The sequence below is a fragment of the Clostridium tagluense genome (genome assembly GCF_003865095.1).
Lineage (GTDB): Bacteria > Bacillota > Clostridia > Clostridiales > Clostridiaceae > Clostridium_AD > Clostridium_AD tagluense.
Genome location: NZ_BHYK01000012.1, coordinates 1 through 115,343, shown reverse-complemented (window position 1 = coordinate 115,343; position 115,343 = coordinate 1). Strand labels below are relative to the sequence as shown.

The following is a 115,343-nucleotide window of genomic DNA, read 5'->3' as shown; positions in this document are numbered from 1 at the left end:
CTTTTATAATAGCCATAAACTGAAGTTGATACTTTATATCTAGATGATTTGTAGGTTCATCTAGAATAAGACATTCCGTTTTTTGTGCTAAAGCTCTTGCAAGAATTATTCTTTGCTTTTCTCCACCTGATAGGCTTGAAAAGCTTCGTTTAGCATAATCTGTCATACCTACTTTTTCTAAAGATTCTTTCATGATTTTATAATCCTGTGCATTATCTTTTTCTATAAACTTTTTATGTGGTGCTCTTCCCATTAGAACCATGTCGGAAACAGTAAAATCAAAATTGTAGTTATTATGCTGAGACACCACAGCCATTTTTTTCGCACTTTCTTTCATAGAAAAACCCTTAATATTTTTATCATCTAAAAATACGGCTCCTGTAGACGGCTGCAAGATTCGGTACACACATTTTAAAAGCGTACTTTTACCACTGCCATTCGGTCCTATAATTCCTACAAATTCTTTTTCCTTTGCATGAATACTTAAGCCTTTCAAAATATGGCTCCCACCTAAATAAGCTTCTACGTCTATTGTCTTTAGCTCCATTAAGCATCCCCTCCAAATCCATAGGATTTACTTACCATAAGATATATAAAGCTTGGAGCACCTATCATAGAAATTAATATTCCTATTGGAAGTTCACTTCCTGGTATTATAATTCTAGATAAAACATCTGCCCAAACTAAAAATATAGCTCCTACTAATGCGGATAGTAGAATAATCCTTTTATGATCTGTTCCGAATATCATTCGTACAAGATGAGGGATGATAAGTCCCACAAATCCAATCACCCCTGATGCATATACTATGAATCCAATTACAACGGATGTGATTATGAGATAAACTTGTCTATATTTTTGAAGGTCTGTACCTAAAGTTATAGAAACTTCATCACCAAGTAGCATCAAATTAAGAGTTCTATATTGAGTAATAAAAAATAATGTAGCTACTATTACAACGGGAAGAATTATTCTTATATTTTGCCAGTTTGCACCTGCAAGGCTTCCCATAAGCCAATATATTATACTCTGCATACCATCTTTATCATTGGCAAGGTACACAATAAAGCTTGAAAATGCTGAGCAAACACTACTTAATGCCATACCCGCCAGCAAAAGCTTTGTGGAATTAGCTCTTCCATTTACATTTGCAAGGGTTAATACAAGTATTGATATTGCAAATGCTCCTAAAAAAGCACAGATACCTACATAATTGCTTCCAAAGAAAACACCAACACCAAGCAAAATCGCTAAGGTAGCCCCTAGGGATGCTCCTGAAGAAATTCCTAATATATATGGATCTGCTAAGGGGTTTTTTACAATTGCCTGCATAATGACTCCGGATACTGAAAGACCTATGCCTACAGCAACTGCCAAAATAATTCTTGGAAGCCTTATGAACCAAACAATATCGTAAGCAGGCCCACTTCCTAAAATCTTCCCATCACCAATATTAAGTAGCTTGTACCCTATGATTTCATATACATCTTTTATAGAAATATGGACAAAACCCATTGTTACAGTTATTAAAATAGAAAAAATCAAGATAATTACAAGCACAACGGAAACACCTATATAAATAGGTGTTCCATTGAGTAAAGCACTTTGTGTATTACTTTTATAAATTCTTTTCATTTTTACTTGTTTCCATATAATTCAGGATGTAATCCTTTAGAAATTGTTTTTATACCATCTAAGGTTCTAATACCACTAGCATAAACTTCACCTAGCATTATAGGATGAACCCGTTTTGACTTTATTGCTGAAATGCTTGAAAGTCCAGCATTGTTCATAATGCTTTTTAATGCAGCTTCTTTATCAATTTCTTTGCCGTAATAAACAGTGAAAATCACCTCAGGATTAAGCTTTATCAAATCTTCATTTCCTATTTTACCATCTTTATTTGCTACTAAATTTGCTCCAACGCCTTTTGCAATATCACCACCAATACTATCTTCTCCATAAATTCTATATACGCCGTCTTTTTCCACTTCCAAAATCACTGCTTTAACAGCTTGTTTTCCTTTAACCAAAGCCTTTGTTTTTTCAATTTCCTTTTTCATATTGTTAACTATCTCACTTGCTTTATCTTCTACATTGAAAATTTTACCCATGTTTAAAATATCATCATATTCATTTTGCAAACTATCTGGTTTAACAACACTACTATTTTGCGCCATATATGTATTTACACCTCTTTCATGCCAAAACCCTACATCCCCAAGATTTTTTTCACCAAATAGAGAATACCAGCCCAATATGAAATCAGGTTGCAACCCAATAACCTCTTCTTTTATTAGTTTTTTTTCATAATACTTTACTTTGCTAAAAGCACTTTTATATTCATCTTTAACGTCATGATCTAAGCCGGATGCTGCAATTATTTTATCCTGCAATCCTAATGCCAGTAATATTTCTATTGAATTCTGATATACTGCAACAACCTTTTCAGGTGATTTTTTAAAAGTAATTTTAACAGGCTTTTTAGCATAATTATATGTTGTAATTGTAACAGGATAATGTGAGGACTGTTTGCTACTATTTTCTACTTTAGTTTCTGTTTTTGTTGCAGTTGCTACATCTTTATTTCCACATCCAGTTGTTCCAAATACCATAAACCCTGCTAAAATCATACTTATTATCTTTTTCATTTGAATTTTCTCTCCTTTGTGTATCTCTTATATACTATGATACATTTATTAATATTACATCACCGCAGATGATGATTTAATGAGTACCTTCTACTACTTCTATATGATATTTCTCAAATATCTCCTTTATTTCCTTAGTTCTTTGCGTTTCGCATTTAACAATACAAACACCAAGGTGAAGTTTTTTAACCCCTTCCTTCTCTAATTTCCCAGCAATATTCATCAAATTTTCAGCAGAATTATTTGAGCAAGCATCACAGGTGAAAAAGGACATAAGCTCTAATTTTTCATTTCCATACATACTGAAATGCTTCTCTTTATTGTTTAAAGCTTTAAAACATCCCATGGTTGTACATATTCCATTTATTTTTTCACATACTCCAATAGCTATCTTCATTTTTACCTCCTATAAAGCAAATTATTTTTCGCAAAAAAATAGCCTTTTAACAATAGTTAAAAAGCTGTAAATTCAAAAAAATATTTTTCAAACATTTACCACCCCTATCGCTCGTAGAGTTCTCAGTACATTAGAATAGGCAGGTCTTCTGGCTTAAGTATCAACATTCCTGCAGCCTTCCCAGTTTCCCAGTGGCATAATGCAAGAACTCCTCTATTACAGCGGCGGGACCGCGTGGGACTCAAACCCACTTCCCTTTTAATTAACAGATATTAAATACCTATTAAACCTATTTTTACATATTCAATTTTACAAAATTATTCTACCATACTGTAAGTACATTAATCAAGTAATTTTTAGCATTCTATCATAAAATAACCAGTGAACATGACTGCTAAAATCTATAAAATAACAGTGGTATCTCCATCTCATTTTTACTTGCTCCACCATGGACTCCTATAAATGAAAGTTCAAAAATATCCTTTTCATACCACCAAATATGATTGTTATCTTTAGGTAATAAAATAAGGTTTCCACATCTTTCTATCATTCGCTGGCTTGGATGTCCGAAAAAACCTCTTTCCTTCAATTCATCAAAAGTATATACGCAAACTATATCCTTTAGCTGCTTTTCTATCATTTTTTTAACTGTAAATAAATGTTCCTCCTTAACATGGAGAAATAAATCTCTACAAAAACCTGTTGGTGAAATTAAATCATTGTTTTTATTTTTCTTTAAGTATTTATCTATATCGGGCATTATGTCATTCAAATAATACTTTGTGCTTAAATCAGTGTCTACTTGTCCATGATCCGCTGAAATCATAACTGCTGTATTTTTAAAACTCTCTTTGCCCTTTTCATAAAATTTATCCATGTGTTTTAATAATTTCTCAATGGCTTCTTTAAATTCTTCTGAACAATTTCCTTTTTCATGAGCAATAGAATCTATTTCGGGCAAATAAACGTAATAGTACTCTTTGTCATTATTTTTTGTTAAATCCTTTGATAACGACTCAAATAAATCTTCATATTCATGATACCCTTTCACTGTCGCATCTTTACACATTACATTCGAGTAAGTACTATCATTTATAAAGCATGGTTGATAAACAGTGCTTTTAATTCCATTTTCTAATAAATCTTTAAAAAAACTTTTTTCAGGTAAAAATCTTTTAGGCTCTATATTTCTATTTTTTAGAGTTTCTATACCCTTTTTTCTTGCTTCTTTAAATAAGAAGGCTGTTATAATATCATCGGCTTCTGGCTCATAATAGAACCACTCATAGAGACCGTGTTCATATACGGGTTCTCCACTTAAAGCCGTGGTTACATGAGCTGTTGTAGTAGACGGAAACTGCGAAGTTAACTTTGAAACGATCCCGCCTTTTTCTATTTCGCGTAGGAAGCTAGAAGACTTCTTGTATTTCTCATAAAAACACCAGCCAAAAGCATCCACAAGAAAGAAAACTATCTTACTGGTCGAATCCTTTGAATTTCCTAGAGTATCCTTAGGTAATTTTTTATCTGAAGGAATATCAAATAAGTGTTTTATACTTCCAAAAATATTAGAAAAACAGTAACTATCATATAAAGGTATAGTACACTCCTTATATTTGCTTTTTCCAACCTCTTCAATTGATTTTTTATTTATCATATTCTCACCTCATTAAATGACATACTTTAAAATGTCATATCTATTTTAAATATATTTATTATACATTACAATTTATTTGTTATTAAATTCCCAGATTCATATTTTTTAAGGCCTTTGTAGAACATAGTATAAGCTATTACTATCCATACTAATGCTACTCCTAAAACCTCTAAAAGCATAACAAGAGAAAACTCATTTATCACCTTTGCAGGTATATAAACCACAAAGGCTACTGGTATAACAGTATAAAGTATATACTTTACAGCATTACTAAATATGCCTTCTGGATAAATACTAAAACTTATGAAAAATTCTGTTGCAAGCTGTGCTAACCCTTCTGTGTTACCTGAATAAAAACTTAAGGCATGAAAGGTCACTAGTACTGAAGCTAATATTAAAGCACCTGTAATACAAAACAATAAAAACAATAAGAAACTTCTAACATGAAAACCTTTGATTATAAAAAATAAAATTACTCCATATAAGGTATCACCCCATGCGGATACTATAGTCTTAGAGCATAGTATATTAATAAGAGGATCTTTAGGTTGTAGCAGATAGCTATCTAACTCACCATTTATTATCATTCTTGTAATCTGATTTACATTACCAAAGACCACAAAACAAAGACCAAAACTAGTAGACATTAAGGCCCAAAGCATCATTTCATCCTTAAAACCATATCCACCAATGGTGCTTATATTTTCAAATAATATCCACCAAAAAAATATAAATGCTGAATTATTTAGTATCATACCAAAACATTGTACAAGAAAACTCATTCTGTATTCCATAACTGAAGATATATTAAATTTAAAATAATAACCCATTAGCTTTAAGCTCTTTTTAGCCTCCATTAACATTTAAATTCTTTGCCCCCTTCTTATATAAAGTCATAGCTAAAGTAAAAAATATTCCTAAATATAATAGTTGAATTGAAAATTGTTTATAAAAATTTGAAAGTGAAAAATCTACTGCAAGTTTTGCTGGCACATAAGTTACATAAGCAAAAGGTAGATACTTTGATACCTTTTGGAGCCAATCCGGAAAAAGTTCTATAGGCATAAGCATACCCCCTAAGGTAAATATTAGCTTTGAATAAATCCAAAAGAAAGCTGTATTGTCCTCAAACCAAAATGAGGTTAATGCTAACGTTATATAGATAAAAAAATTAATACAGCAGCCTACAATTAATGATAAAAATATAAAAGGGAGGTGCAGTACGTTAAAATTTTCCAAGGTCCCCCCATATATGAAACCTATAGAAAGTCCAATTATGCCATTAGTTAAAAGTTTTATGCCAATTTCACCTACAAAGTAGGAAAAGCAATAAATAACATAGTTATAAGGCTTGTTCAATAAGTAAGCTATGTTACCGCTCTTCACATCTTCATTTACTTGTACATGTATATCTGTTCTTGAAAGAGTAACAAGCTCCGTAACTATCAAGTACCAAATCATTGCATTTAAACTTAGCCCAACAATTGTACTACCCTTTTGCGCATATATATTTTTCCAAAGCATTAAATATATAAACATTATGAATACAAAAAATATATTTTTACTAAGAAAATTCCAAAAATACACCAAGCTATTAGACATTGTTATTTTAGATATTTGTCCATATTTAAGAAGTACCTTCATGCGTGTCTCCCTCCTTATTCAGCTTATAAATATGTGATATTATTTCCTCAAGTGGTGGCTCTGCTATGGTTATGTCATTCACCTTTCCGCATTTTATTAACTTAGTTAGCACCTGCTCTATATCTTGTTTTGATGTATCCACTTGAACCTTTATTGCATTTCCCTTATTTTTAATAATATTTAGTTCACAATTGTCTAGATTAACTATTTCATTATACTTAATCTGTATTATCTTCTTGTTTAAATAGTCATGCTTAAGGCTCTTAATTGTTTCGTTTAATACCACCTCACCATGATTTATAATGATTGCCCTTTTGCATAATTGTTCTATATCACCGGAATCATGAGAGGTTAGGAATATAGTGGTTTTTTCTTCCTTGTTAAGCTGCAATATAAGTTCTCGAATCTTCTGTTTTACAACCACATCCAGGCCTATGGTAGGCTCATCTAAAAATATAATCTCAGGTTCATGTAAAATAGATGCTGCAATCTCACAACGTATTCTTTGACCTAAAGAAAGTTTTCTCACAGGAACATCCATTAAGTCACCTATTTCAAAAATCTCCTTTAAGAGGTCTATTCTCTTTTGAAGCCTTACTTTATCCATTTCATAAATATTTCCCAGTAAATGAAAGCTATCAAGTGGTGGTAAGTGAAACCAAAGCTGTGACTTTTGTCCGAAAACTGTACCTATTTTATAAGACAATTCTTTTCTTTCAGTAGCTGGATTCATACCTAAGACTTCAATATTTCCTGAGGATGGATATAGTATGCCTGTCATCATTTTTATAGTAGTTGATTTTCCTGCTCCATTGGGCCCTATGAAAGCTAATATTTCTCCCTTTTCTACTTCAAAAGAAATATTATTGACGGCATCAATCTCTCGATAGCTTGGTGAAAAAATTGACTTAACGCTCCCTCGTAATCCTTGTTCCTTTGTTTTAACTTTAAAAGTTTTGCAAAGATTATCCACTTTTATTATGCTCATTTTTTAACATCTCCTTTTTTCAAAAAAAATAAAGCCCAAAAACAAATCTCTAGATTGAGACTCGTCCTTCAGGCTTTTTCCCTAAAAGTGTAGATATCATCCTGTATCGCTCGGACCAGACATTTTTTCAAACCGGAACCCTAGATACACTCTCACATTGAAGTAAATTATAGCATACTTTCTATATTTTACAAGTATATTTTTAAAATATTTTTTATAACCTTATTATTATCTTTGTTCCTTCAAAAACCTTGCTAAATACCTCTATCTCGCCGCTATGAATTTCAATAATTTCTTTGCTTATAGCCATTCCAAGACCAGATCCCTTGTGTCTTTCACCTGTGTTTGTAGCTCTATAATATCTATGAAACAGAGATTTTAAATCTTCCTGCGTAATTCCATTTCCATTATCCTTAATTTCTATTATCACACCTGATTTTTCACTTATATTTATATCCACTATAGTGTCTTTAGGATTATGAACTAATGCATTAAATAGAAAGTTATTTAATGCTCTTTTTATATATTTTTTATCGCAATTTACATATATTTTCTCTAAATCATAATCAATATTAATATTTCTATCACAATAAAGTGGATTATTCAAAATATCAATTACTGTTTCTCGTACAACCTCAATTATGTTTTCTCTTTCTATCTTAAGTGGAATTACTTTATTTTTGAATTTATATATTAGCGCAAGATCGTTAATTAATTCTTGAATATACTCTGCTTTGTTTATAATGATTTCTCCATATCTTTTAACATCACCATCATCTAACTGATAATCCTCACTTAATAAAAGCTGAGCATATCCATTAACCGATGATAGTGGAGTCTTTAAATCATGTGCAATATTTGCAATCCACTCTTCCTTTGTGTTCTCAAGATTTGTTCGCTCCTTCTCATTTTCTTCTAAATTTTTAGCCAATTTATTAATGTTTTTATTTACCTCATTGTAAACCCCTATTCTTTTAACGTTTTTAACATTAAATTTACCCTGTGATAGATTTTTAATATTATCTATAATATCTGCTATAGGAGTTGCTAGCTTTCTGCTAAATAAATAACCAACTAATATAGTTAAAATAAACGTTAAAATTATAAGTGCAATATAAAATATAATACTCTCCTGCGTAAATGAAAGTGGAAGTCTATACATCTTCCCCACTGGAAATCCTACAATTAAACTGTACCTTTGTCCATTCTTATTAAATACTTGCGAATAAATAGTAGACGGTTTTGGCATTTTCCATCCATTAAGAGTATAGTCTACAAGCTCCCCTGCCAAATACTCCCTTGGAATCTCCTTTGGCTTATTGATCTTATAAACCTCTTTATTAGAGCTATCTAAAACTTGAAGCCAAATATTATTATGGGTTAATGCTTTTATATCATCTTCCTTTAAATTAAAGCCTTGCTTCCCATTTATTAACTTCGCCCTGTATCCTTCCGAAAATTTTTCTCCATTAAATGTGAAGTTATAAAATCTATTTGAAAAAGAAAACCCCTTGTGAACCCCTAATAAATTTACTCCAAAAAATACAAATTGAATTAAAAATAAAACAATTACATTCCAAAATAAAAATTGCATTGTTAATTTTCTTTTCATACTATTCAACCACCAATTTATACCCTAATCCTCTTAAGGTCACTATATATTCTGGGTTACTTGGGTCATTCTCAATCTTTTCCCTCAAATGCCTTATATGTACCATTATAGTATTATCATATCCATCATAATCAAAGCCCCATATATTGGAGCATAAACTGTTTTTACTGAAAATTTTATTTGCATTTTTAACTAAAAACAATAATAATTGATATTCCTTGGCTGTTAAGGTTACTCTCTCTTTGCCCTTTAGTATTTCACCCTTTTCTTCATTTATAATAATGTTTCCAAATTGCAAATTCTTTTCTTTTACCTCTAGAGGTATATAGTTATTTCTTCTTAATTGTGCCTTTATCCTTAAAACTACTTCCTTTATATTAAAAGGCTTGGTAACATAATCATCTCCACCAGCTTCCAATCCATGAAGCTTGTCCTCATCTTCTCCTTTGGCTGTTAAAAATATTATAGGACAAAAGGAAAATTCCCTTATTTTATCACACACCATATATCCTTTAATATCTGGCATGTTAACATCAAGAAGTATTAAATCTGGATTCACTTCTTTTGCAGTTAATATACCATCTATTCCTGTAGCTGCTCTATAGATATTATTAAAGCCTTCCCTTTTTAATACTTCCTCAAACAAATTTAATAATTGCTCCTCATCATCTACAAGCAATATTTTTTTGTCTAACAATTCATCTTCTCTCATCAAAGTAAACACCCCGTTATTAACTTAATTTTTCTATATTATACCATATCCCTATATTACATCCTTGCTTTTAAAACTATGCATATCCAAGAAAAAAATAATTATAAATATCAAGCTGCTAATAAGAAGTAAGGGTAATACTTGTGTTAACTTCTTAAGACCTCCTTGTACTAAGGCTAATGGATAAGTCCAGGGTGCATATTTCCAATAGCTTGATTGAACTATTATCATTGAGGAAAGAACAAATGCCATGGCAACGCCTATTGGCAATGCCAATGAATTAAATCTATTTGATAAAAAGAATAATAGTGCTACAAAAGGTTGAATAGTTATAAATATATATATTACATTTACAAGCATTTCTACTGGAATCATTCCCTTAGCGCAAAGGAAATATGCTGCTATGGTATACTGCGCTAAATATGATACTAAAGCTACTATAAGTACTAAAAGCACCACTAAGTATTTTATTAAATAAACTGTTCCCCTCTTTACAGGCATAACTAAAATCTGTTTCCAACCATTATTTAAATTTTCTATCCTGCCCATCATTAATATCACATACATCATTAAAACAGGTAATAATACTCCTATAAACATGTGCAGTGAACTTGCTGCTAACCCCTCCCAAGGAGTAATTTGTGGCATCTTAAGCTTAAAAAAACTATAGAATTTCACACCTAATAAAATTACTAATGCCGGTGCTAAAATTGCCATTTCAAAAATTGGTATCCTTTTTAACTTTAATAATTCAGCCTTTAAAAGTTTCATAATATGCCTCCTATTAATAACTCTGTTTTTTATTGAAATATATCACTGCAGAAAATAATCCTATAAAGATTAAAACTACTGACATTATGATTTGCAAACTTAAATTTGCTTTAGTTAATCCATCAGAAAAAGATGCAAAGGAGTATGGATTATATTTGCTTATACTTATTCCTCTATAAAATAAATCTGAAGAAACAATGGTTATAATTGCAGCTACTCCTATTGATTTTAAAACATTTTTATTTTTTATTGTAATATATAAATGTATTGTCATAACTCCTGCAACTGATATAAATTGAATAAAAAACATTTTCACAAAATACCTGCTATTAATAGCTTCGGGAAAACCTACGATTTTTCCTACTACAATTAATGATAAGCTATTTATAATTAACATAATGCTCATAAATATTAAGCTTGCTACGAACTTTGATATAACAATTTTCCCCCTTGCAACTGGGTAAGTTAATGACAATGTCCACCCATTATTCTTATACTCACTATCAAACAAAGAAGAAATTATTATAGCTCCAAATAAAGGCAAGTACTCTTTAAAAAATACCATTTTTTGCTCTAATAATAACATTGACCAAGATGTAATACCTTTTTTTAATGCAAGTGGATAAAGATAACTTTCATATCTTATACCAAAGTCAATGGCCAGTAGCACTGAAGTGAAAATTGGTATAGCTATAACCATAAAAATTAACATGCTTCTCCTCTGTTTATAGATATCATTAATTATTAATCTTACTAACATACCTCTTCCTCCATCATTAATGACAAAAACATGTCCTCTAAAGATTTACCCTCATCAGACAAGTAATTAACATCAAATCCTGCTAAAACAAGTTCTCTACATAACTTTGATGGTGATAAACTTTCACCACTAACCAACAATTTACCCTTTTCTTCTTTAACTCTATACCTTCTTTTAATAAGCAGTTCTAAAGCTTCTACTTTATTTGAAACCCCTACTAGTATTTTTGAGTTATTATTTTTCCTTAAGCTTTCTATAGTACCTTGATATATAAGCTCACCCTTTTTAATTATCCCAACTTCATCTGCCATTAGTTCTATTTCACTTAAAATATGACTTGAGATTATTACAGTAATACCTTTTTCCCCTGATAATGATTTAATTAACTCTCGAATTTCTTGAATACCAGAAGGATCTAATCCATTAGTTGGCTCATCTAAAATTATGAGCTTTGGATTTCCCATTAAAGCCTGTGCTATTCCTAATCTCTGCTTCATACCTAATGAAAATTCCTTTACTTTCTTATTTCTAACTTCAGATAAACCCACAAGAGCTAGCACCCTATCAATCTCTGTTTTATTAAGCTTTAAAACCACTCTAGTTATTTCTAAGTTTTCATAAGAGGTTAAATGTTCATAATAAGAAGGCGTTTCAACTAAAGCACCAATATCTCTTAAAATTTCCTCCCGCTTACCTTTAATATTTTTCCCGAAAACAATTACTTCACCGGAAGTTGCTTTAATAAGTCCTAATAACATTCTTATAGTAGTAGATTTCCCTGCTCCATTTGGTCCTAAGAATCCATAAATCGTTCCTTCTTTAACTTTTAACTCTATACCATTTACCGCTTTAAAATTCTTAAAGCTTTTTATTAAGTCCTTAGTCTCTACAATATAATTACTCATACTTCCATACCCCCGCTCTAATCTTTCTATCCCTTAAGTTATTATTTAGCTTGTACTTTCTTATCATTAAATCTCATTAAAGCTACATATGAAATGTACATTACTACTCCGCCCATATACACATCATATAAATGCATTCCTGTAAATCTATCTATTGTAGATGTTGCTGACCCCATTAACATTACCACTATTAAAGATTTAAATAATTTTTTCATTTTAATTTCTCCTCTCAATTACCTTATGTACTTATAGTAACTCTTAGAGTTTAAGTTATTATTTAGCTAACCTTAATTCCAGCTTAATTTTAATATTCAAGTATTTTTTTAAGTTAAGTTGAAATACTATAACCGTATTATTAAAGATTAAAGGAGGACTTATCATGGAAAAGAATGCAAGACAACACGTTGAAGATGTATATCACAAACTTCAAACTTCAAGAACTAGTCTTACTGAAGCCATAAGCACAGTAGAAAAGGAAGAAAACAGACAACAAATTCAGAATACCCTTAATGCTGTGCAATCCGCATTACAGACAGCTACTGATACACTTTCAAATTACACAGAGTAAAAAATAGATAAAAAGGTCAGCAATAGCTGGCCTTTATTTTATGTCCATAAATCTTTCATAGACCTCTTCTTTTTTCCTTAAATCTTCTTCTGAATATCTTCAATTCCTAGGAGTAACATTTTTATATCCATTCAAAATCATTTGTGCTCTTTTCTTTTTAAATCCTATAACTAAGAATGGATCAATAACAGCATTATGTTCTAATGTAAATATATAATATTAACCCATTTTTTATTGCGAAGATAGCCTATGACATCTCCAAGGGTTTCAAATTTAAATCATGCTTTATTTGAAACGCTGAATAATTCTAAAAATGTATAGGTAATAAATTGTATAATTATTAGAACTATTGCAAATTACTAATTAGGTAAATTCCTTTATTCGCAAAATTAAGAAAAATCGTTTTATGTCGAAATCGTGTTATAATTATAATTATAAAATATAAAAGGGGGTATGACTTATGGATAATAAGTTATCAAAAAATGCATATGGTGGCGTAGCTGGTAAAGACTACGTTCCCTACGTTTCAAGTGGTTCTAAATCTGGTGGAAACGTTGCCGTACTAATAATCGGTATTATTTTAGCTGTAATATTTTCAGCATCAACTGCCTATTCAGGTATGAAATCAGGGCTTACAGTTGCCGCTGGTATACCAGGTTCTATAATAGGTTCCGCATTTATAGCTGCATTTGCAAAGCAAAAAGGTATCCTTGGAAAAAACTTAGTTCAAGGTATGGCAAGCGGTGGAGAATCCGTTGCTAGTGGTATAATATTCGTTTTACCAGCAATTCTTTTAATAGGTGCTAAAGTTACTTTCTTAGAAGGTTTTGTTGTTGGCGTAGGTGGAGTTTTATTCGGTATCGGAGTAGCTTCTCTTGTTTACAATTACTTAATGATTGAAGAACACGGTAAATTAATGTATCCTGAGTCAATGGCTATATCTGAAACACTTGTCGCTTCAGAAGGTGCTGGAGAATCAATGAAGTTCATGGGAATAGGTTTCGGAATAGGTGGTATTATAACTGTTGTAACTAGTTCATTTTTAAATGTAACTAATAACGTTATAAGCTATGTAAACGAAACTTTTTACAAGTGGAAATTTGAAGTTGAAGTTAACCCTCTATTATTAGGTATAGGATTCATAGTTGGTTTAGAGGTTTCTGTAGCTATGTTTGCTGGTTCTTTATTATCTAACTTCGGTATTATGCCTTTAATAGGTTACTTCTCAAACCTTGGAAGAGATGGTGCAACTGTATGGAATAATCCGAATGTTGCTATAAACGCTATGCAAGTTAAACATATCGCTGGTAGTTATGTAAAATATATCGGTGCTGGTATGATGCTTTCTGGTGGTTTAATAGGTGCTATAAAACTTATACCTACTATAATATCTTCCATAAAAGAAACTATGAATGCTAAGGATTCAAATAGTGGTAGTGGCTCATCTGCTGGAACCCTAATGTTATTTGGTGGAGTAGTAGTATGTTTCATAGGTGGTTTCGTGATATCTGGTGGTAATATAGCAATGGCTATATTTGCTTCTATTTTATCATTATTCTTATCATTACTATTTGTTATAGTTTCTGGTCGTTTAACTGGTACTATAGGAACTTCAAACCTTCCTGTATCCGGTATGACTATAGCTTCTATAGTTATTGTAACATTATTATTTGTTGCAATGGGATGGAAAAATCCTGGAAACAACAAATCATTACTTTTATTTGGTACATTTATAGTTACCGCTATATCTGTGGCTGGAGGTTACGCTCAATCACAAAAGGTTACTTTCATTGTAGGTGGTAACAAAAATGAAATGGATAAGTACTTTGCTATATCTGGTATAGTTGGTGTTATAGTAGTTATTGGTACTATATTATTACTTTCAAGCCAACTTGCAATAACTGGTGATAATGTTCCATTTGCACTACCTCAAGCTAACTTAATGTCAACATTAACTGCTGGTATAATGTCAGGTAAATTACCTTGGGTTATGATCATCGTTGGTGCTGCTATGGGAGTTGTTTTATTCTTATTAAAACTTCCTGTAATGACAGTGGCTATAGGATTCTATTTACCAATAGCTACAACTTCTATAATATTAATAGGTGCATTAGTTCGTTTATTTGTAGAAAAAACTTCTAAATCTGAAAAAGAAAAAGAAGTTAAAATTTCTAATGGTATAAGTTTATCTTCTGGACTTGTTGCCGGTGGGTCTATAATAGGACTTATAGGTATAATACTTCGATTAAAGTTTTTTAAGGATAATGCACCAAGTGGATTTACTGCTTCTAATGGAATGGCAATTATAATATTAGTAGGTCTAATATTAGCTACTATAATACCTATAGTAAAAAGTAAGGTAAAAAATGCCAATCAATAACGAAGAGGTTTTAAATATAATATATAAGATCTCTGACAATTTCCAATATGAAGTGGATAAAGGCAATATTGTGACTATACTTGAAAAACAAGATCATAAATTCCAAAAATTCTTTAGAAAACTTAAATTCAGAATTCCAGAGTATAAAAAAATTTCTTTAGATGAATATGGAAGTTGTGTGTTTTTACAGATAGATGGCAATAAAACTGTAAAAGATATTGGAGAAAGTCTAGAATCAAAGTATGGTGATAAAGTTCAACCACTTTATGAAAGATTATTGTTGTTTTTAAACCATATCGACGTTAATTGTCACTATATAAAAAAAATAAATTTCTAATACAAAGGGTCTGCTGCACTAAGAAATTAGTGTAGCAGTTTTTTTTGCAAAAAAACACGATTCCCGGGCCAAAAGGCTCCAGGAAAAGCTATGAAATATATTTATGAAAATGAATAATTCTACAGGCAAAACCGAAACTGCATATAAAAGAGATATTAATTTAATTTCAACCTCTCCGTAGTTTTCCCTCTTATGTTATAGTACAATTACAGTGTCTTGAATAAATCATCAAAACAGTTAAGCTTGAAAAATTAGTGATGTTTAAATTTTACAACTTTAGGAAATATAATTGTTATCCACCACGCAATCTTAAAAGGGGGTTATTTTGTTTTGGGATACGACATTATAGACATTATAGATAAAGCTATAGCCATTGCATATAAACGAGAAGTTCTTTACACAGAAATTAGTAAGCAACCCAACCTCCCTCCTGCTGTAAAGGTATTATCTAAGGTTTTAGCTTACAATGTAGATAAAATTGTTCTTTACTACCAAAAACTAAAAAAAGAAATCACTGATGATGAAGCTGAAAAAATTGACTTTTCAATATATGATAAAATTTCATTTTTAATAAGTCAATTTAATTTAAGAGTATATTCTACTAATGCTACAACGCCTAAAGAATTTCTGAGTTTTTCTATTAATTCTGAAAAAGAAATATTAGCCTTATTTCTTGACATACAAGGAAGATTGATTACAAATAGCAATGGCACAACCTCCAAAGCATATGTATCATTGTCTAGTATTATTAAAGCTAAAACTAATCTTATTCACGACTTAGAAAGTCATAGTTAATCTTTGACTATAATAATAAAAGACTAATTGCAGATTTTGCAATTAGTCTTTTATTACTTTTTAATAGGAAAGTAATTCTCTGGCGTTACATCGTTAATAATTTTAAATTCATATCCATTATCCTTATAGAATTTTATTACTCTAGGTAGTACCTTACAAGTATTTTTATGCATATAGTCACAATGCATAAGCAATATTATAGGATGCTCTGTAATTGTAGTTTTTGTAGCTTCTCTATACAGCTGCTCTGTAGGAGTTCTAAAATTTACTCCATCAGACATAATAGCATTCCAATCGTATATTTTAAAATTACAACTATGAAGTTGCTCTAAAAAAGGCCCATTTAAATGTTTTCTACTGCCAAAAGGGAATCTTATTATTGTTGGTTTAATTCCCGTTAGGGAATTAATTTCATCCTGAGTTTGTAGCATCTCATCTATAAATGCTTTTCTACTAGAATATATTTTCTTATATGTATGGGTATAAGTATGTAGCCCCATACTATGGCCTTCATCATATATTCTTTTTACCACCGCTTCTTGACCTTTAATTTGATTCCCTATAAGAAAAAAAGTAGCCTTTACATTATTTTCGTCAAGTATATCTAACACTTTATCTGTCAGAACACTAGGTCCATCATCAAAGGTTAAATATATTACTTTTTCCTTGTCTTTACTTAAATTAGAATATGCTAATGTTTTTTGACTACCTAATAAACAACAATTAACAATTATATAAAATAACCCAATTAATAAAACTATAAACCTAGTTGAACCTTTCTTTTTCATGTTTTCTCCTTCTTAAATTTAATTATAAATATATTGCTACGTTTAAGTACATAGCCTTATAACTTATTATTATCAAAAGTATCCTATATAACAAGTGGAAATTAATGCAATGCACCTAAAAAATCATGGCTTAGTGTTAAAAGAATCAAAGAAAATTTTAGAGAACCTTTTATGTAAGAAAGAAAATTATCTAAATGCCTATTGATTTTTTGATAATTTATTAAATTTGTATTTAAAAAATATAAACATAAGCAATGCATCTATTGCCCATTGTAGCGTTGTAATCCACCATACTGCTGTAACTGGATACTTTAAAAGATGTATAAAATAGTATGTTAATGGTAATCTTATAACCCAACTTGTAAAACAAGAAATTAAAAAGGGACTCTTAACGTCTCCTAATCCTTTTAATGCACCTGCAAAGACTAGGGATGTCCCTATAAACGGTTGCTCCGCTGCTCCTATAGCAAGACACCGCCCAGCTAAATAAGCAACTTTTTTTTCTTTTTCACTAACAAAAAAATTCACCAAAATATTTGGCATAAATAAGAATATCATTGCGAATATACTCATCATAAATAAAGCATAAAAAGCACAATTAAAAGTAGCCGATTTTGCTTTTTTATAATCCCTTTTCCCTATATTATGTCCTACTAAAGTAATAACCGCCATACCAAATCCAATACCAGGCATAACTGAAATTCCCTCTATCATATTAGCTATTTCATCAGCTGCAAAGGAAACACTGCCAGATTTAATTATAATAGCAACACATATCAATTTGCTAATGCTAAAGGTCGCTTCTTCCAATGAACAAGGAATAGCTAATCTTAATATTTTTTTAATATCACTATTTTTAATCTTAAGATTAAAAATAGTTTTAAAATTTATTTTTGCCTTAATAACAGTATTGTAAAAAGAAAAAACAAAACCACATAAATAAGCAATTGTAGAAGCTATCGCAGCTCCTTCTATCCCCCTCGCCTTAAACATAACACCAAAAATGAACAAATAATTGAAAAATATTTTAAATGAAAATACAATTAAAGAACATATGAATGGTATAAAAGTGTTTCCGTATCCTATTAGAACAGAATTTAAAAGCCGCATATTCATACAAAAGAATAAGGCTATAGAATTAATTCTTATAAATGAATATCCTATTTGTAAAATTTCATTCCTAGCTCCAAGTATATAAAGGAGTTCTTTTCCAAAATAAAAAAATAAAATTGTAATAATTAAACAAATACTAGCACCTAAAATAAATCCTAATACGGCAAATTTTCCAGCAATTTCATACTGCTTTGCACCTACTAGTCTAGACACTAGTGAAACAATACTTATACAAACTCCCCCAAAAATAAATATACCTATAAATGCATTTGTTAAACTATTACTTATCCCCACTGCACTTACTGCTATATTCCCACCATATTTCCCAATCATCATTAAATCGAAAATAGACATTAAAGTATATATTGTTATCTCCGCAACTACAGGCAGGGAGGTATTGAGAACTTCATTAGTTGTATATTCCTTCGCCATACATAAGCTACCTCACAAAATTAATTACCATTATTAAGTATATTAATAAAATTCATTTTGATGAACAATTCTCCAACATTTGAAATTAATTCATCATTTATTTTTGCAATAAATCTTATTAATGTGGAATACTAACTTAGTGCTTATTTTTTGTTTCAAATAATTCGGAGGTGTATAAATTCATGAAAAAACACATTTTCAAAGCTGGTATTTTCACTGTTATTTTGTCTTTTGTTTTACTATTGAATTTGTTTTTTTATAAATTCAATGATTTTTACACAAATAAAAATATAACTATTCCTACAATGGCTTTATTACCTCCTGATAAAACTGAAATTACACAGGTGATAAAAAATATTTATAATGATCGTTGTTCCATGTTTATTACTAAAGATCTTACTAATCTTCCTAGTTATTATGATTCTTCTCAAAAGCTTGGAAAGTGGAGCTTAGGGCATGAAGTTAAAAGATTAAATTATTTTAATGATTGGTCAAGTCAAAGAGGCATGAATTTTACAAAAGTTGAATCTACTCCAAGTGTTAGAAGAATAACTACAACCAAAAGAGGCCTCAGCTTATTGGTGGACGAATATTATAAATTTGAATACACTTATAAAAATGATATAACTCCTACTTCAAATGTTTTTGGAGTAGGGCTAACACACTCCATGGATCTAATAAAAAAGGATGAAAAATGGATAATTTATTCCGATTGGTATTTAGATTGTTTTGAAGATGCTTTAAAATCTTATATCGGAGAATTAAAAAACTTTAAACTTGATGCTGACAAAAAAACTATTTATAATCTAGGTATTTGTCCTAAAATACCATCTGAGGTAAAAGTTGTTCCAAAAGGTGCATACGACAAAATAAATGCGGTTAAATATGCGGATAAATACTGTGGAATACCCTGGGCAAGCGGAAATCCAACAAAATATAATAAAAAATACACAAACTATACCGGCAATGGAGGCAATTGCACTAATTATGTATCTCAATCAATTGGAGATAGTGAAGGTGGCAAACTAGGATTTGATAGTATTTGGAAATGTACTTACAAAAAATATGGTGGAGCTGACGGAAGCTCAGCATGGGTTAATGCTGATGCCTTTAAAAATTATTTACTTTATAGTGGCAGAGGGAAGCTACTGGGTAAAGGGACATTTAACCAGTTAATTTCTCCCCTTACTGGCTATCCCTGTGGTGCAATGCAAAAACTAGATATAGGAGATCTTATTTGTTATGCCAAAGGTAGTGATATAGATCATTTTGCTATAGTTACAGGTTTTGACTCTCATGGATACCCTCTTGTTAACACACACACCATTGATAGATATCATGTGCCTTGGGATTTAGGCTGGGGAGATAAAAATATTAATTTTTACTTAATACATTTAAAATAAGGGTGCCAAATTTGGCACCCTTATTTTTAGCCGTGTTATATACGAGTATATTCGCATCTGTTATATAATATTTAATTCTTATACATCAATTCCATTGATTTAATAATTATTATCATATATTAATGCATATTATTTACAATTAATTCCCATTAATATCTATTTTTAATTATCAATTGATAATATTATTCATATAATTATTTTTAAAAATTGCTTAACATTTCTATGTTTGTAGCATATAATAATTAATGTACTAATTATTAATTGATAACGAGGTGTAATAAATGGAAAATAATTTATTAAATGGTCTGAATAACGAACAAGTAGAATCCCTTAGAGAGGAATATGGTTTTAATGAGCTTATAAAAACTAAAAAGTCTAATCCTATACTAAAGTTTTTAAGTGTATTCAAAGAGCCTATGTTTTTATTACTCGCGGGAGCTGCTACCCTATATTTTGTATTAGGTGAACCTGGCGAAGGTAGTATAATGCTTATATTTGTTGTTTTTGTTGCCACCATAACTTTCGTTCAGGAGTGGAAAACCGAAAAAACTATAGATTCGCTAAAAGATTTGACTGCGCCTCATGTTACGGCAATGAGAAATGGTAAAAAACAGATAATCAAAAGCTCTGAACTCGTGCCTTCTGATATAATTTTTTTATCCGAGGGAAACCGTATTCCTGCAGATTGTGAAGTTATAGAGGAATCAAATTTCTCCGTGGATGAATCTTCCCTTACTGGAGAGAGTGAACCTGTATACAAGGTAGTAGTCGGAACTATAGATTCCTCAAAAGACTACTTTAAACAGGATTATTTATATGCTGGTACACTGTCTAATTTTGGAAAATGTACTGCTAAAGTAAAAACAATAGGCTTTGAAACTGAGTATGGTAAAATAGGGAAAGCAATAAGTGAAACAAAGCAGGAACTTTCTCCACTTCAGAAGAAAGTAAATTATTTAGTAAAAACCTTATCTATTGCCGGTTTTATTCTATGCATTTTAGTAATAGGTTTTTCCTATATACACACTGGTGAGTTTGTTAAGAGCATCCTTGCAGGCATAACCTTGGCTATGGCTATTATACCAGAGGAATTTCCAGTTGTGCTTACAATATTCTTATCCCTAGGCGCTTTTAGGCTAGCTAAAAAGAACACCTTAATTCGTAGCATCCCTGCGGTTGAAACTTTAGGTTCTACCACGGTGCTTTGCGTAGATAAAACAGGAACAATCACACAAAATATAATGTGCGCAAAAACTATATATAGCAATGGATTTATAGACCCTAATAAAATGCAGGATAAAGATTTAGCTAAACTTTTAGTTTTAGCTTGTGAAAAAGATCCCTATGACCCTATGGAGAAAGCTATAGTAGATGCTGGCAAAAATAAAATAGACATAACTAAGCTTTACAAGCTCGAACTATCTAAAAAATTTGCTTTTGATTCTAAAACTAAAAGAATGGCAAATATCTACAAAGAAAATGCTAGCTACTATGTAGCAGCTAAAGGTTCCCCAGAAACTATACTACCCTTATGTAATTTAACCCAAGATGAAGAAATACAAATTTTAGATATTATAGATGGTATGGCTAACAAAGGATTAAGAGTTCTTGCTTTAGCTGATCTAGTAACTTCTACCCTTAATGATAGTTTAGAACAGTATAGCTTATGTTTTAAGGGATTAATTGGACTTCAAGATCCACCTAAAGAAGGAGTAGAGGATGCTATAAATGTATGTAAAAAAGCTGGCGTAAGAGTAATGATGATAACAGGAGATTATTGTAAAACAGCTATGGCTATAGGGAATGAAATAGGTCTTAAATCTAATAATTGTGCAATTACTGGAGATGAAATTGATGCTATGACAGGAGATGAACTTAGCGACGCAGTGAAGCATTGTGATATTTTCTCAAGAGTAATTCCAGAACATAAAATGAAGATAGTTAAGGCACTTAAAAAAAATGGTGAAATCGTTGCAATGACAGGCGATGGAGTAAATGATGCCCCCGCACTAAAAAATGCTAATATAGGAATTGCAATGGGTAAAAGAGGAACAGAGGTTGCGAAAGAAGCTGCAGATATGATTCTAATGGACGATAATTTTACAACTATAGTTCACTCCATAGAAGATGGAAGAAGGGTTTTTGATAACATTCGTAAAGCTATGGTATATATAATGATAATTCATATCCCTATTATGACCTTAGCATTATTTTCACCTATTTTTAATTTACCGCAAATATTACTACCCGTTCATATTGTGCTTTTAGAGCTAATTTTAGATCCAACTTGCTCTATAGTTTTCGAAGGCGAACCAGCAGAAGATTATATAATGGAACAGCCACCAAGGTCGCCAGAAGAGCCACTCCTTACAAAATACTTAACAAAAAAAGTTCTACTCCAGGGTACAACAATGTTTTTAGCATCATTTTTGCCTTTTCACTATATGGTAGATTCAGGTTTAGGCACTGACTTTGCAAGAACTTTTTCACTAATGGTCTTGATAGTTGGAAATGTAATTCTAGTCTTAGTTAATAGATCTAACACTAAATATCTAATTAGCATTTTTAAAGAAAAAGGTAGTAAAGCTAGATTTTATATTAATAGTTTAGCCTTAGTAATGTTATTTTCCATAGTGTATATTCCAGCTGCTCACCCTATTTTTAAAACTGTGGCTCTGAATTTTAAAACCGCTGTACTAGCCTGCATAATCGGTGCCACCTCTACTGGTTGGTGGGAAATTGTTAAGTTTTTTAATAATTCAAAGCACAACAAAGTAAAAGAAAGTCCTGTAATTAAAAATTTAAATGATTTGTCTTAAATACTAAAAACCCAAAACACTTAAGTGCTTTGGGTTTTCTTTTAAGCTTCTATTTTTTCTCAAAATGCCCTGACTTAAGTAGTTTTTCAAATTCCCCAGGTAAAACTGGCGGACTATAATAATATCCTTGAATTTGATCGCATTTGTTTTTTCTTAAAAAATCAATTTGTTCCTCCGTTTCGGCACCCTCCGCTATAACTGTAATCTCTAAATTCTTTGATAAATTTATAATTGTTTTCGCTATGGTACCATTATCATTTTCCGGATAATCTTTAACAAACTCTCTATCTATCTTTATCTTATGGAATTTAAATTTCCTTAAATAACTTAGTGAAGAATATCCTGTACCAAAATCATCCATTGCCAGCCTTACTCCAATATTGTTTATATTTTCTAATTGTGCCATCAAGTTAGGATCATCATCAAGGAGTAACCCCTCTGTAACTTCTATTTCCAACGATTCACCACTTAAATCATACTTCTTTAATTTTTCCTTTATGATTTTAAAAACATCCACTTTTTTGAATTGCACAGGAGAAATATTTACTGACATTAGAATAGGTTTCAATTTTTGATCTCTCCACCTTTTGTTCTGCCTTAAAGCCTCATCTAATACCCATTCACCAAATGGCAAAATAAGTCCTGTTTTTTCTGCAAGAGGAATAAATCTAACTGGTGATATATTTCCAAGTTCTGGACTCTTCCATCTTATTAAAGCCTCTGTTCCCACTATTTGTCCAGATTCTAAATCAACTTGAGGTTGATAAGTTAAATATAGTTCACCTCTTTCTAATGCTCCTCTTAGTAGTTGCTTAATCTTAATACTTTCCAGATATTCCTCCTTAAGCTCACGCTTATAAAACTTCACGTTACTTTCAGCTTCCTTCGCCGCATACATCTTTGCTATATTAGCATTTTCAATTAGAAGTTCTACGGTATCTGAATCCTCTTCATAGCTTGTAACTCCCATGGCTAACTGAACGATTATTTCTTCATCCTCTATCAAAAAAGGATTTTTAAATTCATTTAAAACATTCGTAGCAAACTCCAATATAATATTGTCATTTTTAATACATTCTAAAAGAATCATAAATTCATTTTTACCTGAGGAACCTATAATAAAATTATCCTCCATATGATTTTTTATTCTTTTTAGTGTAGTTACTATCAATGAATCAGCTTTTTTTAAGCCTAATCCATTCTTTACAATATCATAGTTTGTAACTGTTAATGATACCAAATAATATTTACAATCTTCCATATTAGAATTTTGACTAATTTTTTTATGCATTAACTCTTTCATTAAAGATAAATTAGGCAATGAAGTAAGTCCATCATAATTTTTTAGAATATTAATTTTTTCTTCTTTTTCTTTTAGTAAAGTTAAGTCTTCAAAAATCCCTACATATTGTGTATCTTTATCATTATCCCCTTTTATTGCAAGTATGTTTAACAATTTAGGATAAAATTCCCCATTTTTCTTTCTGTCCCAAATTTCACCTTGCCAATTTCCATAGGTTATTATGGATTGCCACATATTTTTATAAAATTCTTTATCATGTTTTCCTGATTTAAAGTAGGAAGTTTTTATACCCAAAACTTTATCTTCACTGTACCCTGTAATATGTAAAAAAGCTTTATTTACATATGTAATACGAGTTTCTGCATCTGTAATTAATATAGCTTCTTTTGAATTATCAAAAATATTGCCTGCTGCCTTTAATCTTTCTAAAGCTTCTTGCCGTTTAAAGATTATGTGCGTAATTACAGCAGAAGATACTAAAATGATTATGAAAAATATATATCCTATGTCCAGAAATCCATTATCAACTAATTTTTTTATAAAACTAAATTCATCTTTAGGATAGCTAATGATAGTTTTCCAATAGGTGTATCCTTTGCTCTGCGTAAAGTTAACGTCCCTTTTTTCTCTAATATAAGAAAGTGGATAAATTGTATCATAATAATATATATTTTTCTTGTTTTCTAAATATCCGCTTTCATTATGGCTTATAATATCCCACATGTCTTTGTTTTCACTTTTAAATGAAATATGTTTTTCATCCCTGTTTCTTAGAAAGTATCCTTCAGCATTTAATAATTCAACATTAAATTCTCTATTTTGTTTTACATTTTCATTAATCTCATCTAATACATTTTTACCTAAATAGTTGAAAATCAATACACCAAACTTTTCACCATTGCCTTTAAATATTGGCACTCCAAAATGTATAGTAGGCTTATTTGACTCTTCATTTCTAAGGTTTAAATGAAATTGTGAAATATATATTTCTTTAGGTTTTAAGTTCATTGTAGCCTTAAAATAATCTCTTTGTTTTTTGTTTTGAAGCTGTTTTGGTGAAGCTATGTATATATTTCCACCATTGTAATTTACCCTAGCTATCTCCATTCCTTCTACATTTATAAGTCTTAACTGATCATAGACTGTTTTAGTTTTACTAAATCTCATAAACATTTTATTTAACTCAGAAATAGTCTGCGTTGTAGAGTTATTAACATAATCATTAAGTATAGCTGAATCCTTTATAACCTTCAAATCTGCAGTTACGGAGTTAAAAGTAGTCTGGATATTTAATTTATTGATTTTACCTACAGTCTTTTCTCTCTCCATAAATATTTGCTTGTCCTTTTGTATTTGCAGATTATTAACAGCAGCTAATGCTGATAGTAAAATTATAAGTAGGGGTAAAAATATAGCTGCAAAATATTTTAATATTTTTATTTTTTTGTACCAAAGTTTACTTTTGTTTTTAATCACTTAATCCACTCCTTATTAATTATTATACTCTATTCCAAAGCCCTGGAACCGTATAATTATAATTTTAGAGCAAAAAAAATAAACCCTACAGGTATAATCCTATAGAGTTATAATAATCTTTTTACTATCTTCTGAATCCTCTGTCATTTTGTTGTTTTCTTGCTCTTCTGCAATCAACACATCTTTGAGGTTCATTATCGAATCCTTTTTCTTTGTAGAATTCTTGCTCGCCTTCAGTGAATACGAAGTCTTTAGAACAGTCTTTACAAACTAAAGTTTTATCTGCCATTTTAAACATTCCTCCTTTTTCCAAATATTAAGATCTAACAACCGATTAACAATTATATTCTAAAAAGAGGATATGTTGTTATCTAGTTTAATCTCAGCACTAAATGCTACTAAACAGTTAGTATGAGCTTATATTACCATATATAAATGTAAAATGCAATACATTTATTATTGTCTTTTAACAATATTTCTCAAATATTTTTTAATTTTTATTAAAATACACCATAAACTCAAATGTTAATTTACCTACTATTTTACATTTATGCCTTTACAATCTAGTATTTATCCTTTATAGTTTATATCATAACTGTATCTCGTTTGATAGTACAGTTAATACACCAATATTATACATTTTAAAATCAAGAGCTATGCAAATAATAAAAAAGGAGGAATGAGATGTTTGAATTAGATTTAAGAAGCAGGTTACCCCTTTACGAACAACTTGTAGAAAAGTTTAAAGAACTTATAATTAGTGAAATATTGAAACCTAATGAACAACTACCTTCTGTGCGAATTCTTTCAATAGATCTTACTATGAACCCCAATACTATTCAAAAATCATATAAGGAACTAGAAATACAAGGATATATCTACTCCATAAAGGGAAAGGGCAGTTTTGTTACTCCCTCAGCGCAAGTAGTGGATTCTGAGAAACTAAAAAAAATAAAAAGTGAATTAATGAAAATACTATCTGAAGCAATGTATCTAGGCATGACAAAAGAAGATATTATAAAAATAATTTCACAGTTTGAAAATAATAAAGAGGGGGAATAAATATGATTTCAATAAAAAATGTTTCTAAATCCTTTGGTGATTTAGACGCATTACAAAAGGTAAATTTAAATGTTAATAAAGGCTCTATTTACGGCCTTGTAGGTTCAAATGGTGCCGGTAAAACCACGCTTTTAAAGCTTTTAGCAGGTATTTATAAGCAAGACAGGGGAGAAGTTCAAATAGCTGCTGAAAATGTATTTGAAAATGTAAAAATCAAATCAGAAACCGTATTTATACCGGATTCTCTTTATTTCTTCCCCCAATATACAATAACTAATATGGCTAACTATTATAAAACTATTTATCCATCTTGGAGCAATGAAAGATATGAAAAACTAATAAAAATATTTAATATAGATGTAAATAAAAGTATAAATACTTTATCTAAAGGTATGCAAAGACAGGTTGCCTTCTGGCTTTCACTATCAACTATGCCTAAGGTTATGCTTTTAGATGAACCCCTTGACGGCTTAGATCCAGTTATGAGACAAAAAGTTAAAAACTTAATAATTCAGGATGTGGCAGATAAAGAAATGACTATTCTCATCTCTTCCCACAATTTAAGAGAACTAGAAGATATATGTGACCACATAGGAATTCTTCATAAAGGAAACCTTATATTAGAAAAAGATTTAGATGAATTAAAGGCTGATGTACATAAAATACAAATTGCCTTTAAGGATAAAGTACCAGAGGAACTTTTAAACAATGCTCATATACTTCACAAAGAGGAAAGAGGAAGCGTACTTCTTCTAATCGTTCGTGGAAATAAATCTTATATTATTGAGCACTTTAATAAGTTTAATCCTGTGATTATTGATGTTATTCCTCTTACCTTGGAAGAAATATTTATATATGAAATGGGGGAAGTTGGCTATGAAATTGAAAATATCATACTTTAATAAAGGTGTATTAATAAATGATATAAAACGCTTTGCCTGGATAGGCATATGTTACTTAATATTTTTATTATTTGAAGTACCTTTTAAAATAATAACTATCGATGCTAATAATACTGGTAATCCAGGGTATTTAACATCAATGCAAAATATATTTACTAATGAGGTGTTAATGGTCTCCATAGCAGTGATTCCAGTTTTAACTGCTATATTATTATTTAGATATATACAAAGCAAAAAATCTGTAGATATGATCCACTGTCTTCCTATAAAGAGGGTGAAATTATATGATAATCATATATTTATAGGAATACTAATTCTTACAGTACCAGTAATAATCACTGCACTTTCTGCACTATTACTTAAAGGAGCCTTAGGTTTAAACACTACCGGTATTCACTTTACAGTTAAAAATGTTATATCCTGGGCTGGAATAACAATTTTATTTGACACATTTATTTTCCTTTTAAGTGTTTTTGTTGGCATGTTCACAGGACTATCCGCTGCACAAGGTATACTTACCTATATATTTTTATTTTTACCTATGGGATTAACTACCTTAATTAATTATAATCTTAACTTCTTTGTTTATGGTGTTGCCAGTGACTATTATACTCGCACTGGGATAGATTTTTTTTCTCCAATGACAAAGTATCTAGCTCATGAACCAATGATTTTTATGGATATATTGATATATATCATTTTCTGTATTATTTTTTACCTTGCAGCTAGATTTGCATACCACAAAAGAAGTTTAGAAGCCGCATCTAATGCTGTTGCTTTTAAGCATCTAGAGCCTGTATTTAAATATGGTATAACCTTCTGCTGTATGCTAGTAGGTGGAATATACTTTAGAAGTATCCATTATTGGGTAGCATTGGGATATGTTATAACTTCTCTATTTGGATATATTATTGCAGAAATTATAATAACTAAATCACTAAAAATCTTTAGAAATATAAAAGGTTATCTCCTGTATGCAATGATTATTGTTTTAATAATAGTTGGTGCTAATTTCGATATTATTGGATATGAAAAACGAATGCCTGCTGTAGAAAATATAGAGAGTATCTATATGGATAGTGGCTTCTATTTTTTAACTCAAAAAGAGGACATCCAAATACCCCTTTACTCCGAAAAAGAGAATTTTATTAACATTGAGAAATTGCATAAGAAGCTTATAGATGATAAAAAAACTTTAAAGTACTATTCAAATGTAAATGAACAAGTTGCTATTATATATAATTTGAAAACTGGAAAACAAATAAAAAGACAGTATAATATTCCAAAACAAGTGTATGGCGAATATTTAAAACCTATATACGAGTCAAAAAAATATAAGGAAATCCATAACATTATCTTAAGTACTGATTCTAGCTCTATTGATAAAATTTCAATTAACCCAAACCAGACAAATAAAAATGTAACCATAACAAATCCAATACAAATTAAAGAGGCTATAAATATTTTAAAAAATGAAGCCTCCAATGAAACTTATGAAGATATAGTCGATTCAAGAGCTGACTGGGCGAATATTAATATATTACTATCAAATGATAAAAGAATAGATTTATCTTGGAAAAAATCCTATAAACAATTTGAAAACTGGTTAAAACAAAATGGCTACTATGCTAAGGCTCGAATTATGCCTGAAGATATAGACTATGCTATTATAGAAAAAAGGAATGTTAATAATGCAAATGCTGGTATTGATATTTCCATGAAGAATAGTAATGTAAAAAGACTTAAAATAACTGATAAGAATAAGCTTGAAATCTGTTTAACGAACTACTCAAATAGTCGTGAAGGACAATATGTTCTAGGTTTATATATGAAAAATGGTGATAGTACTACTTATTTAAATATTGAAGATAAATATGTACCTGATTTTGCTTTGGAGTATTTCAAGTAAAAACAAAATTAAAAAACAAAGGGACGGTTAACAACTAATTGCACTTTAAGGCAATTAGTTGTTAACCGTCCCTGTCTTATTATTATATTATAAGTTCTGAATTCCTTCTACTGACTTTGCAAAGTGGTGAAGATTCTTCAGCGCAGTCTACTCCTAAAAACCTATGCGAATAATATATTTACAAATTGGATAAAATATCTCAACGTGGTTAATTATTATAATATAAAGGAAACTAAATTTATGAATACAAATGACTTTTCAAATATAAAACTAGTAACCTCATTAGACGAAAATATTAATATAATAAAAAATATTTTTACTAATGATATAACAGTCGTATATAGATTGCTATCAGTTGGTAGACCTAATATAACTAAGTGCATGCTGATTTACATTGACGGAATGGCAAATACCCAATTGATTAATGAAAATATTATAAAACCAATTTTATTAAGTCATATAGCCGATATCAATCATAGTGAAATTATGGATGTTTTAATGCAAGAAGTACTTTTAACCGGAAACAATAAAAAATCCGACGTTGTTGATGATATTATAAGTGGGATTATATACGGAAAAACTATGCTTTTCATAGATGGTTTTGCTAATGCAATTATTATAGATACTATCGGTTGGGAAACACGGGACATTTCAGAACCTCAAGCAGAAACTATAGTTAGGGGACCTCGCGAAGGCTTTACCGAATCAATGAGCCTAAACCTTACACTTATTAGGCGCCGTGTTATCAATCCTAACTTAAAATTCACATTTATGAAAATGGGGAAACAAACTAAAACTCAAATTTGTGTGTGTTATATTGAGGGCATAGCAAAGGAACCTATACTTAAGGAATTAATGAAAAGACTAAATGATATTGATATTGATGGTATTTTAGATTCTGGTTACGTTGAAGAACTTATTAAAGATGCTCCTTATTCTCCTTTTAGAACCATAATCAATACAGAAAGACCCGATGTGGTAGTAGCAAAACTCCTCGAAGGAAGGTTTGCAGTAATCTGTGATGGAAGTCCTATTGTTTTAACTCTTCCGACCATATTTGTTGAGGTTTTTCAAAGTAATGAAGACTATTATGACAATTTTTTATATTCCTCTTTTGTCAGGTTGCTCAGATGGTTATGTTTTTTTATTAGTACTAGTACTTCAGCCATATATGTGGCACTTGTTACCTTCCATCAAGAACTTATTCCAACTCCATTTCTTCTAAGTATATATTCTGCGAGAAAAGGAACACCTTTTCCTTCAATTGTAGAAGCCATGGCTATGATGATTATATTTGAGATACTTAAGGAAGCTGGTCTTAGAATGCCTAAGCAAGTTGGTGGCGCAATTAGTATAGTAGGTGCCTTAGTGCTTGGTGATGCTGCCGTTAGCGCAAGACTAGTCAGTGCCCCCATAGTAATAATTACTGCAATGACAGGAATTGCAAGTATTATGCTTCCTCAAGTTTTAGGACTAGTAGAGATACGAATAATTTTTTTGTTGTTATCTTCATTCCTAGGTTTGTATGGTTACATTTTTGGCGTAATGGGTTTAGTGCTTCATATGATGTCTATACGATCTTTTGGTATACCCTATATGCTTAACGTCCCTTCTTTTTCCACCCAGGATATAAAAGATACAGCAATTAGAGCTCCCTGGTGGGCTATGTATTTAAGACCAAAAATGTTCTCAAAAAATAAAAAGCGCATAAAAAAAGGGCGAAAGAAGGTTTAAAATGAAAAAAAAAATTAGTAATGGTAGTTTTTTTAATAGCTATGTGCCCTATCATATTATGCGGGTGCTGGAATTATGTAGAAATAAATAAATTAGCAATAGTAGCTGGTATGGCAATAGATAAAGATGTAATAACAAATAAATATATTGTTACAACAGAAATTATAACCACACAAATGCAAGGTGTATCCTCAATCATCAGTTCTGAGCTTTACAAATCCGAAGGTGACAGTATATTTAACGCGGTGAGAGATACCATAGAAAAAACCGGTTTAAAACTCTTTTGGAGTGACGCAAAGGTAGTAATAATAAGTGATTCTTTAGCAAGGGAAGGTATAATTCCTGTAATTGATTGGGTTGATAGATCCTCCGACGTTAGATCAGATATGTGGATGCTAATAGCAAAGGGGAATAGTGCTTCCGAAATTCTAGAAGGTAAGGTTAGGCTTAATGAAGTAACTTCCTTTCATCTTGACGAGACCATGAAGTCAGGAAAAACACTTTCTAAATTTACTGATTCAAGGTTATGGTCATTTATAGATGGACTATCTCAAATAGGAAAGTCTGAAACAGTAGCTATAGTTAAAAATGAACTAAATAACGGAACTATATCCCCTCATCTAGAAGGCTCTGCCATTTTTAAATCAGATAAACTTATAGGATATCTAAATGGGAACGAAACCCTATACATGCTTATGATTAAAAACAAATTAAAAGAAGGAGTAATTGTTATAAAAAACGTTTCCGGTTCTGACACTTTTGTAACCTTAGGAATACATGAAAATAAGACTAAATTAACTCCCCTTTATAACAATGGAATAGTATCACTTATAATAGATATATACCCGGTCGTAACTATAGCTGAAATTGGAGGAACTACGGATTTTATGCAAAAGGAACCCTTAAAAATACTTCAGGAGGAAGCAGAAAATAAAATCAAGTCCCAGATACAGTCTTTAATTAGTAAATTACAAAAAGATTATGAAAGTGATATTTTAGGTTTTGGAGAAATTTTCGATAAAGAAAAACCAAAAGTAAGTGAAATTTTCAAAAAAAACGAAAAAGATATCTTTACTAACGTAAAAACCCAAGTTAACGTACACCTGCAAATAAAGGGCAGTGGTTCGACAAACTCCCCTATTATATTAGAAAAATAATCAAAACAATAAGCTCGTTATTTACCTTTTGTTATAGCAGTAAATAGTGTGGGAGGCAAAAATGAAAAATGAAGTTATTTCTGAAAGGCAAGCTACAATACTTATAATACTTTTCATAATTGGAAGTAGTTTTTTAGCAGGATCTGGCGGGCAGGCAAAGCAAGATGCCTGGATTGCAGTAATTATTGCTATAACCTGGTCTATTATATTGTTACTTATCTTTTCTAGAATTTTATCCTTATTCCCTGGAAAAGATTTATTTGATATACTACAAATCCTTATGGGGAAGTTTCTAGGGAATTTAATAAGTATACTAATGATATGGTTTGCATTTCATGATGGAACCTTAATTCTTAGAACCTTATCAGACTTTACTAGTGCTTTAGTATTCGATGAAACACCGGTAGTATTACCTATGATTTTTTTTACTATACTACTTATATGGTGTACAAAAGAAGGTATTGAGGTCTTAGGAAGATGGTCTGAATTCTTCATTTGGGTTGTAATTCTAATATTTTTAACTATCTCTATATTAGCAATTCCACAAATGAATATAAGCAGATTAAAACCAATACTAAACAATGGTGTCACAGCACTTTTAAAAGGTGCTTTCTCAAGTTTTTCTTATCCCTTGGGTGAAACCGTAATCTTTACAATGGTATTTTCAAATATATCCAAAGTTAAAAATTACAAAAAAACATTTATACTAGGCTTATTCATAGGTGGAGGGCTTATACTTTTATCAACATTAAGAAATACTTTAATATTAGGTAGTAATACCATATCCAGAGTATATTTCCCCTCTCCCATTGCAATAAGCCTTATTCACCTGGGTGAATTGCTTGAAAGACTTGAAATGTTAGCAGTTATTATTTTTTTAGTATGTATCTTCGTTAAAGTGTGTATCTGCATTTTTGCAGTTTGCAATGGAATTTCGAAGGTCTTTGGCTTTGATGATTACAAATTTATTACAACACCTGTAGCTCTTTTAATGTTAAGCTTCTCTTTTTTCGTTTACAAAAGTATCATGGAAATGTCATTCTGGACTTCTAATATATGGCCATATTATTCCTTTGTTTTTGAAGTTATAATACCATTAATTATTTTTGTTGTGGCGGAGATTAGAAGTAGAATTTTAGTAGCTACAAGCGTAACTACTGGAAATAAAGGGTAGTTGTAAAATAAATGAACCTATTAACCTAGGAAAATAATAAAAGGAGAATCTAGAGATGTTTTTACTTGTAATTATTTCATATATCATAGTTATGTTTTTTGAAACTATCCCACTTTTAAAAGAAAAAAATAGTGGTAAAATATTTTTTTATTTTTCTCTTATTATATTTTCAATGATAATTAACGTTCTTCTAACTTTAGGGGTACAGTTACCAAGTCCATCAAATGGAATAAAATACATTGTAGAAGCAGTATTCGGTAAAAATAATTAGTTTTTTTATTATGATTGATTATAGCATATTATGGCATATAGAAACATTTAATAAACTTTTATATTTCTATTGCTTTTGTTTTATATATGTTATTATATTGTTATATCGTAATATTGTAATATAACAATACATAGACTTGTATTTTTAAGGAGGCATATATTGTGTTAACTTCAACTATTAAAAATGTTACTGCAGAAGAAGCTTATAAACTTATAAGCGAAAATAATGAATTTGTTATTTTAGATGTAAGAACTAAAGAAGAGTATGATGATGGTCACATTCCAGGAGCAAAGCTTTTTCCAGTTCAGATTCTTCCTAGGTCGCTTTCTGAACTTGATGAATATAAAAACAAACCCATCCTTGTCTATTGCGCATCTGGTGGAAGAAGCCCCAGAGCCGTTGATACTTTGGCAAACAATTCTTTTAAAAACATTTACCATCTCACTCGTGGCTTATCCTCTTGGAGATACAATATAACTAGATAATATTAATATGAAAATTCAGGAAAGAGGAAGCGCTATGGATACAGATTATAAAAAATACAATGAAATTGCTGAGATTCTAAAAGTATTGGCACACCCTATTAGGTTATGCATAGTAAAAGGTATATTAGATCAAGGTGAGTGTAATGTTTCCCATATGCAGTCTTGCCTTGAGATTCCTCAATCTACTATATCTCAGCATCTACAGAAATTAAGATATGCTGGTGTAATAGAAGGTACTCGCCATGGCCTTGAAGTTAACTATAAAATTAAAGATGAAAGAATAATAAAGTTAATAAATTCAATTTTGATATTGAATTGATAAATAGATTTAAAACGTAAAAGGAGGAATATTTGTTATGAAAAAAGTATTAATTGTAGGTGGAGTAGCTGGTGGAGCTTCAACTGCAGCCAGACTTAGACGACTAGATGAAAATGCAGAAATAATTATGTTTGAAAGAGATGAATACATTTCCTTTGCAAATTGTGGACTGCCTTATTATATTGGTGAAGTAATAAAAGATAGAGATAAACTTTTATTACAAACACCTGAGAGTATGAAAGCAAGATTTAATATAGATGTAAGAAACAACAGTGATGTAGTAGGAATTGACACTGCCAAAAAGACTGTAACAGTTAATAGTAAGACTCGTGGTACCTATGAAGAAAGCTATGATTATTTAGTTTTATCACCTGGAGCAAAAGCAATCAAACCTAATATAGAAGGCATTAATAGTAAGAGAATATTCACTTTAAGAAATATACCAGATACTGATAACATAAAAGCATATGTGGATAAAAAGGGTATTAATACTGCTGTAGTTATTGGCGGAGGCTATGTTGGTGTAGAAATGGCTGAAAACTTAAAACAAAGAGGCCTGAGTGTTACTATAGTAGAAGCTGCTCCTCACATAATGGCTCCTTTTGATACAGATATGGTTTTAACTGTTGAAAAGGAAATTTCTGATAATGGTGTGGAAATACTATTAAACGATGGAGTAAAGGCTTTTAAAGATAATGAAGATAGCATTGAAATAACTTTAAATAGTGGAACAAAACTAAGCGCCGATATGGTTATTTTAGCTATAGGTGTAATTCCAGACACTGGATTTGCAAAGGAAGCTGGTATTAAAACAGGGGCTAGGGGTCATATTTTAGTAAATAATAAAATGGAAACTAATGCACAATGTATATTTGCAGTAGGCGATGCTATTGAAGTTGTAGATTTTATAAACAAAACAAATACTGCAATACCACTAGCTGGTCCTGCAAATAAACAAGGTAGAATAGCCGCCGATAATATAGCAGGCCTTGCCACTACTTATAAGGGAACCCAAGGAACTTCAATTATTAAGGTATTTGGCTTAACAGCTGCAAGCACAGGTAATAATGAAAGAACACTAACTAGGCTTAATATTCCGTATAAAGTTATATTCGTTCATCCTGCAAGTCATGCATCTTACTACCCTGGCGCTCTTTCAATGACTTTAAAGCTTATTTTTACTGCGGAAGGAAAAATACTAGGAGCTCAAGCTGTGGGTTATGATGGAGTGGACAAGAGAATAGATGTGCTTGCTACAGTTATACGCCTAGGAGGAACAGTAACTGATTTAACAGAGCTTGAACTTTCCTATGCACCACCTTTCTCATCTGCTAAGGATCCAATAAATATGGCAGGTTTTGTAGCTGAAAATGTACTAGCTGGAAGAATGGATGTATTGACCACAGATGAGTTTATGGCCTACGATAAAGAAAATGCCATAGTACTGGATGTTCGTACTGAAATGGAATTTAGTAATGGACATATGAAAGGTGCCATAAACATTCCTGTAGATAGTTTAAGAGAAAGAATTGGTGAACTTGATAAAAATAAGGAAATCCTTGAATATTGTCAGGTAGGACTTCGCGGATATGTAGCTGCAAGAATTTTAGCTCAAAATGAATTTAAGGTTAAAAACTTAACTGGGGGATATAAATCAGTTTCAATTTCAAATTTCACCCCAAATAAAGGTGATACACCAAAAAGGCAGATTTTAGATCCTGATACTCAAGTTATAAAAGACGGAGTAGATAAAGGCATTTATAATTATGATAAAATCTTAGATGCTTGCGGTTTATGTTGCCCAGGACCACTAATGCAAGTAAAAGCTAGTATTGACGAATTAAATGATGGCCAAATATTAAAAGTTACAGCTTCTGACCCTGGCTTTTATGAGGATATTAAATCTTGGTGTAACAAAACAAACAATGAATTGTTAGATTTAAGAAAAGAAAAAGGTATGGTTTATGCCTTTATAAAAAAAAAAGTAACAATCTCACAAAAGTAAATAAATACCTTGCATCAGATACAGTAGAAAAAAACAATAAAACCATGGTAGTTTTTAGTGGTGACTTAGATAAAGCAATTGCTGCCTTCATTATTGCAAATGGGGCAGTTGCCATGGGTAGCAAAGTTACCATATTATTTACCTTCTGGGGTCTTAATATCTTAAGGAAACCTGAAAAAGTATCTGTAAAAAAAGGCTTAGTAGATTCCATGTTTGGATTTATGATGCCAAGAGGAAGTAAAAAGCTTAAACTTTCCCAAATGAACATGATGGGTCTTGGAGCAAAAATGATTCGCTCCGTAATGAAAAACAAGAATATAACCTCTCTTGAAGACCTAATAAAATCAGCAATGGATAGTGGCGTAGAAGTAGTTGCTTGCTCAATGTCCATGGACGTTATGGGAATTGTGAAAGAGGAACTCATTGATGGAGTAAAAATTGGCGGAGTCGGTTATTACTTAGGTGAGGCTGAAGACTCCAATGTAAATTTGTTTATTTAACATTTTAAGAAGTATGGACTAGTATTTCCATGCTTCTTTTTTCTTCCAGTAATTTTATTATTCTTGATTGAATCGAAATATTATTTACTTTTATAAATTGTATAGTGAATATTTTTATTTGACATTAGTATTAATCAGTTGTAATATTTTATTAGCGTATGCCACCAATAAAGAACATTGTGGATTTAAAAAATATATGAAAAATGAGGAGAATATTAATGTCAAGACCGGTTAAAAATAGAAGAGTAGAAAATTTACCAGAGTATACATACTTCGTCCCCGCAGGTAGAAGAAAATGTGAGATTGAAGAAATACTTATAAAGGTTGAAGAGTTTGAAGCCATGAGACTTAAAGATGTTGAAGAATTAAATCAGGAACAATGTGCTGAAAGGATGCAAGTTTCAAGACAAACTTTTCAAAATATAATTGATAGTGCACGAAAAAAGATTGCTGTAGCTTTAATAGAGGGAAAAGCAATAAATATAAGTGGTGGAAACTATACAAGAAATGTATGTCAATTTAGGTGTATATCCTGTGAGAAGACCTATGAAATAAAATATGAAGAAGATCGAAAAATTTGTCCTGCCTGTGCTTCGCAAGATGTGACTTGTAATAAAAGAAGTAATTTTTGTCATAGGCAATGCAATAAATCAGATAATAGATGAGAAATAAATTTATAAGTTTTCGCTCTAAATAAATATTTTTTTATTGGCATTTGACAATAATAAATGCTAGCATTATAATATAGATGGCATATGACAAATAAAAACACAAGGAGATAGTATATGGCTAATTGCAAAAGTTGTCCATCAAATGATAAGTGTGATAGCAAAGACACATGTAGCATAGAAAATAACCCATTAAATAAGGTTAAGAATATTATAGGCGTCATGAGTGGAAAAGGTGGTGTAGGTAAATCAACAATATCTGCTCTTATTGCACATGAACTTAATAAAAAAGGCTATAAGGTGGGACTTATGGATTCTGATATTACAGGCCCAAGTATACCAAGGCTGCTGGGTATTAAGGATGTAAAACCACTAATGAATGAATTGGGTATTGTACCCGTTAGAACCACAGAGGGTATTGATGTTATTTCAATGAATTTTCTTGTGGAAAATGAAGAGGATCCAGTTATTTGGAGAGGACCCGCAGTTTCTGGGGTTGTTAAGCAGTTTTGGACTGACGTTATATGGGGAGAACTTGATTATTTAATTATAGACATGCCTCCTGGTACAGGAGATGTTGCACTAACTGTAATGCAATCAATACCAATTACAGGCATAGTAATGGTTTCAACGCCACAGGATTTAGTGTCGATGATCGTTGGAAAAGCAGTAAACATGGCTCACAAACTTAATATAGACATAATAGGTTTAATAGAGAATATGAGCTATATTATTTGTCCAGAATGCAATGATAAAATACGAATCTTTGAATCAGCAAATATAGATGAATTTTTAAATAAAAATCAACTAGATTTGCTTGGTGAAATTCCAATGTGTAGAGAAATTGTTAATATTTCTAACAAAGGTGAATACAAGCTAAATACTGAATTAACAGAAATAGTTGAAAATATTATAAGTAAAATTATAAGTAACATAGAAAATAAAAAATAAATATATTCAATATAAAAATGGAGGAAAAAAATATGAAAATAGCATTACCTAATAAGGGAAATATGGTAAACCAGCATTTTGGAAAAAGTGAAAGTTTTGTAATTGCAACTATAGAAGATAACAAAATTGTAAGCGTTGAAGAAATATCTTCAGTGGAGCTTGCACATCAGCATCAAGGCTTAGCAGACTTACTTACAGCCCATGGAGCTACAGTAGTCATTACTGGTGGAATTGGTGCAGGCGCAATTACCGGCTTAAAGCAGAATGGCCTTAAAGTAATAAAAGGAGCATCTGGCGAATATAAAAAAGTCATTGAGGAATATATTAATGGAACATTAGAAGATAAAGATGTAACCTGCAATCATCATGGTGAACACCATCACCAATAAATAGAAAGGAGCACAGCCGTGCTCCTTTCTTCTTTTATCCCTACAATTAAAATAATGAGCAACAAATATAATATAGAATTTATAAACTTATATTGTTCACAGAAAATACCTTTGATAATTTATATTTAAATTGGTAAAATAGAATTTGAAAGGAAGTGCTACATATATGTTGAAAGAATTTAAACAATTTGCTCTTAAAGGAAATGTTTTAGATTTAGCATTAGGTGTTGTTATAGGTGCGGCATTTTCTAAAATTGTTACCTCTTTAGTAAATGACCTTATAATGCCTATACTCGGTTTACTATTAGGTGGAATTAATTTCACTAATTTAAAATACGTTATACATCCAGCTGTAGCTGGAACGTTAGAGTTATCAATTAGATACGGATTATTTATTCAATCTATTATTGATTTTTTAATAATCGCATTTTCACTTTTTATTTTTATAAAGGCTATAACCTCCATTAAAAAGAAAAAAGCTGAAGAAGTTATTGTTATTAAACCCTCAAATGAAGAATTATTATTAACTGAAATTAGAGACTTACTAAAAGGAAAATAATAATATAAAAAAGCTCCAAGTAAAATTTACACTTGGAGTTTTTCATATAATTAATTATATAAAGAAGGTGTTTTTTTGAAGAAATTTTCATTTAATAAGCAATCATTTTTAATTTTACTTTTACCCTTAGGTATTATACTTTCGCAAATATCTACAATATTTCCAAACTATATTGAAACCTTCTATTCTTCGTTTTTGTATAAAATAATTGCTAATATTTTAAGTTTGATCACAGGATTTTTACCCTTTTCTCTTGCCGAAATTATAATTGTATCTTTTTCAGCTTTCATATTATGGTACGTTTTAAAAACAATTTTCAATTTATTTAAAGGCAAAAATAGACGATTAGAAATTTCAAAAAACTTTATTTTAAATATATTGGCAATAACGGGATTAGTATATTTTTCATTCCAACTTTTATGGGGATTTAATTATCAAAGACTTACACTAGATAAAGTATTCCAATTAAATGTTCGCACGTCATCTTCAAAAGAACTTGCTGATCTATGCAAAGTCCTTATAAATAATTCAAATACTATTAGAGCAAGAATAAAGGAAAATCAGTACGGTGTAATGGAACTTCCCTATAACAAAAAACACATCCTAAAAACTGCTCAATTAGGATATGATAACGCCTCAATAAAATATCCTAAATTAAAAGGTAACTACGGAACACCTAAGGGCATATTATTGTCAATTCCAATGTGTTATACAGGAATTACAGGCTTTTATTTCCCTTTTACAAACGAAGCAAATATTAATATGGCAGAACCTGATTCCTTCCTTCCCTTTACAACAGCTCATGAAATGGCTCACCAAAGAGGATTTGCCAAGGAAGATGAAGCAAATTATATTGCATATATAGCTTGTATAAAGCATCCTGATATAAACTTTCAATATTCTGGAGTGCTTTCAGCCTTATCTTATTCATTTAATGCATTAAGAAAAAGTGACACTGAAAAATATAATGCATTGATTTCTACCTGTAGCATGGCTGTACTTAATGACTTGAAGTACAACCAAGATTTTTGGAATCAGTACTCTGGTCCTATAGAAAAAATAAATGATAAAATTAACGACACTTATCTTAAATCTCAAAACCAAGGATTGGGAACAAAAAGTTACGGAGCAATGGTGGATTTACTTCTTGCAGAATACAGAAAATAATACAGGCAGCTTTGTTTACACAAATATGCCTGTATTTTTACTTGATTTAAATCATTTTATTCTATTTTACAATTTATTACCTAACTCTTCTAGCAGATAAATAATCACTTCTTGTTAATGCCGATATTTTAACTACATCGCCTGTACTTGGAGCATGTATATACGAGTTATCTCCCAGATAAATACCAACGTGATGAGGACTTCCTGATCCAAAGAAGACCAAATCTCCTGCTTGTAAATTTCCCCGTGATACAAATTCTCCCGCAGTTATCTGATCATAGGTAGACCTCCCTGTGCTAACTCCAAAATGTGCATATACATATTGAACAAAACCTGAACAATCAAATGTATTTGGCCCTGTTGCTCCCCATTCATAGCGTGTACCAAGGAAATTTTGCGCATAAGCTATTACTTCACTTGAATTACCTGATGATGGTTTTTGTGGTTGACTTACCTCTTCTTTGGGTTCATCTTTCGGTTCATTTTTAGGTTCGTCTTTTGTTTCATTTTTTACTATCTCGCTTACTATACCTCTTGATGGGGTAATTTCAGAAGCTTTTTTAGTAGCTATTGCTACCTCATATTTAGACGCTTGATTTGCATCTTTTATTTGGTTCATAGTACTTCCAAGCCGTGCCTGAGTTTCTGTTATTTCATTCTTATGTAATTTTTGTTGTTTTTCAGCTTCTACTATTAATTTACCTTGTTCCTGTTTCTTTGTACTAAGCTTGTCCAATTTACTTTCATTATCAGCTTTTAATGTTAATATTTTTCTTTTATTGTCATTAAGAGATTCTTTTCTTTGCTCGATATCTTGCTTTTTCACATTCAATTCACTAATAATTTGGTTATCATATGCTACAATCTTTTTAACATTTTCTACTCTTGAAATAAGGTCTTCCAATCCTTTAGAATCCAATAAAATCTCTAAGTAGGTATCTGCTCCATTCATAAACATGACTCTCATTCTTTCATTAAATAAGTCTTCCTCGCCCTTTATGTTACTTTCCGCAACTACAATATCTTTTGTAGTTTGCTCTATTTTATTTTCAGTAACATTTATCTCATTTTTTGCTTTATCTATTCCTGTATAAATGCTTTCAATATCAAAATCTATCTTCTCAATAGATATCTGTAATTTTTCAAAATCCTGTTGCAACTTAGTATATGAACCCTGTTGCTCTAGAAGCTGCTTCTTTTGATTATTTAACTGCTCAGTTAGTGGTGCTGCCAAAGTTGGCATACTCACAGACATGGTCAGTCCAGTAGCTATAATTAAAGATAATATTTTTCTTCTCATCATTATTCCCCCCACATTAAAAGTTATAAAATGATTATGACTTCTACATTTTAACAACATTATATCACTATATTAGTACAAACCCTAATACTTATTGTTTGCAATTTGTATTATTATTTCAAAAATTGAATATTTTATGTAAATAATTCAATTTAAGGAGTAATTAAATATATGAGTAAAGCCGTTACTAACCTAATTTTCCAGATTAGAAAAGAACGGCTCCATAAATGTAACAAAATAAATTAGTCTTATTTTTAACACACTATTATAATCTAAAACTACTCATTAAACTTTGGAGTTCTACTGCCATTTGTGTTAGATTTTCAGCAGCATTAGCCACTTCTTTCATTAGCGCTGTTTGCTCCTGCGATGCTGCCACTACATTTTCAGCATTTCCTGAAGACTCAGTAGAAATCTTAGCCACATTTTCAATGGCCTCTAACATATTATGTGTTCCTGCACCTATTTCCTCTGTCACTGCAGACACATCCTGCATTTGTGAAGCTATATGATTTATATCTTCTAATATCTCTCCAAAAGATTTACCTGCCAGGTCTACCATGTTTATACCATCTTTAACTGCACTACTACCATTATCCATAGCCTTTACAGCATTTACTATTTCATTTTGAATTTCATTTATTAAGCTTGATATATTCCCAGCGGCTGATCCAGATTGTTCTGCCAACTTTCTAACCTCATCGGCTACCACTGCAAACCCTTTTCCCTGCTCACCAGCTCTAGCTGCTTCAATAGCTGCATTTAGCGCTAATAAATTTGTCTGAGCAGCAATAGAAGTTATTAATGAGACTATGCTTCCAATTTCTTTTGATTTTTCTCCAAGAATTGACACAGCTTGCGTAGAAACCTCTACTTTGCCCTGAATATTATTCATTTGTGCTATAGCAGAATATACTACATCATTACCTTTTTCCGCTCTCTTAATTGCTTCTAGTGAAGTATTTGCTACTGCTTGTACATTATTTGATATTTGTTCCATACCTGTAAATATTTCTTCTGCAATTTTTGTTGTATCATTAGCTATATTAACTTGTTCTCCACTACCAAATGCCACCTGTTGAATGGCTAGAGAAACTTGTTCTGCAGATTGTTGTGTTTGGTCAGAACTTGCTGTAAGTTCCTCTGACGTTGCAACTACTTGTTCTAAACTTTCTGTAACTTTTTGAACTAATTCTCTTAAGTTATTATTCATTTTGTTTAAATTGGTTCCCATTGATCCTAGTTCATTCTCACTTTTAACATTTATTGTTTGGGTCAAATCCCCCTCTGCAATTGAATGTGAAAGGTCATTCACCTCTTTAACATTTTTAGTAAGATATTTACTGAATATACCAACTGCCAATGTCACTAATAAACAAGTAATTAGGCTTAGTATAACTATACTAAACAATAGCTTATTAATTGGAGCATAAAGCTCCTTTTCTGGAATTGTTAACACTACATTCCATCCAAGTTCTGGTATTTGTTTATAATATGTAATGTTTTTTCCATTTTCATCTTCAAAAGAAGATATTCCCTCTTTGTTTTGTAAAATATCTTTTCCTAGTTTTGCCATACTAGTATTTTTATCTTCTGTAGCCTTAATCTTCATAACTAATTTTTCAGAAACACCTGCCAAATATGTTCCATCTTTTCCCATTAATATTGCTTTTCCTGTTTGACCTACTTTGATACTTTTAATATTTTCTTGTATAGTCTTTAAACTCATGTCAGCAGTTACTACACCTAAAAATTCTTTATTATCACCATATATTGGTGCAGCAGTTGTTAGCATAGCCATTTTCAACTCATCATCATAGTAAGGTTCCTGCCAAGCAACATTTTTTTCAATATTTTTGGCTAAAGTATACCAAGGTTGTGCTGGATAATTATATTTTTCAGTAGCATACTTATCGGTAATCTTTGAAACTCCGGCATCTTTGTATACATAGGGTCCAAAGAATTTTATATCTTTCTTATATTTATATGGTTCAAAATACACTCCCACTCCTAGTGTAGCTTCATTAGTAGAAAGTACTTCCTTTTGGGTTTTTGTGATTTCCGCCTTGGTTAATATCAATCTACTAGTTCCAATAAATTTTCCTAAATCAACTGCTATTTGAGCATGTTTTTGCATATCCCTATCGATTAGATTAATAGTTTCTTGTAACTGATGTTTCATCCTATTTTCAATTTCTGTAGTTATAAGTTTTTTAGAAGTATAGTTGGTAAAAATACCCATTATTGCTAAGGATATTAAAACTATTGGTAAAATGGAAATAAGTATTAAGATCTTAATACTTTTAACCTTTGTAAAATTCATATTTCTTTTCATTGTAAATTTAGACATGTCTTCACTCCTTACATTATTACATATAATAATAACATTTATAATTATATATTCGAATATAACTATATTATCTTTATATTATTTTCTGAAAAACTTTAGTGTATTTCAATTTATTTGTCGAATTAGATTTTGGTTTAGTTAATTTCACTACTATTAATCACTAATACTTACTAAAAACATAAAACAAATGAAAATAAATAAAAACAGCCACTAAAATTCAATTACTTTTCTTGAATGTGCCTGTTTATTTTTTCCGCTTTCCTTTTACCTTAATTTTTGATTGTGGTGGCATTATTGCATTTATATTGCTATCTTGTGTGATGGCCGTAGTGCTTTTTTTTGGGACTACAGTAGGTTCTTTAACAGGGACTATAACAGATTTTTTAATAGCCTCTTGCTCTACACTTGAAGATCCTACTATGGGGCTCACTATTTGTGGTGTATCATTAGTTTTCATATCTATACTTTCTTTTTTATTACCATATAGAATATAAATACTTGCTAAAATTGCAATTGCAAAAACAGAAAATCCGCTAATAGTTTTCTTAAGTTTACTCTTGTCCAAAGTTTTGCTTTTATCTTTTTTAATAAACACTTTGGTGCTACTATTATAATTATTAAAAATCACCGTTTTTTCATATTTATCAGCTTTTAATACTTCTAAAATCTCTTTTTTTAAAATTTCAGCTGAAATATATCTATCCACAATGTCGATTTTAACACATTTCTGTATTATTACCTTTATTTTACCATCAATATCCGCCTCATAATTTTCATCCAAAAGAGGTTCTATGCCTGTAGTTGGAATCTTTCCTTTGACCATAAAATAAATTAACATCCCAATTCCATATATATCTGTTTGAGCACAACATTTTCCTAGACCATATTGCTCTGGAGCCGCAAACCCATTAGAACCTGCACTCACTGTATCTTGTTCTGTGTCACTCTTATAAACTTTTGAAATACCAAAATCTATTAACACAATTTTACCACTAGGTGTTATCATTATATTAGATGGTTTTATATCCCTATATATAATAGCTGGTTTTTGATTGTGCAAATAGCATAAAATGTCGCACAAATCCGATGTAATCCTGCATGTTTTTTCTGTATTCATTTTACCATTTTCTTTAACATACTCTTTTAGAGTTTGACCTTCTACATAGTCTTGAACCATGTAAAGGTTATTATTCTCATAAAATATATCCACTATTCTACGAATCCCCACATGGTTTAGATTTTTTAAAATATTAGCTTCTGTTAAAATGCCTGTATTTTTTATATCTTGTACTACTTCTTTTATAGCCCACAGGTTTCCAAGCCTTTTATTTTCACATAAATAAATGGTGCCCATACCACCCTTACCTAAAGTTTTAATTACCTCATATTTCCGGTCTAATATATATCCACTGTTTAACATAATTCACCTCTTATATAAATGTTTCCTAACTTGTCTATTTAATATATACGTATAACCACCAAATTTTAGAGGGGTATTTTCTTTATAGTCATATATCTTGTCCAACATCAATATATATATAAATATATATGTTTTATTATGTGCAAGTTTGTACAAATAAAAAACGCATTTGCTATTATTGGTTTATCACAAATAATAATATCTCACTAAATGAGAACGCAAATGCAAATTAATTATATCAAACTTTCATTTGATTTACTAGATGCCTATGATAAATCACTCTCTTTAATGTAGCAATTTATTTTAATTTTCAAGTACCATTTTTAAAATCATGAATATAATACTACTGTAAAGTAAATCGAGGAGATGACTAATGATGGCTTACAGTGCTAGAGAATTATTGGCTAGAATTATAAAGTGTGAAGCTGGTGGGGAAGGAGAAAACGGGATGAAAGCCGTGGCCTCTGTAGTTATGAACAGAGTTAATGTATCAGATGGTGAATATCTTAGGCTAGGTCAAGGTGATTTAAGAAAGATTATATTCCAGCCAGGACAATTTGATTGTGTAGCTTCTGTACTTGGTGGCATGTCTAACCCACAGACCATATGGTCAAGTCCACCAGAACAAATTCATTATGATATTGCTGATTGGGCTCTATCTGGTAATAGATTATATACCACTGGTTCTTCCTTGTGGTACTTTAATCCCTTTGCACCAGGTTGCCCATATGAATTCCCTTTTAATGGTAGTGGCACCTATCAAGTTAGTGTAGCTCAACATTGCTTTTATAATCCCACAGCAAAGTATTTTACAACTTAATTAGAAATCATTACTAATAATACCTTTATATTATAATTAAATATAATTTTTTAAGGAGGATATTTTATGTTTATAGTACCACCTAATAATTTTAATGGAACTCCAACCTGGAATAATGGCCCTATGTTTTTTGAACCTCCAATGATGCCTTTACCAGATTTTGATACGCCTGATGATACAAGGCAGAACCCTATACCCCAAACCCCTCATACTAACCAGGACTTTCAACTTCCACCCGTTCCCCCCATAGTAAATAATCCACTCTATAATCAAGGTTGGTTGCAAGGTCAAATTGGTAAGTATATCAGGGTTTCTTTTTTACTTGGAACAAATACATTTCAAGATAGAGGCGGAACTTTACAAGAAGTTGGAATTAGTTTTATTGTCCTTAAGGAAACTGGTACAAATAATTTAATAATGTGTGATATCTACTCTATTAAATTTGTTACAGTTTTTGCTGATCAAACTAATAAATGTATGCCATAAAATAAAAAATAGTGAAAGTCCTCGTATTAATTGTAAGTTGAAATCAAAAAAACATATAAATTTAATTGCAATACACAAAAACTCTTATCTTAAAAACATAAGAGACGCCACTAGTAATGTTACTTTACTAATGGCGTCTCTTATACTTTATTTTGCCTTTTCTACTTCACCATACTTTACTCCAAAGGTGTCCACAGTAACTTTTTTCATTTTTTGATCTTTTATAGGTTTATCTTTTTTAGTTTGGTCTTTTTTCTCAGTTTCTACAGCAACTATTTTATCTGCCGTTTCCATACCTTCTGTAACCTTACCAAAAGTAGCATATTTAGTATCTAAAAAACTACTGTCCTTAACCACTATAAAAAATTGTGACCCAGCTGAGTTATTGTCTTCTCCTCTAGCCATAGAAATTACTCCTCTTTCATGCTTTAAAGCATTCTCAAAGCCATTACTACTAAACTCCCCAGCTATTGAATACCCTGGTCCACCACTACCTGTTCCATTTGGGTCGCCACCTTGTATCATAAAACCTGGTATTACTCTATGAAAAATCAATCCATTATAATACCCCTTCTGAACTAGTGAAACAAAGTTTCTAACAGTATTAGGTGCAATATCTGGGTATAATTCTACCTTTATAATTGAGCCATTTTCCATTTCTATAGTAACCAAGGGGTTTTTGTCCTTTGCTGTTTTTTCTGTTTTAATTGCTGTTTTAACTTCCTTTGCAGGTTCTACCTTTTCCACTACCGGGGGAGTACTATCAACCTTAGCTTGCTCTTTATTAGTACAACCTCCTAAAAAAACCACAAAAACCAATGTAAATAATGCCATTACTCGTTTTAAAAATTTCATTCTTTTCATCTTATAAACCACCTTCTTATTTTTTAGATATATAATTAAAAATCCTGCTTGGCCACAATCCTACAAACTGGATTTTATTAATTCTATATTTCCCTTTAGTATATACTCCGTTCCTTTGGATATATAAATTGTCTCTTCTTCTTTTAATTTCATTTGCACATTATTAGCTTTTATTACTCCTTCGCCACTTGTTACAATGTAACTATGAAAACTTTCATTTACCACATCCATATAATTATTATGGACAATTATCTTTTCCACTTTAAAATAAGGTGTCTCTAATTTGTCAAATTTACTAATCTTCCCAGCTTTATTTTCATCTCCATAATCTATAACATCTAATGACTTTTCTATATGCAGTTCCCTTCCGCGTCCCCAGTCATGAAGTCTATAAGTAATATTACTGTTTTGCTGCACTTCAATAAGCTTAACCCCAGCTTCTATGGCATGTACTGTTCCTGCTGGGATATAGATGAAATCCCCTCTTTTGATATTAATTCGTTCTAAATAGTCCTCTAATTTGCCTTCTCTTATAATTTCTCTTAGCTTTTCTTTGTCTAAGCCCCTTTTTATTCCTGATACTAAAGTCGCACCTTCCTTTGCTTCTAATATATACCAACATTCTGTTTTCCCATTTGCATTTTCAACCCTTTTAGCATAGCCATCATTTGGATGTACTTGCACTGATAGTGTAGCTTCTGCTTTTATAATTTTATTTAATATAGGAAAATTACTACCACACCCTAAAACCGAAGATAATTTTCGGCCTTCGTAAATTCCTTCTTCTATTATAGAGTTCCCCTCTTCATGGCATGAAAGTACCCATTTCTCCCATCCCCATATTTTTTTGCTTAAGTATGGCTTTAATTTCAAGGTTAATCCTTTAGCCATTACATTCCTCCAAAGCCTTAATAATCTAAATTATAAACTAAGCTCTTTAAAATACAGGGTTTCTTTCATATTTTCAAAACTGTAATAATACAGTTTACTTATCTTTTCCCATGTTCGCTACAATAGTTTTTGCCTCTTCTCTAGTACTACTTGGACCGCAAATATTAAATTTACCATTATATTTACTGTCTACTTTACCATGTCTTATAATTATCTCATTAAAGTCCTTTGATGTATCAAATGTTCCAATGACTTCATATTTTCCTGTTTTACTGTTTTTAGTCTCTATAAAAGCACTATACCCCCTACTTTTAAAAATATTGTTCTTCGCACATATTCTCTTTAAAATAACTTGTTGTTTAATACCATCCACTTCTATGCTTCCAGTAAATACATAATTTAAAGATAACTTCTTTTTTAATTCTCCAACAAGTTTAATTTCTGTTGGCTTTTGAAATTCACTATTCTCAGCATATATATATGCACTATAGTTTCTTTCTATGCTCACCGGTCTAAAATATATAACGGATATTAAAATCACACCAATAATTCCAATTACTAGTGAAGCCTTTAAAGTTACTTTATCCATATTCTTCACCTCAAATCTAAATTATTTTATTTAACAATATTGATCTCCCTACTTTCAACTACACATAATATTATAAACTAAATTATCCTATAGTGCATTATAAAAAGTAAAGTAAGGAACCATTAAAGAAAGCTTTTAATAAAACACCTTTAACCACCCATCTTATTTATCTCAATTTTATGTGTTTCCATTTTCCAGTTCTATATCTTGAATATATTAATATCCATCTTATAAATTGGTCAACAAATACTGCTATCCAAGCTCCTGAAAGACCAAGCCCTAATTTACTCACAAAAATATATGCAAGGATTGTTCTAATGCCAATTACACCAATAAACGTAGAAACTAATGGCCATATTGTATCCCCTGCCCCCCTCAATGCTCCTGCTAAAATTAATTGAGAGGATTGAAATGGTTGTACAAATGCAATTATTTTTAAAGCAGTAGATGACATTTTTATAATTTCTGGATCTTTAGTGTATAATCCTACTAATTGTGGACCAAAAACAAATAGTATTATTGCCATTATAGAAGATATTATTGATCCTATTCTCCTAGCTTCCTTTCCATACTCATCAGCTTTGCCCGGTTTACCTTCTCCTAAGCTTCGTCCAATTAGAGAAGCTGCCGAGATTCCAAATGCTTGCCCTGGTGTAAATGATAGCCCCAGTATACTTAAACAAATTTGATGAGCTGCGAAAGTAAGGGTACCGAGTCCTGCAACCACTTTAATAAATATCATAATACCAACTCGCATTGCCATTTGTTCTAGAGACGCTGGTATCCCAATCTTAATTAGGTTATACATTATATTCTTATCAAATTTAAAATGACTTTTAATATTGAATTTAATAATACACTTTCCAGACAATAATTTTGTACATAATAAAACAGTTGCAATCATATTGGAAACTGCTGTAGATATGCCTGCTCCCGTTACACCTAAAGCTGGAAAACCTATTAATCCATAAATTAAAACTGCATTTCCAAAAACATTAATAAAGTTAGCTTTTAAATTTATTTTCATTGGAGTCTTAGTATCACCAGCACCTCTTAATACCGCTGATAAGGAAAAATTAAAGGATTGAAATATAAATCCAACCATAATGGCCCTAAAATAATTTACTCCTACTAATAGGGTATCAGATTGAGCCCCTATAAAAGCCATTATTTCCTTAGTAAATACTAATCCAATTATACTTAAGGGTAAGGCAAAAAATACTTGACTTAACAAAATAATATGTTTAATAGTATTTTCAACTTTATCTAGTCTTTTTGAACCTACGTACCTGGCTACAATTGCCGTTCCACCTATATTTAAGGCTTGAATTAAAGATAAGCCAATAAATAATGGCTGATTAGTAATTCCCACTGCTGCTACAGATGCAGCCGCTACAGCTGTGTCTTTAATTCTTCCTAGCATAATCATATCAATCATACCAAATAAGGTCCCCAGTAATAATTCTGTTAAAACAGGCCAAGCGATATTAAAAACCTCTTTTGATCTAGGGTTTTTCATTTTAAAAATCATAATTTTGATTTTTACCACTAAAGCATTTAGCATTTTTTGTCACTTCCTATTTTGGAATATTTAGACACTCTAAATATTTTATCACATTAGCACCCTAATTTCTATTATTATGGAAAACATTTGTAATTCTACAGTTAATCAAATAAAAAAATACTAAAAGGTAAAGTTTTTAGTAATAACTTAGACGCATTATACTCTAAATATTGGAGAAACTAATCTAAATAGTATTGATAATATCTTATTAAAATTTAGAAAGGTGGTAATACCTATGGCAAGAAAAGATTCAAAAAACTATAATTATACTACTCAAGAGCAAATTATGATTAAGAAAAATGATGATGCTAGATTACCAAAATCACTTGGTAGTGACGAAAAAATCCAAGCTGCTTCAAAGGGCAGTAAAATAGAATAATTTCACTTTACAATTATAAACAAAAATGTTATTATTAAAATTTATAGCAATTATTGTAAAAACTATGATGAGAATAGTAAGTTGATGAAATCTTTTAAGTGAGTTAGGGATAGTGTAAACCTAATAAGAATCATTATACTGAAAGACATCTCGATGTTGTGCATTTGAAATCTCACTTCTGAGTTATTAGAGTGTATCGGTTTCCTCCATTAAAGGGATAAAGTGAATCAATTATTTATGATTAACAAAGATGGTACCGTGGGAATTTCTGGTCCCTGAGCAATGTTTATGCTCAGGGATTTTTTAATTGATATAAGCTATATCAATTAAATCATCATCTACCATGCTACAATATTAAAAACATTTTAAAAGGAGGACATATTTATGGAACGTTTATTAACAGAAAATCTTTATCGACATATGGGGGAAAAGGTGAAAATCCAAGGTTGGATACACAAAATAAGAAAAATGGGTAAAATAACTTTTTTAATAATAAGAGACAGGTCTGGTGTAGTTCAATGTGTGCTAGACAAAAAGACTATAGATATCAAAGGTTTAAAACTTGAGTCTGTAGTTGAAGTAATTGGATACTAGAGCGATTAACCGCTCAACTTTTAGGTATTTGAAATGTACGCAAAGTTACTCTATTTTCAAGGGATAGAGATAGAATAGCTCCTTAAATAATAAATTGCATATATTTTTATTAATTTCATCTAGTACAAATATCCGCCAACAATTAATGATTGAGCTAAAACATAAGTTAGCATAATATATATATTTCCATTTTTAAATTTACCCTTAAAAGTGTAAAATCCTAACATAGCATCTGAACATAAAAACAATAATGACCCAATAAACGGAAGGAAAAACCATATACTCATACCTATAACCCAAATACGTGCTAAACTAGCAAAGCTCATCAATAAAATAACTGCCATATATATGTAAGTAGGTATTTTCATATTGCCTAAATACATTGTCAATTTTTTCATTACAACGAAAGCGACCATAATATATATTATGATAATAAGGTAAAACCAGACTGGTATATCTTTTACAAAGGAAATGCCCTGTAAAAAAAGTAAAACATAACAAAGGTGACCTATAAGAAAAGCGACCAGGCCTAATACAAAATTGTTTTTCATTTCCGGCCACATTAAAAACATATCACCCATAAAACCAAATACTAATGCCATCACAATGAATTTATTAACTTGCGCTACACTTGCTATATAATAAATTGAAAGTAATGGCATTAAAAATGGTTTTGTATAGCAGCGCCCCTTATTATATTCATTCTTAGTAAAAACCATATGCATTACAAATATTATACAAAATAATCCCCCAATTATTAATTTACTTGTCAATTAAATAACTCCTTTCAACTTATAATATACATCTTATGTAACTGAATTATATTTACAATCTATCTCTTAATTATTATAAATTGTAATTTAATTTAATTCAACCTTATATATATCTTTATCTTTACTAAAATTGCCTTAACCCTAAGCTAAAATAAAGTACCTATGATTTCTCATAGGTACTTTACTAATTCGAACTTATTTTTTTTTCCAAGTTGTTCCTTCTTTAGTATCAAGAAGTTCAATATTCATAGTTATAAATTCATTTCTTATCTCATCTGCTCTTGCCCAATTTTTACTGGCCCTTGCCTGCGCTCTTTCAATTATAAGCTTATTTATAAGCTCCTCATCTACATTTGAGTCTACATCTTGAGTTGTCATAAGATCTAATGACAATACCTTATCAAAATCTTCTACAAGTATAGCTTTTTCTTTATTATTAAGCTCATCGTCTTTTAAAACATCGAAAAGTACCGTGAAAGCATTTGCTATGTTTAAATCATCACTGATACAAACTGCGAATTTTTCTTTGTAACCGGAAGTTTTCTCAGCATTTACTATATCATTTTCATCAATAGAAATTAAAACACTGGAAATTCTCTCTTTAAGTTTTTTAAGTCCCTTCTTAGCATCAGTTAAGCTCTCAAAAGTAAACACTAACTGTTTTCTATATTTAGATTGAAGACAGAAATATCTATAATCAAGAGGGGTATAGCCTTCTTCCTCAAGTTTTGCTACCGTTAAGAAATCACCAGTAGATTTTGACATCTTACCACTATCTACTACTAGAAACTCTGCATGCATCCAGTATTTTACCCATTTATGTCCTAGCGCCCCTTCGGATTGAGCTACTTCATTAGTGTGATGTATAGCAATATGATCTATTCCTCCACAATGAATATCTAAGTATTCACCAATATATTTAATAGACATTGCCGAACATTCTAAATGCCAGCCTGGAAATCCTCTACCCCAGGGTGACTCCCACTGCATAATTTGGTTAGAAAACTTAGAATTTGTAAACCATAATACAAAATCAAGTGGATTTTTCTTATTAGGATCTATTTCTATTCTACTTCCTGCTTTCAGTTCATCAATACTAATATTTGCAAGCTTAGTGTAATCCTCAAATTTATCAATTTCAAAATATACATTTCCATTAGAAACATAAGTATAGCCCTTTTCTTCAAGTTTCTTTATTAAATCTATCATATCCTGAATATGATCTGTGGCTCTACATACAATAGTTGGTCTTTTTATATTAAGTTTTTTGCAATCTTCAAAAAAAGAATCTTCATAAAACTTAGCGATTTCCCACACAGTTTTATGCTCACGACTTGCTCCCAGGGCCATCTTATCTTCGCCTTCATCTCCATCTGATTGAAGGTGCCCTACATCAGTTACATTCATTACATGCTTGACTTTATAATTTACATACTCTAAGGATTTTTTAAGCACATCTTCAAAAATATATGTCCTTAAATTACCTATATGTGCATAGTTGTAAACTGTAGGTCCGCATGTGTACATTCCAACTTTACCTTCTTTATAAGGTATAAACTCATCTTTATTTCTAGTCAAAGTATTATAAACGTAAAAACTCAATATATTCACTCCTTCTTAAATAGTACAATAGTATAAACGACTTCCCCAAACTCACACAATAATTAAAAATATAAAAAAACCACAGGTATGCTGTAGCTTCAAAGTATTAACAACAGCAAAATTAATCCTTCTGCTTTTTAAAAAATATATATATAAATTCTAACATAATATTAAGATAATGCAATAAATTATCACAATATTATTTTATTTCTTAGGAAATTATATAATTTAAAACTAGGAACAAACTTGTTAAATTACTTTTACTTTTATATTTTCCTATAAACTAAAAACAGAGCATATAAACAAAAGTTTATATGCTCTGTTTTTAGTTTCTGTCAGCAGATTGTTTTTTTGTTGTAGCATTTTGATTTTTTCCAGTTTCTCTTGTTATTGGAGTATCATAGTTACTCTTAACTAATCTAGAAAATTTATTGTCAGGTTGACTATCTTTAGGCATAAAAACATCTCCCTTATCTATATTTATGTTTATATGTTTTGCTATTTTAAAAATTATATTCTATTTCACTTATTAATTTAAAATCTATAGATTTAAAAAAACACTATTAACATTAATCCTCTATTAATGTTAATAGTGTTTTTATTTGTCTAATTCTAAAAATGCTCTCCATTTTCATAGTATCGCTTTTCTTCTAAAATCCTGAAAATAACGTCCACATCTTTATACCCAGCCGAATGAATATACTTTGTAATTATTTTAGCCATAGTATCCTGAATTTCTTGACCTCTATCAAACCATGCGACTTCTACTGTGGGATATGTTTTTATTATTTCACCTTCCATAACAAATGTTGAACTAACACATTCAAAAGTAAAATAATTTTTAGGGCATTCAAGAAGTTCTTGCATTTCTTGTAACATATCTATACTAATTTTACAAATATCATTTACTTCCACACCTTGCAATTTTAACTGTGGCATATCTATCAACTCCTTTTTAAATTATCTCATTTTCTATTTTAAACCTTGTACTTACTAATTCAAAGAATTAATTTTTCTGATTTGAAATTTTAAAACCCATTTTCAGAGAAGTTTTTAAATTTATATAATTATATAAGCCACTCATATCCTTACTTATGTATAAGATATAATTTTTACCAAGTTCAAAGGGTATATTATGAGTAATTTTCACAGTTTTCTTATCTTCAGATAGCTGAAGTGTTATAGGAAAATTGGAGTTTTCTCCTTCTCTACATATAAATACTTTATCCTTTAGACTCAATTCATCAATTTCCTTGTTAAAGTTAATATTCCATTCTTTTGTGGACATAACCACAGCATTACTATCTACTTTATTCCATTGCACAAATTGTTTTTCATCGAATACTGGTAATCTAGCATTATAAACTTGGTTTGCTACAGGATAGTCTGATTTTTCAAATATATGATTCTCTGAAATCTTTTTATCATTTAAATTAAAATAATTATAAAGTACTCTACCTTTAATATCTGGTACCGGATCATCCCAAGTACAATCTAAATGATACCATATATTATTAAGCTTTACTAAGTTCCAGGCATGATCTTCACCATTGCCTTTTCCTAAAACTATTTTAGTCTCAATGCCTACCTCATTTAACATTTTATAAGCTAATTGTGCATACCCACTACACACCGTTGTTCCATTTTTTAATGCTTCATAAGCACTAAATCTACTAAGTGTAGTATCATAAGCTACATGTGCTACAATATAATCATGAATTACTTTTTCCTTTTGATCATCATTCATACTAACTTTTATTATATTTTTGAGGATTTCAGTTACTTGCAAACTTACATAATCCTCTTGTATTTTTGTGGTATAAAAACTAAAAGTAAAATTTATTGTAACATCATTTTCATATCCTTTATAGCTACATTGATATGACTTTATGCAACTTTCTAAATAATCATCAGCTTTTAAAATTTCATCAATATCAGTTTCAATTATAGTTTTTAGATTGATGGTATCAGCCTTGTAAATTATGTTAAAGCTTGTCTCTCTTTGCGCTAACTGACTTTTTAAAATACTATTTAAATCCTGTAATGAATATGCTGTTTTTTCCACATTTAAATCATTATATGCTATAACTGAGTTGCCATTTAGTTCTATTGCTGATGCATCTACTGACATTAAATGTAAATTAATTGTTTCTAATATTAAAATTAATAATAAGATACATACTTTTTTCAACATATTTTTATGATATTTCACATTAGCACCTCTTTTTTATAAAATACGCTCTATTTCTCTGTCCTTATAATAAGTTTAGCCTATATTCTATAACCTGTCTACAAGCATTTAAATTTCAATATTAAATAATATAATGCTTAAACATGTCCACCAAATCTTTTGAATATAGAGGGTGCTCCGACTGTAATCCACAATCCAATTACAAAATATCTGAAGAAATCAGCAAATATGCTGATAGGCAAAATTACCCTTAATATACTTTTTAATGTTATGAGAATAGTTAATCCAGACACCAATTTCATTCCTTGCTTTAACCTAGTATTTCTAACATCATACTTCACATACCTTGATTCTATAATGTATCCAATATAGAAACCCAACACTGTTCCTGATATTGTATAATAAGTTTTTTCTCTAAAATATATCATTCCAATAAGCATAGGTACAACAATTATCATTAACGCCCATTTTCTCCCAGTAGTTTCGGCATATTCAAAAATATAATTGGATATAAAAACCCATATAATCGCAACTACTATTCCGCCAATTACATCTATGGGCCAATGTACGCCAAGATATAATCTTGAAATTCCAACTAATATAATAGCTAATATTCCCATTATATACATCCACTTTTTCTTCACCTGAATAATCCACGAGACCCAAAACATGGCAGTAGCTTGAGTATGTCCACTTGGAAAAGATTGTCCTGTAGCAGTCTCTACTCTCAAAGAGCTTATGCCAGACACACCTATGGGTCTTGCTAAATTTACTATATCTTTAAGCGTGGTGTTTACAATTGTGCTTGTAAGTAATGCAAAGCCTAATTTATATCCAAACTTTTTGTTTACACACCAAAATATTGTAGCGGCTGCAATAATGTAAAAATACTCTTCTCCAGTCATTGTAACTATTTGAAAAAAAACATCCAAAAATGGTGATTTTATAGATTGTATAAATTTAATAATTTCAATCTGCATATTTCCTCCTAATCCATCTCATAAACTTAATATATAAAATGTGATCACACATACATATGTGACCACCCTATGAAATTCCTTTATATTATTTGCCTTGAACTTTCTTTACATCTTCAGACCAAATTTTAACATAGTCATCTGTTGCCCACTGTGCCATAACAGACACTTCCGAATTCTTAAGTTGCAACTCTTTTAAGGGAACCGCACCTAATATATTATCTTTTATAGCATAAACCGCTAATTTTGAGTTAGTTAACACTACTACAATATCTTTATTAGGAGAGGTATATGCATCTAATGCACTAGGAACCTTTTGCTTTATAACCTCCCAAGATGGAAATAGTGAATCATAGTTTACCAAGTTTTCAGGTGCTTCTATAGGAACATTAAAGTCCGCATATTCATTTTTTACCGTTGGTTCTGAAAAATTTAATCTTCCACGCAACAACCATTTCCCATTCTTTCTAAAAATCCCAAAATTTGTAGGTAGTGGAGTGTCAGTTACTATCTCTTTATCTTTTTTTAGAATAGTTCTTAAATATGATTTTGCGCCAGAATTTAGACCTTCTATTCCCTTTTCACCTAATACCTTTGATGCAACAATTGGAACTTCTGACCCAGTATATATTGTATCCAAGGGAACCACCTCTAATAAATGAGATGCATTTGATTGTTTATCACTTTCAATATCTCTCTCATAACACACATAATCATTTCCCACAAAATTAATACTTTTAAAATCATAGAAATCTGTATTTTTAACTTTTATGCTAGTTTTTTTTATTTCTTTGCCTACGGGCGCTGCAAGCAGAGAATCCACGCCATAATTATTAGTAATCTCTCTGCTAACTTGGAGTTTCCAAAACCCAGTCCTCCTTGGTACAAATAAAAACGGCAGTTCGGATATGGGCTCTACTGAACCATCATAACTAATCCATAATGTTCTATATACCGGTTCCAATATAGTTTTATTTTCATTAACATAAGGCAATTTATAATCAACATTTTTATAGTATTTTAAGCCTAACAAAAGTCCAGATTGATTTCCTTTTGTATAGGGTTCTAATTTTCTATAAGATAATTTTTTTCCATTTCCAATGTCATCTACACTTATTTTGTTTTCATTAGATTGCTTTGACAGAAAGAAAAATACTCCATCCTTTATTATAATTATCCTGCTATCATCAATTTTTATAATATCTCTAAAATAGTTTTTATTAGAAGTAATAGTAATAATCTTCATTTCACTTTGATTTATATTCATACTCTTCATGGAAGATTTATAGTTATTGTACAAATATGTATTTGTGTCTACACTTTTAATCTTAAATTCAGGCTTTTCACAATTATCATCTGGAAGAACAATTTTTTGTTCATTAAAATATGCCTTCTTTCCAATCCACGCCTTCGCTCCCTCTTCTCCCATTTTAGACATAGCTGAAAAGGCATAGCTTTCTACCTTCCAAATCCCATGGACTGGAATTGCTACTTTAGGTGGTATTACTCTGCTGGTTGTTGATAAATCAACATCATTACAGCCCGTGAAACTTATTAATACTAACACTAAAATAAATAAAGATAATATTTTTTTCATAACTTTGCTCCCTTGCACAGTATTAATTATTCACAAATTATACTGGAATAATTATACATACTTCTGTACCCTCATCAATCACACTATTAATTTGGAGTTCCCCCCCATGAAGCTTTATAATTTCATCGCATATCGAAAGTCCTATACCATTTTTAGAATTAGCATTTTCACCTTTAAAAAACTTTTCTTTTACTCTTGGTAATTCATCTTTTGGTATACCGCATCCTGTATCTATTATTTTTATAATAATATTTTCAACTTCTAAATTTGCCCTAACAATTACATTTCCTCCATTAGGCGTGAATTTAAAAGAATTATCTAAAATATTTATCAGTACTTGCTTTAACCTATTTCTATCCACAAATATTTTCGGTAAATTTTCTTGTATTTCTAGCTTTAGCTGAATGTCTTCCTTCAAAGCTCTAGGCATAGTCTGCATTTTTATATTCATTAAAATATCCTTTAAATCAATAAAATCCTTCTTTATAGAGACTTTCCCTGAAGATAATTTAGAAAAATCTAACAAATCTTCAACTAAAAAAGTTAACCTATCAGATTCTTGTTCTATAATACAAAGCCCCTCTTTAAGTTCTTCTTCATCTTCTAATTTACTAGAATTTAATACAATAGACCATCCTTTAATAGATGTCAGTGGCGTTCTTAGTTCATGAGATACAGAGGCAATAAATTCATTCTTCAGCCTTTCATTTTTTAATATTTCTTCGGTCATATAGTTTAAGGTTTTTGCTAGTTGTCCTAATTCATCATCTGAATTTATATTGATTTTCTCATTGAAATTTCCACTGGCCATTTTTTGCGCACCTACCATGATTTTTTTTATAGGTTTAGTTATTATATTAGAAATAAAGAGGCTTACTATTCCTGATAATATAATAACCATTCCACCAGTAATAAGGAAAAATCTAGACAGAGTATAAATATCCTCATCAATTTTCTTAAGTGAAGTTATAAACCTCAATACTCCATTTATTTTTCCATTATAAAATAAGGGATATGCTACTGTCATAACCCCCTCATTTTCGTATTTTTGTCTATCAATTATGCTACCAAGTCCTCCATCTAAGGCTGTTTTAAAATCCTTTCCTTCCAATTTTTCTACTGGTATTGAACCTAGAGAATCCATAATAACAAATCCCTTTAAATCTATAATTTGAACTTCAGCATTAATATTTTCATAAAACACGTCTACATTATTAGTTACATTTTCATTTACGCCTGCTGAGGCTAAGTATGTATTATAAAAGCTAGTAGATAACTTTAACTGATTTGATAGATTTGATTCTAAATTTTTGTAATAGTATTTTTTAGTACCTGCTATTAAAAATCCCTCTACAATTATAACTGTAATTAGTATTACTAATAGGTAACTACCAGCAAGCTTTGTTCTTATGGATTTCAATTTAAGAAGCCCCCCATCTATACCCTGTTCCCCAAACTGTCTCTATATACTGAGGATCTGATGGGTCTTTCTCAACTTTGCTTCTAAGTCTTCTAATATTTACATCAACTATTTTAGTATCTCCAATAAACTCATATCCCCAAATTGAATTTAAAAGCTCATCACGACTCAATGCCTTACTAGGATTTTGAATAAACATTTTCATAAGCAAAAATTCTTTTGGTGTTAAATCTAACTCTATATCATTTTTAAAAATTTTCTTTGAGTATAAATCAATTTTAAATTCTCTAGAATTAATAAAATTTGCTCCTTCATTATTTTTGTACTTCATTCTCCTTAAAAGGGAATTTATCCGTGCAATAAGTTCTAATGGATTAAAGGGCTTTACCATATAATCATCTGCACCAAATTCTAGTCCCATGATTTTATCCATATCTTGTCCTCTAGCTGTCAAAATAATTATCCCAATATTTTCATTTTGTTTTTTTAATTTTTCGCAAAGTTCAAATCCATTCATACCTGGAAGCATAACATCTAATATAAGCACATCTGGGGTTTCCTGAAGTATTTTTTGTATGCCTTCTTCCGCTGAGGCAGCCTCAAAAACCTGGAATTTTTCTCTCTTTAAACTAATTTTTATAAATTTTCTAATAGACTCTTCGTCTTCCACTATTAATATTCTACTCAATCCTGCACCCCCATTTACCTAATACTAAAATTATATCAAATATTACTACAATTTATAAGAGTTTTCTAAATTATAATAAAGACTTTATAAAATCCAGAAAATAAAAAACCAATCTAAGATATAGACTGGTTTTTTAAACATCATTTATAAATTTAGTCTTACTCGCATGTGCATTATTCTACTTTTTCATAATCTACATCAATAATAACACTATCCTCGTAATTGATATCCATAGATTCTGCTCTATATATTTCACTACTAGACATATCAGCTTGTATATTCGCACTTTTCTTTGTACTTAGTTTATATATGAAATTTTTAATGGTCTTTATTAGCTTTACGCCATACCATGCTAAAACTCCAAAAACTGCAATAAAAAACAAGGCTCTAATAACAAAGATAGCTACAAAAGGTATTGCTACTAATAAAACAATAAAAATACCAATAGATAAAGCTGATTTCATTAACTTTGAAATTGTGTTCTTGCCCTTTGTATATTCCATGATAATATTTTCCTTCTTTCATTTTATGCGATTTATTTGTTTATTAATAATCTAATTATACCATATAATTGGGCTCATATATTAATTGTATCTTAAGAAAGTATTAATAATCTATTAAATCATCTATTTTATTATTTTGTTTAATTCATTGCTTATATTGCTAATCTCTTGAATCTCCTGTGCAATATCAGAAATTTTATTGTTCTGCTCATGTATCACAGACAAAATTTCTTCTGTAGTAGCTGCATACTCCTGCGATACTGCTGCAATGTTTTGCACCTCTGTATCAACTACAGCAAATGTATCTTTAACATCGCTTATAACGTGGCTTTGTTTTGAAATATGTAAATTTAACTCTTCAAATGTTGTGATTAAATTCTCAAATGTACCATAAAGTTTTCGAGCAATTTGGTCTCCTATATTTACTGCCTCATTGCCTTTTTGCGCTTCTCCTAAAGCTACACTAGTGGTCTTACTTGTACTTTTTATAATCTTATAAATATTTTCAACAGTGCTATTACTTTCCTCTGCGAGCTTACCAACTTCACTGGCTACAACCGAAAACCCTCTGCCAGCCTCTCCTGCCCTTGAAGCCTCTATTGAAGCATTTAAAGCTAATAAATTTGTCTGCTCTGCTATATTTTTTATCCCAGCTAAAAATTTGTCTATATCACACATCTGATTTTGAAGAGTAACTACTGTATCAAGAGAAGATTTAACCGCCTTCTTAATTATACTCATTTGCTTGTCCAATTCTTTGATTTGCTGCGTCCCCTCTGTTACATCATTATTTACAACTTCTGAGACAGTTACTATTTTTCGTGAAATTTCTTTACTTTGTTCCACCGTATTGGAAGTGCTAATTATAGTTTGACTTATATTGTTTACATTATCTGCTTGCATGGTTATTCCACTTGTCATCTCATTAACTGCTGAAACCACACTTTCGCTTATTTCCTTTACCATATTTATATTTACGTTACATTTTCCTATACTACCATTCAAAACCTCCGTACTTTTATCTATTCCTTCCATTGTATTTTCTAATTTTCCTAATAAATCCAAAGTTTTTTCCTCTTTTTCTAAACTTTCGCGAATCAACTCCGAACTCCATTTTGTAAGTAAACATAATAAAAATATGCTAAGAGTTATAATGGCTAAACTACTTATAAAGCCTCTAAATTCCATGCTAGTTCCCAATATGGATTTTGGTGATAAAATATACATTAAGATTAATGAAAAATCTAAAATAAATCCATAAATACATAACAAAATAATATCACTGTATAATGCTACTAATAACAGACAAGCATTATATATTAAAACCCCGGATTCTAATCCCCCTTGTAAATAAGCTAAATACAAACACCCAAAAAGTGGTGACAAATTTACTAGTAGCCCCTTAATCCTGAAATTCATCTTGGAAATATAAAAAATACTTGCAATTATTGATGATATTCCAGTTACAATCAAAACTTCTAGACCCGCATTTATTCCTTGTGCTACTGCAGTTTGAAGTGTTAATACAATAGTGGATACCCATATAGCTATAATGTTAAACTTTAAGGTTTTTTTATTTCTATCCCTAGTTCCTTTTCCTCCATACATAATTATCTCCTCCTTTATCAAACTATTTTATGTATAGTATATTATAGTATATATATATAAATTATACTATAAATTTCAATTTATTCTATTTAATTATTGCATTCCACCATCTATTGTTATGATTTGTCCCGTAATATATTTTGAATTTTCACTTGCTAAAAAGGTTACAAGCATACCTACATCCTCCACTTCTCCAAACTTCATCATAGGTATTTCAGACACTAAAGATTCGCGCTCATCTTCCGTTAACCAAGAATTCATTTCTGTATCTATAACCCCTGGCGCTATAGCATTAACTCTAATATTCGAAGGTGCAAGCTCTTTTGCTAAGGCCTTTGTAAAAGAATTAATTGCGCCTTTAGAGGCAGAATAAATTACTTCACAAGAAGCACCTACATTGCCCCACATGGAGGATATATTTATTATGCTTCCACTTTTTTGTTTAATCATTTCTTTTATTGCATTATGAGAACAATTAATTGCACCCTTAAGATTTACATTTAAAATACTATCCCATTCACTGGGCGTAGCATCCATAAATAATCCTACCTTAGATATCCCTGCATTATTTATCAATATATCTATTTTACCTAATTTTTCAACAGTAATTTTTATCAAATTCTTTGAAAATTCATAATCACTTACATCACCTTTAATTTTCAAAGCATAAGCTCCTATCTCTCTAATTTCCTGCATAGTTTTTTCGGCTGCCATATCGTTACTTTTATAATTTATTACCACACAAGCCCCAGCCTTAGCTAGTTCTATAGCAATACCTTTTCCAATTCCTCTAGATCCTCCTGTAACTATAGCTACTTTACCTTTTAAATTCATAAAAATCTCCCCTAACCTATATTGTTTTTTTCTAATAGTTTTTTATATCTTATTTTTCACCAATATAATATAAACAATCCGGCTTCCAATCTGCTAAAGAAATGTATCCAACTGACTTTAATTTTTCTATTAGAGCCTTATCCTGTGGGCAAAGAGGAGTAGATAGCTCCTTTATCCCAGTGTTCTTATACTTCAATAAATAATAATCCATAAATGTATTTATAGCCTCAAATGTATCTTCCATTGCAATAAAATTAGCTTCACCTTTATATTTAAACAATCCAGTATGACCATTTATTTTAACAAGTGAATTATTAGCTTTAAGGCTTTCATATAACTTAAAAGTAACTTCTTCAAAAACGAAGGCTAGTGGTAATAGTCCATTTCTTCTTTTTATATAATGATGATTTTTAAATTCCTCAAAGGTAATATCCCAAGCTTCTACATGAAAATCTTCTATATTTATATTTAAATCTAAGGATGAAATATTCTTAATTGCTAAAACTTGAGTTTCCTTTAACTTAAAATTTAATTTCTCCATCATAGTTTTGCTTTCTATACTTGTAATATGGGTTGCAAAGGCAATTTTATTTATAACACCATTTTCTAATAATTCAGTTGCTCTTTTTAATATCTCCTCTGTAGCTCGCTTTGCCAATTTTTGACCTCGGTACTTAGCATGTACCCTGAGACCCTCGAGCCAACCACTTCCATCATAAAGTATAGATAGTTTAGCTACTACCACAACTTTATTATTATCTGTATCCACTCCACCTAAAAATATTCCTTTATCCTCTAACCATTTGTGAAATACACTAGGCAGATAATCGCAACCTTCCCAAATATCCTTTGAAATTTCTTCAATATCTTCATAATCTTCCTGTGTTAATTTTCTAAAAACTATCATAGAGTGCCTCCTTTATTATCTAGTATCTCCTTATCAACATAATTTCTAGTGTAATTTCATTAATTTTACCTCATTATCTCTAATTTAATAATAAGGCACATTCAAATAAATAACAATATGCTTCTACCTATTTGCATTTAACACAATTTATGTTACATTTTTACTAGTTATAAAAATAATTTAAATGCAATTGGAGGAACTAATGTCTAAAACAAAAAGAGAATTTGGCGAAGGACCTATTTACAGCATATCTAATTACATATTTTGGTTTTTATCAGGCAATTTTTACTTTTGCCTCCTCAACATCCCACTACTTTTCACATTACTTGCGCTTATTTCTAATGGTGGAGTACTAATGCCACCCTGGTTTGCTTCTATTGTTATTTTGTGTTGTATTCCCATAGGACCCGCCGCAACTGCGCTACTTAGCGTAATGGGAAAACTTATAAGGGAAAAAGATATAAATATTACAAAAGACTTTTTTAAAGCTTATAAAACTAATTTTTTTCAATCATTATTTTTTTGGATTCTAGAAATGCTTATAATAGGTATATTATTTATTGATACTAGATTCTTTATTTCAAAGGGTTACCCACAAATTATAACTTCGTTTATTTTTATCATCATTATTTTTATTTTTTTAATAAGTCTATATGTATACCCAATAATATCAAGGTTTTATTTAAGTTGGAATGATATTCTTAAAACTGCAACCTACTATTCCATTAAGAAAATTCATATTACATTATTGAATTTTGCTAGCTTTTTAGCTGTAGGCTTTCTATTTTTTAAAGTTTCTAACTTTGTATTATTATTTATGGCTAGCACAATCTGTTATTTACTAATGTTCTATCAACAAAAAATACTAATAGAAATCCAAGACAATCTTAAAAAAGTCACTAAGAATATTCAAGAATAAGGTATGTTATAAAGATAAAAGCATAAAATAAAGGGGCAGTTAAGTACTATTTAACAAAATTAAAATGGTGCCTACCTGTCCCCTTAAGTTTTTTTCATATATACATCTATGTGTGTTAAAATATATAGTGTATGATAATTAAATTATGAGCTTTGAAAAGTTCTAGAAATATGTCGCAAACCGTTAACCAGAAACTCCATTAACAACAGAAAGAAGGTCAAAATGGATAAAAAGGTCAAAAGTTATTTTAAAGAACAATCAATTTTCTTTATAAGTGCAATAAAATGGATATGCATTTCAACTTTTATTGGCATTATAGTGGGCACTGTAGTAGCCCTCTTTATAAAGCTAGTTTCACATGGAGTTAGCTATGTATCTAATATAAATTACTATTATCTTCTCCTTCCTATAGCTTTGTTTTTAAGTTCTTTTATAATAATAAAGCTTGCCCCGGATGCAAAAGGTCATGGAACCGAGAAAGCAATTGAAGCCGTTCATAAGAATTCAGGAAGAAGTGACTTTAAAGTTGTACCAGTTAAACTTGTTTCCACACTAATCACCATAATTTTCGGTGGTTCCGTTGGAATGGAAGGTCCCGGAACTCAGATAGGAAGTGGAATTGCATCACTTGTGGGTAATTTTTTTAAAATGGATGATACAGACACAAAACGACTTGTAGTCTGCGGAATAAGCGCAGGCTTTGTTGCAGTTTTTGGTGCTCCCATAGGTGCGGCAGTATTTGCAGCTGAAGTTTTATATATTGGAAAAATTTCATATGTATCCCTTTTGCCAGCTGTTATAGCATCTTATACTAGCTATTTTACAGGGTTATATATAGGAACTAGTGCTTTAAATTTTTCAATAGCATTTATACCTAAATATCGTATATCAATGTTTTTAAAGATTGTTGCATTTGGTATATTTATTGGAATTGCTGCAAGATTTTTTATTGCCTTTATTAATTTTGTAGAAAAGATATTTGGAAAAATAAGATTTTATAATCCCCTTAAGGGCATAATAGGAGGATTAATCATTATTGTATTTGTTGTACTCGTTGGATCTGATTATATTGGAATAGGCGAGGAGGTTATCCAAAGGGCTATGGCAGGAGATAAACTGAATGGTTTTTCATCTTTATTTAAGATGTTTACCACAGCTATAACACTTTCAAGTGGAGGAAGTGGTGGAATTCTAACACCTATGCTTTACATCGGTAGTTCACTTGGAAATACCTGGGCTGCTATTTTTAACCAAAACCTAGCATTTTTTTCTGCTATAGGTATGGCAGCGTTTTTTGGTTGTTGTGCTAATACACCTATTGCCGCAATTATAATAGCCTTAGAACTTTTTGGACACTCTACTGGTATATATACATCTATAGCATGTGTAGTTGCATATTTGATTATGGGTCATACAAGCATCTATCCAACGCAAATTCTTGTCACAAGTAAATCTCCATCAATTAAATATGATACTAATAAAGAAATCATTAATTCTAAAAGTAAGGATGTTGTATTAAAGTATAGTTTTCAGAAAAAATTGTTTGGTGATAAAAATAAGGATTAAGTAATACACTCTATGATATATTAATCACAAAATTTACGATATATTCAAAGGAAGTATAAGAAAAACGATATTTCCTTGCAATCTATAGGATTATATTTTATATTTATAATAGAACATTGAACTATTATAAGTAATTTAAATAAACATAAACATTAAGTTGTATAAAATAAGGAGGAAATTAAATTGAGTAAAATTGAACAATTAACCGTAGATACTATAAGGGTTTTATCAGCTGAAGCAATACAAAAATCAAATTCTGGACACCCAGGGCTACCTCTCGGAGTGGCACCAATGGCATATACACTATGGGCAAACCATATGAAACATAATCCTCTCAATTCAAAATGGCAGGATAGAGATAGATTTGTACTTTCTGCAGGACATGGATCGATGCTTGAATATTCACTACTCCATCTTTTTGGATATGGTCTAACTATCGAAGATTTAAAGAATTTCAGGCAATTGGGAAGCTTAACACCTGGTCATCCTGAGTATGGTCATACAAATGGTGTTGAAGTTACCACAGGCCCACTTGGACAAGGAATTGCTAATGCAGTAGGTATGGCAATAGCTGAAAGTCATCTCGCAGCAAAATTCAACACAAAAGAGCATGCTATTGTAGATCATTATACATATGCTATATGTGGTGACGGCTGTAATATGGAAGGAATCTCTGGAGAAGCAGCCTCTCTTGCAGGTACCTTAGGACTTTCTAAACTTATTGTAATGTATGACTCAAATAGTATAACTATCGAAGGAAGTACAAATCTTGCTTTTAGAGAAGATGTAGGTATGCGATTTGATGCCTATGGATGGCAGGTTTTATATGTAGAAAATGGCAATGATATGGAATCAATAGGTAAAGCCATTGAAACTGCAAAGCTTGAGCTAAATAAACCTTCCTTTATTGTAGTTAAAACTATTATCGGATTTGGTTGTGCTAAAAAACAAGGAACTGCATCAGCACATGGCGAACCACTTGGTGAAGATAATATAATTGAAATGAAAAAATGCATGGGCTGGAGCGAAGAACCATTTACAGTTCCAAGTGAAGTAACTAAGCATATGGAAAATGTAAAAGCAGAGCTTAAAGCAAAGGAAGCAGCATGGAACACGCTTTATGCACAGTATAGTGAAAAAAACCCTGCACTTGCTAAAGAATATGAAGCATGGCAAAGCGGAGAACTTCCTGTAGATTTACTTAAGGTGGAGGAAATGTGGAAATTTGAGGGCAAAGCCGCAACAAGAAATTCTTCTGGAGCAATAATAAATACATTAGCTAAATATGTACCAAACCTTATAGGTGGTTCAGCGGACCTTGCTCCTTCTAATAAGACATATATGAAGGACATGGGCGATTTTTCAATGGAAGATAGAAATGGTTCTAATCTTCATTTTGGAGTAAGAGAGCACGCAATGGCAGCTATTGCAAATGGAATCTATGTACATGGAGGTCTTAAAACCTTTGTTTCAACTTTCTTTGTATTTAGTGATTATATGAAGGGTGCAATGAGATTATCTTCACTTATGAATCTTCCAATAGTTTATGTTCTAACTCATGATAGTATAGCCGTTGGTGAAGACGGACCAACTCATGAACCTATTGAACATCTTGCAGCACTTAGGGCTCTACCAAACTTTAATGTGTTTAGACCCGCTGATTCTAGAGAAACAGCTGTTGGTTGGTATGCTGCAATGACTTCAAAAACAACTCCTACTGCATTAATACTTACAAGACAGAATCTTCCACTATACGCCGAAACCTCAATTGAAGCTTTAAAGGGTGCCTATGTATTAAAAACCTATGAAGAAAAAGGTAAAAACCCTGATATTATTTTAATGGCTTCTGGTTCTGAAGTGGAATTTATTTATGAAGGAGCTAAATTATTAAATGACCAAGGTATAAAGGCTAGAGTAATAAGTATGCCTTGTTTAGATCTATATGAAGCACAATCAAAAGAATATAAAGAAGCTATATTGCCTTCAAACGTAAGAGCTAGATTGGCAGTCGAGGCAGGTTCTTCCTTTGGTTGGGATAGATATGTGGGCCTAGATGGCGATGTAATTGCTATTGATAGATTCGGAGCTTCTGCCCCAGCGGAAGCACTATTCAAAGAATTTGGATTTACAACAGAAAATGTTGTTAGTAGATCACTTAAATTACTGAAAAAATAATTTAATTAAGCTATGCCGCAGTGGCATCATCATAAAATTATGTAGAGCGTTGTAAATGATTAATTATAAAATTTAAAATTTACATTGAATAGTTTATTAATTCTCTACATATAATACTACCGATAGTTATTAACTCACAGCTAAGTAGATGAGCTCATCTTTAATATATAGATACAGCTAAAAGTTATTAACTAGCACTGTATTAAGTTAACTTTTTTAAATATAGTTTTTAGCTGTAATTATATTTAATTTAGTTAACTTAATACATAATTTTAATACTGACAAATTAGGCACCTCTAATTTACCATAGATTAAATTCTATGGTTTTTGTTTTATATAATTAATACTTGTAGTGTTATACTTTATGGCATTTATGTTAATGTCTATATAACTTTCTATTTATAAAAAATGCTTTATTTATTAGGAAAATTATGATACTATGTACGTGGATTATTAAAAAAGGAGGTTGATTATTATGTCATATAAAATTACTGATGCATGTGTAAGTTGTGGAGCTTGTGAGCCTGAATGTCCAGTTAACGCTATAAGCCAAGGAGATTCTATATTTGTTATAGATGCTGATACTTGTATCGATTGCGGAGCTTGTGCTGGCGTTTGTCCTGTAGGCGCTCCAGTTGAAGCTTAATTAAGAACATATTTCACATAATTAAAATACAAGCTACTGACTTTGTCAGTAGCTTGTATTTTTTTATTCGTTTATATCCTTAAAACCCTCTCCGAGAATTTCATGTACGTTATATGTGATTATAAATGCTTTCTTATCAATTTCTTTTATATAAATCTTTAATTTTATAAATTCTTTTTTACCTAAAACGGTGGTTATAACTTCTTTTTCCTCATTAGTATAAGCTCCTTTAGCAGTATATAAAGTGGCTCCTCTACCTAACTCTTCAATAATATATCTTTTTATTTCTTCACCTCTTGAGCTAACTACTTCAACTTTTTTACAAATATTCATTCCTGCAATAACTGCATCTATAGTAAATCCATTGATAATAACTCCAAGCAATGCATACATTCCAATTTTAGGTCCAAATGCTATGCCAGCTAAAATAGTTACTAAAAAATCAGACAAAAGTAAAGCCTTGCCTATGTCTAAGTGAAAATACTTATAAAGTATTTTCGCTATTATATCAGTTCCTCCTGTGGAAGCGTTTTGGTTAAATACCATACCTAGCCCTACTGCTCCAATCAATATTCCAAAGATTAGTTCTAGAAATAAATCATTTGTTATACTACCACTCATAGGACATGTCTTCTCTAATATCCATATCATACCGGATAATCCCAAACTAGAATAAATCGTCTTAACTCCAAAACTAGATCCTATAAATATAAAGCCTATAACGAATAAGATTAAATTTAGTACAATCATTATGGCTCCAATAGAAAGAGCTGGCACATACAAATTTATAATCATAGCAAGACCACTAACTCCTCCTACAGCTAAATTATTTGGAACTAAAAAGAAATAAAATCCTACAGCTACTAGTGCTAATCCAATAGTTATTAAAATATATTCTTTAATTATTTTTTTCATGCTAATCCCTCCTCATTTATATTTTCTCATATTATACAAAATTATATACTATTTCAATCTTATGTCAAACTTTATAATAATCTTAAAGGAAAAAAAATCTCTCAGCCTACCAGCTAAGAGATTAAAATTTCCATACAAATCACTTTTCGTTAAATCATCTCCTGGGTCGCTACAATTAACGACTTACGAAGGAGATTTAGACATCTACTAAAATGTCGTTAAAATTCAGCACTACCAGTTGTTCTTGGGAATGGAATAACGTCTCTGATGTTACTCATTCCTGTAATATACATAATAGCCCTTTCAAATCCTAGTCCAAATCCAGCATGCTTAGTTCCGCCGTATTTTCTTAACTCTAAATACCACCAATAATCTTCACTATTAAGACCGCATTCTTCCATTCTAGCTTCTAGAACATCTTGTCTTTCTTCTCTTTGACTTCCACCGATAATTTCTCCTATTCCTGGTACAAGTAAGTCCATGGCTGCAACTGTCTTATTGTCGTCATTTATTCTCATATAGAAAGATTTTATCTCTTTCGGATAGTCAGTTACAAATAATGGTTTATTATACACTTCTTCGGTTAAATATCTTTCATGCTCAGTTTGCAGATCGCAGCCCCAAGTTACTGGATACTGGAATTCCTTTCCTGATTTTTGTAAAATATCAACAGCCTCAGTGTATGTCACACGACCAAATTCCGCATTTACAACATTATTTAATCTTTCAATTAGGCCTTTATCTACAAAGCTGTTGAAAAACTCCATTTCTTCAGGAGCATTTTCCATAACATATTTTATAATATATTTCATCATATCTTCTGCAAGCTTCATATCATCATTTAAATCTGCAAATGCTATTTCAGGCTCTATCATCCAGAACTCAGCTGCATGTTTTGTTGTATTAGAATTTTCCGCTCTAAATGTTGGTCCAAAAGTATAAACACTTCTAAAAGCTAGTGCAAAAGCCTCTGCTGCTAACTGTCCACTTACAGTTAAGCTAGTTTCTTTACCAAAAAAGTCTTGCGTGAAATCAGCTTTTTTGTTTTCACCCATAGGCATATCGTTAAAATCAAGGGTAGATATTCTAAACATTTCGCCTGCACCCTCGCAATCACTACCAGTAATTATTGGTGTATGTGTATATACAAAGTTTCTCTTTTGAAAAAACTCATGTATAGCAAAAGCAGTTAGTGAACGCACTCTAAACACTGCTGAGAAAGCGTTACTTCTTGGTCTAAGGTGCGCAATAGTTCTTAAATACTCAAAAGAGTGTCTTTTCTTTTGCAATGGATAGTCAACATCTGACATTCCTTCTAACACTATTTTAGTAGCTTTAAGCTCAAAAGGTTGCTTAGCATCTGGTGTTACAACTAATTTTCCTTCTATAGTCAAAGAAGAGCTTATAGGCAATTTAGCTATTTCAGAAAAATTATCTAAACCTTCCTCAAAAACTACTTGAATGTTTTTAAAGAAACTTCCATCATTAATTTCTATAAATCCAAAGGCTTTAGAAGATCTTAAAGTTCTTATCCATCCTGAGATAGACACTTCTTTATCTGCATATTTTTCTTTTTCTCTGTAAATTTGTTTTACTAACAATTTTTCCATAAAATTGCCCTCCTTATAATTTCATACTTTTCTTAATAATAAAAAAGCCTTCCATCCCTTAATAATAAAGGGACGAAAGGCTATAATTTCGCGGTACCACCCAGTTTGTCATAAAATATGACCACTCTAATCAGTACAGAATTATAAATTCGATACTGCACAACAATTAACGGATTGTACCCGTCTAAACCTACTATCTTAATGATTTCGGTTAGAAACTCTGAGATGTTCTTCAATATAAACTTCGTATTGGTCTTTCACCACCACCAACTCGCTATGACTACCTTTTATATTTACTTTTCTCTTCACAGTCTTTATATTTAAAAATTATAATAATTAGAATATATACTAATTATTCTTATATTCTATTAACAATTATAATATTTTTAATGATAGATGTCAAATTATTTTCTTTACTATTTTAGTAAGACTGGCATAGCTTTGTTTCATCTAAATCTACTCCACATATATTTTATACAATTCCCTGTTTTTGCAACTCTCACTCTAAACATAATACTGTGACTGTGCCATATACATACTTTCATACTGACTTCCTTGCTCTTTTATCAATTCCTCATGAGTTCCAAGCTCAATAATCTCTCCATTATGAAATACGGCAATCCTATCACAAAGCTTACAGCTTGACAATCTATGTGAAATATATATTGCTGTTTTTTCTCCTACTATCTCCTTAAATTTACTATATACCTCAAACTCTGCAATAGGATCGAGTGCTGCTGTTGGTTCGTCTAACACTACTATTGGTGCATCTTTATATAATGCTCTTGAAATGGCTATCTTTTGAGATTGCCCTCCTGAAAACTCTATACCATCTTCTTCAAAGGTTTTATATATATGAGTGTTTACTCCTTTTGGCAACTTCAAAATATCCTTTTCCAGGCCTGCTTCTTTAAGCGTTTTTTCAATATCCTCATCCTTTGAAGTTTCATAACTATTAAGGGCTATATTTTCTTTTATACTAAATGCCATAAGCTTAAAGTCTTGAAATACTACAGATAGTAATTTCATATATTCCTTATAATCATATTCTCTTATGTTTACACCATTTAATAAGACTTCACCTTCTGTAGGCTCATAAAGTCTTGTAAGTAATTTTATAAAGGTAGTTTTTCCTGCTCCATTTAGTCCTACTACCGATAGCTTTTCTCTATCTTTAATAACAATAGACACATTTTTCATTTAGAAGATTTTCAAACCTAAATCCTACATCCATTAACCTGGGAGAATAAGCCCCTTCTAAAAATGCATTTAAATAGTTTAATGTAGCAGATAGAATAAAATAGCTTAATAATATGGTGATTAAACTTTTTGCTCTATTAGCTCCCATTAATTCATCAATTAAAAATTTAGGTGCAAATATATTTATAAATGGTAATATGGCTGTTACTACTGTATATAAACCAAAGTACAGCAATACTTTTTTGTCCCATTTATAAGTGTTCTTAACTAGAAAATAAATATTATTGATAACACTTCTCTTATTATTTTCCATTAATTCCTCTCCTCGTCTATATACTTTAAAACATTTTAAAGCATTCTGATGTACTTTTAAATTTTTAAATGTTTTTCAACATAGATATATTCTCAGCTTCCTCATCTCTTATTTTGTATTCTAAACTTTTATATAACGAAAAAGCGGATTTATTATATTTAAAAACATTAAGTAATATTTTATTAAGTCCCTTTTCTTTCGCTTCCTTTTCAACCAAAAGTAATGTCTGTTTTCCATAGCCTTGTTTACGGAACTTCTCAAGTATTAAGAAATCACAAATAAACGCTATATCTTCCTTATACTTCTGATACCAGATAAAACCTACATCTTCATTCTCTCTATTCACAACTACATAAATAAAATTATCCTTTGTGTACTTTCCTTGTGGAATCAATCCATTAAAACTTTTTTTGGCACTCTCAAATGCATTTTCTTCGCTGCATAGACCTGATTTTACTAAATCCTGTGAATAATCAACAATATTCCATTTAGCAAACTTATCAAATTCATCATCACTCATTTCTCTGAATCTTATATTAAAATATTCCATTTTGTTCCTCCTAAATTATAGTCTTGTTTAATACTTATTATAGCACATTTTACATAATATCCAATAAAATACTCCTATAGATTATTTGAGGTAAAAGAAATAGCACTAAGTATTATTAATTCAGATAGAATACTTCAATATCCATTAACCTTATGAGCATTTAACATTTTTGCCATAAATATGTTATAATACTTCTTTATTGCCCTCTTTATGTTTAAATCAACTTGGTATGTCTAATTGATTTAAATGTAAATTAATAAGCACTTATAAAGTAAATATTAAACTTAAACTATTTTGGAAGGATTGATGTTATGTTACTAGATAGAAAAAGTTTTTTTATTAAAGAACAGGTACAATTTATGAAATTTTCAGGAAGATATGATATTTTTGATCCAATACTTAATACACAAATTGGTTTTGCCAAAGAAGAACCTGGTGCGCTTGTTCATTTTTTAAGGTTAATTATAGGTAAGGGAATGCTACCTAACAAAATAAACGTTTGCGATACAGAAACCAATTCAATTGCGTTTACAATAAAGAAACCATTCACATTTCTACGTTCAAAAGTCAGTGTATATGATGGAGCTGGCACTTATAAGGGATATTTTAAAGGTAAAATATTAACTTTAGGTGGAGGTTTTTGGGTTTTTGATTCAAACGGGAATGAAATAGCTGAACTAAAAGGAGATTGGAAAGGTTGGAACTTTAATTTTTTCCAAAATGGAAAATCTGCGGGCACTATTACAAAAAAATGGTCTGGAATAGGAAAAGAATTATTCACATCCGCAGATAATTATATGATTTCTTTAGATGAAGGTGAGTATACCCAAGATAAAATTATATTACTACTAGCTGCCGGTTTAGCTGTAGACATAGTGTATAAAGAAAATTAAAGTCAGCTCCTCAAGTTTAAAAATTTCTAGACTATTTAATCTACAACAAAGTTTTTAGTGATTTTTTTCTTATGCCTTTATATAAAAAGACATAAGGCACATTTAAATAAATAACAAGTCTGCGCGTCTTTGACTTGTTATTTATTTTCACATGACTACCTACTTATTTATATTTTCTTTAAAATTCACCTTCCAGAATTCATTCACATACTTTTTATCTGATAATTTTCCTTGTACTTTATTTTTCCATTTTGTTTCATCTGTAAGTAAATTTAATTCCATGCCATACCAATTTTGAACATGGCTTCGTGTTATTTTATATGAGGATCCCATAAATTTAAAAGTAATTGCTTTTAAATTATCTATCAAAGCAAAATTTGCAACAGCATTATAAATAAGATCAGCCTTTATTTTATCTTTACCAATACCCAAAACTGTTTCTTTATAATTTATGATATATTCTAATCTTTCATCTGAATTAAGTTCATTTGTTCTATTAATATTACACAATGGAAGTTCGTAATTAAGATTGCAAATGTTACCCATATTCCCCATGTATTTATTTTTATATTTGAGCACATTTTTAAAATCATGAGTTATTGCATCTCTCTGCTCTAATTTATATTTAGCTTCTTGTTTTTCTTGCCTTGGTCTAATGATAAAGTCCATAGCTGTAAATCCTAACATACCAATTACCAGCAAAATGATTATTATAATTCTACGTTTTTTCATAGCTAATTCACCTCATATTCATTTAGTAATTTGTATGCCCTACTCACAATTAGGGGAACTACTATTGAAAATAAAGGAAAGGTAAATGATACTATAAGCCTTGCAAATTGAAATGGTCCATCAATATGAATCGCACGTGAGAACCAAATATTGCTCGCAAAATGTATACCAATATTATATATTGTATTTGAAATAATATATATCCACCAAATGATCCAAGTATACTTTTTACAACTATATATTTTGTTTATATTAATTACTGAAGTTTCAGTTAAATACCCATCATAGTTTTTATAAGACATAGATAAATATATATATCCTACACCAACTAAAGCCACAGTAAATATTTCACTAATTATAATGGTAAAATTTAATCTAAGCGGAATTGTTATTATCCATCCAATTAAAATATATAGTACAGCTATTTGAGCCAACTCTTTCTTGAATCCATTAATATATATTTTTTTATTACCATCAATAAACATATCAATACTATCAATATTTTTTATGGCTTCATCATATGCTTCACTGTAATCTAATCCATTATCCATATTATCTTTAATTCTTGCTTCAAGATTAGTAGAAATTTCTTCACGTAGCTCTTCTGTTTCTTTTGTCTTTTTATATTTTACAAATAGTCCGTCAACATATTTTTTAATATCTCTCATAAACACTCCCCCTATCTGATTTCAATTAATTTATCAATAACCTGACGAGCAACTTTCCAAGCTTCATAATTTCTTTTATACATTTGTAAGCCTTCATCAGTAATCCTGTAATATTTTCTTCTGCCCCCCTGACTCTCATTCCCCCAATAAGATTCCACCATCTTTTGTCCTTCTAACCTTTTTAAGCTTGAATAGAGCGTAGGTTCTTTTAACTCATATTCATCGTTACTATTTTCTTTTATAGCTTTGATAATTTCATAACCATAATTATCCTTTTGGCATAAAACACAAAGTATAATAGTATCAATATTACCTCTTATAAGGTCGCTACTAACATTGTTCAAAGTCAATAACCTCACCTCCTAATAATAGGATACTGCATATTACTATGTGTGTCAATGTAATATGCGTGAAATATCTATGCCGTTTTGCTTAAAAAAACGTAAAAAAACACATAGTTCATGATATAACATAAACTATGTGTTTCCTTTGAAATTTTAATCTACTATAACTTGCTGGCCATTAACCCTGCCCCTATAGCACCTGCATATCTTCCTAATTCATTTGTACTAACTTCTTTCCCTAATTTTTCTGATAGACTACTTAAAATATATGCATTCCCTGATAAACCTCCTGTAAGGAAATAATTAAACCCTTCAGAATGTTTCCCACACAAGGAACTAACTTTACTAACTATTGAGTCTACAATAGCATAGGCTATATCCTCTTTTTTTTCTCCTCTACCTATAAGACTAATAACTTCAGACTCAGCAAAAACAGTGCACATTGAGCTTATGGTAATTCCACTACCTTGTGCTGCTAAATCGCAAAGTGAATCTATATCCATGCCTAGAGCATTAGCCATAATCTCTAGAAACCTGCCAGTTCCTGCAGAGCATTTATCATTCATAATAAAGTTTGTTATCATACCATCCTCTACAGTAATAACCTTTGTATCTTGTCCACCTATGTCGATTACTGTGCAGTTTGAAGACAATAAATATGCTGCCCCCTTACCATGACAAGTTATCTCTGTTATAGTTTTGTCTGCATAAGGCACAGATACTCTTCCATAACCCGTTGCTATAGACTTTGAATTTTCTTTATTTATTCCCAATAATTCTAATTTTTCTTTTATAGTGTTAGCAGTTTCAATACTACTCCACCCCGTTGGCATTACAAAGTATTTTTCTAGCTTGTCTTCCTTAAATATTGCTACTTTAGCTGCTGTTGAACCTATATCTATTCCTATGTAAAACATAATGACCTCTCCTTATTGCAAATGTATTTTAACGACCTTTCCTACTATAACAAATAAAAACTTCACTAAGATTCTAAATCTCCTCCTGAAACCTTTAATATTGTAGCATGGCGATGATGACTTAACTATATTTATAATTATAATACATTTGTACTGAAGTTCTCAAATTATTTTCTTGTTTAATAGCAAAAAATATATATATAATAAATAAAGTTGTTTATTTTACTTAAAATTTAAGGACAACTGTTAATAATCTAACAGTTGTCCTTAATCAACTACATTACAATTCATTACTAACAAATATATTATCTAAAATTCTTCGTCTTCATCATCATCTTCATATTCATCTTCAACTATCTGACCTATAACTTCATCTCTTTTAGCTACTTCTCCAGTGACCTTATTTTCAAGAACAATGTTACACTTTACACATCCATCTTCTTCATTAATAAAAGTTTTTGCTACAACATCACCTTTTTCTAAAGATACTCCTTGTGTAAGTTTTTCAGGATGATCAAAGGTAACTGGCTTGCTATTTAATCTATCACTCATAGTATACTCACTTCCTTTCTAAATATAGTTTGCACAGGAAGAGTTCCAAATATACTTTGAAAATGTTGCCTAATTTTGTTTACCACATTACCCTTTTATTCTGTAAATCCTTCTCCCAATACCTCTCTAACATCCGCAATAGTAATAAATGCGCTTTTGTCTATTTCTTTAACCATTTTTTGAAGAGGCACTATTTCATGTTTACCAACCACTACAAATAGCACTTGTTTTTCTCCGTTTGTATACATTCCCGTACCATTTATCCCTGTAACACCTCTCTTTAAATCTTTCATTAATATTTCTGCTATTTCCTTAGAATTATCTGAAATAATAAATACCGCTTTTGAAAAATTTATTCCCTCAAGTATATTATCTACAACCTTAGCAACTATATATACAGATATTAGCGCATACATAGCCTTTTCAGCTCCAAATACAAATGCGCCTATTAGTATTATAGTTGAATCTAGTGTTAGTATAATTTTAGCTATTGGCACATTCTTCAAATAAACCTTTATTATGTTTGCAGCTAAATCAGTACCACCAGTACTAGCAGAAGCTCTTAATACTAAGCCTAAGCCTGTACCAACTAATACCCCACCAAATACACTCGCAAGCAAAAAATCCACCTTTGGTGATGGTATAAAGCTTGTATAAAACAATGCAAAAGATAGATAGGCTGCAGCAAACATGGATTTGCCTACAAATTTTCTGCCCTTAAGTTTTATAGCTAAGACAAACAATGGTATATTTACAACAATATTAGTAAGCCATAAAGGCACTCCATTTCCATAATGTTTTTCTGTAACATATTGGATAACAATTGCAAGGCCTGCTACTCCACCTGTTACTAATTTTATTTTTGCCAAAAACATATTTATCCCTGCTGCGAGTATTGTAGCTCCAATAATAATATAAATATAGCTTAAAACGTTTTCATTTTTAGTCTCGCTTCTCATTTGCTTTATCTCACTTTCTACTTTCTATTTTGTCCTCCATAAAGTTATCACAATTATTAAATTATGTAAATAAAAAAACTACTCTTGCTAGTTTTTAGTGTCTTATAAATTTAGTATTAGCTATTCCCAAATAAAAAGCACCTCATGCAATATTAATTTAGGGGGACTAAAAAAAATACTGCATCAAGTGCTTTTTTATTTGGTTTACTTAAATCATTAACATAAATCAATATATTTATTCAAATATATTGAAAAATTTTTTTAATATATTATTTCTTGCCCAGAATAATCTATTTGGACTGCATTTATGTTTTGTTTTCTCATTTTATCTGCAAATTTACTAGTAATATTTACTTCCTCTCCGAAATGCATAGGTATAAGTAATTTAGGTTGAATTTTTTTTGCAAAATATTCTCCACCCACATAATAAGCTTCCTGGAGTCTTGGATCTACAGGAAAAAAAGCTATATCAATTGATTTTTCTTCACTTAATTTATCTATGTGAGCTTTAAATGAAGACTCCGCTAGGGACTGCTCCTCTAAACTATCCTCTTTCCAACGCCATAAGTTAAGATCTCCAGCATGAAAAATAGTTAATCCATCCACTTTTACGAGGAAAGATATACCAATATCCGTTGAACCATAAGCTTTTACATAAAGGTCGTCAAATGTTCTTTCTTCACCTTCCTCTATAAAGTTATAACTAGGTTTATTTTTATTTATTGTTATGTCACTACTAAATATATATTTTATATTACTGTTATAATTCTCCCATTCCAAAATACTAGAGTTAAAATGATCTTCATGACTATGAGAAGCAAACACAACCACATTTTTCATTTGTTCAATATTTTCAGGGGACAATAGGACTGATGGTTTATGAGTATCATCATTTTCTATAGGCTCTTTATAATAATCAAATATTAAAAAATGGTTTTTAGTTTTAATTGCAAAACCGCTATGATAAATATAGTATATTTTCGCTTTTATTTTTTCCATAGTTACATCTCCTTATATTTAAAATATTTTTTATAAATAATAAATCTATTGCCCTTATTTTATCACAAATATATAATGATGATATAGTATATGTGATATATTAAATTTTTCAGAAAAGGTGGTTATGTTAAATGAAGTTTTCTTTTGACCATAATAATATTAATGTATTGGATTTAGAAAAAAGCGTTAAATTTTATAAAGAGGCACTTGGCTTTGTAGAAACTAGGAGATTTAATGCCACCGATGATAGTTTTACTCTTATATTTTTAGGTGATGAAACTACTAATCATAAGTTAGAACTCACGTGCCTTAAAGATAGAACTGAAGGCTACAATCTAGGCGAAAATGAATTTCATCTTGCTGTAGTTACAGATGATTTTGAGGAAGCCTATTTGCACCATAAAAAAATGAGATGCATCTGTTTTGAAAATAAGCCTATGGGAATATATTTTATTATGGATCCCGATGGCTACTGGATAGAAATTATCCCAAGAAAATAGTCATAATAAAATTTTAATAAATATTTATCTTTAAAGACTAAATAAAAAATAAGTTTCTTCGAAGATTATTCTATGGTATTATTTTATTTGTTAATAATAATTATAATATTTTACATGTTGTTACATTAAGTTAAAAATTATGTAACTTCAAGAATAGGAGGAATTTATGAATATTTACCCAGTTATATTTATAATAGTAAGTTTTGGTTCACTGGTAGCTGCATTCATTTTAGAAGGTGGAAGTCCCGGTATGCTTGTAGCTGAGACTGCTGCTATGATTGTGTTTGGCGGTACAATTGGATCCGTAGGACTCGGATCTTCGCCTAAAAAATTAAAGAATATCCCGGCAATGCTTAAGCTTATATTTACAGCAAAAGATAAGGATCTAGTGGAAATTGTAAGTTATTTTAAAAACTTATCCTTTAAAACTAGAAAAGATGGGTTACTTAGCATTGAAGCCGAAATAACTGATGCATTAGACCCTTTTATTAAAAAAGGTTTACAGCTAGTGGTGGATGGCGTAGACCCTCAAATGGTAAAAACCATTTTAGAATTTGAACTTGAATCAACCTATGAAAGACATAAAGAAAATGCTGGTATCTTTGAGGCAGCAGGTGGACTTGCACCTACCATGGGTGTTATAGGTACGGTTATGGGTCTGGTACAAGTTTTAAGTAACCTTTCTGACCCATCTGTTTTAGGAGAGAAAATTGCGGTTGCATTTATAGCTACTCTATATGGTGTTGGGTCTGCAAATTTACTATTTCTTCCTATTTCTTCAAGATTAAAGGATTTAAATAATGAAGAGATTAAAGAGAAGTCACTAATAATAGAAGCTGTTCTTCTTATGCAAGAAGGTGCAAATCCTAATATCTTAGCAGAAAAGTTAAAAGGTTTCCTTGATAAGAAACAAATACAGAAGTTTAATGAAATGGATAATGGGGGAGCATAATAATGAAAAAGAGAGAGGAAAAAGAACCCAATCATGAGCGATGGCTTTTAACTTATTCAGACTTAATAACTTTGCTTATGATATTTTTTGTTATTATGTATGCATCAAGCACCTTAGATGCTACAAAATATAAACAGCTATCACAGTCACTTAACGTGGCTTTTGAAGGTGGTGGTAAAAGTATTGTTGGAAATGACTCAGCTATAAGTATAACAGATCCAAGTACTAAGGTAGTTGAGACGCCCCCTGTAGAAAGCACCGCATCTGATGGAGGTAAAGCATTAGAAGAAAGTAAAATGAAAGATATTAAAAAAAATGTGGACAAGTACTTAAAAGAAAATGGATTAAGTTCTAACGTATCCACTAAAATTGATGAAAGAGGACTTCAAGTAAGTCTCAATAGTACACTTCTCTTTGATATTGGTAAATCAAATGTTAAGGCTGAATCAATAACGCAGTTAATTAGTATAGGGAAAATACTAAATAAGGTTGATAACTATGTAAGAATTGAAGGACACACAGATAGTACACCAATTAGCAATAATGAATTTAGCTCAAACTGGCAGCTTTCTGCCATTAGGGCAACTAATGTTACAGAACTTCTTATTTCAAAAGCAGGAATTTATCCTAAAAGGATATCCGCAGTAGCCTATGGAGAAAATAGACCTGTGGCAAATAACACTACTGAAATAGGAAAAGCCAAGAATAGAACCGTAGATATTATTATATTAAGTAGTAAATTTTCAAAAGCAGAAAAAACCAAATAAAAAGATGCTGCTATTTTTATTAGCAACATCTTTTTTTCTATTTTTCTTTAATAATTTTAAGTTTACCATCCACAATATCAACTGTTGCGCTACCACCTGTGCAAAGATCACCAAACAGCACTTCATCAACAAAATAGGTCTTTATCTCCTGTTGAACTACTCTATTGATTTCTCTAGCACCATAGGCCTCTGAATAGCCTTTTTTACTTAACCAAGCATATAAATTATCTGTTACCACTAATTTTATGTTTTTAGTTAAAAGCTTTTCCTGGAACTGTTTCATAGCTTTTTTAGCTATTTGAAGAGCCATAGCTTCGTCAATTTTATTAAATACAATTATATTATCCAATCTATTTCTAAATTCTGGAGAAAATACTCGTTCTACTTCTTTAGTGACTGCTTCTCCTGATTCTATTCTATCTCCAAATCCAATTATATTTTTACTAGCTTCTCTGGCTCCTGCGTTAGATGTCATTATTAAAATAACATTTCTGAAATCTGCCTTTTTACCAGTGTTATCAGTCAATGTTGCATAGTCCATAACCTGAAGTAACACATTATATACATCTGGGTGAGCTTTTTCAATTTCATCAAGCAATAGCACACAATGAGGGGTTTTTTTAATGGCTTCGATTAATAGTCCACCCTCTTCATAACCTACATATCCTGGTGGTGCGCCAATAAGTCTAGCCACAGTATGCTTCTCTTGGTATTCACTCATATCAAATCTAATAAGTGGAATAGCGAGGCTCTTTGATAATTGCTTACTTACTTCTGTTTTTCCGACTCCAGTAGGACCCACAAAAAGAAGAGATGCTATTGGTTTTTCTTCATCATTAAATCCCGCCCTAGATCTCTTTATAGCTCTTACTAGAGTGTCTATAGCGGCACTTTGCCCAAAAACTTGCTTCTTTAAACTTTGGTCTAGATTTTTTAGTGTTAAAGTTTCATTGTTTGACACACTTTGCTCTGGAATTTTTGCAATAGAAGCTACTATTTTTTCCACTGCACCTTCCGTTATAATAATATTTTCTTCACTATCCTCAGAATTAAGCCTAGCATAAGCACCAGCTTCATCCATAATATCTATAGCTTTATCTGGAAGATATCTATCATTAATATACTTGCTAGATAGTTCTGCTGCGGTTTTTAAAGCTTCTTCCTTGTACGTAACCTTATGGTAAGCTTCGTATCTATCTTTAAGTCCCATAAGAATATTAAAGGTATCTTCAATAGATGGCTCCGGCACTTCAATCTTTTGGAATCTTCTAGCTAGTGCACTATCTTTTTCAAAATGCTTTTTATATTCATCATAAGTAGTTGATCCAATGAACCTTACCTTACCATCTGCAAGGAATGGTTTTAAAATATTAGAAGCATCCATGGAGCCTCCAGAAACTGCCCCAGCTCCAACTATGGTATGGATCTCATCAATGTACACTATAGGCTTTTCCTCTTTACTAATTTCCCTTAATACTTTTTTTATACGTTCTTCAAAATCACCTCTATACTTTGTACCTGCAAGGAGAGAACCCATGTCCAAATAATATATCTTGCTCCCTTGTAATATCTTAGGGACTTTGTTTTCTACAATTAATTGCGCAAGCCCCTCCGTGATAGCAGTTTTACCTACCCCCGGTTCTCCTACATGCACTGGATTATTTTTAAGTCTCCTACATAATACTTGTAGTGTTCTTTGCAGAATATCTTGCCTGCCAATAAGAGGATCCATTTCCCCTCTGCTGGCTTTCTGCGTTAACTCCACAGTAAAATCACTTAAAAAATTTTCTTTCCCACTGGAATCTATTTCTTCGTCGTATGTGTGTTCTAAATCTTCTTCGCCTTCCTCAAATTCAACTGCTTCTTCTTGCTCATGATTTGTTGTCCCTGCAAAATCAAAAGTATCTACTACAGAAATACCATGAGCTATGTAATTGAGAAGATCCCTTCTTTTCATTTGCTGTTTTCTCAAAAAATATGAAGCAAAGCTTTCCTCGTCATCATACATGGCTACAATCACATCACCAATCTTAACCAGCTCTTTTCCAGAAAGCATAACGTGATCTTCAGCTGTTGATAAAATTGTCTGGATTCCAATGGTTTGTATCGGCTCCGCGTCTTCTACAACATCTATATTTTCCTTTAAAAATTTAATTATCTGTTTTTTTAGTCTCTTAACATTACCACCACTATTCTCTACTATATCAATTCCCTCTTCAAAAAATAAAGAGGCATAAAGAATATGTTCTGGTGTGAAATATTCATGATTGGACATTTGCGCTTCATTATAAGCTGCAGTAATAATCTCATTTACTATATTATCTAATTGCATAATTACTCCTCTTCTAGGGTTAATTTTAATGGAAACCCACTTTCTTCACACATCTCCATAGCTTGGATGATTTTTGTTACACCTACATCATAGCTATATATTCCTGCAATGCCTCTACCCTTTTTATGGACATCAAACATAATTTTTGTGGCTTCCACAACCTGTTTTTTAAAAACTCCAACTAAAACCTGCACAACAAACTCCATGCTTGTATAATCATCATTGTGAATGATTACGTTGTACTTATTGGGCTTCCTAATGTCAATTTCTACTTTCTCTTTAATATTAACTTTTTCATCAAAAATATTTTGCTGCGACATAATTACCAACTCCACTGTTTTAATAAAGTTTATTTTATTTTCTGTACTTTACTACAAGACTATTATATCCTACTTGTTTATATATTACTTCATTTACCTATATTATTTCAACTGTTCTATACTTTTATCTTTTATTTTTGGAATTTAAAATATATCCATTTTAAAAGTAACTCTTTTTTTATTTTCCACATATTATAAAGTAGGTATTTATGCCTTAATAAAAGGAAGAATTTCAGGTGCCTAATTTCTATAAGAAAGGAGTATTTTTCTATGATACAATACAATAACTGTGATAAATTAAATATATTAAAACTAATTATTATTATCAATATTCTGCAGCAATCATATTATAGTGAAAATATTAATAAAATTTCTAAAAAAAACTCACCAAATATTAAACTTAAAAACAATATAGACCTAAATAATTCAAGTGTCAAAAGGGATGCAAAAGATATAATGGATCTAGACCGTATATTTCCTATACAAGAAAAAAATATAGAAGATGATACGAAATGTATAAAAGATAAAATTAAAATTAATACCAATAATAATAATAATAATAATACTACTGCTGATACTCCTGACAATGATATTTATGAAATTACTGAAAATATAAATACTAATCATAATGAAAACTTCATATTAACAGTTCCCATCATAATATCAAAAATAAATATAGATATTCCTATTGAATTAACATTTAAATTAAAAAATGCTACATTAGATGTAAAAAACATCAAAAATGAGATATATTTAACTAATAGTAAGGTACTCCCCATGTATTAGCAATAAACCTTTTATTAGCATTTCATAAAAACAGGTATATACATTTAATACAGAAAGAATTATGTATTAAAAAACAGGAACATAAGATTTACTCTTATGTTTACTGTTTTTTGTATTCTAACAATCTCATGCAGTTATTGCAGACATGTACTAAACTGCCGTAACTCTTACCTGCTGATTTTGTAATACTTTTAGCGTTAAATTTATCACTATTTTTTCGGTTAGTTGTGTAACCCTTTGCTCTGTAGGCGTTTCACAACTTGAAATTGGATTTGTGTGAATATCAACTTCAGTAACATCTGCCCTTACTAATTCAACATAGGGTTTTTCATTATAGAATTCTGTAATAAAGAAACTCTGATCGCAAGGATTACGTCCAAGTACAGAATCTGTACAATTATCGCAGCCTTCAACTTTATCTGTAAAAAATTCTATTTCACTTGGAGTGGTGTTTTCATTAAAAACAGGTGGCCTAAGGAAAGTAACTCTAGTAGTAAAGTTAAACGGAACTTGAACTGTACAGTGCCTTATATCTCCACATACATTTGTACTTGTACCTGATGGACAAGTTTGAGTTGCATACTCAATATTCTTTCTAACAAAACCTGCTATAAATAATATCCCAGTGCCAGTACGGCTGTCTTGAGAAAATGGAATTAAGCGAGATTGAGTTAGAAATACATTTTTTTTAGTACGTTTAATTTCCATAACTACTTGGTCAAATGTGATAGTAGCTTCGACAGGAATTATTATTTTTGTCTCTGCTAGCACAACAGGGAGCTTAACTACTGTATTCCCAGGACAAATAACAGTAGGAATTACATCAATTTCTTCTGTTATTGTTTCAGCTTGAGTAGTGACTGTTGCACAATGATTATTTTTTAAACAACAATCTGCAATATCTGCAATATATGAATCATTACCCGTGTTTATTTGATTTTCTTGATTTAATTTAGAATCAATATTCATAATAAATTATCCTCCTTTTGAATTAACGAAAGTATACTTATTGTTCAAGAGTTAGTGAACTGCTCGGTAAAATATAAGATTTATAGTGTAATCTTTATATTATATACTATTACAATTTATGTTTTTACGTTACAGAACTACTAATTTTTTTTTGAAATATCTACATGTTGATTTTGTAATAATTTTATTGTTAGTGATAACACTACCTTTTCAGTGATGCTGTGAAATCCTTGTTCTAAAGGTATTTTATACTCTTTATTTATTGGATTTTCAAGAATATCAGATTCAATAATTTCAGCACTAATTAATTCACAGGATACTTTTTCATTAAAGTATTCGATTATTTTAAAATTTTGCTCTCGATTATCTTCTCCAATTATGCCTTCCTCACAGGGATTAGAAACTTTAATGCTAGTTTTTAGTATTTTCACTTCCTCTTGATAATTATTTGGTTTAAACTTAGGGTAAGACTTAAACGTTACTCTGGTAGTACATTTAAAAGGAACTTCAGCTGTAGCATGTTTAACCCTTCCGCATGACACCCCCTTATCATTATGATCTTTGGTTGTGTATTCTATATTCTTCCTAATAAAGCCATCTACAAATAGTATTCCTGTATTGGGTTTTCCATCTTCAGAACTCGGGATAAGTTCGCACTGATTTAAATATACATTTTTTCTAATGTGTTTAATTTCTAATACAACATCCTCTAGCTTAAGCGAAGACTCAACAGTAATAGTTAGAGTACATTCTGTTAACACTACTGGAATTTTTACTGTTACAGGCTCTACAGTGACTTCTGAAGTATGAATAATATTCTCACAAAGAGGTAGCATTTCAGAAGTAACCACTGTTTTAAAATTCACAATTTTAACCTCGTCCACTTGATTATTAAGTGTATCTTTAGAAAACTCTTCTATTGGAATGGTATTGTGATTTTCTTCTAGCAAGTCTTCATTATATAAATCTTCAAAACAAGTATAATTCTTATTTTCTAAGCTATCTTCCTTGGATAAGTTACAGTTTTCATCTTCTACACTACTTTCTAAGTCCTCCTTGAGTATATCAAGATTTTTCTCTTCTACACTATTCTCTACGTCATCATCCTTGGATAAATTACGATTCTCATCTCCTACATCATTTTCTATGTCATCCGCCTTGGGTATATCAAGGTTTTTGTCTTCTACATTGTTCTCTAAGTCATCATCCTTTGATAAATTACGATTCTCATCTTCTACATCATTTTCTATGTCATCCGCCTTGGGTATATCAAGGTTTTCCTCTTCTAGATTATTTTCTAAGGGAACATAGTTATTATTTTCTGCAATATAAGTTTTAAAAAAATTAAATAAATCTCTTTCTATAAAATAATTTTTATCATGCTCCCTTTTTTGATCTACTTCGTCATGATGTTTTTCGTGATGTTTTCTTTTATGTAGCTCACTATTATGATTCTTTTTATGATGCTCTTCATCTTGTTTTCTCTTATGACGCTCATCATTATGATCCTTTTTATGTTGTTTTTTATCTTGTTTTCTCTTACGCCGCTCATCATTATGTTCCCTTTTATGTTGCTTTTCATCTTGTTTTCTTTTATGCTGATCATCACTATGATCCCTTTTATCTTGCTTTTCATTATAATGTTCTTCATCACATTTTTTCTTATGTCGGATATCATCATATTCCATTAAATTGTTTATTTTAAGCACAACTTCTCCTCCTATTCAAAATGCTATGGTCTAAAAAACTTTAAATGTAACCCTTCCTAAGAAAGAGACCCAAAACCACTCTTAGTAAGCTTTGGGTCTAGAGCATATAAATTAATTAATATCTAAAATTAAAGATTAGATTGCTGTAACTCTAACTTGTTGGTTTTGTAAAACTTTTAGTGTTAAATTGACTACTATTTTTTCGGTGAGTTCTGTGAACCTTTGCTCTGTAGGAGTTTGACAGTTTGAAGTAGGATTTGTGTGAATATCAATTTCAGTAATATCTGCTCTTACTAATTCAACAAAAGGTTTTTCATTAAAGAATTCTGTGAATGAGAAATTTTGATCGCAAGGATTACGTCCAAGTACTGGATCTGCACAAGCATCGCAGCTTGAAAGTTTATCTGTAAAGAATTCTAGTTCACTTGGAGTAGTGTTTTCAATAAAAATAGGTGGTCTAAGGAAAGTAACTCTAGTAGTGAAATTAAATGGAACTTGAACTGTACAGTGCCTTATATCTCCACATACATTTACATTTGTACCTGATGGACAAGTTTGAGTTGCATACTCAATATTCTTTCTAATAAACCCTGCTATAAATAGTATTCCAGTGCAATTACGGCCGTCATTAGAAAATGGGATAAGACGGGATTGAGTTAAAAATACATTCTTTTTAATACGTTTAATTTCCATAACTGTTTGGTCTAATGTGATAGTAGCTTCAACAGGGATTGTTATATTGGTCTCTGCTATTACAACTGGGATCTTAACTACTACAGGTCCAGCAGCAATAACAGCGGGTGTTACATCCATTTGTTCAGTTATTGATTCAGCTTGAGTAGTAACTGTTGCACAAGCCTGCCTTTCTAAAGAACAAGCTGCAGTTTGAGAATCACACTTTCCCATTTCACTATCTTTATATTTATAATTAATATTCATAAATAATATTATCCTCCTTTTAATCTAACAAAATATACTCTGTAAATTTTATATATCTATTACACTAAATCTACTACATTCTACCTCAACTCTTACTGCTAAAGATTTCATGATACACCCTGTAAAATATAGGATTCATGGTGTAATCTATAGTATATACTATTACTATTTATGCTATTGTGTTACAGAAAAAAGGGTTAGAAAATAAAGATTCTATAATTTATTCTGCATGATTAAATGATCTTAAATATAAAAAAACAGGAACATAAGATTTAATCCTATGTTCCTGTTTTTTAATGTTAACATCTAGGCTAACTACTAGTGGAAAATATTTAGTTGTGTAAAATGCTAACCTTATTTAAATTTATTATAGTATAATTTCTAGCTTTTTTATAAAAAATTCTTTCACATATGTTTAAATAAAAATAATATGGCGAAACTATTAAATGTTAAGTGAAGTTTATCTTATTCTCCTAACAAATAAACTTCATTTTCTAAATTCACTCAGTTATACTATATCATATTCTCTAAAAACTCTTTCAAATAGTAAAAACCCCAAGGTAGCTTGGGGTTTTTATTGTTTGCTTCTTATTATCTTACGCATATCTTTGATTTTTTAGCTAAAACTACAAATGTAGTTTTTTCAAACTCATCCTTATTAATGTTAAAATCAATTGCTTTTCCAATATAATAATTTATTCCATGCTATAAGTCTATGACTTTTGAATTTTCTATAAGTATACACAAATTCCATATATTAAATTTGTGCATACATATAGAACAAAGTCACATATCGCTAGAATTTTAAATCTCCTCACTAAGAATCTATATCTTAAGCAAATAAATAACAAGTCATTGTTCTAGCATCTCTTACTTGCTATTTATTTGTGTTAATTATTATTTAATAGATTCTGCAATCTTTATTAGTTCACTCCTTGTAATTCCTCCTCTACCCGCTAACATATAAACACAATCTTTAGTTTCCCAATCAATGTTTCTATTCTCACTTATTACAGCATTTACCCCATTAATTTTTATTTCTTCCATCCTGCCGTCTGTTCCAGATACACATTTAGTGGTTTCATCTGGAAACCTTTGTTGCATAAATATAAACTTCCCTGTCTCCTTATTAGTAAAATATAAACTAATATATTTACTGTTTTTAACTTTTGTTTCATTCGCTTCCTTATAAACTTCTGCTCTATCAAATTTATATCCTTCTGGCAAAAATGTTGGAAGCTTAACATCAAAGCAAGTATACTCATTTAATTTACTAGAATCTTTTATTTTAAATATCGCTTCTTCACTTTCTTTGTCCATTTTTTCTTTCTCAGCTACAGTTATTATTTTACCATCCTCCGTATAAGCAATTTTTTCACCTTTTTCTGTGTATAATCCGTTGTAATTTTTCTCTGTAACTACTTGTACTGGCTTTTTGTGTTCATCAAAAATTTTGCCTTTAAATTCATCTGTAAGTCTTATTTCTTTTATTTTAGATGGTTCCGTTTGTATAATACTTATATGTCCTAAAGATATAGTTCTTATTACCCTATCAGCTATATCTCGAGCAAAGGATGTTTGCATTAAAGAAACACTTACTACACATATGGCTGCGACTGAAATAGCAGCTTTTTTAAATTTATTGGATTTTTTCATAACATTCTCTCCTTTATTTTCACCTATACTTTTTAAAGTTTTATTAAATACTGCTTGTTTATTACTATCTTTGCTAAAATCCTTATTTGATATATTCTTACTAAATTGTAAAAGTTCATTATATTCACTAGGCTCTGTTTTTTTCTTATCCTCTATACCATTAAAATAAGCATCTATTTCCTTAGAAAACTTGTCTTCAATTCTCTTATTGCTCATATTTTCCCCTCTCTTCCTCGATTTTCTTTTTTAGCTTTTTCATTGTTCGATAAAGTATCACTCCAACATTGCTTTCCGTAATATCTAATATTTGTGCTATCTCCTGATTTTTAAGATTTGCACCAAACTTAAGAGAAACAATATTTCTGTCCCTTTCATTCAAAATCTTCAAAGCCTTTGAAAGTTCACTGTTACTTTCTGCTGATAATATTATATCTTCGGGAGTTTTTCCTCTTGATACTAAGTCCTTAATTGTGTCAAGAGAAAATAATTTATGTTTTTTTAGACTTCTAAAATAATCATTTACTATGTTTCTAGCTATAGCAAACATCCACACCTCAAAAGGTGATTTACCTTGAGAATACATATCTATTTTAACCATTATTTTTTCAAAAACCTGACTTGTAAGGTCTTCTGAGGTTTCAATGCTATTAACACGATAATACATATAGTTGTAAACTCTTTTGTAATAGCTTTCAAAAATACGAGCAAATTCTTCTTCTCTACATAATTCTTCTGTAATTTCTTTTTTATATGAAATATCACACAACGCAAGTTGCTTCATCTCCCCCCCCCTTTTTCTTATTTTTTTACTCGGCCAAGTAATCTCATATGTTAATACGTAAAATTTTTCATTCCATTACATATATTCTAATCTTTTTAATATATATATGTAAAACAACTTTCTATCCCCAATAAGAAATGTCCTTAATTTTTAATACTAAGTCACATTCAAAAAAGAAAAGGTACAAGAAGATTTAAATTTAAATCCCCTTGAACCATAAGATACCACATTATATAATAAGTGAATCAGAAAAAATACTAATATCTAATTACTTCCCTAATGTACCTCCCCCTTGTAATAAAGAAAGCTACCATTTGTAAAACTATATAAGTTGCAAACACACAAAGTGATTTATTAAACATATACTCTCCATTTGGTACAACTCCATATATTACTGATGAAAAATATGTTATTAAACTAACAGCCAAAACTACTGGAGTAAAAAAGATTATTGTAAGTTCTTTTGTTAAAACCTTTGATACTTCACTGTCTGTCATACCTAATTGCACCAATTTTTTTACCCTTTCCTTTTCATCATCAACACCGGTTAACACCTTAAAATATAATACAACTCCACTGGATATTAAAAACATCATTCCTAAAAATAAACTTGAGAAAAGCATAAAGCCATTTTCTTTTATACTTTTTTCTAAAATTTGCTGTTTAAATTCTGGTTTTAAAGATTCATCTCCATGATTTAACTTCTTTAATTTACTTGAAATGCTATTAAAGCTTTTGTAATCCTTAGCGTCTTTTAATTTAATTAAATGGTCATAAGAAACAACCTGTGGTCCTAATTTTTCTTTTATTCTTTTATAATCTTCATCATTAATTATAAGAGCTGTTCCCCTATAATAATCTAATGACCAAAATTCATTAGTATATAATCCTTCTAAATATTTCTTTTTACTTTTATCAACATACATATAGCTATCCTTATCCATAGTGGCTAAAAAATCCTCTATCCGTGCATTATTGCCTTCTTCAAGCTTTGCCGTTTGTTCTTCTTGTTTAGAGAAATCATTGAAATTAATAATTATGTCACTATCTTTAAACTTATTACCCCTACTAGGGTTAGATACCTGTACTAGCTCTCCATTATTTACAACCACATTTGTACCCATATGATTATTGTAATTACTCTGGCTTATGACAGCAATATTTCTACCATACGCCATAACCCTACCTTCATAAGCTCTATAATCCATAAGATTTATGCTTTCTAAAAGTTTATGCTCCTTTATTTCTCCACCACTCGCTTTTATTATGTTTTTAAGCTCCTGGCCTGATATTTTGTTAAGCTTAGTATTTTCAATAAAATTAATATCACAAGGATATCTATTGTTTGTGTCTTTTTCTATTGTGCCATACATACTATATGTCATGCTTATAAAAGTAATAGCTGCTGCTGCCAATATTAAAACTAAATAAATAACGCTTTTATAAGATATAAACTTATGCTGTAAACTTGATAATACTAAAATATTATTATTATATGCTCTTTTAAAATTCACAAGTACTCCATTTACCATAGATATTAGTGATCCTATTATAAAATAAGGTGCTATTATTGTTGTTATAATAATTATGATCATTACGCTTTCACTTTCTCTAAATATTTCTTGTTTAATTATTTTAGGAAAAAGATACAAAGCTGTTATTAATGCTATCAAAGCTATTGTTCCAATTATAAAATTATTCTTACCTACCTCTGCTCTAGAAGAGGATTTTATAAGTTCCATTATGGATAGCTTTCCTACAAATATCACTTGAAATATTGAATTTATCAAGAAAATAATTAGAGCTATAACTAAACACATAGAATAGGTCTTTATATTCAGACTAGGTCTAAAATTTTCAATCCAAAGTATTTTACCTATTATCATATAAAACAGCCTAGAAAACAAAGTTCCAACTAGCATACCGGTTACCATCGACGCAAACAGTATTAGAATATTTTCAATAAATAATATCTTCCTTAAATCCTTAGTAGTAACCCCTAAAGTCAAATATACTCCAAATTCTTTCCCCCTATATCTTATAAAGGATATAGTTGTATAGGAAATAAATACAATTGAAAATGCAATCATTAACACCAACATAGACATTAAGTTATCCTTTAGACCATACGTCTGAGAACCCTCTATAAATTCCTTACTAAACACTAGACTACCATACATCAATAAAACAGCAATAATAAAGCTATTAGCTATAAAGTAAGCTATGTATTTTTTAAAATTGAATTTAATATTCTTTATAATTATAGAAGAAAAAGTCATTATTTCTCCCCTCCTATAACACTTTGAGCTTCTAATATTTTATCAAAGAATTTGTTTCTATCACCTGCTGATACTATTTCTAATTTTATAGCCCCATCCTTTATGAAAATTATTCTTTTACAGAAAGATGCTGCAAAGGCATCATGAGTTACCATAATTACTGTAGAGCTTTTTTCCTCATTCATATTTTTAAAAGTTGTCATTATACTTTTTGAAGATTTTGAATCCAAATTACCCGTTGGTTCATCCGCAAATATAACTGAAGGTTCACATATGAGTGCTCTAGCAGCTGCGGTTCTTTGTTTTTCTCCACCTGATATATTATAAGGATACTTGTTTTGTAGCTCTTCTATACCTAAGTACTTCATAATATCTTTAGCTCTCTGCTCTATTTCTTTAGGATTAACCTTATCTATTATTAAAGGAAAGGCTATGTTCTCTTTAATATTTAAGCTATCTAAAAGATTAAAATCTTGAAATATAAAGCCAACCTTCCTTCTTCTAAATAAAGCTAGCTCATCCTTTTTCATTTTAATAATATTCTGCCCATTAATATGAACTTCTCCTGAGGTAGCCTTGTCTATACCAGATAATATATTTAATAGCGTAGTTTTTCCACTTCCACTAGGTCCCATTATGCCTATAAACTCACCCTTGTCCACATTAAAACTTACTTCATTAAGTGCTATAACTTCCTTTGCATCTTTAAAAGCATTATAAACTTTAGTAAGTTTTTTAATTTGTAATATTTCCATATAAATCCACTCCTTTATTGTAACTTAAGTATAAATCTAATGTCCTAATTCTCTAATTGAAAAACATTACTTAACCTTACAATTTTGAAAGGTAGCTGATTTCTACTATAGTTCCTTCACCTAGCTTAGACTTTATATGGATTTTATGCCCTAGTTCATCTGAAACCAACTTAACCATATATAGGCCAATTCCTGATGATTTTTTATTATTTCTACCATTAGTACCAGTAAAAAAAGCCTGAAATACTCGCGATATATCTTCCTTCCTTATACCTATCCCTTTGTCTTCTACACATAATGTTATGTAATTATATTCTTCCACTACACTAAAGGTAACGTAACTATTTTCTTTTTCTGAATATTTTATTGCATTAGCTATTATCTGCTCTAGCATATACTTTGACCACTTTTTATCTGTATATATATTATATTTTTCATCTATAATAACTTTTGGGAATACCTTACTATATATAAATTCTCTTTTTTTATTATTAACGGCGCTATTTACGAGCTCCCGCAGGTTAACTTTCTCAGGGATATAATCTTTTGCAAATTCATCTAATCTAAACAAATTAAGCGTTTCTTCTAAGTTATCCTGTAGCTTCTTATTCTCTTCTATTATGTCATCAATAAAATCACTATTTTCTAACTCTTTTAACCCTTTCTCGCAGGCCAAATCTATAACTGTTATAGATGTTTTCATATTGTGCACCCATTGAGCCATAAGGGTATCCCTTTCCTTTATCCTATTTTTCATTTTATAAAACTTGTTTATATAGCTATCATGTATTTCATTTATAGCATCAAAAACCTCCACATTATTATCAAATTTCTCCTTATAATTCGGGCTTTTTTTAGCTTCACCAAGCCTTATATAGAAATTGTTATACTCAATAGTTTTATAAATAATGTAAATCATTAAGAAAAACAGGCTTACAGTTATAGGATATATAATCTCTCTACTATCAAATATTAAATAATAAAAACTCACTAAAACTCCTGTATTTAGTAAATATATTATTATGGCAGTTTTTTCTTTTTTTAAAACCATTATTACTAATTTAGTTAAACACATATCCCACTCCTCGTTTTGTAACAATTGAATTTTTAGCTTCCAAATCTTTAAGTTTCTTTTTAACCCTAGTTATATTCACCGTTAAGGTGTTATCATCAATAAAAACCCTATCATCCCATAATGTTTCTAATAATTCCTCTCTAGTTATAACCTTTCCGACATCTCTCATAAATAACTTTAGTAGCTTGTATTCATTTTTGCTAAGATCTACTGTCTTTTCTTCAAACTTTAACCTCATACTATCATGAATCAAAGTTAATCCAGAAGCATTAAAATCTTCGGTATCAACCACATTATTTGTTCTTCGCAGCACAGCATTTACCTTTGCCAGTAGTATGCCCATGCTAAACGGCTTTGTTATATAATCATCTGCCCCTAATTCCATTCCTCTAATTTGTTCCCCCTCTTCACTTCTAGCTGAAACAATAATTACTGGAACCTGCGATTTATTCCTAATGATCTTTAAAAAATAAAAACCATCAAAGGTTGGAAGATTAATATCTAATATTATAAGATTAGGCTCTATAAGGCTCACATCTTCTAATACATTTTGGAAAGCATTTAAGAGGATAGTTTCATAACCATACCCATTTAGATATTCTTGCATATACTTTTTAAGTTTTAAATCATCTTCTATTATTAAAATTTTATTCATAGTAAATCTCCTAATTTTATATTTATAATGCTAATTATACCATTTCTTTAAGGTACAGGGATATATTTAGCAGTAAGGATATACTAATCACTCTCATTAAATCATCATCTGCTATACTGCAATATTAATACAGCTTCAAAAAAAACAACCAACTTACAATGAACTAAGTAAGTTGGTTGTTTTATAAATAGAATATGTATTTGTAATGAGTTAAGATAATAGGAAATTTCAGATGGACTCCATAGTCGGAGGGTATATTCATTGCAATTTCATTTTAGTAATTTCTTTATAGTAAGTAATACTTTTAGCTTCATCCTTAGTAATCAAATTATCAACAATCAATATATTATCAATATCCACCATCTTAAAAGCTTTAGTGTTTTTATTATGTGCATCGCAAATTTTAAGGCTTAAATTTTTTCCTTCTTTATCACCTGTCTTAATTAGAAATAATACATTTTCATCTGAATCAGAAAGATCTTTAAAGACATTAAAATCTTCATTTATAAGTAAAGACTTAATTAAATCTTTTCTTAAATCTTTTTTTATGATTGCTATTGTGTCATCATGTTTAATAAGATATTCCGAAATAAAACCTACTAATTCTTTTTTTGATTGAAATAATTGTGTGTTTGACATTTATATTACCCCCTAAATTAATAGAATAACTTGTTTACTTTTATACATTCTATTGCATTTTAATTCATTAGTCAATAGTTTATTTTGACAAATAATTATGCTATTCATAATTTGTTAATGCTTAAACGTATTTAAACAAGGCATTTACATCAGTTAAGACTTTAAAATAACGACTTTAAATTTAATTTTAATTCGAGTTTTATTGAATAAATATTCATATACATGCATATACATTGCGCGCTACTTACAAAAATATCTGGTGCTTATAGCATACCACCAGATAGCTAGTTGCATTAATTGTAGCCTTATTGATATAATAAAAAAGAATAACAAGGTATATTATACTTTAGGATAGAAAAGAGATATAGATATTATTCCCTAGAACAATTTTATAAGTTAGACTTTATACTATTTTATAAAAAATTAGGATTATCCCTTTTAGAAATAAAAATAAATACATAAAATCTATGCTTACTAACCCTTTAGGCATAACATTTTTAAACAAAAAGCCCCAAAAGAAGATTGCAAAGGTAAGTATGGGGAATAAATATTTAGATATATACACTAGAATTTTTTTCTTGACTCTATAGTCGTTGTAGAGTATATAATTCTTCTTTGTAGAGAGGCGATAATTCTTATGAAAAATTTTTTTAATTATGTAATCCCAGCTGTGACCGGAATGTTAGTTGCATCATTATATATTATTATAGATGGAATATTTGTAGGCAGAGGTGTTGGGAGTAATGCATTGGCAGCCGTAAATATAGCATTCCCACCAACCCTAATAGCTACAGCATTAACGCTCATAATTTCTGTTGGTGGATCGACTCTGGTTGCAATGAACTTAGGGTATGGTAAAAAACAGGAGGCTATAAATAAATTCAATGAATCTATTTTGCTTTTAATTATAGCGGCAATAGCCTTATTTATAGTAGGTGTGTTTTTCTCAAAACCTATAACTTATGCATTAGGATCACCAGATTATTTAATAGATGATGTGTATAATTATATAAGGTTTTGTTTCTTGTTTTCCATACCTTTAGTTTTAAGCCAGGGACTAAACTGTTTTTTAAGAAATGATGGCGCGCCAAAACTTGCTATGTGTGCAATGATAGCAGGCTCTCTAACTAACATATTGCTAGATTATATATTTATCTTTATATTTAAATGGGGTATTATAGGCGCTGCTATAGCTACAGGTTTAGGTGAACTTGTAAGTATGATGATAGCAATTATTTATTTTTTAAGAGGAAAAGGAGTTCTTAGGTTTAAAAGATGCAAACTATCTCTTCAAGCAATTAAAGATATAACAATAATAGGATTTCCTTCATTCCTAACAGAATGTACTATAGCGGTAGTAACAATGTCATTTAATATAGTGATTTTAAAGAGAATTGGTGGAAGTGGAGCTGCTACCTATAGTATAATTAACTATACTATAACAGTTGTAACTATGATTATTTTGGGTATAGCCCAAGGTATGCAACCCCTATTAAGTTTTCACTACGCAGCTAAAGATAAGAAGAAAGTTAAATATTACTATTCACTAGCTTTAAATACTGCGCTTATAGCAGCATTTGTTAACTTTTTTATTGTTTTCTTATTTGGGAAATACATAATATCCTTTTTCACTTCTAACAATGAATTAATATCCATAACATATAGTGCATTTAAATTATTTAGTTTAGGAACTTTCTTTACTGCTATTAATATAATTAAGTCATCTTATTTTCAATGTATCAAAATGAGCAAGGTTTCAACTGTTATATGCTTATTTAGAGGCTTTATGGCTACACAAATCTCTTTATTCATATTGCCTAGAATTATAGGAAATAACGGCATATGGCTTAGTAATTTAGGTGGGGAATTATTAGTGTTTTTAGTAGTACAGATGTTTTTTATTAGAAGAAAACCTGTTTGATTTAAATTTGTCCACTCCATAATATATATTTTATAGATTATATAACTATGCTAATTTTTAAAAAGTATATATTGCGTAGAATACATTTAAATAGGCCGTAGTAATTTATAATTACCACGGCGAAGTAAAGCATTTTCGGTAATATATACTTTTCGTTATAGCATAATATAAGAAAAACTTCTTAGCTTAAATGGCATTTCAATATTATTATCTATCAAATACAAAGGAATTTATTACTGCTAAATACTCCCTAGCAAAGCATGTAGGCACTAGCATCGGATGAAGTGCTGCAGGATATCCATATACCTTCAAGCCCTGCCTTTGTGCTAAGAATTTAGCTCTAAACATATGAAAATTATTTGTTACAATAGTTACTTCTATATTTTCACTTCCCTCTAATGCTTCTAAAACCTCTGTTGTAAATTTCATATTTTCTAAAGTGCTAGTTGACTTTTCTTCCTTTATTATCTGCCCCCGTGCTACTCCATGTTTTATTAAAAATCTTTTCATAGCTTCTGCTTCAGTTATACTTTCCCCAGAGCCCTTCCCCCCTGAAACTACTATCGTAACTTTAGGGTTGATTTTAATATACTCTAGACTAGCGTAAAGCCTTTGATAAAGTGCCGTTGATGGAACTTCTCCTCTGACTCCCGCTCCTAGAATCAATAGGTAATCACTTTTATCTTTATGCTTTGATATGGCTGATTGAATTATACATGCTTCAATAACTACAAAAGAAGCTAGTCCTATAAAAAAGCATATTTTTATTGCTGTTCGAGTCTTACCAGGTTTTATTAAAATATATTCACTTTTACTTTTCTGTTTAATTAACCCTAGTGTTATTAATAATACTCCAAGGCCCAGATAAAACTCAGCAAAAGTTACTCTTCCTCCAAATATTATTGTTCCTATAAAGTAAACTTCACATAATATACCTAAAGCTAAATATATATTACTCTTATTTTTCATAATTTCCCCTAGCCTCTCCTGTTTTAGATATCAATTTTATTTATATAATATCATTATTTTATGGAGCTTATCAGGACAATTAGTTATAATACCATCAACCTTCATATTTAAGAAAAATTTCATTTTCTCTTCATCATCCACAGTAAACACATTTATCTGAGTCCTGTGCTTTTGAGTTTGTTTTATTACTTCCTCATTTATGGCAGGAAAATATGGATGAATAGCATTTGCCCCAACAGTGCTTGCATAATTATATGGCTTATAAATCCCTTCCATATATAATACACCTGTATTAATTCCCTTAGATATTTTATTACACTTAGCTATAGAATAGTGATTAAAACTAGATAAAATAACTTTATGATTTATTTTATGCTTATAAATTAGATCAATAAGTTTTTGTTCAATATCTTCATATATTACTATTCCATTTTTGATTTCAAAATTAATAATAATATCTTTATCCAAAGTTAGGTAAATTAACTCCTCAACTGTAGGAATTTTAATTCCTGCAAACTTCTCGTCCATCCAAGAACCAGCATCTAACTTATTTAGTTCCTTATAAGTATAGTCTTTTACAAATCCCTCCCCATTAGTTGTCCTATTAACCATCTCGTCATGAATAAGTACTAACACACCATCCTTTGTTAACTGCACATCTGTTTCTATTCCTGTAGCACCCATTTCTAAAGCCTTTTCAAAGGAAAGCATTGTATTTTCCGGGTAATATGCACTTGCACCTCTATGCGCGTAATTAATAGTCATAATACCAACTCCTTTTCCAAATATTTTTTTCTATAAGTTTACTTGTAAACACTCAACTTTTACCTAAAGTGATATTTTACTATTAATAAACTGTAAGTAAATTATATCATCAATTGATTTTTATTGACAATATAGAAATAATAATATACTATATGTAGACCAGTTACTATAATTTAAGATAGAGGGTGAAAGTAAATGAATAATAAAACTGATTCAAGAGAAAAAATACTTACCGCCGCCTCTAGGCTTTTTCAGCTTAAAGGTTATAATGCCACAGGCTTAAATGAAATTTTAAAAGAAAGTGCTTCACCTAAAGGCTCCTTATATTACTATTTCCCAAATGGCAAAGAAGAGCTAGCTGTAGAAGCTATAAAACTGGCAAGTGAAGCTATAGCAAAAAGTATAAGAACTGCATTGTGTAAATTTTCAAATCCAGTCAAAGCTATGCAATACAATATAAAAACCATAATAGAAGAATTGAATAGTGAAGATGGGCTTCAGGATATTTCCATTAGCTTGTTATCTTTAGAAACACATCTCTTAAGTGAGCAACTAAGGGAGGCGTGTAAAAAAGCTATTATAGTTATGGAAAATATATACACAGAAAAGTTAATTGAAAGTGGGTTTAATAAAGAAAAAGCTGAAGAGTTAGGTATGGTTATCAATTTAATGATTGAAGGTGCAATTACTGTATCTGTAACCAAAAGAGATGTTTCAGCACTTTTAGTGGTAAGTAAGCAAATAGAACTATTATTAAACAATTAAATTCTTATAGTACATATTTTATGTAGGAATTATTTTTTAAAATATGTAGACTGGTCTAATTTTAAAAAGGAGAATGTAATTTATGGAATTTAAAAAAAATAATTTTCAAGAAGATAAGAAATATAATGTAAAAGCTATGATGGCTGTGCTGCTATTTGGGGGCTTTTTATCCTTATTTAATGAGACGCTGTTAAATGTAGCATTCCCTTCGCTTATGGCGGAAATGCATGTAACTGCTACTACAATACAATGGCTTGCTACTGGTTATGTGCTAGTAGTTGGTATTCTTATACCAATCACAGCTTTTCTTATTCATAGCTTCAATACAAAGCCGCTATTTTTAAGTGCAATGATATTATTCTTAGTAGGAACAATATTGGCTGTCTTCTCTACTTCTTTCCCCGCCCTACTTATTTCAAGAATGATACAAGCCACAGGAACAGGAATGCTAATACCTATAATGATGAATACCGCTTTAGTAATAAATCCTCCAGAGAAGCGTGGTTCAGCAATGGGTTTATGTGTCTGCGCAATTTTAGTTGGTCCAGCATTAGGTCCAATAGTTTCTGGTACAATATTACAGTTTTTAAATTGGCAATTCTTATTTATAATGTTGATTCCCTTATCTCTTATATCAATAATTACTGGCGCAATGTTTTTAGAGAATGTTTCTGTAATAACAAAGCCTAAAATTGATTACTTGTCTATTGCGCTATCAACAATAGGCTTTGCTGGAACCATCTATGGTATAAGTTCTATAAATGATTCAAATGGTAACAATTTAACTATTACTATTTCCTTTGCTTTTGGAATAATAGCATTAATTTTCTTTACTAAACGTCAATTATCCTTAAAACAACCAATGTTAGAACTACGTGTTTTTAAGCAACCCATATTCACACTGTGTATAACACTTCTTATAATTGCACAGATGATACAGTTCTCCATGAATATGCTACTGCCACTGGTATTACAGAATGGTTTAAATACTTCTTCCTTAACCGCGGCCCTTGTTTTACTTCCAGCCGCAGTAATTGACTGCTTAATCACACCCATAGCAGGCAAAATTTTTGATAAGTTTGGAGGCAAAGTACTAATACCTGTTGGCTTATTTATAATATGTATTTTTATGTGGTTATTATCACATATTGGAGTCTCCACATCTATAAAAACAATTGCCATATTATATTCTTTTGTATGTCTTGGAGTTGCTCTATCACTCTCTCCTAGCCAAACAAACGCACTTAATCAATTATCAAGTGAGCAACAAGCGGATGGAGTTGCTATTACAAACACAGCAATTCAGATAGCCGCAGCAATTGGATCCACACTATTTGTCGGTCTTACGACGGCAGGTCAGAACAATTTTTTAAATAATATAAGTATCGGAAACACTGCTGAATTTGAGGTACAAGCACTATATAGTGGTTTCCGTTATTCCACGAAAGCTGCAGTTATAGTCATTATAATTGGTTTTATACTGTCCTTATTTTTAAGGCGTGATGTTAAAAATCAAGGAAATTAAAATATATAACCAGTAGCATTTACTTTCAGAATTTTGTATGATATATTATTGATTAATAATAATTATCAATTTTCAAATGTTTATATAATATATGTTTCTGGTTAAACTAAAATATACATACTTATATTTTTCTTATAAAAATAAAACTAGGGTTATTAAATTGATGAAATATTAATTTTAGGAGGAAGTATTATGAATGCTATAGAATTAATGATGGAAGAACATAAACTTATAAAAAGAATGTTAGTTGTGGTTCGAAAATTCTCTATTAAAGTACTTAACAATGAAGAAGTGGATTATAATGACTTTAATATTGTTATTGATTTTGTAAGAAATTTTGCAGATAAACACCATCATAATAAAGAAGAGGTTATTCTTTTTAAAAAAATGAGTGAAGTTTTAGGTGAGAGAATAGCGAATGGTCCTATTATGGGCATGTTAGTTGAACATGATTTGGGAAGACTTTTTATGAGCAATCTAGAATCAGCCTTAGCTAAATTCAAAGCTGGTGATAATGACTCAAGAGTAGATATAATAGCTAATGCTATAGCTTACACTGATTTACTTAATAGGCATATCGACAAGGAAGATACCGCCATTTATACTTTCGCACAAAAAAGTTTAAGTAAAGAGCAATTAGAAGAAATAGATACTCTATGCTTTACCGTAGAAACTGAGGCTACAAAAAATAACCTACAAGATAGATATATTAAAATTTTAAGTGAATTAGAATCTAAACTAGATTAGAAGGCAATTGTGGACAGCTGTAAACTGTCCACAATTGCCTTCTACTTATATCTAAAGACCTGCAACTGAAATTTCCCTTATTAAAACGCAAGGGCTACCAAAACAAGATCCCGACCTTGGTATTCCAAGTTTAAAGTCACATCCAACCTCCAAAGTATCTTTCATAACTTCAAAATAGTTACCAGCTATAGTTATCTGCTCAACTGGTCTTATTATTTTACCACTTTCTACTAAAAATCCTTTAGCTGCTAGTGAGAAATCTCCTGATATAGGATTGGCTCCTGAATGAGTTCCCTGTACCTCCGTTATTATAATTCCATTGTCCAAAGCTCTAATCATATCTTCATAGGATTTTATTCCTTTTTCAATATATAAGGTTGTAGGCGCAACTTTTATAAGAGACGTGAAGGATGCTTTTGAAGCATTTCCTGTACTCACTGCGTCCTCCACTATAGCCGTCTTAAGATTATGAAGTAATGTTTTTAGCTTCCCTTTTTCTACTATGTTCTTACAATATGTGGCTACCCCTTCTGCATCAAAAGGTGTACAACATAGACTCCCTTTTAAAAATGGATTATCAACTATTGTTAAACTCTCAGAAGCAATAGTTTCTCCTACTTTACCTTTTAATAGTGATAAGCCTTTTTGAGTATTATCAGCGCTAAATATCCCTTCAAAAGTTTGAAGAAATTCCGCAGATACTGAATTTTTAAACATCACTCTATATTTACCTGTTTTCACTGATTCTGCATCAAAATAAGCTAAAGACTCATCCACACTTTCTCTTGCAATTTTTTTTATATCAAATTCACTCATATCGTTTGTGAATTTATATGCATAGGAATTATTAGTCTTTCCCTCCTTCGTAACAACAGGTTCCATGAATCCATATATACCATTAACTTTAGTGCTAATGTCCAATCCTTTTGAATTTATTATTCTTCTTTCATTTTCTGTTGTTCCTAAAGAACATTCCCCGGTATTTTTAACATACTCACTGCATTTGTAAGCCTCACCTTCAAGCGCCATTGCGAGTTTTATCTTATCTTCAGGTGATATGCTGTTAATCTCCTCATTATATCCATTAAAATCTTCATATTTGTTACTGCCTTCAAAAATAATTTCTTTCTCTTCATTCTCAATAATTTGGGCATTTGACTTTGCTTTTTCTATTAATAATTCTATTGCCTGATCATCCATAATTTCTGTGTATGAATATCCCATTTTGCCTTCATAAATACCTCTAAAGCTTATACCCATAGTTTTATTCAAACTATATTTATCTACTTCCTTTTTAAATATTTCTATATCTAAGCTTTCTCCTGATTCATAATATATTTCATACTCACTAAAGCAAGCTTCTTTCGCCCTTTTAAATATTTTTTTTACAAATTCATTTAATGTCATATAAATTCCTCCTATCTTCCACCTACTGTAATCTCTGATACTCTAATCATAGGCTGTCCTACATTTGTTGGTACATTTCCGCTTGATGCGCCGCACATTCCCTGACCATGTTGTAAATTTTTCCCTACCATATCAATATTGAATAATATATCCGCTCCTTTTCCTATCAAGGTAGCTCCCCTTACTGGGGTATCTATCTTACCATTTTTAATTAAATATCCCTCCACTACTGCAAAATTAAATTCTCCTGTTACAGGATTTACTGAACCTCCACCCATTTGTTTTGCATATAAGCCCTGTTGCGTGGTGGCTATAATATCATTTTCATCATCATTTCCTGGAGCAATAAATGTATTAGTCATTCTTGAAGTTGGTGCAAATTTATAGGATTCGCGTCTACTACTTCCTGTAATCTCCATATTCATTCTTCTACTATTTAATTTGTCTATCATATATCCTTTTAAAATACCATTTTTGATTAACACATTCCTTTTAGCTGGAGTTCCTTCATCGTCAATATTTATTGAACCCCATAAGTTTGGCATAATACCATCATCAATTGCAGTTACCTTGTCTGATGCAATCTTCTCTCCTAATTTACCTGCAAATACCGAGTTGCCTTTTGCTACAGCTGCAGCTTCTAGAGCATGACCACATGCTTCATGGAATATAACTCCGCCAAATGCATTATCTATTACTACAGGCATTTTCCCTGCTGGACAAATCGGTGCATGTAACATAGTAACAGCTGTTTTACTAGCTTGTCTTGCTATTTCTTCAATATTAATAGCATCAAACATTTCAAAGCCCATTTTCCTTCCTGGCCCTTGGTAACCCATTTGGTTTTCTAATCCATTACTAGCTACTGCTTCTATAAATGCTCTTGTCCTTATTCTTCTATCATTAGTTAATAAGCCTTCACTATTTGCTATTAAAACCTTTTGGTCCACATCTACATAATTTATGGTTACTTGGGCTATTTCACTGCTATAATTTTTAGCTGCAGTATAGGCTTTTTTCATTTCCACTACCTTTTTTAAGTTGCTAACAGTGGATGGAACATATAAAATAGGATGAATGTTTGAACATATTCTTTCTGTTAAGTTTATATCTATACATATATCATTGTTAATACTTCCTACGGCTTGAGCAGCTTTGCACGCTGTTTCTAATAAGGATTCTCGACTTGCATCATTTGTATATGCATATACACTATTAAGGCCTTTAAATATCCTAATACCTATTCCAAACTCTCTTCCAGATACAGAATTATCTACTCTTCCATCAACCATTGATATATTATTTTTTACAGTGTCTTCTAAAAATATTTCTGAAAAATCCCCTCCTGTACATAAAGCCTTGCTTAATACTTCCTCGATTAATATTTTTGATAACATGTTATATCACCCCTGTTATTTAAATTTTCAATTATATGTTTGGATTCCTTTAATTATTTATTCCCCATAATAAATAATTCTGTAGCAAGGGACACCCCTATATTTAAAAGTCTTTCTTTAATAATTTGTCCCTGATTCTTATAACTTTCATATTGGGGAAAATCTTTAGTTTTCTCAACATAATCATCTACAGCTTTATGCATACCTTTTAATTCCTCATCGCTCATTGGATTATCTTCTTCATAATTACATTCAAAATAGATTAATTTTTCTAGCGTTAAACTATTAGCAATATCTAATATTTCTTGCTTTTTTAGTGTTTTATTATGATATCCTCCGATCAAAGTCTGAATTTCTGCAATAAAGTGATGGAAATACACATAGGTAAGTTGCGTTTCATTTTGATTATCGCAAAACATTTCTAGAAGCAGAAAATATCCACCTGGTTTTAAAACTCTTTTCATTTCATTAAGAACTTTTTGTATATTTGGGAGATGGTGTATAGCATTTGAAATACATACTGTATCAAAAGTGTTATCCTCAAAATTCAAATTTTCTGCATCCATTTTTATAAAGTCTATATTTTCATCTTTAAATCTCTCTATTGCCTTTTCTAAGGTAATAGCATTCATATCTATACCTATTATCTCTGTATAATCCTTTAAATTTTCTTTAAGTAAATCAATAAATTCTCCTCGACCCGTGCCTACATCTAAAACTTTGCATCCATAAATATTATTCAAGACGCCCTTTAATTTTTCCATGTCATTCCTCTCCCTTGTGTTTGGCTTAGATAATAATTATCAAGTGTTATCTAGCATTTTCTATATACATTACTATAAATAAAATTGTTAATAGTATATCGTACTTCTAATATTATACTTTTTCTTATAATATTTCAATATTTTCCAATATTATTTTTTTCATGTTCAGATATACAGCTTTAACTCATCTTTTAATAGTAAATAAAGAATTGAAATTGCATAAATCGTAAGCTAAGCTTTGTATCATAGTAAATTTAATGATATAATTGATTTATTGTCATTAGGCATCTTTAAAAAAATAACAGGCACGCTTACTAGTTATTTTTTTAAAGATGCCTAAATTAATGACTAAATAAAAAATGTAAAGTGAGAAGATTAAAATGAGAAATGCAAAATTAGAAAGAGCAATAATTAGAATAGATAATGATATTGCAGCTATGAATATAGCTAAAAAGTACTTATCAAATTTAGAAGAAATTAATGTTGTCCGAGATACCTTAAATAACAAAAGGCAGCTACTGGCAGATGAATTGTATGCTGAGGATAAAAAATGTTATGAAGAATGTTGCGATGTTATAGAAGAAATGTTAGATAAAGAGATGGTAAAAGACGATCAAATAGAATTACTTGAAACCATAAAAGAAAGTTTTGGAAGACAGGCTCCAAATGCCAGTAAAAAAAGTAGTGGCCTTAATGCTTGGTTAAAACAGCTATGTATTGAATACAATTGGGTTAAAAATGAAGAAACTGATTGGGATACACTAGTTATTACTGGCTTTGGTTTATATGAATAAGGAACAGCTTTAAATTAATTAAACACCATGTTGAGATAATCAACATGGTGTTTAATTAATTTAAAGCCAATTTAAAAAATATTACTGTACACTGATTTACCTTTATAATGATTAATTAACCCATACAGTTGTGCCATTAGGCATATTATCATACACCCATTTACTATCATTTATTGATAATCTTATGCATCCAGCAGAGGCTCTTTTCCCTAAAGTATAATCTTTTACATTTCCATTGGCGTCCATAATTATAGAATGGAATAAATATTGTTCATTCCATGCCACCCAATTCTTCGCTCCACTACTACCTTTAAAAAACCAAGCCCCTCTATTTTGAATAGCAAAAGTACCTCTCACTGTAGGAGAAATATTTCTTCCTGTTGCACAACTCATAGTTTTTAAAAGCTTGTACTTTCCCTCTGTTCCTTGAAATACGTTAACAATTTGACGATTAAGATCTACCCACATGAAATATTTAGTGTTACTTTTAAAGCTTTTAACATTTACATAGCCCTCTAGTTGTGCTGTTGAAAGCCTAACTGTGTTAGTTTTCGGATCATTAGGTATTATTAAACTATCTGCTTCTACCCAGCCATATTTCCCTACATTGGTCTTTATATAATACCATTTATATCCACTGTCTTTAATAACCTCTACCTTGACTCCTTTTTTTGCCAAAGCAAGTCTATTAGATTTAGTGGACATTTGCGCATATAAATCTGAATCCCTTGATATGGTGGCAATTACTGGTGATGCTTTTACCAGGTCATTATAATTAACTTCAATTTTTAAAATTGTTAAAGTTAAAATTACTTCTGATTCATATCCTTCAACTTTTCCTTTTAAAGTATGTATTCCTACTTTAGTTGTATCTACACTACTGCTATCCCAAATAACATCCTTATCTTGACGTATACCATTACTTAAATCTACTGTTACTTTTTTTTGAGGAATATATGCTTGTCCCTGTTTTATAGATAAGTTGATATTATTTACTTTTAATATAGACACAGGTTTTTCTATGACAAACATAATACTGTGAGCTTTGGTTAGTGGTTTACCTTCAATTGACTGTAATTTATCACCTATGTTTAATTGGTATTTTCCACCTTCTACATACCCATCAATAGGTGGTTTTATTATAACCTTTTTCTTATCTTCACTAAGCTCTAGAATTACATTCATCTTTTGCCCTTGATCATTTATTACAGTAATATTGTCATGGGCTAGTTCATCAGATAAAATAGAATAATTGAAAGTTATTGTCCAAATTTTATCCTTTGTAACCTTTTGTTCATCTTGTAAATTAACTGCTAGAACATTAAAAGACTTGCTCATTATAAAAACCATAAAAATCAATCCAAAAAAAATCTTTTTACAAACTCTCTTCACTAAAATCCCCCTAAAATATAAAAATATTATTTTATTATCTCATACATGTAGATTTTACCCTATTGTCCATTTAAAAACAATAAATAAATTCATTAATATTCAATAAGTTTAATTTTTTTACATTACAGCTATAAAATATAGGCCTATATCTTTATAATAATAAAAAGCTGCCTATAAAATAAGCAGCTTTTTAATGTTTTTTATTTTCCTACTTCAGGAACTCTTTTTGCATCGTCACCCTTCATTTTCTTATTATTATCACCTTTAGGTTGAACTTGAGGTCTACTCATTCCTTTTTTTGGCATAATTTCCCCTCCTAAATTTTTCTTAACTTAAACATTACATCTATTATCTTTTACATATTATTTTGTTTAATACATTTTATTGTGCAAATAAAATGCTTTGATAATTAATTAGTTGTGCATTATACTATAATTGTATTATCTGTGTAAAGAGGGGGCATAATAATGGCTAAAGGTTTTATACTGGACAAAAATGATGCAGGTGAATATTTTGTTTCTTTTAAACGTGATAATAATGACTTAGATTTACGAATACAAGGAGAATCTCCATCTACGGATATTACTCATGAAGAAATAACTAGCATCCTAGAAAAATATGGTCTTTCCACTGCTACTTGTACTGTGGATAAGGAACAGGTTTTAGCTGCAGCTCGGGAATTAAATTTTGTTGCAGGGATTAATAATAAATAAATGACGGGGGAACTCCCCGTCATTTTATTTTCTACTATAGTTTCACTTGATTTCTGCTCTATTTCTTCTTTTGTTTTTTTATCATTGTTTTTTATGTTAATTTCTCCTCATATTTATCTTATGTAAATAGCAATTATTAATTATTATCCCATATTCTTCATTTCCCCTATATATACGAAACATGTTATTATTTATTAGAGGGTTTTTGATTTTTTTGAATTGCATTTTATATTTCTTTGAAAAATATATTTATGTTTCTTTTCCCTCTTAAAATTAGTCGTATTTACGTATAAAGAATATAAGGGGTGGACAAATGAACTTAAAACTTCTTTTTCATAAAAATAAAAAAACAATCTCTGGTTTAGATGAAGAACAGAGTTTTAATATAGATGCTTTACTTCCCGAAAATCGCAGCAATTTTATTGGAGCTAACAAAGGTTTTATTTATTCAACTACAAGTAAAATCTGCAAAAGGCATCTAATTTGGGAAAATGATGAAGAGCTTAGTATTTCACTTATGGCTTTTAACATGGCCTGTGACAAATATGATGAAACTAAAGGAAATTTTTATGGTTTCGTTAAAATCATCATTAAAAATGCACTTATAGATTTTTTCAGAAAAAATAAAAACTCTCCCAATCTAATCTTTGATAACAATAATGGCAACGTGGATTACATAGACGGGAAAAATTCTATTAACAATTTTGAAATTCAAATTGAGAATGAATTTAGGGCTGATGAAATAAAGTTATTTTCAAAGGAGTTATTAAAGTACAAAATCAATTTTGATTCTCTTATTAATTTATCTCCTTCTCACAAGGATACTAGAAATAATCTATTAAACCTTGCTTTTTTATGCGCTAGAGAAGAATCAGTGCTTAATCATTTAAAAACCAAAAGAAGGCTTCCAACTAAAGAAATAATAATATTAGCTGCCTCAAATAGAAAATTAATTGAAAAATGGCGTATATATATAATTTCTTTAATATTGATACTTATAAATCCAGAATATGTGTATTTAAAATCCTACCTAAATATAAAAGAGGGTGAACTAAATGATTAAAACAGGTATTGTAATGTGTATAGTTAATAAAAAAGTTGGGATTATGACCTCAAGTGGAGAGTTTGTATATATAAAAATGGGTAAAGTATTACCTATGGTAGGTCAAATTCATACAGGAGAATTATACAAGAAAAATTTATTTCACTATAAATATGCCATAACTGCTGCTTCATTAATGTTTCTACTTATTTCTAGCGTGGTTGCTTACGGCTACTATACTCCAGTTACAGATATAGTTCTTAATATTAATCCTTCTATCTCTCTTAAAGCTAACAGATGGAATAAAATTATTAGTTCTAAAGGATTAAATTCAGCTGGCTCAACACTACTTAATAATATTGTGTTAAATAACAAGTCTATAGATAGCGGTCTTGAGCTTTTAGTTAAAGAAGCTAAGGCTGAAAATTTTATAAACGCTGAATATATAAATGATAAAAAAAATATTACTGTTGATATCAAAGGTAATAAAGATAACTCTATAGATATTTCTAATTTTAAAAATATTATAGATAGTAATAATCTAAATATTATAATTAATTCTTCTTCAAGGAATAATAAAAAAGTAGATATTACAGTTAATAATAAAAAAATAGATATTTCTACTTTGAATGAGAATAGTCACAAAAAAGAGTCCGTTAGTAAAAATGAGAATGCCAAGAAACATCTTCAAAAAGAATCTTTAGCAGACATTAATACTAATAAAGTAAATGATAAATCCTCACAAATTAAAGAAAAAGTTAAAAACAGTGACAAAGCAATTAAAAATAACGAGGATAAAATTAAAGAGGATGATAAATCTGAAAACAAAAATTATAATAATTCATCAAATACAAAAAAAAATATTAATCCAAATAAAGTTAAAACCAACTTACAGAATAAGAAAATTAAAAGTGTGAAAATGTATGATGATAACAATTCCAAGAATAATTCATTTCAAATGAAAAAAAAAGACAGTGACCATAAGCGTTCTAATAGTTATGAAAATCATCAAAAAACAGACAATGCACTGAATAAATTCCTTAAAGATTTTAAGGATTAATCACTAGAAATATAAAACATATATTCTATATATTTTGTAGTATTAAAAATCTCACATTTGTAAAAGATAATAATATAAAATTAAAAGGGAGGCTTTTAATATGCGTGAAGGATTAATTCCAACTATGTTAGGTACAGTTGTAACTGCTGCTGGTGCATCATTTTCAAGAAATAATATGAAAAAGAAAAATATGCTTCCTATGATTGAAGCAGGTGTTATTGGATTTGGCCTAGCCCACATAGTGCTAGGAGCCATTGATCTTGTAGAGCATAGAAGATAACTTAACTTTGAATAAGGTTTGCTTATGCATACCTTCAATATGAAAAACTTTCTAACTTTCAAACAAAATATTTTAGAATAGAAAAAACTGATTAGAAATTTCACTTTCTAATCAGTTTTTTCTATTTATCTTTTGAAACTTTGTCTTTAATAGTATTTAGAAAAATATGTTATAATATCTTTAGTATAATATTTTCATTATGTAAATATTATTGTAGCAAAATATTTTCTTTCATCTTATTTGCTATAAAACCACTGAAAATTAAGGAGGCTTTTATATGATTTTAATTAAAAACGCCAATATACATACAATGGCTAATGATAATTTCCAAAATGGAATGATTTTAGTTGATCATGGTAAAATTATTGCTATTGGAAATGACGTAAGGCCACCCGGTAATGCAGAAATCATTGATGCTAAAGGTAAATTTGTTATGCCAGGAATGATTGATGCTCACTGTCATCTAGGAATGTGGGAAGATGGAATGGGCTTCGAAGGTGCTGATGGTAATGAGGCCGTTGATCCTGTTACTCCTCATTTAAGAGCAATCGACGCAATTAACCCTAGGGACATATGTTTTAAAGATGCACTAGAAGCTGGAATAACAACAGTTGCAACTGGTCCAGGTAGTGCTAATGTTATTGGTGGACAGTTTGCAGTTATTAAAACCTATGGAGATAGAATTGATGATATGATCGTAAATGATTGTCTTGCTATGAAAGTAGCTTTTGGCGAAAACCCTAAAAGAGTATATCACTCCCTCAAAAAATCTCCAAGCACACGAATGGGCACCGCTGCAATCCTCAGGGAAAATCTTTTTAAAGCAAAAATGTATATAGAAAAACAAAATAAAGCCTTAGAAACCCCTGATAAGGTACCTGAATTTGACATGAAAATGGAGGCACTAGCAAAGGTTATAAAAAAAGAAATCCCTCTAAAAGCTCATGCTCATAGAGCTGATGATATACTTACTGCCCTTCGAATCGCCAAGGAGTTTGATATAGATATAACCCTTGACCATTGCACTGAAGGTCACTTAATTGTAGATTATTTAAAAGAAGGCATTCAAAAGGGTATAATCTTAGGCCCAACATTGTCTAATAGGTCAAAAGTAGAACTTCAAAATCTAACTTTTGAAACCCCGGGAATCCTTTCAAAAGCTGGCATAAAAGTAGCTATAATGACAGATCACCCTGTTATTCCCCTTCAATATCTTCCAGTATGCGCAGGTATTGCTGCAAGAGAGGGTATGGATGAAGAAGAGGCTCTTAAGGCAATTACTATAAACGCTGCAGAAATACTTGGTATCCAAAGCAAAGTTGGAAGCTTAGAACTTGGAAAAGATGCAGATATTATTATATATAGTGGACATCCCTTTGATTTAAGAAGTAAAGTAGAATTTGTAATGGTTAATGGTAAAATTATTAAAAACAAATAAGTAAAGGCTGTTAACATAATAATTATGTTAGCAGCCTTTTTATTTGAGTAGTCACGGAAAGTAACATGTAAAACTTGATTTTGTATAGAGTCATTATAAGGCTATAAATTTTATGTTCAGAGAGCAGTTAGGAATAAAAATAGGCATAGCAAACAAGCCTACACGATGCAGG

Annotated in this window: 110 protein-coding genes, 2 pseudogenes, 1 riboswitch and 1 other annotated feature (1 of these 114 running past the window's edge); of the genes and pseudogenes, 44 read left to right on the top strand and 68 right to left on the bottom strand. The window is 30.4% G+C overall.

Going from position 1 to position 115,343, the window contains the following annotated elements:
- The 14 genes from Ctaglu_RS12460 to Ctaglu_RS25210 all read right to left on the bottom strand — a co-directional run.
- On the bottom strand, positions 1 to 547 hold the 5' portion of the coding sequence (locus tag Ctaglu_RS12460) for an ABC transporter ATP-binding protein (RefSeq protein ID WP_125002106.1). 227 nt of this gene lie to the left of the window's left edge; 547 of the gene's 774 nt are visible here — the first part of the coding sequence; the start codon lies at positions 545 to 547; the stop codon falls past the left edge of the window.
- Positions 547 to 1,635 (bottom strand): FecCD family ABC transporter permease, encoded by a 1,089-nt coding sequence (locus tag Ctaglu_RS12455; protein ID WP_185732695.1) that lies wholly within the window; start codon positions 1,633 to 1,635, stop codon positions 547 to 549. Before Ctaglu_RS12455 ends, Ctaglu_RS12460 begins: the two co-directional genes overlap by 1 nt.
- 2 nt (positions 1,636 to 1,637) lie before the next feature.
- Positions 1,638 to 2,651, bottom strand: a complete 1,014-nt coding sequence (locus Ctaglu_RS12450) for an ABC transporter substrate-binding protein (protein WP_207669475.1) — start codon at positions 2,649 to 2,651, stop codon at positions 1,638 to 1,640.
- A gap of 76 nt (positions 2,652 to 2,727) precedes the next feature.
- Positions 2,728 to 3,048, bottom strand: a complete 321-nt coding sequence (locus Ctaglu_RS12445) for a CGGC domain-containing protein (RefSeq protein WP_125002104.1) — start codon at positions 3,046 to 3,048, stop codon at positions 2,728 to 2,730.
- Positions 3,049 to 3,169: 121 nt separating this feature from the next.
- Positions 3,170 to 3,356: riboswitch (cobalamin riboswitch) on the bottom strand.
- A gap of 86 nt (positions 3,357 to 3,442) precedes the next feature.
- A complete protein-coding gene (locus Ctaglu_RS12440; RefSeq protein ID WP_125002102.1) occupies positions 3,443 to 4,705 on the bottom strand; it encodes an alkaline phosphatase family protein in 1,263 nt (420 codons plus the stop codon).
- A 65-nt stretch (positions 4,706 to 4,770) separates the two neighbouring features.
- On the bottom strand, positions 4,771 to 5,568 hold the full coding sequence (locus Ctaglu_RS12435; protein ID WP_125002100.1) for an ABC transporter permease: 798 nt from the start codon (positions 5,566 to 5,568) through the stop codon (positions 4,771 to 4,773).
- The gene (locus Ctaglu_RS12430) at positions 5,552 to 6,349 is read right to left on the bottom strand and encodes an ABC transporter permease (protein WP_125002098.1); all 798 of its coding nucleotides are present in this window, start codon (positions 6,347 to 6,349) and stop codon (positions 5,552 to 5,554) included. Before Ctaglu_RS12430 ends, Ctaglu_RS12435 begins: the two co-directional genes overlap by 17 nt.
- A complete protein-coding gene (locus Ctaglu_RS12425; RefSeq protein ID WP_125002096.1) occupies positions 6,333 to 7,337 on the bottom strand; it encodes an ABC transporter ATP-binding protein in 1,005 nt (334 codons plus the stop codon). The genes Ctaglu_RS12430 and Ctaglu_RS12425 overlap by 17 nt, the downstream gene beginning before the upstream one ends.
- A gap of 214 nt (positions 7,338 to 7,551) precedes the next feature.
- Positions 7,552 to 8,949, bottom strand: coding sequence for a sensor histidine kinase (locus Ctaglu_RS12420; protein ID WP_125002094.1), 1,398 nt, complete (start codon positions 8,947 to 8,949; stop codon positions 7,552 to 7,554).
- Position 8,950: 1 nt separating this feature from the next.
- Complete coding sequence (locus Ctaglu_RS12415; protein ID WP_125002137.1) at positions 8,951 to 9,661, bottom strand: response regulator transcription factor; 711 nt, start codon at positions 9,659 to 9,661, stop codon at positions 8,951 to 8,953.
- Positions 9,662 to 9,712: 51 nt separating this feature from the next.
- The gene (locus Ctaglu_RS12410) at positions 9,713 to 10,432 is read right to left on the bottom strand and encodes an ABC transporter permease (protein WP_125002092.1); all 720 of its coding nucleotides are present in this window, start codon (positions 10,430 to 10,432) and stop codon (positions 9,713 to 9,715) included.
- Between the two features lie 13 nt (positions 10,433 to 10,445).
- The gene (locus Ctaglu_RS12405) at positions 10,446 to 11,192 is read right to left on the bottom strand and encodes an ABC transporter permease (protein ID WP_125002090.1); all 747 of its coding nucleotides are present in this window, start codon (positions 11,190 to 11,192) and stop codon (positions 10,446 to 10,448) included.
- Positions 11,186 to 12,097, bottom strand: coding sequence for an ABC transporter ATP-binding protein (locus tag Ctaglu_RS12400; protein ID WP_125002088.1), 912 nt, complete (start codon positions 12,095 to 12,097; stop codon positions 11,186 to 11,188). The genes Ctaglu_RS12405 and Ctaglu_RS12400 overlap by 7 nt, the downstream gene beginning before the upstream one ends.
- A 41-nt stretch (positions 12,098 to 12,138) precedes the next feature.
- Complete coding sequence (locus tag Ctaglu_RS25210) at positions 12,139 to 12,312, bottom strand: hypothetical protein (protein ID WP_185732694.1); 174 nt, start codon at positions 12,310 to 12,312, stop codon at positions 12,139 to 12,141.
- Between the two features lie 164 nt (positions 12,313 to 12,476).
- Between Ctaglu_RS25210 and Ctaglu_RS12395 the strand changes: the two genes are divergently transcribed.
- The 4 genes from Ctaglu_RS12395 (at position 12,477) to Ctaglu_RS12380 (ending at position 16,177) form a co-directional block, all read left to right on the top strand.
- Positions 12,477 to 12,665: an EscE/YscE/SsaE family type III secretion system needle protein co-chaperone gene (locus Ctaglu_RS12395; protein ID WP_125002086.1), complete on the top strand. Its 189-nt coding sequence runs from the start codon at positions 12,477 to 12,479 to the stop codon at positions 12,663 to 12,665.
- A 460-nt stretch (positions 12,666 to 13,125) separates the two neighbouring features.
- Complete coding sequence (locus Ctaglu_RS12390; protein WP_125002084.1) at positions 13,126 to 15,045, top strand: OPT family oligopeptide transporter; 1,920 nt, start codon at positions 13,126 to 13,128, stop codon at positions 15,043 to 15,045.
- On the top strand, positions 15,032 to 15,382 hold the full coding sequence (locus Ctaglu_RS12385) for a PqqD family peptide modification chaperone (protein WP_125002082.1): 351 nt from the start codon (positions 15,032 to 15,034) through the stop codon (positions 15,380 to 15,382). The genes Ctaglu_RS12390 and Ctaglu_RS12385 overlap by 14 nt, the downstream gene beginning before the upstream one ends.
- 330 nt (positions 15,383 to 15,712) lie before the next feature.
- Positions 15,713 to 16,177, top strand: a complete 465-nt coding sequence (locus Ctaglu_RS12380; protein ID WP_125002080.1) for a hypothetical protein — start codon at positions 15,713 to 15,715, stop codon at positions 16,175 to 16,177.
- Between the two features lie 53 nt (positions 16,178 to 16,230).
- Here the strand turns inward: Ctaglu_RS12380 and Ctaglu_RS12375 are convergent, their stop codons facing one another.
- Together Ctaglu_RS12375 and Ctaglu_RS12370 are read right to left on the bottom strand one after the other, a co-directional pair.
- On the bottom strand, positions 16,231 to 16,965 hold the full coding sequence (locus Ctaglu_RS12375; protein WP_125002078.1) for a polysaccharide deacetylase family protein: 735 nt from the start codon (positions 16,963 to 16,965) through the stop codon (positions 16,231 to 16,233).
- A 198-nt stretch (positions 16,966 to 17,163) separates the two neighbouring features.
- On the bottom strand, positions 17,164 to 18,510 hold the full coding sequence (locus tag Ctaglu_RS12370; RefSeq protein WP_125002076.1) for an MATE family efflux transporter: 1,347 nt from the start codon (positions 18,508 to 18,510) through the stop codon (positions 17,164 to 17,166).
- A 182-nt stretch (positions 18,511 to 18,692) separates the two neighbouring features.
- Between Ctaglu_RS12370 and Ctaglu_RS12365 the strand changes: the two genes are divergently transcribed.
- Both Ctaglu_RS12365 and Ctaglu_RS12360 read left to right on the top strand, forming a co-directional pair.
- Positions 18,693 to 19,913: an amidase domain-containing protein gene (locus Ctaglu_RS12365; RefSeq protein WP_125002074.1), complete on the top strand. Its 1,221-nt coding sequence runs from the start codon at positions 18,693 to 18,695 to the stop codon at positions 19,911 to 19,913.
- Between the two features lie 281 nt (positions 19,914 to 20,194).
- Positions 20,195 to 22,732, top strand: coding sequence for a cation-translocating P-type ATPase (locus tag Ctaglu_RS12360; RefSeq protein ID WP_125002072.1), 2,538 nt, complete (start codon positions 20,195 to 20,197; stop codon positions 22,730 to 22,732).
- 49 nt (positions 22,733 to 22,781) lie between these two features.
- Here the strand turns inward: Ctaglu_RS12360 and Ctaglu_RS12355 are convergent, their stop codons facing one another.
- Positions 22,782 to 25,511 carry a bifunctional diguanylate cyclase/phosphodiesterase gene (locus Ctaglu_RS12355; RefSeq protein WP_125002070.1) on the bottom strand — a complete coding sequence of 910 codons (2,730 nt, stop codon included), beginning with the start codon at positions 25,509 to 25,511 and terminating at the stop codon, positions 22,782 to 22,784.
- Positions 25,512 to 25,635: 124 nt separating this feature from the next.
- Positions 25,636 to 25,800, bottom strand: coding sequence for a zinc-ribbon domain-containing protein (locus Ctaglu_RS12350; RefSeq protein ID WP_125002068.1), 165 nt, complete (start codon positions 25,798 to 25,800; stop codon positions 25,636 to 25,638).
- A 395-nt stretch (positions 25,801 to 26,195) separates the two neighbouring features.
- Between Ctaglu_RS12350 and Ctaglu_RS12345 the strand changes: the two genes are divergently transcribed.
- The 15 genes and pseudogenes from Ctaglu_RS12345 to Ctaglu_RS12275 all read left to right on the top strand — a co-directional run bounded on the left by Ctaglu_RS12345 (position 26,196) and on the right by Ctaglu_RS12275 (position 40,763).
- The gene (locus tag Ctaglu_RS12345; RefSeq protein ID WP_125002066.1) at positions 26,196 to 26,573 is read left to right on the top strand and encodes a GntR family transcriptional regulator; all 378 of its coding nucleotides are present in this window, start codon (positions 26,196 to 26,198) and stop codon (positions 26,571 to 26,573) included.
- A gap of 2 nt (positions 26,574 to 26,575) precedes the next feature.
- Entirely contained in the window at positions 26,576 to 27,475 is a 900-nt protein-coding gene (locus Ctaglu_RS12340; protein ID WP_125002064.1) for an ABC transporter ATP-binding protein, read from the top strand.
- On the top strand, positions 27,450 to 29,384 hold the full coding sequence (locus tag Ctaglu_RS12335; protein WP_125002062.1) for a DUF6449 domain-containing protein: 1,935 nt from the start codon (positions 27,450 to 27,452) through the stop codon (positions 29,382 to 29,384). Before Ctaglu_RS12340 ends, Ctaglu_RS12335 begins: the two co-directional genes overlap by 26 nt.
- A 240-nt stretch (positions 29,385 to 29,624) precedes the next feature.
- Complete coding sequence (locus Ctaglu_RS12330; RefSeq protein WP_125002060.1) at positions 29,625 to 31,118, top strand: spore germination protein; 1,494 nt, start codon at positions 29,625 to 29,627, stop codon at positions 31,116 to 31,118.
- Between the two features lie 20 nt (positions 31,119 to 31,138).
- Complete coding sequence (locus Ctaglu_RS12325) at positions 31,139 to 32,275, top strand: Ger(x)C family spore germination protein (RefSeq protein ID WP_125002058.1); 1,137 nt, start codon at positions 31,139 to 31,141, stop codon at positions 32,273 to 32,275.
- A gap of 61 nt (positions 32,276 to 32,336) precedes the next feature.
- Positions 32,337 to 33,449 (top strand): GerAB/ArcD/ProY family transporter, encoded by a 1,113-nt coding sequence (locus Ctaglu_RS12320; RefSeq protein WP_125002056.1) that lies wholly within the window; start codon positions 32,337 to 32,339, stop codon positions 33,447 to 33,449.
- Between the two features lie 55 nt (positions 33,450 to 33,504).
- Positions 33,505 to 33,720 carry a hypothetical protein gene (locus Ctaglu_RS12315; protein WP_125002054.1) on the top strand — a complete coding sequence of 72 codons (216 nt, stop codon included), beginning with the start codon at positions 33,505 to 33,507 and terminating at the stop codon, positions 33,718 to 33,720.
- Positions 33,721 to 33,881: 161 nt separating this feature from the next.
- Positions 33,882 to 34,205 (top strand): rhodanese-like domain-containing protein, encoded by a 324-nt coding sequence (locus tag Ctaglu_RS12310; protein WP_125002052.1) that lies wholly within the window; start codon positions 33,882 to 33,884, stop codon positions 34,203 to 34,205.
- Positions 34,206 to 34,239: 34 nt separating this feature from the next.
- Positions 34,240 to 34,524, top strand: a complete 285-nt coding sequence (locus Ctaglu_RS12305; RefSeq protein ID WP_125002135.1) for an ArsR/SmtB family transcription factor — start codon at positions 34,240 to 34,242, stop codon at positions 34,522 to 34,524.
- A 37-nt stretch (positions 34,525 to 34,561) separates the two neighbouring features.
- Positions 34,562 to 37,029, top strand: a pseudogene (locus Ctaglu_RS12300) (CoA-disulfide reductase).
- 218 nt (positions 37,030 to 37,247) lie between these two features.
- Positions 37,248 to 37,694 (top strand): DUF134 domain-containing protein, encoded by a 447-nt coding sequence (locus tag Ctaglu_RS12295; protein WP_125002050.1) that lies wholly within the window; start codon positions 37,248 to 37,250, stop codon positions 37,692 to 37,694.
- 120 nt (positions 37,695 to 37,814) lie between these two features.
- A complete protein-coding gene (locus Ctaglu_RS12290; RefSeq protein ID WP_125002048.1) occupies positions 37,815 to 38,648 on the top strand; it encodes an Mrp/NBP35 family ATP-binding protein in 834 nt (277 codons plus the stop codon).
- 32 nt (positions 38,649 to 38,680) lie between these two features.
- Entirely contained in the window at positions 38,681 to 39,037 is a 357-nt protein-coding gene (locus Ctaglu_RS12285) for a NifB/NifX family molybdenum-iron cluster-binding protein (RefSeq protein WP_125002046.1), read from the top strand.
- 166 nt (positions 39,038 to 39,203) lie between these two features.
- Entirely contained in the window at positions 39,204 to 39,596 is a 393-nt protein-coding gene (gene mscL / locus Ctaglu_RS12280) for a large-conductance mechanosensitive channel protein MscL (RefSeq protein WP_125002044.1), read from the top strand.
- A 75-nt stretch (positions 39,597 to 39,671) separates the two neighbouring features.
- Entirely contained in the window at positions 39,672 to 40,763 is a 1,092-nt protein-coding gene (locus Ctaglu_RS12275; protein ID WP_125002042.1) for a DUF3810 domain-containing protein, read from the top strand.
- A 76-nt stretch (positions 40,764 to 40,839) separates the two neighbouring features.
- Here the strand turns inward: Ctaglu_RS12275 and Ctaglu_RS12270 are convergent, their stop codons facing one another.
- The 3 genes from Ctaglu_RS12270 to Ctaglu_RS12260 form a co-directional block, all read right to left on the bottom strand.
- Positions 40,840 to 42,066, bottom strand: a complete 1,227-nt coding sequence (locus Ctaglu_RS12270; RefSeq protein ID WP_185732693.1) for a C40 family peptidase — start codon at positions 42,064 to 42,066, stop codon at positions 40,840 to 40,842.
- Between the two features lie 262 nt (positions 42,067 to 42,328).
- Positions 42,329 to 44,413 carry a methyl-accepting chemotaxis protein gene (locus Ctaglu_RS12265; protein ID WP_125002038.1) on the bottom strand — a complete coding sequence of 695 codons (2,085 nt, stop codon included), beginning with the start codon at positions 44,411 to 44,413 and terminating at the stop codon, positions 42,329 to 42,331.
- A 244-nt stretch (positions 44,414 to 44,657) separates the two neighbouring features.
- Positions 44,658 to 45,833, bottom strand: a complete 1,176-nt coding sequence (locus tag Ctaglu_RS12260; RefSeq protein WP_125002036.1) for a serine/threonine-protein kinase — start codon at positions 45,831 to 45,833, stop codon at positions 44,658 to 44,660.
- Positions 45,834 to 46,209: 376 nt separating this feature from the next.
- Here Ctaglu_RS12260 and Ctaglu_RS12255 point away from each other — a divergent pair, with 376 nt between their 5' ends.
- Together Ctaglu_RS12255 and Ctaglu_RS12250 are read left to right on the top strand one after the other, a co-directional pair.
- A complete protein-coding gene (locus Ctaglu_RS12255) occupies positions 46,210 to 46,653 on the top strand; it encodes a cell wall hydrolase (RefSeq protein ID WP_125002134.1) in 444 nt (147 codons plus the stop codon).
- 66 nt (positions 46,654 to 46,719) lie between these two features.
- Positions 46,720 to 47,139, top strand: a complete 420-nt coding sequence (locus Ctaglu_RS12250; protein WP_125002034.1) for a hypothetical protein — start codon at positions 46,720 to 46,722, stop codon at positions 47,137 to 47,139.
- Positions 47,140 to 47,286: 147 nt separating this feature from the next.
- On the opposite strand, the gene Ctaglu_RS12245 is transcribed toward Ctaglu_RS12250, so the two are convergent.
- The 4 genes from Ctaglu_RS12245 to Ctaglu_RS12230 form a co-directional block, all read right to left on the bottom strand.
- On the bottom strand, positions 47,287 to 47,796 hold the full coding sequence (locus tag Ctaglu_RS12245) for a peptidylprolyl isomerase (protein ID WP_307720487.1): 510 nt from the start codon (positions 47,794 to 47,796) through the stop codon (positions 47,287 to 47,289).
- 267 nt (positions 47,797 to 48,063) lie between these two features.
- On the bottom strand, positions 48,064 to 48,894 hold the full coding sequence (locus Ctaglu_RS12240; protein ID WP_125002029.1) for a type I phosphomannose isomerase catalytic subunit: 831 nt from the start codon (positions 48,892 to 48,894) through the stop codon (positions 48,064 to 48,066).
- 94 nt (positions 48,895 to 48,988) lie between these two features.
- A complete protein-coding gene (locus Ctaglu_RS12235) occupies positions 48,989 to 49,483 on the bottom strand; it encodes a hypothetical protein (protein ID WP_125002027.1) in 495 nt (164 codons plus the stop codon).
- Positions 49,484 to 49,649: 166 nt separating this feature from the next.
- On the bottom strand, positions 49,650 to 51,047 hold the full coding sequence (locus tag Ctaglu_RS12230) for an MATE family efflux transporter (protein ID WP_125002025.1): 1,398 nt from the start codon (positions 51,045 to 51,047) through the stop codon (positions 49,650 to 49,652).
- Between the two features lie 235 nt (positions 51,048 to 51,282).
- Between Ctaglu_RS12230 and Ctaglu_RS25205 the strand changes: the two genes are divergently transcribed.
- Both Ctaglu_RS25205 and Ctaglu_RS12225 read left to right on the top strand, forming a co-directional pair.
- On the top strand, positions 51,283 to 51,426 hold the full coding sequence (locus Ctaglu_RS25205) for a hypothetical protein (RefSeq protein WP_185732692.1): 144 nt from the start codon (positions 51,283 to 51,285) through the stop codon (positions 51,424 to 51,426).
- A 384-nt stretch (positions 51,427 to 51,810) separates the two neighbouring features.
- The gene (locus Ctaglu_RS12225; protein ID WP_125002023.1) at positions 51,811 to 52,020 is read left to right on the top strand and encodes an OB-fold nucleic acid binding domain-containing protein; all 210 of its coding nucleotides are present in this window, start codon (positions 51,811 to 51,813) and stop codon (positions 52,018 to 52,020) included.
- A 119-nt stretch (positions 52,021 to 52,139) separates the two neighbouring features.
- Here Ctaglu_RS12225 and Ctaglu_RS12220 read toward each other — a convergent pair whose 3' ends face one another.
- The 13 genes from Ctaglu_RS12220 to Ctaglu_RS12165 all read right to left on the bottom strand — a co-directional run bounded on the left by Ctaglu_RS12220 (position 52,140) and on the right by Ctaglu_RS12165 (position 65,120).
- The gene (locus Ctaglu_RS12220; RefSeq protein ID WP_125002021.1) at positions 52,140 to 52,793 is read right to left on the bottom strand and encodes a lysoplasmalogenase; all 654 of its coding nucleotides are present in this window, start codon (positions 52,791 to 52,793) and stop codon (positions 52,140 to 52,142) included.
- Between the two features lie 195 nt (positions 52,794 to 52,988).
- Positions 52,989 to 54,395 carry a cysteine--tRNA ligase gene (gene cysS / locus Ctaglu_RS12215; RefSeq protein ID WP_125002019.1) on the bottom strand — a complete coding sequence of 469 codons (1,407 nt, stop codon included), beginning with the start codon at positions 54,393 to 54,395 and terminating at the stop codon, positions 52,989 to 52,991.
- Positions 54,396 to 54,720: 325 nt separating this feature from the next.
- On the bottom strand, positions 54,721 to 54,852 hold the full coding sequence (locus Ctaglu_RS26195; RefSeq protein ID WP_267901277.1) for a hypothetical protein: 132 nt from the start codon (positions 54,850 to 54,852) through the stop codon (positions 54,721 to 54,723).
- Between the two features lie 155 nt (positions 54,853 to 55,007).
- Positions 55,008 to 55,334, bottom strand: coding sequence for a DUF1904 family protein (locus Ctaglu_RS12210; RefSeq protein ID WP_125002017.1), 327 nt, complete (start codon positions 55,332 to 55,334; stop codon positions 55,008 to 55,010).
- A gap of 67 nt (positions 55,335 to 55,401) precedes the next feature.
- Complete coding sequence (locus Ctaglu_RS12205; protein ID WP_207669474.1) at positions 55,402 to 56,607, bottom strand: transglutaminase domain-containing protein; 1,206 nt, start codon at positions 56,605 to 56,607, stop codon at positions 55,402 to 55,404.
- Positions 56,608 to 56,723: 116 nt separating this feature from the next.
- Positions 56,724 to 57,566 (bottom strand): phosphatase PAP2 family protein, encoded by an 843-nt coding sequence (locus Ctaglu_RS12200; protein ID WP_125002013.1) that lies wholly within the window; start codon positions 57,564 to 57,566, stop codon positions 56,724 to 56,726.
- Positions 57,567 to 57,651: 85 nt separating this feature from the next.
- Positions 57,652 to 59,160, bottom strand: coding sequence for a hypothetical protein (locus tag Ctaglu_RS12195; protein ID WP_125002011.1), 1,509 nt, complete (start codon positions 59,158 to 59,160; stop codon positions 57,652 to 57,654).
- A 37-nt stretch (positions 59,161 to 59,197) separates the two neighbouring features.
- Positions 59,198 to 60,580, bottom strand: coding sequence for a sensor histidine kinase (locus tag Ctaglu_RS12190; RefSeq protein WP_125002009.1), 1,383 nt, complete (start codon positions 60,578 to 60,580; stop codon positions 59,198 to 59,200).
- Position 60,581: 1 nt separating this feature from the next.
- Positions 60,582 to 61,268, bottom strand: a complete 687-nt coding sequence (locus Ctaglu_RS12185) for a response regulator transcription factor (protein ID WP_125002007.1) — start codon at positions 61,266 to 61,268, stop codon at positions 60,582 to 60,584.
- 173 nt (positions 61,269 to 61,441) lie between these two features.
- Complete coding sequence (locus Ctaglu_RS12180) at positions 61,442 to 61,771, bottom strand: hypothetical protein (protein WP_125002005.1); 330 nt, start codon at positions 61,769 to 61,771, stop codon at positions 61,442 to 61,444.
- Between the two features lie 123 nt (positions 61,772 to 61,894).
- The gene (locus tag Ctaglu_RS12175) at positions 61,895 to 63,379 is read right to left on the bottom strand and encodes a methyl-accepting chemotaxis protein (RefSeq protein ID WP_125002003.1); all 1,485 of its coding nucleotides are present in this window, start codon (positions 63,377 to 63,379) and stop codon (positions 61,895 to 61,897) included.
- Between the two features lie 93 nt (positions 63,380 to 63,472).
- Positions 63,473 to 64,213 carry an elongation factor P 5-aminopentanone reductase gene (gene ymfI / locus Ctaglu_RS12170; protein WP_125002001.1) on the bottom strand — a complete coding sequence of 247 codons (741 nt, stop codon included), beginning with the start codon at positions 64,211 to 64,213 and terminating at the stop codon, positions 63,473 to 63,475.
- Positions 64,214 to 64,262: 49 nt separating this feature from the next.
- A complete protein-coding gene (locus Ctaglu_RS12165; protein ID WP_125001999.1) occupies positions 64,263 to 65,120 on the bottom strand; it encodes a GNAT family N-acetyltransferase in 858 nt (285 codons plus the stop codon).
- A gap of 202 nt (positions 65,121 to 65,322) precedes the next feature.
- Here Ctaglu_RS12165 and Ctaglu_RS12160 point away from each other — a divergent pair, with 202 nt between their 5' ends.
- From Ctaglu_RS12160 to fdxA, 4 genes are all read left to right on the top strand, one after another.
- Positions 65,323 to 66,039, top strand: a complete 717-nt coding sequence (locus Ctaglu_RS12160) for a DUF624 domain-containing protein (protein WP_185732691.1) — start codon at positions 65,323 to 65,325, stop codon at positions 66,037 to 66,039.
- A gap of 222 nt (positions 66,040 to 66,261) precedes the next feature.
- The gene (locus tag Ctaglu_RS12155) at positions 66,262 to 67,605 is read left to right on the top strand and encodes a chloride channel protein (protein ID WP_125001995.1); all 1,344 of its coding nucleotides are present in this window, start codon (positions 66,262 to 66,264) and stop codon (positions 67,603 to 67,605) included.
- Positions 67,606 to 67,788: 183 nt separating this feature from the next.
- On the top strand, positions 67,789 to 69,780 hold the full coding sequence (gene tkt / locus Ctaglu_RS12150) for a transketolase (RefSeq protein WP_125001993.1): 1,992 nt from the start codon (positions 67,789 to 67,791) through the stop codon (positions 69,778 to 69,780).
- Between the two features lie 475 nt (positions 69,781 to 70,255).
- A complete protein-coding gene (gene fdxA, locus Ctaglu_RS12145) occupies positions 70,256 to 70,426 on the top strand; it encodes a 4Fe-4S ferredoxin (protein ID WP_125001991.1) in 171 nt (56 codons plus the stop codon).
- A 63-nt stretch (positions 70,427 to 70,489) separates the two neighbouring features.
- Here fdxA and Ctaglu_RS12140 read toward each other — a convergent pair whose 3' ends face one another.
- The 5 genes and pseudogenes from Ctaglu_RS12140 to Ctaglu_RS12120 all read right to left on the bottom strand — a co-directional run bounded on the left by Ctaglu_RS12140 (position 70,490) and on the right by Ctaglu_RS12120 (position 75,014).
- The gene (locus Ctaglu_RS12140) at positions 70,490 to 71,341 is read right to left on the bottom strand and encodes a YitT family protein (RefSeq protein WP_125001989.1); all 852 of its coding nucleotides are present in this window, start codon (positions 71,339 to 71,341) and stop codon (positions 70,490 to 70,492) included.
- 218 nt (positions 71,342 to 71,559) lie between these two features.
- Positions 71,560 to 72,951: an asparagine--tRNA ligase gene (asnS, locus tag Ctaglu_RS12135; protein ID WP_125001987.1), complete on the bottom strand. Its 1,392-nt coding sequence runs from the start codon at positions 72,949 to 72,951 to the stop codon at positions 71,560 to 71,562.
- Between the two features lie 65 nt (positions 72,952 to 73,016).
- Positions 73,017 to 73,269 (bottom strand) — a binding site (T-box leader).
- A 186-nt stretch (positions 73,270 to 73,455) separates the two neighbouring features.
- Positions 73,456 to 74,151, bottom strand: a pseudogene (locus Ctaglu_RS12130) (ABC transporter ATP-binding protein); the annotation flags it as partial.
- Positions 74,126 to 74,464, bottom strand: coding sequence for a hypothetical protein (locus Ctaglu_RS12125; RefSeq protein WP_125001982.1), 339 nt, complete (start codon positions 74,462 to 74,464; stop codon positions 74,126 to 74,128). The gene Ctaglu_RS12125 and the pseudogene Ctaglu_RS12130, both read right to left, overlap by 26 nt.
- Positions 74,465 to 74,528: 64 nt before the next feature.
- Entirely contained in the window at positions 74,529 to 75,014 is a 486-nt protein-coding gene (locus tag Ctaglu_RS12120) for a GNAT family N-acetyltransferase (RefSeq protein WP_125001980.1), read from the bottom strand.
- A 275-nt stretch (positions 75,015 to 75,289) separates the two neighbouring features.
- On the opposite strand from Ctaglu_RS12120, the gene Ctaglu_RS12115 reads away from it, so the two are divergent.
- Positions 75,290 to 75,907, top strand: a complete 618-nt coding sequence (locus Ctaglu_RS12115) for a phospholipid scramblase-related protein (RefSeq protein WP_373861678.1) — start codon at positions 75,290 to 75,292, stop codon at positions 75,905 to 75,907.
- 159 nt (positions 75,908 to 76,066) lie between these two features.
- Here Ctaglu_RS12115 and Ctaglu_RS12110 read toward each other — a convergent pair whose 3' ends face one another.
- From Ctaglu_RS12110 to Ctaglu_RS12080, 7 genes are all read right to left on the bottom strand, one after another.
- Positions 76,067 to 76,639: a DUF4825 domain-containing protein gene (locus Ctaglu_RS12110; protein ID WP_125001976.1), complete on the bottom strand. Its 573-nt coding sequence runs from the start codon at positions 76,637 to 76,639 to the stop codon at positions 76,067 to 76,069.
- A gap of 2 nt (positions 76,640 to 76,641) precedes the next feature.
- Positions 76,642 to 77,307, bottom strand: a complete 666-nt coding sequence (locus tag Ctaglu_RS12105; protein WP_125001974.1) for a permease prefix domain 1-containing protein — start codon at positions 77,305 to 77,307, stop codon at positions 76,642 to 76,644.
- An 11-nt stretch (positions 77,308 to 77,318) separates the two neighbouring features.
- Entirely contained in the window at positions 77,319 to 77,657 is a 339-nt protein-coding gene (locus tag Ctaglu_RS12100; RefSeq protein WP_125001972.1) for a PadR family transcriptional regulator, read from the bottom strand.
- A 155-nt stretch (positions 77,658 to 77,812) separates the two neighbouring features.
- Positions 77,813 to 78,568, bottom strand: coding sequence for an acyl-CoA dehydratase activase (locus tag Ctaglu_RS12095; protein WP_125001970.1), 756 nt, complete (start codon positions 78,566 to 78,568; stop codon positions 77,813 to 77,815).
- A 309-nt stretch (positions 78,569 to 78,877) separates the two neighbouring features.
- Positions 78,878 to 79,120, bottom strand: a complete 243-nt coding sequence (locus Ctaglu_RS12090) for a hypothetical protein (protein WP_125001968.1) — start codon at positions 79,118 to 79,120, stop codon at positions 78,878 to 78,880.
- Positions 79,121 to 79,215: 95 nt separating this feature from the next.
- Positions 79,216 to 80,079 (bottom strand): YitT family protein, encoded by an 864-nt coding sequence (locus Ctaglu_RS12085; protein ID WP_125001966.1) that lies wholly within the window; start codon positions 80,077 to 80,079, stop codon positions 79,216 to 79,218.
- A gap of 261 nt (positions 80,080 to 80,340) precedes the next feature.
- Positions 80,341 to 81,078, bottom strand: a complete 738-nt coding sequence (locus Ctaglu_RS12080) for an MBL fold metallo-hydrolase (protein WP_125001964.1) — start codon at positions 81,076 to 81,078, stop codon at positions 80,341 to 80,343.
- 131 nt (positions 81,079 to 81,209) lie between these two features.
- Here Ctaglu_RS12080 and Ctaglu_RS12075 point away from each other — a divergent pair, with 131 nt between their 5' ends.
- The 3 genes from Ctaglu_RS12075 to Ctaglu_RS12065 all read left to right on the top strand — a co-directional run bounded on the left by Ctaglu_RS12075 (position 81,210) and on the right by Ctaglu_RS12065 (position 83,297).
- On the top strand, positions 81,210 to 81,578 hold the full coding sequence (locus tag Ctaglu_RS12075) for a VOC family protein (protein ID WP_125001962.1): 369 nt from the start codon (positions 81,210 to 81,212) through the stop codon (positions 81,576 to 81,578).
- A 166-nt stretch (positions 81,579 to 81,744) separates the two neighbouring features.
- A complete protein-coding gene (locus Ctaglu_RS12070) occupies positions 81,745 to 82,530 on the top strand; it encodes a flagellar motor protein (RefSeq protein ID WP_125001960.1) in 786 nt (261 codons plus the stop codon).
- Positions 82,531 to 82,532: 2 nt separating this feature from the next.
- The gene (locus tag Ctaglu_RS12065; RefSeq protein WP_125001958.1) at positions 82,533 to 83,297 is read left to right on the top strand and encodes a flagellar motor protein MotB; all 765 of its coding nucleotides are present in this window, start codon (positions 82,533 to 82,535) and stop codon (positions 83,295 to 83,297) included.
- A 37-nt stretch (positions 83,298 to 83,334) separates the two neighbouring features.
- Here Ctaglu_RS12065 and clpA read toward each other — a convergent pair whose 3' ends face one another.
- Positions 83,335 to 85,629 (bottom strand): ATP-dependent Clp protease ATP-binding subunit ClpA, encoded by a 2,295-nt coding sequence (gene clpA / locus Ctaglu_RS12060; RefSeq protein WP_125001956.1) that lies wholly within the window; start codon positions 85,627 to 85,629, stop codon positions 83,335 to 83,337.
- Between the two features lie 2 nt (positions 85,630 to 85,631).
- Positions 85,632 to 85,949, bottom strand: coding sequence for an ATP-dependent Clp protease adaptor ClpS (locus Ctaglu_RS12055; RefSeq protein WP_125001954.1), 318 nt, complete (start codon positions 85,947 to 85,949; stop codon positions 85,632 to 85,634).
- A gap of 270 nt (positions 85,950 to 86,219) precedes the next feature.
- Between Ctaglu_RS12055 and Ctaglu_RS12050 the strand changes: the two genes are divergently transcribed.
- Entirely contained in the window at positions 86,220 to 86,735 is a 516-nt protein-coding gene (locus tag Ctaglu_RS12050) for a DUF7852 domain-containing protein (RefSeq protein ID WP_125001952.1), read from the top strand.
- Positions 86,736 to 86,885: 150 nt separating this feature from the next.
- On the opposite strand, the gene Ctaglu_RS12045 is transcribed toward Ctaglu_RS12050, so the two are convergent.
- The 10 genes from Ctaglu_RS12045 to Ctaglu_RS12000 form a co-directional block, all read right to left on the bottom strand.
- Positions 86,886 to 87,704, bottom strand: a complete 819-nt coding sequence (locus tag Ctaglu_RS12045) for a CsxC family protein (protein ID WP_125001950.1) — start codon at positions 87,702 to 87,704, stop codon at positions 86,886 to 86,888.
- A gap of 140 nt (positions 87,705 to 87,844) precedes the next feature.
- On the bottom strand, positions 87,845 to 89,413 hold the full coding sequence (locus tag Ctaglu_RS12040; protein WP_125001948.1) for a CsxC family protein: 1,569 nt from the start codon (positions 89,411 to 89,413) through the stop codon (positions 87,845 to 87,847).
- A gap of 135 nt (positions 89,414 to 89,548) precedes the next feature.
- Complete coding sequence (locus Ctaglu_RS12035; RefSeq protein WP_373861677.1) at positions 89,549 to 90,352, bottom strand: CsxC family protein; 804 nt, start codon at positions 90,350 to 90,352, stop codon at positions 89,549 to 89,551.
- 897 nt (positions 90,353 to 91,249) lie between these two features.
- Positions 91,250 to 92,224 carry a DUF4367 domain-containing protein gene (locus Ctaglu_RS12030; RefSeq protein WP_125001946.1) on the bottom strand — a complete coding sequence of 325 codons (975 nt, stop codon included), beginning with the start codon at positions 92,222 to 92,224 and terminating at the stop codon, positions 91,250 to 91,252.
- Positions 92,214 to 92,789 (bottom strand): sigma-70 family RNA polymerase sigma factor, encoded by a 576-nt coding sequence (locus Ctaglu_RS12025; protein WP_125001944.1) that lies wholly within the window; start codon positions 92,787 to 92,789, stop codon positions 92,214 to 92,216. The genes Ctaglu_RS12030 and Ctaglu_RS12025 overlap by 11 nt, the downstream gene beginning before the upstream one ends.
- 257 nt (positions 92,790 to 93,046) lie before the next feature.
- Positions 93,047 to 95,068: an FtsX-like permease family protein gene (locus Ctaglu_RS12020; protein WP_125001942.1), complete on the bottom strand. Its 2,022-nt coding sequence runs from the start codon at positions 95,066 to 95,068 to the stop codon at positions 93,047 to 93,049.
- On the bottom strand, positions 95,068 to 95,823 hold the full coding sequence (locus Ctaglu_RS12015) for an ABC transporter ATP-binding protein (RefSeq protein ID WP_125001940.1): 756 nt from the start codon (positions 95,821 to 95,823) through the stop codon (positions 95,068 to 95,070). Before Ctaglu_RS12015 ends, Ctaglu_RS12020 begins: the two co-directional genes overlap by 1 nt.
- A gap of 76 nt (positions 95,824 to 95,899) precedes the next feature.
- Entirely contained in the window at positions 95,900 to 96,898 is a 999-nt protein-coding gene (locus Ctaglu_RS12010; RefSeq protein ID WP_125001938.1) for a sensor histidine kinase, read from the bottom strand.
- Positions 96,885 to 97,553 carry a response regulator transcription factor gene (locus Ctaglu_RS12005; RefSeq protein ID WP_125001936.1) on the bottom strand — a complete coding sequence of 223 codons (669 nt, stop codon included), beginning with the start codon at positions 97,551 to 97,553 and terminating at the stop codon, positions 96,885 to 96,887. Before Ctaglu_RS12005 ends, Ctaglu_RS12010 begins: the two co-directional genes overlap by 14 nt.
- Positions 97,554 to 97,811: 258 nt before the next feature.
- Positions 97,812 to 98,192, bottom strand: coding sequence for a hypothetical protein (locus Ctaglu_RS12000; protein ID WP_125001934.1), 381 nt, complete (start codon positions 98,190 to 98,192; stop codon positions 97,812 to 97,814).
- Positions 98,193 to 98,829: 637 nt separating this feature from the next.
- On the opposite strand from Ctaglu_RS12000, the gene Ctaglu_RS11995 reads away from it, so the two are divergent.
- The gene (locus Ctaglu_RS11995) at positions 98,830 to 100,113 is read left to right on the top strand and encodes an MATE family efflux transporter (protein ID WP_125001932.1); all 1,284 of its coding nucleotides are present in this window, start codon (positions 98,830 to 98,832) and stop codon (positions 100,111 to 100,113) included.
- Positions 100,114 to 100,320: 207 nt separating this feature from the next.
- Here Ctaglu_RS11995 and Ctaglu_RS11990 read toward each other — a convergent pair whose 3' ends face one another.
- Positions 100,321 to 101,082, bottom strand: a complete 762-nt coding sequence (locus Ctaglu_RS11990; RefSeq protein ID WP_125001930.1) for a YdcF family protein — start codon at positions 101,080 to 101,082, stop codon at positions 100,321 to 100,323.
- Between the two features lie 36 nt (positions 101,083 to 101,118).
- Positions 101,119 to 101,847: a glycerophosphodiester phosphodiesterase gene (locus tag Ctaglu_RS11985; RefSeq protein ID WP_125001928.1), complete on the bottom strand. Its 729-nt coding sequence runs from the start codon at positions 101,845 to 101,847 to the stop codon at positions 101,119 to 101,121.
- Positions 101,848 to 102,042: 195 nt separating this feature from the next.
- On the opposite strand from Ctaglu_RS11985, the gene Ctaglu_RS11980 reads away from it, so the two are divergent.
- The 3 genes from Ctaglu_RS11980 to Ctaglu_RS11970 all read left to right on the top strand — a co-directional run bounded on the left by Ctaglu_RS11980 (position 102,043) and on the right by Ctaglu_RS11970 (position 104,884).
- Positions 102,043 to 102,612, top strand: coding sequence for a TetR/AcrR family transcriptional regulator (locus Ctaglu_RS11980; protein ID WP_125001926.1), 570 nt, complete (start codon positions 102,043 to 102,045; stop codon positions 102,610 to 102,612).
- A gap of 82 nt (positions 102,613 to 102,694) precedes the next feature.
- The gene (locus Ctaglu_RS11975) at positions 102,695 to 104,137 is read left to right on the top strand and encodes an MDR family MFS transporter (RefSeq protein ID WP_125001924.1); all 1,443 of its coding nucleotides are present in this window, start codon (positions 102,695 to 102,697) and stop codon (positions 104,135 to 104,137) included.
- 192 nt (positions 104,138 to 104,329) lie between these two features.
- Positions 104,330 to 104,884, top strand: a complete 555-nt coding sequence (locus Ctaglu_RS11970; RefSeq protein ID WP_125001922.1) for a hemerythrin domain-containing protein — start codon at positions 104,330 to 104,332, stop codon at positions 104,882 to 104,884.
- A 51-nt stretch (positions 104,885 to 104,935) separates the two neighbouring features.
- Here the strand turns inward: Ctaglu_RS11970 and Ctaglu_RS11965 are convergent, their stop codons facing one another.
- From Ctaglu_RS11965 to Ctaglu_RS11955, 3 genes are read right to left on the bottom strand one after another with little or no spacing between them, the layout of a single operon-like run.
- Positions 104,936 to 106,291 carry a TldD/PmbA family protein gene (locus tag Ctaglu_RS11965; RefSeq protein ID WP_125001919.1) on the bottom strand — a complete coding sequence of 452 codons (1,356 nt, stop codon included), beginning with the start codon at positions 106,289 to 106,291 and terminating at the stop codon, positions 104,936 to 104,938.
- 11 nt (positions 106,292 to 106,302) lie between these two features.
- On the bottom strand, positions 106,303 to 107,688 hold the full coding sequence (locus tag Ctaglu_RS11960; protein ID WP_125001915.1) for a TldD/PmbA family protein: 1,386 nt from the start codon (positions 107,686 to 107,688) through the stop codon (positions 106,303 to 106,305).
- A gap of 53 nt (positions 107,689 to 107,741) precedes the next feature.
- Entirely contained in the window at positions 107,742 to 108,452 is a 711-nt protein-coding gene (locus Ctaglu_RS11955; protein WP_125001912.1) for a class I SAM-dependent methyltransferase, read from the bottom strand.
- Between the two features lie 380 nt (positions 108,453 to 108,832).
- Between Ctaglu_RS11955 and Ctaglu_RS11950 the strand changes: the two genes are divergently transcribed.
- Positions 108,833 to 109,246 (top strand): hypothetical protein, encoded by a 414-nt coding sequence (locus tag Ctaglu_RS11950; RefSeq protein WP_125001909.1) that lies wholly within the window; start codon positions 108,833 to 108,835, stop codon positions 109,244 to 109,246.
- Between the two features lie 111 nt (positions 109,247 to 109,357).
- Here the strand turns inward: Ctaglu_RS11950 and Ctaglu_RS11945 are convergent, their stop codons facing one another.
- Positions 109,358 to 110,638, bottom strand: coding sequence for a L,D-transpeptidase family protein (locus tag Ctaglu_RS11945; RefSeq protein WP_125001906.1), 1,281 nt, complete (start codon positions 110,636 to 110,638; stop codon positions 109,358 to 109,360).
- 467 nt (positions 110,639 to 111,105) lie between these two features.
- Between Ctaglu_RS11945 and Ctaglu_RS11940 the strand changes: the two genes are divergently transcribed.
- The 5 genes from Ctaglu_RS11940 to Ctaglu_RS11920 all read left to right on the top strand — a co-directional run bounded on the left by Ctaglu_RS11940 (position 111,106) and on the right by Ctaglu_RS11920 (position 115,171).
- On the top strand, positions 111,106 to 111,351 hold the full coding sequence (locus Ctaglu_RS11940) for a hypothetical protein (protein ID WP_125001903.1): 246 nt from the start codon (positions 111,106 to 111,108) through the stop codon (positions 111,349 to 111,351).
- 313 nt (positions 111,352 to 111,664) lie between these two features.
- On the top strand, positions 111,665 to 112,414 hold the full coding sequence (locus tag Ctaglu_RS11935) for a sigma factor (RefSeq protein WP_125001900.1): 750 nt from the start codon (positions 111,665 to 111,667) through the stop codon (positions 112,412 to 112,414).
- A complete protein-coding gene (locus Ctaglu_RS11930; RefSeq protein WP_125001897.1) occupies positions 112,407 to 113,453 on the top strand; it encodes an anti-sigma-I factor RsgI family protein in 1,047 nt (348 codons plus the stop codon). The genes Ctaglu_RS11935 and Ctaglu_RS11930 overlap by 8 nt, the downstream gene beginning before the upstream one ends.
- A 100-nt stretch (positions 113,454 to 113,553) precedes the next feature.
- Entirely contained in the window at positions 113,554 to 113,733 is a 180-nt protein-coding gene (locus Ctaglu_RS11925) for an asparagine synthase (protein WP_125001894.1), read from the top strand.
- A 277-nt stretch (positions 113,734 to 114,010) separates the two neighbouring features.
- Positions 114,011 to 115,171 carry an amidohydrolase gene (locus tag Ctaglu_RS11920; protein ID WP_125001891.1) on the top strand — a complete coding sequence of 387 codons (1,161 nt, stop codon included), beginning with the start codon at positions 114,011 to 114,013 and terminating at the stop codon, positions 115,169 to 115,171.
- Positions 115,172 to 115,343: the final 172 nt, after the last annotated feature.

Bases quoted from the DNA above. Each gene is read 5' to 3' on its own strand.
- Ctaglu_RS12455 (WP_185732695.1), bottom strand. From the start codon at position 1,635: ATGAAAAGAATTTATAAAAGTAATACACAAAGTGCTTTACTCAATGGA.
- Ctaglu_RS12450 (WP_207669475.1), bottom strand. From the start codon at position 2,651: ATGAAAAAGATAATAAGTATGATTTTAGCAGGGTTTATGGTATTTGGA.
- Ctaglu_RS12445 (WP_125002104.1), bottom strand. From the start codon at position 3,048: ATGAAGATAGCTATTGGAGTATGTGAAAAAATAAATGGAATATGTACA.
- Ctaglu_RS12440 (WP_125002102.1), bottom strand. From the start codon at position 4,705: ATGATAAATAAAAAATCAATTGAAGAGGTTGGAAAAAGCAAATATAAG.
- Ctaglu_RS12435 (WP_125002100.1), bottom strand. From the start codon at position 5,568: ATGTTAATGGAGGCTAAAAAGAGCTTAAAGCTAATGGGTTATTATTTT.
- Ctaglu_RS12430 (WP_125002098.1), bottom strand. From the start codon at position 6,349: ATGAAGGTACTTCTTAAATATGGACAAATATCTAAAATAACAATGTCT.
- Ctaglu_RS12425 (WP_125002096.1), bottom strand. From the start codon at position 7,337: ATGAGCATAATAAAAGTGGATAATCTTTGCAAAACTTTTAAAGTTAAA.
- Ctaglu_RS12420 (WP_125002094.1), bottom strand. From the start codon at position 8,949: ATGAAAAGAAAATTAACAATGCAATTTTTATTTTGGAATGTAATTGTT.
- Ctaglu_RS12415 (WP_125002137.1), bottom strand. From the start codon at position 9,661: ATGAGAGAAGATGAATTGTTAGACAAAAAAATATTGCTTGTAGATGAT.
- Ctaglu_RS12410 (WP_125002092.1), bottom strand. From the start codon at position 10,432: ATGAAACTTTTAAAGGCTGAATTATTAAAGTTAAAAAGGATACCAATT.
- Ctaglu_RS12405 (WP_125002090.1), bottom strand. From the start codon at position 11,192: ATGTTAGTAAGATTAATAATTAATGATATCTATAAACAGAGGAGAAGC.
- Ctaglu_RS12400 (WP_125002088.1), bottom strand. From the start codon at position 12,097: ATGAGTAATTATATTGTAGAGACTAAGGACTTAATAAAAAGCTTTAAG.
- Ctaglu_RS25210 (WP_185732694.1), bottom strand. From the start codon at position 12,312: ATGAAAAAATTATTTAAATCTTTAATAGTGGTAATGTTAATGGGGTCA.
- Ctaglu_RS12395 (WP_125002086.1), top strand. From the start codon at position 12,477: ATGGAAAAGAATGCAAGACAACACGTTGAAGATGTATATCACAAACTT.
- Ctaglu_RS12390 (WP_125002084.1), top strand. From the start codon at position 13,126: ATGGATAATAAGTTATCAAAAAATGCATATGGTGGCGTAGCTGGTAAA.
- Ctaglu_RS12385 (WP_125002082.1), top strand. From the start codon at position 15,032: ATGCCAATCAATAACGAAGAGGTTTTAAATATAATATATAAGATCTCT.
- Ctaglu_RS12375 (WP_125002078.1), bottom strand. From the start codon at position 16,965: ATGAAAAAGAAAGGTTCAACTAGGTTTATAGTTTTATTAATTGGGTTA.
- Ctaglu_RS12370 (WP_125002076.1), bottom strand. From the start codon at position 18,510: ATGGCGAAGGAATATACAACTAATGAAGTTCTCAATACCTCCCTGCCT.
- Ctaglu_RS12365 (WP_125002074.1), top strand. From the start codon at position 18,693: ATGAAAAAACACATTTTCAAAGCTGGTATTTTCACTGTTATTTTGTCT.
- Ctaglu_RS12360 (WP_125002072.1), top strand. From the start codon at position 20,195: ATGGAAAATAATTTATTAAATGGTCTGAATAACGAACAAGTAGAATCC.
- Ctaglu_RS12350 (WP_125002068.1), bottom strand. From the start codon at position 25,800: ATGGCAGATAAAACTTTAGTTTGTAAAGACTGTTCTAAAGACTTCGTA.
- Ctaglu_RS12345 (WP_125002066.1), top strand. From the start codon at position 26,196: ATGTTTGAATTAGATTTAAGAAGCAGGTTACCCCTTTACGAACAACTT.
- Ctaglu_RS12340 (WP_125002064.1), top strand. From the start codon at position 26,576: ATGATTTCAATAAAAAATGTTTCTAAATCCTTTGGTGATTTAGACGCA.
- Ctaglu_RS12335 (WP_125002062.1), top strand. From the start codon at position 27,450: ATGAAATTGAAAATATCATACTTTAATAAAGGTGTATTAATAAATGAT.
- Ctaglu_RS12330 (WP_125002060.1), top strand. From the start codon at position 29,625: ATGAATACAAATGACTTTTCAAATATAAAACTAGTAACCTCATTAGAC.
- Ctaglu_RS12325 (WP_125002058.1), top strand. From the start codon at position 31,139: ATGGTAGTTTTTTTAATAGCTATGTGCCCTATCATATTATGCGGGTGC.
- Ctaglu_RS12320 (WP_125002056.1), top strand. From the start codon at position 32,337: ATGAAAAATGAAGTTATTTCTGAAAGGCAAGCTACAATACTTATAATA.
- Ctaglu_RS12315 (WP_125002054.1), top strand. From the start codon at position 33,505: ATGTTTTTACTTGTAATTATTTCATATATCATAGTTATGTTTTTTGAA.
- Ctaglu_RS12305 (WP_125002135.1), top strand. From the start codon at position 34,240: ATGGATACAGATTATAAAAAATACAATGAAATTGCTGAGATTCTAAAA.
- Ctaglu_RS12295 (WP_125002050.1), top strand. From the start codon at position 37,248: ATGTCAAGACCGGTTAAAAATAGAAGAGTAGAAAATTTACCAGAGTAT.
- Ctaglu_RS12290 (WP_125002048.1), top strand. From the start codon at position 37,815: ATGGCTAATTGCAAAAGTTGTCCATCAAATGATAAGTGTGATAGCAAA.
- Ctaglu_RS12285 (WP_125002046.1), top strand. From the start codon at position 38,681: ATGAAAATAGCATTACCTAATAAGGGAAATATGGTAAACCAGCATTTT.
- mscL (WP_125002044.1), top strand. From the start codon at position 39,204: ATGTTGAAAGAATTTAAACAATTTGCTCTTAAAGGAAATGTTTTAGAT.
- Ctaglu_RS12270 (WP_185732693.1), bottom strand. From the start codon at position 42,066: ATGATGAGAAGAAAAATATTATCTTTAATTATAGCTACTGGACTGACC.
- Ctaglu_RS12265 (WP_125002038.1), bottom strand. From the start codon at position 44,413: ATGTCTAAATTTACAATGAAAAGAAATATGAATTTTACAAAGGTTAAA.
- Ctaglu_RS12260 (WP_125002036.1), bottom strand. From the start codon at position 45,833: ATGTTAAACAGTGGATATATATTAGACCGGAAATATGAGGTAATTAAA.
- Ctaglu_RS12255 (WP_125002134.1), top strand. From the start codon at position 46,210: ATGGCTTACAGTGCTAGAGAATTATTGGCTAGAATTATAAAGTGTGAA.
- Ctaglu_RS12250 (WP_125002034.1), top strand. From the start codon at position 46,720: ATGTTTATAGTACCACCTAATAATTTTAATGGAACTCCAACCTGGAAT.
- Ctaglu_RS12245 (WP_307720487.1), bottom strand. From the start codon at position 47,796: ATGGAAAATGGCTCAATTATAAAGGTAGAATTATACCCAGATATTGCA.
- Ctaglu_RS12240 (WP_125002029.1), bottom strand. From the start codon at position 48,894: ATGGCTAAAGGATTAACCTTGAAATTAAAGCCATACTTAAGCAAAAAA.
- Ctaglu_RS12235 (WP_125002027.1), bottom strand. From the start codon at position 49,483: ATGGATAAAGTAACTTTAAAGGCTTCACTAGTAATTGGAATTATTGGT.
- Ctaglu_RS12230 (WP_125002025.1), bottom strand. From the start codon at position 51,047: ATGCTAAATGCTTTAGTGGTAAAAATCAAAATTATGATTTTTAAAATG.
- Ctaglu_RS25205 (WP_185732692.1), top strand. From the start codon at position 51,283: ATGGCAAGAAAAGATTCAAAAAACTATAATTATACTACTCAAGAGCAA.
- Ctaglu_RS12225 (WP_125002023.1), top strand. From the start codon at position 51,811: ATGGAACGTTTATTAACAGAAAATCTTTATCGACATATGGGGGAAAAG.
- Ctaglu_RS26195 (WP_267901277.1), bottom strand. From the start codon at position 54,852: ATGCCTAAAGATAGTCAACCTGACAATAAATTTTCTAGATTAGTTAAG.
- Ctaglu_RS12210 (WP_125002017.1), bottom strand. From the start codon at position 55,334: ATGCCACAGTTAAAATTGCAAGGTGTGGAAGTAAATGATATTTGTAAA.
- Ctaglu_RS12200 (WP_125002013.1), bottom strand. From the start codon at position 57,566: ATGCAGATTGAAATTATTAAATTTATACAATCTATAAAATCACCATTT.
- Ctaglu_RS12195 (WP_125002011.1), bottom strand. From the start codon at position 59,160: ATGAAAAAAATATTATCTTTATTTATTTTAGTGTTAGTATTAATAAGT.
- Ctaglu_RS12180 (WP_125002005.1), bottom strand. From the start codon at position 61,771: ATGGAATATACAAAGGGCAAGAACACAATTTCAAAGTTAATGAAATCA.
- Ctaglu_RS12175 (WP_125002003.1), bottom strand. From the start codon at position 63,379: ATGTATGGAGGAAAAGGAACTAGGGATAGAAATAAAAAAACCTTAAAG.
- ymfI (WP_125002001.1), bottom strand. From the start codon at position 64,213: ATGAATTTAAAAGGTAAAGTAGCTATAGTTACAGGAGGATCTAGAGGA.
- Ctaglu_RS12165 (WP_125001999.1), bottom strand. From the start codon at position 65,120: ATGATAGTTTTTAGAAAATTAACACAGGAAGATTATGAAGATATTGAA.
- Ctaglu_RS12160 (WP_185732691.1), top strand. From the start codon at position 65,323: ATGTCTAAAACAAAAAGAGAATTTGGCGAAGGACCTATTTACAGCATA.
- Ctaglu_RS12155 (WP_125001995.1), top strand. From the start codon at position 66,262: ATGGATAAAAAGGTCAAAAGTTATTTTAAAGAACAATCAATTTTCTTT.
- fdxA (WP_125001991.1), top strand. From the start codon at position 70,256: ATGTCATATAAAATTACTGATGCATGTGTAAGTTGTGGAGCTTGTGAG.
- Ctaglu_RS12140 (WP_125001989.1), bottom strand. From the start codon at position 71,341: ATGAAAAAAATAATTAAAGAATATATTTTAATAACTATTGGATTAGCA.
- asnS (WP_125001987.1), bottom strand. From the start codon at position 72,951: ATGGAAAAATTGTTAGTAAAACAAATTTACAGAGAAAAAGAAAAATAT.
- Ctaglu_RS12125 (WP_125001982.1), bottom strand. From the start codon at position 74,464: ATGGAAAATAATAAGAGAAGTGTTATCAATAATATTTATTTTCTAGTT.
- Ctaglu_RS12120 (WP_125001980.1), bottom strand. From the start codon at position 75,014: ATGGAATATTTTAATATAAGATTCAGAGAAATGAGTGATGATGAATTT.
- Ctaglu_RS12110 (WP_125001976.1), bottom strand. From the start codon at position 76,639: ATGAAAAAACGTAGAATTATAATAATCATTTTGCTGGTAATTGGTATG.
- Ctaglu_RS12105 (WP_125001974.1), bottom strand. From the start codon at position 77,307: ATGAGAGATATTAAAAAATATGTTGACGGACTATTTGTAAAATATAAA.
- Ctaglu_RS12095 (WP_125001970.1), bottom strand. From the start codon at position 78,568: ATGTTTTACATAGGAATAGATATAGGTTCAACAGCAGCTAAAGTAGCA.
- Ctaglu_RS12090 (WP_125001968.1), bottom strand. From the start codon at position 79,120: ATGAGTGATAGATTAAATAGCAAGCCAGTTACCTTTGATCATCCTGAA.
- Ctaglu_RS12085 (WP_125001966.1), bottom strand. From the start codon at position 80,079: ATGAGAAGCGAGACTAAAAATGAAAACGTTTTAAGCTATATTTATATT.
- Ctaglu_RS12080 (WP_125001964.1), bottom strand. From the start codon at position 81,078: ATGGAAAAAATAAAAGCGAAAATATACTATATTTATCATAGCGGTTTT.
- Ctaglu_RS12075 (WP_125001962.1), top strand. From the start codon at position 81,210: ATGAAGTTTTCTTTTGACCATAATAATATTAATGTATTGGATTTAGAA.
- Ctaglu_RS12070 (WP_125001960.1), top strand. From the start codon at position 81,745: ATGAATATTTACCCAGTTATATTTATAATAGTAAGTTTTGGTTCACTG.
- Ctaglu_RS12065 (WP_125001958.1), top strand. From the start codon at position 82,533: ATGAAAAAGAGAGAGGAAAAAGAACCCAATCATGAGCGATGGCTTTTA.
- clpA (WP_125001956.1), bottom strand. From the start codon at position 85,629: ATGCAATTAGATAATATAGTAAATGAGATTATTACTGCAGCTTATAAT.
- Ctaglu_RS12055 (WP_125001954.1), bottom strand. From the start codon at position 85,949: ATGTCGCAGCAAAATATTTTTGATGAAAAAGTTAATATTAAAGAGAAA.
- Ctaglu_RS12050 (WP_125001952.1), top strand. From the start codon at position 86,220: ATGATACAATACAATAACTGTGATAAATTAAATATATTAAAACTAATT.
- Ctaglu_RS12045 (WP_125001950.1), bottom strand. From the start codon at position 87,704: ATGAATATTGATTCTAAATTAAATCAAGAAAATCAAATAAACACGGGT.
- Ctaglu_RS12035 (WP_373861677.1), bottom strand. From the start codon at position 90,352: ATGAATATTAATTATAAATATAAAGATAGTGAAATGGGAAAGTGTGAT.
- Ctaglu_RS12030 (WP_125001946.1), bottom strand. From the start codon at position 92,224: ATGAGCAATAAGAGAATTGAAGACAAGTTTTCTAAGGAAATAGATGCT.
- Ctaglu_RS12025 (WP_125001944.1), bottom strand. From the start codon at position 92,789: ATGAAGCAACTTGCGTTGTGTGATATTTCATATAAAAAAGAAATTACA.
- Ctaglu_RS12020 (WP_125001942.1), bottom strand. From the start codon at position 95,068: ATGACTTTTTCTTCTATAATTATAAAGAATATTAAATTCAATTTTAAA.
- Ctaglu_RS12015 (WP_125001940.1), bottom strand. From the start codon at position 95,823: ATGGAAATATTACAAATTAAAAAACTTACTAAAGTTTATAATGCTTTT.
- Ctaglu_RS12010 (WP_125001938.1), bottom strand. From the start codon at position 96,898: ATGTGTTTAACTAAATTAGTAATAATGGTTTTAAAAAAAGAAAAAACT.
- Ctaglu_RS12005 (WP_125001936.1), bottom strand. From the start codon at position 97,553: ATGAATAAAATTTTAATAATAGAAGATGATTTAAAACTTAAAAAGTAT.
- Ctaglu_RS12000 (WP_125001934.1), bottom strand. From the start codon at position 98,192: ATGTCAAACACACAATTATTTCAATCAAAAAAAGAATTAGTAGGTTTT.
- Ctaglu_RS11995 (WP_125001932.1), top strand. From the start codon at position 98,830: ATGAAAAATTTTTTTAATTATGTAATCCCAGCTGTGACCGGAATGTTA.
- Ctaglu_RS11990 (WP_125001930.1), bottom strand. From the start codon at position 101,082: ATGAAAAATAAGAGTAATATATATTTAGCTTTAGGTATATTATGTGAA.
- Ctaglu_RS11985 (WP_125001928.1), bottom strand. From the start codon at position 101,847: ATGACTATTAATTACGCGCATAGAGGTGCAAGTGCATATTACCCGGAA.
- Ctaglu_RS11980 (WP_125001926.1), top strand. From the start codon at position 102,043: ATGAATAATAAAACTGATTCAAGAGAAAAAATACTTACCGCCGCCTCT.
- Ctaglu_RS11975 (WP_125001924.1), top strand. From the start codon at position 102,695: ATGGAATTTAAAAAAAATAATTTTCAAGAAGATAAGAAATATAATGTA.
- Ctaglu_RS11970 (WP_125001922.1), top strand. From the start codon at position 104,330: ATGAATGCTATAGAATTAATGATGGAAGAACATAAACTTATAAAAAGA.
- Ctaglu_RS11965 (WP_125001919.1), bottom strand. From the start codon at position 106,291: ATGACATTAAATGAATTTGTAAAAAAAATATTTAAAAGGGCGAAAGAA.
- Ctaglu_RS11960 (WP_125001915.1), bottom strand. From the start codon at position 107,688: ATGTTATCAAAAATATTAATCGAGGAAGTATTAAGCAAGGCTTTATGT.
- Ctaglu_RS11955 (WP_125001912.1), bottom strand. From the start codon at position 108,452: ATGGAAAAATTAAAGGGCGTCTTGAATAATATTTATGGATGCAAAGTT.
- Ctaglu_RS11950 (WP_125001909.1), top strand. From the start codon at position 108,833: ATGAGAAATGCAAAATTAGAAAGAGCAATAATTAGAATAGATAATGAT.
- Ctaglu_RS11940 (WP_125001903.1), top strand. From the start codon at position 111,106: ATGGCTAAAGGTTTTATACTGGACAAAAATGATGCAGGTGAATATTTT.
- Ctaglu_RS11935 (WP_125001900.1), top strand. From the start codon at position 111,665: ATGAACTTAAAACTTCTTTTTCATAAAAATAAAAAAACAATCTCTGGT.
- Ctaglu_RS11930 (WP_125001897.1), top strand. From the start codon at position 112,407: ATGATTAAAACAGGTATTGTAATGTGTATAGTTAATAAAAAAGTTGGG.
- Ctaglu_RS11925 (WP_125001894.1), top strand. From the start codon at position 113,554: ATGCGTGAAGGATTAATTCCAACTATGTTAGGTACAGTTGTAACTGCT.
- Ctaglu_RS11920 (WP_125001891.1), top strand. From the start codon at position 114,011: ATGATTTTAATTAAAAACGCCAATATACATACAATGGCTAATGATAAT.